Genomic DNA, 105,967 nt, shown 5'->3' with positions numbered 1-105,967 from the left:
GGGTTTTGGGGGGGGGGGGGGGGGGGGGGGCGGGGGGGGGGGGGGGGGGGGGGGGGGGGGCCCCGCGCGCCCCCCCCCCCCCACCACTGCTCACGCGCCTGAGGCGGAAGGCGTCAGGCGACCTTCTTGGCGCTCTCGATCGCCTTGGCGAGGTTCTCGACCAGGGGCGTGCACTTGTCGTACGACAGGATCGGCTCGGGCGAACGCGAGATGACCTGCCCGGCCTTGACCGCGGGGAGCTTCTTCCAGGTCGCCTCGGTGATGTCGGCCGGCTGGATGGTCGAGGCGCGGTCGTCCATCATGATGATGTCGGCCGGGTACTTGTCGACGTTCTCCCAGCTGAGGTTCTCGAACCAGCCGCCGTTGGCCTTCTTGGCCTTCTCCGGCGGCTCGACGAGGTTCACGCCGAGGGCCTTGAAGTACTCCAGGTCGACGGAGAAGTTGGAGCCCGAGACGTAGAAGATGGCGTCCGAGGCGGAGCCGGCCAGCACCTTGATCTCGGGGCGGGACTTGGCGGCCTTGCGCAGTCGCTCGGAGGCGGCCTCGAAACGCTTCTTCGCCTCGACGACCTTCGCGGCCTTCAGGTCGGCGCCGAGGGACCCGGCGAGTTCGGCCATGCGCTGCAGCGGCTTGGGCAGTTGCCGGTCGAAGACCGAGACGGCCACGCTCGGGGCGAGCTTGGCGATCTTGTCCTTGGACGCCAGCGGGACGTACCAGAGGGAGCCGGCCGCGTCGAAGGTGGTGGTGATGAGCACCTCGGGCTGGAAGGCCGCGTACTGCTCGACGTTGAACTGGTCGAACCGGTTGCCGAAGACGGTCAGCTTGCTGACGTCCATGTCGCCGGCCTGGACATCGGCCTTGCCGTCCTTGGTCCTGGTCGGGCCGAAGACGCCCTTGACCTCGATGCCGTAGTCGTACAGGGCGGCGGCGACACCGGTGAACGCGACGATTTTCGTGGGGGCGTGGTCCAGGCTCACGGTCTTGCCGCGGTCGTCCTTGAAGGACCAGGGGCCGGACGTGGCGGCACCCTTCGCGTCCGAGCCGCCGTCCTCGGAGTCCCCACTGCCACACGCGGTCACGAGGGCGCCGAGCCCGAGAACACCACCGGCGGCGAGCAGGCCGCGGCGGGAGAAACGGGCGGTGCTGGCGTTCGACATGACTGGGTCTGCTTTCGTGCGTACGGAGCCACTGCGGGCACGGCCGAGACCCCCGTGGCTGAGATCAACCTTAGGTTAGCCTAACCTGCTTTTGTGTCCAGCCCCGGAGGCGCACGAGTACCGGGACTTCCCCCGGGGAAGCGCGAAATCCAGCCAGATCGTGTGCAGTTGCACAGGGTCGATCCGCAGCCACTCCGGACCGCGCCCGACGGACGGCAGCCGGGCGGCCGGGACGGGTGGCCTGTGTCACACGTGATCCTGCTGTGAAAATTGTGAGTGACACCCCGTGTGGCCGACTGCTACGTTCCCCGTGACCACTGAACCGAACACCGGTTCCCGAAGCGCGCTTTTCACGGGGGAATGCTGCGCTATGTCTCGCTACGCCTTGCAGGTCATCCTGACGCCTGTCGCACGCAAGTGCCCGGCGCTGCCGCGTTCTGACCACCGCGGCCGGTGACCACGCGCTCTCTCGCCCTGCGTGACAGCAACTCCTCCTTCGATGACGGCGCCGTGCTTTCCGTCGCAATCGGAAAGCACAACCGTAGAAAGAGACCCACTTGAGACGCAACGCCATGCTGAGGCGTGCGCGGATACCGCTGACGGCAGCCCTCACCCTGGCTCTGTCCGCCGGTGTCGCCACCACGCAGGCATTACCTGCCGCCGACCCGCAGGGGGAAGCCAAGGGCTGGTCCGCACCGGCCGCCCACGATCCGGGGACCAAGCCCGGCGACCAGCCCGCCGCCGTCCCCACCGACCGGCGCCGGGAGGTCCTCGGCGAGGACTACAAGAAGTCGTCCGACCGCGCCTTCACCACCTCCGGTGACGGCACCGGCTTCCACGTCCTCATCGCGGACGAGAAGCAGGGGTACGCCTGGAAGACGGCCGCCACCCTGTCCGAGCCCGGCTTCGACACCGACTCCTGGATCGGCAACGCCTGCCTGACCGAGTCCGGGAAGTACGCGGCCGTCGCCTACGCGCCCCGCACCTTCACCAACAAGCCCGAGCTGATGACGCGCGGAGCGTTCACCGCCGTCGTCGACCTGACCGACGGTCATGTCACCAAGCTGCCGTTCCAGGCCACGCTGGGGTACTTCTCCCCGGGCTGCGGCCAGGGCGAGGAGGCGGTGTTCACGGCGCTGACCGACGACAGGTCGGCGAAGAACCAGACCCGCCTGGTCACGGTCGACGCCGGCACGGGGAAGGTCGGCACCAAGCAGACGGTCACCGGTCAGGTCACCTCGGCCGTGCCCACCGACCAGGGCGTTGTCGCCGCCGCCGGAAACCACATCGTGAAGGTCGAGGGCGGCAAGACCCGCGACGTCGCCACGACGAAGGCCTGGCCCTTCCAGCTCAAGGCCGACGCCGACGGCGGTGTGACCTTCATCGACCCGGCTCCCAAGCCGTCGAACGCGCGCGGCGCCGCGGCCGCCCGGAACACCGCCACGGTCTCCCGGGTCAGCTCCGCGCAGATCAGGAAGGCCGACGGCCGGAGCAGGGCCGCCGGGCTCGCGCAGGGCGACCTCGACGAGTTCGACCTCACCGCCACCCCCTCGGGCCGGGTGTACGTGACCGGCAAGGCCGCCTCCACCGCGCGCGCCGCGACCGGCCCGCTGAACAACCCCGGCGGCCTCGACAAGGACGCCCGTGTCTCCAGCCGGGGCCAGGCCGTCGTCACGGCCCGCTGGGCCGACGGCAAGGACTCCCGGATCCGCCCGCAGGAGGCCCTGGAAGCCCGCACCGTCCGCACCACGGTGGAGACCCTGGACACCCGCAAGACCGTCGTCCTGGACGCTCCTCCCGGCTCCGAGCCCGTCGGCGGGCAGCGTGAGATCACGCAGGGAACCCAGACGAGTCCGGTCCTGCTCGCGCAGGGCGTGAAGGCCCGAGGCGAGAAGGCCTCGTTCGGCGCCCGCGCCGCGAGCAACGACACGGTCGAAGCCGACCGTTACTGCTCGGTCCCGCGCAACGACCCCAAGAAGCAGGCCTTCCAGCCCACCCCTCGCCAGGTCGAGTGGGCCGTCGACCAGACCGTCGTCGGCAAGCTCAACAAGAGCGCCACCCGCGCGGCGAACTGGAAGAACACCGGCATGGCGGCGTACGCGCCGCAGACGCTCTTCCCGTTGACGCCGCTGGCCGGCGGCTCCGGTGAGGACTGGCACGTGCCCGCGCAGGTGATGCTCGGCATCACGGCGCAGGAGTCGAACATGTGGCAGGCCACCCGCCTGGCCGTGCCCGGTGTCACGGCCAACTCGCTGATCGGCAACTTCTACGGCGTCAAGTACGCGGCCAGTGGCCAGCAGCAGGACCCGTGGGCGATCGACTTCGCCGAGGCCGACTGCGGTTACGGCATCACGCAGGTCACCGACGGCATGCGGATGCACGGCAAGGAGAAGAAGGACGAGACGCCCAAGACGACGGTGCAGCAGGAGGCCGTCGCGCTGGACTACGCGGCGAACATCGCCTCGGGCGTCAACATCCTCATCGAGAAGTGGAACACCACGCGCAAGGACGGCTTGGAGATCAACGACGGCCATCCGAAGTACATCGAGAACTGGTTCTACGCGCTGTGGGCCTACAACTCCGGCTACTACCCGAAGTCCTCGCCGCAGAACGGCAAGTGGGGCGTGGGCTGGACGAACAACCCGGCCAACCCGCTGTGGAAGGAGAACCGGACCCCGTTCCTGGAGAACTCCGCGGGCAAGGACGACTACAGCCACGCCTCGCACCCGCAGGACTGGCCGTACGAGGAGAAGGTGATCGGCTGGGCCGCCCGTCCGATCGCGGCGATGTTCAAGCCGGGTGACATGCAGGCCGGTTACCGTGCCGCCTGGTGGAACTCCAACGACGCCCGCACCACGGCCAAGCCGCCCATCTTCACCTTCTGCGGCACGCAGAACGACTGCGTGCCCACGAAGATCACCGAGGGGGCCTCCAACGACGACGGCAAGGGCCCGTGCGCGCTGCCCGGTGACCCCCACGACGACAACCCGCTCTACCTGAAGTGCTGGTGGAACCAGCGGGTCGCCTGGAAGAGCTGCACGACCGAGGCCCGGTGCGGCAACCCGGTCCACCGGTTCGACGACACCTATCCCGAGCAGCCCGACGAGAACTCCTACCCGCCCCGCTGCAACACCGGCCTGCCGGCCGGGGCGCTGATCGTGGACGACCTGCCCAGCGGCAGCATCCCGGCGGGCTCCTCGGGACGAACCTGCACCGTGGCATCGAGGGGCACGTTCCAGTTCACCTTCGCCGGCGAGGGCGGCAAGTACCCGTCGAAGATGGACCTGCACCAGATCGGCGCGGGCAACAACAACCACTTCTGGATGGGGCACACCCGCTGGCTCGCGACCGCGGACGGAAAGCGGCTGAACGTCTCCGGCAAGTGGACGCTGGGCGGCACCCAGCGCGGCTGGATGCGCGTCTTCGTGCACATGCCCGACCACGGCGCCCACACCCGGCAGGCCGCCTACCGGGTCGGCGGCACCGACTCCACCTCGCCGGTCCGGGTGCACCCGCAGCGGATCGGCTCCAACAAGTGGGTCGACCTGGGCGTGTTCAACTTCACCGGCACACCGACCGTGACCCTGGACTCCGACACCGAGGACGGCACCGGCGACGAGGACATCGCCTGGGACTCGGTGGCCTTCCAGCCGCTGTCCGCCAAGCCGAAGGACTTCGTCGTCGGCATGGGCGACTCGTACTCCTCCGGTGAGGGCGCGTCCGAGGGCAACCGGGACTACTACCCGGAGACCAACTACCTCGACGAGCAGAACAAGAAGACCCGCAACGCCTGCCACCGCTCCACCCAGGCGTGGTCGCGCCAGGCGAAGATCCCGGGCCGCTCGCAGTCCGTCGGCGCCCTGGCCGACGGCTACGGCACCGCCATGGACTACCACCTGATCGCCTGCTCGGGCGCCCGCACGTACAACGTGGTGCACAACGGGATCGTGCAGTCCAACGGTGGTGAGGTGACGCAGATCGACAAGGGGTACCTGGACCAGAACACCACCCTCGTCACCATCTCCATCGGCGGCAACGACGCGCGCTTCGCCGACGTCATCCAGAAGTGCCTGGTCGCCTTCAACGGCGGCAACTGCAAGGACAAGACCTTCGAGGACGGTGACACCGACCAGGCCGTCGGCGGTCGCGACCGCAAGTTCATCGGGCAGCCGCTGGAGAAGGCCGCGGTCGGCGTGATCAACGAGATCGTGCGGCCGGACATCACCAAGGTCCTGACGGAGATCAGCCAGAAGGCGCCCAACGCCAAGATCGTGCTGATGGGCTACCCGCCGCTGATCGAGGACAGGGGTGCGTGCCTGAGCATCACGGTCCCGGGCCTCGGCCAGATCGGTCTGTCCGCCTCGTCCACGGACTGGCTCAACAGCGTGGCCGACTCGCTCGCGGCCTCCATGCAGGGGGCCGTGGACGATGCGAAGGCCAAGGGCATCAAGGCGTGGTTCTCCAACCCGAAGCAGAACTTCGCGGGCAAGGCCGTCTGCGGCAATCCCGAGACCGTCCACGGCATCGTCAAGACGCTGGTGGACTCCGACCAGCCGGCCCTGGACTACCCGATCCTCAGCGGCTACGGCCTGTCGGCCCAGTCGTTCCACCCGAAGATCGGCGGCGCCCGACTGTACGCCGACTCCCTGGAGCGCACCCTCGGCGGCATGGGCCTGTAGGCACACGGGCCTGTGAGCACACGGGCCTAGGCACCGCCGACCCCGGGGCCCCGCACGGGCGGGGCCCCACCCGATCTCACCCCGGAAGGGACAGCATGAGGAAACACCTGTCGACCGCCGTGGCGGGCGGCGCCGCCGCCCTCGCCCTCGTCGCCCTGGCCGCGGCGCCGGCCGCGGCCGGCACGGCCGACTCGCAGTTCGACGTGGTCTTCCCCGGCGACAAGCCGCAGACCACGTACTACGTCCAGAACACCGCGACCCTGTCCGGCAACCTGACCGGCAAGTCGGTCATGAGCTGGCAGATCATCGACGACCAGGTCGTCGACAACTCCAAGCGGTTCACCAGCTTCAAGATCACGACGCGGATCGAAGAGCGTCTGACCAAGACCGGCGAGGACCACGTCTACACGTCGAAGACGTGCGACCTGACCAAGCTCGTCAACGACAACTACTCGTGGTTCCAGGTGGAGCCCGCGAACACCTGCGTCGCGCCGTCCGCCGTGTACGACGGCGAGCTGTGGTGGTCGACCGACGCGACGATCGTCTACGACATCGAGGGCGACGGGAAGGGTGCCATCACCCAGGAACTCCTCGGTTCACCCCTGATCCACGGCTGACCACGCCACACCGCCGGGCCCTGCGTACCTGTACGCAGGGCCCGGCCTGCGAGAGAGACTCGTCTCCATGACCGACCCCGCCTCCCCGAGGCCTCCCGGCCTGCCGCAGTTCCGTGGTGACAACGTGCCGCCCCCGCGCGGCGGACGCCGGTGGCTGCCCCTCGCCGGTGACATCGCCCTTGCCGCCGGGCTGCTCGTCCTGGACGGGATCGGCGCCGTGGCGGCTTTCCTGCTCGGCATCGACTACAGCGGCTGGAAGCCGTTCGATCCCGGCGCGGACAACTCCGACGTCGTCCTCGCCCCCAACTGGCTGTACGTGGGCATCGCCGGCGGCGTCATGCTGCTGACCGCAGCCCTGCTGTACCGGCTCCGCGCCCTCGTCAGTACCTGCCTTCAGGTGCTCGTCGGCATCGCCGTGGTGGTCGCCGCAGTGGCCGGCGCACAGATCGACGAACACCGCGGCACCCGGGCCGAGCCGAGCGCGCCGGGTCCGTCCGCCCATGGGGGGACGGTCGCGACCGTGCCCTTCCAGGGGGCGCCGAAGCAGATGGAGAGGTAGCCGCGGACGCGACTCCCTGGTGCCGGCGAAGACGGCCACCCGGCGGGCGCCCACTTCGGGTGGACGAAGCTGGTCGCCTCGATCGTCGTCAGACCCGCGTCGGCCAGGCGGCGGACGACCACCGCCTTGATCGTTACCACGGGTGGGCCCTCGCCGCGTCTCCTACGACGTGAGACGGCGGGTGACGGCCCGGAGCAACTCGGTGCGGGCGACCTGCAACACGAACGCGTCACCGCGACCGGGTGCGGGCTTCGCGTACCAAGGGAGGCCACGGCGACGCCATGTGGCCGGTGGAAGCTCCTGAGGGAGCGGCGGCAGGCTCAGCGGCCACGGCCCGAGGCGCAGTTGTCCCGTCCACGCTCCGGCCGGCAGTTCGGTGACCGGTATGCGTACGATGAAGTCGCCGTCGGCCGGTGAGCCCAGGTGGACGGGGAAGGCGGCGGTCCTGCCCGTGCCGTCCTGGAGGTGAACGGCGAAAGCCCCCTCGGGGAGGGCGGCGAGCGTGCAGCGACCGGTCAACTCCAGTACCGCGGCGGTTCCGGTGGCCCACCGGATGTCGTCGAGGCTCAGGTGGGAGAGGACGTGGTGCTTGCGCTCGCCGATGTCGAGCGTGAAGTTGCCGTGGGGTTGAGATTTCCCAGGCGACGAGCGGTATGGGTGCGACCCCGGAGGCCGGCGATGAGTTCGGCTTCTCTCGCTCGTCGTACGACGCGGACGGGGACGGTGCACCGACCTGGTGGTGGGTGCTCCGTACGAGGACGTCGCCAAGGACGGTGGGCAACTGGTCGACGCCGGAGCCGTGTACATCATCCATGGCACGCCCAGCGGCATCGGCACAGGCTCGAGGGTCGAGGGCTACACCCAGTCGGAGCTCGACTCCGGCACCTCCACCGAGGCGTACGACTGGTTCGGATACGCGCTGAGGGCCGGGGGGACGGCGAACAGCGTGCCGTACCTGGTCGTCGGCGTCGGGTGCCTTCACCTGGACGTACCCGTTGACCACGCCGCCGGTGCCCGGCGGGCTGCTTGCGTAATCGATTCCAGAGGTGCATCTGGAGGGATTGACGTGAACAAGAGGATCCCCGGAAATATTCACGCAAACGAGGCAGAGATAGCTGTTCCGCGTACCATTGATTCGTGTCACATACGTGGGTGCTGGCATGAAACAACAGGAGAGTGGATCCCAAATCCGAACTATCGGGAGTGAGGCATGGAATCGCTTGAACTGCTGGCTGTAGGGCGAGGCTCCTCAGTCGTTCCAGTCTCGTTCGAGATCCTTGATAGCGAAGGGGCGGGCTTGGGAATGAAGTTCTCAGGTCGAGACTGGCAGCCCTTCACTGAGTCGAATCTGTTCAAGTGTCTCCTGAGTGCTCGAATCGACTTGGAGAAGGAAGATCTTCTGCTTTGCTGCCAAGGGGCGCGACCGGACGTCTTTCCCTCCGGAATGCAACAGCAGATGGATAATGGCCGCTTTGCCGCAGTCCTCTCCCGATCTGCCGAAGAGAAAGAGATTGTCGACATCTTCGCTGCGGCTGAACCATCGCAGGTGACTTCTGTGGAAGCCCAGCGAGTAGCCGTATATCAGTTCTTCAACCTGCCGATTTCTGATGCAGGCGGAGACGCGTAGAAAGGACCTGCATCGGCGTGTGACGGCAACGCTGACGGCAACAGGGCCGGACGTCGGTGCCCCCCCACGAGGTCTCGTGGGGGGGGCACCGACGTTCGTAGAGTGGTTCTAAGTACAGCGGACCGTCGATTCGGATGGACTACGCCGACCATCGCGCGGTTTGCAGCACTGGGTCATCGCTCGCCTCGAAGGCTTGGCGTATGAGGCAGAAAGAACTGATAGACGCTGGCGATTTTCGAGGCGCAATACAGATGGACGTAGATGACGTTCGGGCCCGCTTCGGCAACAAATACGATGAGGCGATCACAGAGATGTGGATGAGCCCAGTCAGAATAAGGCCCTTCGGAAATGGGCCACAGATCGACAGAATCCCTAGATGCTGCAGAGAAAGAAGTGAGATTCGGGTGTCGTCGGACTGGAAAGTTGAGATCGTTGAGTGTGGTGACCTCGTGCAGGATGATGACGAGGTCACTCCTCCCGATGAGGCTGAGCGTCGGTGGAATCGTTATGTCGAGCTGGCTGATTCGGTGACCGGCGACGAAGGCCCAGCTGGTGTCGCTGCGATCGTTTCCTCCTTTAAGGCTGATGAGGATTACGGGGCCTATCAGGCGGCGCACGCAGCTTTGGATCGCTTCCCTCGGGCGGATCTCGGTCAGGGAGTGGCCGATGCGGCCAAGGAACTTCTTTCCATCCCCAAGGATGGGAGTGGGAATGTCCTGCTAATCCTGGCCCAGGCTGGCCCTGTGGCAGTGAGCGCCTTCAATGAAGCTATGCGGTCAATCGATCCAGGCGTTCGGGTCTCGATCCGCGAACTTGTAGAGTTTCACGAATCTGAGGAGTGGCTCTCTGAAGGCAGTGTCCAGAACGTTCTTCTGATGCCGCGGACGTAGCCTGGCAGTGTGGATTCGAAAGCCCCACGGGCAGTGGTGCCGGTGGGGCTTTCGGGCGTCTTGACGGCAATGTCAGCCGACGACGGCTGCTGTGGGTGGGGCATCGGGGGCACCGTCGCCCTGACCGAGGGCGTTGCCGAGGGGGTCGCTGCTTCACCGCCCGCATCACGAGCGGCCAGCAGGCAATCTCCGACGAGACCACTGAACTCCGGTTCGTACCGCCGGAAGAGATGAACCGCTCCGGGATCACTGGAGGCACTATGCGTTGCCTTTCCAGCCGCCGGTTGGGGCCGATGTTGAGCATATTTGAGCCCTGTATGGTGCTGCCCGATAGCTGAGCTCTGCTCCAGTGACGAAGCCCCGCCGGAATATTCCGGCGGGGCCGTTGTGTGGAGCAGGCTCTGCGCTCAGCTCACCAGTCCCAACTCGCGGGCGATCAGCATGCGCTGGACCTCGCTCGTGCCCTCGCCGATTTCGAGGATCTTGGAGTCTCGCCACATGCGGGCCACCGGGTACTCGTTCATGAAGCCGTAGCCGCCGTGGATCTGGGTGGCCTCGCGGGCGTTGTCGACGGCGACCGTGGAGGAGTGGAGCTTGGCCAGGGCCGCCTCCTTCTTGAAGGGGGCGCCGGTCACCAGGCGGGCCGCCGCGTCGCGCCAGGCCAGGCGGGCCGTGTGGGCCTTCATCTCCATGTCCGCGATCTTGAACTGGATGGCCTGGTTGGCGGCGATCGGCTTGCCGAAGGCGTGGCGTTCCTTCGCGTACTTGACCGACTCGTCCACGCAGCCCTGCGCCAGCCCCGTCGCCAGGGCCGCGATCGCGATCCTGCCCTCGTCGAGGATGCGCAGGAACTGGGCGTAGCCGCGGCCCTCCTCGCCCAGGAGGTTGGCCGCCGGGACGCGGACGTCGGTGAAGGACAGCTCGCGGGTGTCCGAGGCGTTCCAGCCGACCTTGGAGTAGGGGGCGGCGACCGTGAAGCCCGGGGTGCCGGAGGGGACGATGATCGAGGAGATCCGGGGCCTGCCGTCGGGCTTGCGGCCCGTGACCGCCGTGACCGTCACCAGGCCCGTGATGTCCGTGCCCGAGTTGGTGATGAAGCACTTCGTGCCGTTGATCACCCACTCGTTCGTCGACTCGTCCAGACGGGCCGTCGTGCGGGTCGCGCCCGCGTCGCTGCCGCCGTCGGGCTCCGTCAGGCCGAATGCGCCGAGGAGTTCGCCCGAGCAGAGGCGGGGGAGCCACTCCTGCTTCTGCGCCTCGGTGCCGTAGAGGTGGATCGGCATCGCGCCGAGGGAGACGCCGGCCTCCAGGGTGATGGCGATCGAGGAGTCGACCCGGGCCAGTTCCTCCAGGGCCACGCCGAGGGCCAGGTAGTCACCGCCCATGCCGCCGTACTCCTCCGGGAACGGCAGGCCGAACAGGCCCATGCGGCCCATCTCGCGGACGATCTCGTACGGGAACTCGTGCCGCTCGTAGAAGTCGCCGATCTTCGGCGCCACCACCTCGTGCGCGAACTCCTCGACCGTGCGGCGGAGTTCCTCCAGCTCGGGGGAGAGACGGTAGTCCATGGTGATCAGTGCTCCTCGGTGTCCTCGTGGGACAGGGCTCGGACGGTGCGGGACGGGCTGGGTCGGCCCAGGTGGGCGGCCATCCACGTGCTGGTGGCGACGAGGCGGCCGAGGTCGATTCCGGTGTCGATGCCGAGGCCCCGCAGCATCCACACGAGGTCTTCGGTGGCGAGGTTGCCCGTCGCCGACTTGGCGTAGGGGCAGCCGCCCAGGCCGCCCGCCGAGGCGTCGATCGTCGTGACGCCCTGCTGGAGCGCCGCGAGCGTGTTGGCGAGGGCCTGGCCGTAGGTGTCGTGGAAGTGGACCCCGAGGGCCGCGGGTGGGACGCCCGCCTCGTCCAGGGCCGCCAGGAGCGCGACCACATGGCCCGGGGTCGCCACGCCGATCGTGTCGCCCAGGCTCAGTTCGTCGCAGCCCATGTCCAGCAGGGCGCGGCAGACCTTCACCACCTGGGCGATCGGGACCGCGCCCTCCCACGGGTCGCCGAAGCACATGGAGAGGTAGCCGCGGACGTGGACCCCATCGGCCTTGGCGCGGGCCACCACCGGCTCGAACATCGCCAGGGACTCGTCCACCGTGCGGTTGAGGTTGGCCTTGGCGAAGGACTCCGTGGCGCTGGCGAAGACGGCCACCCGGCGGGCGCCCAGCGCCAGGGCGCGGTCCAGGCCCCGTTCGTTCGGGACGAGGACCGGCAGCGCGACGGGCAGGTCGGCGACCATCGGGAACAGCCGCTCCGCGTCCGCCAGTTGGGGGACCCACTTGGGGTGGACGAAGCTCGTCGCCTCGATGGTCGTCAGACCCGCGCCGGCCAGGCGGCGGACGAACTCCGCCTTGACCTCCGTGGGGACCGTCGCCTTCTCGTTCTGCAGGCCGTCCCGGGCGCCGACCTCGTGGATGCGGACACGGGTGGGGAGGTCCCTGCTCGGGACGGTCATGGGGAGCCCCGGGACTGTCATTCCGCCGCCTCCTCGTGCGGTGCGATGACCGCCAGCACCTGGTCCATGGCGACCGTGGTGCCGGGTGCCACGTCCAGTTCGGTGACCTTGCCGGCGTGCGGTGCGGAGATGACGTGCTCCATCTTCATCGCTTCCACCACCAGCAGGCTCTGACCGGCGCTCACCTCGTCGCCGGCCGCGACCTTCACCACCGTCACCGTGCCGGGCATGGGCGCGGTGAGGGAGTCCGCGCCCGCGTGCGCCGAACGCGTCAGGGACGCGGCCACCGGATCGTGGTCGCGGACGTGCCAGGCGTCGCCGTCGCGGCCGAGCCAGTCGGCGGCGCGGTGGAAGGTGTGCCGGACGCCGTCCAGGGTCACCGTGACCCGGTCGCCCGCGACCGTGGCCGTGCCGCGCGGGGTGTACTCCAGGGGCTCCTGCACCCGCAGGGAGAACGCCGCAGGCTTCGGCTCGCCGCCCAGACGCCAGCCGCTCGGGACCGAGAACGGGTCCGTCCAGCCGCCCGGCTCCGGCTTCAGGGCTTCGAGGCGTACGGCCGTGGCCGCCTCGTACACCTCCTCCGGTACGTCCGTGGGGACCAGCTCCTCGACCTCGCGCTCGACCAGGCCCGTGTCCATGTCGCCGGAGACCACCGCCGGGTGGGCGAGCAGACGGCGCAGGAACCCGGCGTTCGTCTGCACGCCGAGCGTGACCGTCTCCGCCAGGGCCGCGCGGAGCTTGCGCAGGGCCGTCGCGCGGTCGGGGCCGTACGCGATGACCTTGGAGAGCATCGGGTCGTAGAGGCTGCCGACCTCCGTGCCCTCGGTGAGGCCCGAGTCGGTGCGGACGCCGTCGCCCTGCGGCTCGCGCAGCCGCAGGATCGTGCCGCCCGAGGGGAGGAAGCCCCGGGCCGGGTCCTCGGCGCAGATACGGGCCTCCACGGCGTGACCGGTCAGCCGTACGTCCTGCTGCGTGAAGCCGAGGGGCTCGCCCGCGGCGACCCGCAGCTGCCACTCGACCAGGTCCAGGCCCGTGATCAGCTCGGTGACCGGGTGCTCCACCTGGAGGCGGGTGTTCATCTCCATGAAGTAGTACGACGACGGGTCGCTGCCGTTGACGATGAACTCCACCGTGCCCGCGCCCCGGTAGCCGCAGGAGCGGGCCGCCTGGACCGCGGCCTCGCCCATCGCGGCGCGGGTCTCCTCGTCGAGGAGCACGCTCGGCGCCTCCTCGATGATCTTCTGGTGGCGGCGCTGCAGGGAGCACTCGCGCTCGCCCAGGTGGACCACGTTGCCGTGGCCGTCCGCCAGGACCTGGATCTCGATGTGGCGGGGCCGGTCGATCCAGCGCTCCACCAGGAGCGTGTCGTCGCCGAACGAGGCGCGGGCCTCGCGGCGGGCCGACGCGATCTCGTCCTCCAGCCGGGTCAGGTCCCGCACCAGGCGCATGCCCTTGCCGCCGCCGCCCGCGCTGGGCTTGAGCAGCACGGGCGCGCCCAGCGCGCGGGCCGCCTCCGCCAGATCCGGGTCGCGTCCGCCGGGCACCACCGGCACCCCGGCCTCCTGGACCGTCTCCTTGGCGCGGATCTTGTCGCCCATCAGGGCGATCGCGTCCGCCGGAGGACCGATGAAGACCAGGCCCGCGTCGGCGCAGGCGCGCGCGAAGGCCGCGTTCTCCGCGAGGAAGCCGTAGCCCGGGTGGACGGCCTGCGCGCCCGTACGGGCCGCGGCCTCCAGCAGGCGCTCCACCGACAGGTAGCTCTCGGAGGCGGGAGGCGGGCCGATGCGGACCGCCGTGTCCGCCTCGCGGACGTGCCGGGCGTCGGCGTCCGCGTCGGAGAAGACGGCCACCGAGCGCACGCCCATCGACCGCAGCGTCCGGATCACCCGTACGGCGATCTCGCCGCGGTTGGCCACCAGTACTGTCTCGAACATCGTCGTCCGTCCCCTCACATCCGGAAGACGCCGAACTGGGGGTCACCCAGGGGCGCGTTGGCGCACGCGGTCAGGGCCAGGCCCAGCACCTGACGGGTGTCCAGCGGGTCGATCACACCGTCGTCCCAGAGGCGGGCCGACGCGTAGTAGGCGTTGCCCTGGCGCTCGTACTGGGCGCGGATCGGGGCCTTGAAGGCGTCCTCGTCCTCGGCCGGCCAGGACTCGCCGCGGGCCTCCAGCTGGTCGCGCTTGACGGTCGCGAGGACCGAGGCGGCCTGCTCGCCGCCCATGACCGAGATCTTGGCGTTCGGCCACATCCACAGGAAGCGGGGGGAGTACGCCCTGCCGCACATGGAGTAGTTGCCCGCGCCGTACGAGCCGCCGACCACGACCGTGAGCTTCGGGACGCGCGTGCAGGCGACGGCCGTGACCATCTTGGCGCCGTGCTTGGCGATACCGCCCGCCTCGTAGTCCTTGCCGACCATGAAGCCCGAGATGTTCTGCAGGAAGACGAGGGGGATGCCGCGCTGGTCGCACAGCTCGATGAAGTGCGCCCCCTTCTGCGCCGACTCGGAGAACAGGATGCCGTTGTTGGCGACGATGCCCACCGGGTGGCCGTGGATCCGGGCGAAGCCGGTGACCAGGGTCTGGCCGAACTCGGACTTGAACTCGGCGAAACGCGAGCCGTCGACGACCCGGGCGATGATCTCGCGCACGTCGTAGGGGGTGCGGGAGTCGACCGGGACCGCGCCGTAGAGGCCGTGCGGGTCGACCTTCGGTTCCGTCGCCTCCGTGACCTCCCAGGGGAGCGGGCCGCGGGTGGGGAGGGTCGAGACGATGGTGCGGACGATGCGCAGGGCGTGCGCGTCGTTCTCCGCGAGGTGGTCCGTGACGCCCGAGACGCGGGAGTGGACCTCGCCGCCGCCGAGCTCCTCCGCCGTGACGACCTCGCCGGTGGCCGCCTTCACCAGGGGCGGGCCGCCCAGGAAGATCGTGCCCTGGTTGCGGACGATCACCGCCTCGTCGCTCATCGCCGGGACGTACGCCCCGCCGGCCGTGCACGAACCGAGGACGGCGGCGATCTGGGGGATGCCGGCGCCGGACATGCGGGCCTGGTTGTAGAAGATCCGGCCGAAGTGGTCCCGGTCCGGGAAGACCTCGTCCTGCATGGGGAGGAAGGCCCCGCCGGAGTCCACCAGGTAGACGCAGGGGAGGCGGTTGTCGAGGGCGACCTCCTGGGCGCGGAGGTGCTTCTTGACCGTCATCGGGTAATACGTGCCGCCCTTGACCGTGGCGTCGTTGGCGATGACCACCGTCTCGCGGCCGCTGACCCGGCCGATGCCGGCGATGACGCCGGCGGCCGGGGCCTGCCCGTCGTACATCCCGTCGGCCGCGAGCGGGGCCAGCTCCAGGAACGGCGAGCCCGGGTCGAGGAGGGTGTCGACGCGGTCGCGGGGGAGCAGCTTGCCGCGCGCGGTGTGGCGGGCGCGGGCCTTCTCGCCGCCGCCCTGTGCGGCGGCGGCGAGCTTGGTGCGCAGCTCCTCGACGAGGGCGTGGTGCGCCTCCTCGTTGGCCCGAAAGGCCTCCGACGCGGGGTCTGCCGCGCTCGTGAGCTCCGGTGCCTCGTGCATCCTGCGGGTCCCCTCACCTTGTTAATGAGCGTTAACGCATTTCCTTCAGGTTAACGACCGCTAACCTCGCTGTCTAGAATTGATTTCATGGCCACGAGAACCGACGCCCCCACCCGCCGTGAGCAGATCCTCAAGGAGGCCGCGCGGCTGTTCGCCGAGCGGGGCTTCCACGGGGTCGGAGTCGACGAGATAGGCGCAGCGGTCGGGATCAGCGGGCCCGGGCTGTACCGGCACTTCGCGGGCAAGGACGCGATGCTCGCGGAGCTGCTGGTGGGGATCAGCGGGCAGTTGCTGACGGGGGCGAAGCGGAGGGTGGCGGAGGCGGACGGGGGCGGGGCGGAGCTGGTGCTGGACTCGCTGATCGAGGGGCACATCGACTTCGCGCTCGACGATCGGCCTCTGATCACCCTGCACGACCGGGAGCTGGATCGCCTCCGGGACAGTGACCGGAAGATGGTGCGGCAGCTGCAGCGGCAGTACGTGGAGCTGTGGGTCGGGGTGGTGCGGGAGGTGTACCCGGGGTTGGGGGAGGCCGCGGCTCGGTCCGCCGTGCACTCGGTGTTCGGGTTGCTGAACTCGACTCCGCATCTGGGGAGGGCGGGGGCGTTGCCCGGGCGGGGGGCTGTGGCGGAGTTGCTGCACAGGATGGCCCGGGGGGCGTTTGCGGCGGCGGCGTCCGACTAGGGCCGGTCTTTGCCCACCCGCCCGCCCGTGACTGTTGGGCAAGAGGCCCTGGTCGCCCTGGGGCTCCGCCCCAGACCCCGGCGGGGCTTCGCCCCCTGCACCCCCTTCGGCTCCCCCCTGCACCCCTTCGCCCCCCCCTGCACCCCCCTTCGGCTCCCCCTCTGCACCCCCTTCGGCTCCCCCTCTGCACCCCCTTCGGCTCCCCCCTCTGCACCCCCTTCGGTGTCCCCTCTGCACCCCCTCGGACTTCGCCCTCCCCCGCGGCGTGACGAGCGTCTCCCCGCCCCCACCCTGGACGGTCGTTGATACCCGCCGGTATCTTGGGCTGAGCAAGCGCTTAGACATGTGGAGTCCTGGAGGTGGCGGCGTGCGCCGTACGGTGTTCAACGAGGATCACGAGGCGTTCCGGGAGACCCTTCGCGCCTTCATCGAGGCCGAGGTCGTGCCCGTGTACGACGAGTGGTTCGCGGCGGGCCAGGCGCCCCGCGACTTCTACTACAAGCTCGGTGAGCTGGGCATCTTCGGCATCAACGTGCCCGAGGAGTTCGGCGGCGCGGGTCTGGAGAGCCACAAGTTCGAGGCCGTGCTGTACGAGGAGACCGCTCGTGCGGGCGTCACGTTCGGCGGCTCCGGCGTGCACGTGCTGCTCGCCCTGCCCTACATCAAGATGCTCGCCACCGACGAGCAGAAGAAGCGGTTCCTGCCGAAGTTCGTCTCCGGCGAGGAGATGTGGGCCATCGCGATGACGGAGCCGGGCACCGGTTCCGACCTCGCGGGCATGAAGTCCACCGCCAAGCTGAGCGAGGACGGCACCCACTACGTCCTCAACGGCGCCAAGACCTTCATCACCGGCGGCGTCCACGCCGACCGCATGATCGTCTGCGCCCGCACCGCCGCCCCCACCGCCGAGGACCGCCGCCACGGCATCTCCCTCTTCGCCGTCGACACCAAGTCCGAGGGCTACTCCGTCGGCCGCAAGCTCGACAAGCTCGGCCTGAAGACCTCCGACACCGCCGAGCTGGCGTTCGTCGACGTCAAGGTGCCCGTCGAGGACCTGCTCGGCGAGGAGAACAAGGGCTTCTACTACCTCGGCCACAACCTGGCCTCCGAGCGCTGGGGCATCGCCTTCGGTGCCTACGCCCAGGCCAAGGCCGCCGTCCGGTTCGCCAAGCAGTACGTCCAGGACCGCACCGTCTTCGGCAAGACGGTCGCGTCCTTCCAGAACACCAAGTTCGAGCTGGCCGCCTGCCAGGCCGAGGTGGACGCCGCCGAGGCCGTCGCCGACCGCGCCACCGAGGCGCTCGACGCCGGCGAGCTGACCCCCGCCGAGGCCGCCTCCGCGAAGCTGTTCTGCACCGAGGTCGCCCACCGCGTCATCGACCGCTGCCTCCAGCTGCACGGCGGTTACGGCTTCATGAACGAGTACCCCATCGCCCGTCTGTACGCGGACAACCGCGTCAACCGCATCTACGGCGGCACGAGCGAGATCATGAAGTCGATCATCGCCAAGAACATGGGCCTGTAAGGTCCCCGAAACCACTGGCCTATACAACTGACTCCATGAGCCAGGCACTCCAGGATCTCCTCGATCTGCTCGACCTCGAGCCGATCGAGGAGAACATCTTCCGCGGCCAGTCCCGGTCCGCCGTGGTCCCCCGGGTCTTCGGCGGCCAGGTCGCGGCCCAGGCGCTGGTCGCCGCCGGTCGTACCGTCCCGGCGGACCGGCCGCCCCACTCGCTCCACGCGTACTTCCTGCGCATGGGCGACCCCGGCGCGCCCATCGTCTACGACGTCGAACGCATCCGCGACGGCCGCTCCTTCACCACCCGGCGGGTGGTCGCGGTCCAGCACGGCCGGCCGATCTTCTCGCTGTCCGCGTCCTTCCAGGAGCACGAGGAGGGCATGGACCACCAGGCGCCCATGCCGCCCGCCCCGGACCCGGCGGCGCTGCCCACCTCGCAGGAGCGGTTCCGCGGCTACGACCACCTCGACCCCAGGGTCGTCGAGCACTTCCTCGCCGCCCGTGAGGCCATCGACCTGCGCTACGTCGAGGAACCGCCCTACGGGCGGTACGGCGAGCCGCGCGAGCCGCACTCCCAGGTGTGGTTCCGCACCAACGGCAAGCTCGACGGGCCCGTCGACAGCGCCCTGCTGCACATCGTCCTCGCCACCTACGTCTCCGACATGACGCTGCTCGACTCCGTGCTGCTCGCCCACGGGCGCGGTGGCTGGGCCGTCGGGGACGTCGTGGGGGCCTCGCTGGACCACGCGATGTGGTTCCACCGGCCGTTCCGGGCCGACGAGTGGCTGCTGTACGACCAGGAATCCCCGTCGGCGTCCGGCGGCCGCGGCCTCGGCCAGGCCCGCATCTACACGCAGGACGGCCGGCTCGCCGTGTCGGTCATCCAGGAGGGCGTCGTGCGCGTCCCCCGCTAGCTCCTGCCGTGAGCCGTGGCGCGTTCCCCGCAGACCCGCACGCGGGAACGCGTCACGGCCGGCCGGCGTCCCCCCCGCCATTCACATTCCTGCCATGCAGGTTCCTGCAGCAGGAACTGCATCGAGCCCCTCTCCCTCTCTCTCCCCCTCGCCCGCGGCCCTGTGCGAGAGCATGATCCGCATGGACCGATTCGACATCATCGACACCTGCACCCGTATGGCCTGGTACGCCGACGCACGGGAGTGGGACGCGCTGGCCGGGGTGTTCGCCGACCAGGTGACGCTGGACTACACGAGCCTCGACGGAGGCGAGCCCGTCACTCTCGCTCCCGCTCAGATCGTGGAGGGCTGGCGGGCCGGGCTCGGCGTGTACACCGCCACACAGCACCTGATCACCAACCATCTGGTCACCGTCGACGGCGACACCGCCGTGTGCACGGCCGCGTTCCAGGCCTCGCACCGCAGGACCGACGGCGGGCTCTGGGTCCTGCACGGCACCTACCGCTTCGACCTGGCCCGCACCGGCGCCGGCTGGCGGATCACGGGCGTGGTGATGACCGCCCGCTGGAGCGACGGCGAGCGATGAGCGCGCTGCGCCGGCTGCCGCAGCCGCGCGAGGGGGACGTCGTACGCGACTCCTTCGGCTCGGTCCCGGTCGCCTGGCGCGGACTCCCCCTGGGGGCCGCCCTCGGCCGCCCGGCCCGCCCTCCGCCGTCGGGTCGTCCGGCGGTCAGTCCAGTCCGGCCGCCGCCAGCAGGTACGCCGTCATCGGGTCGTAGTGGCGGGGGCTGACCACGTGGTCGTCGAGGGGCACCGTCACCTGCACGGTGCCCTCGGCCTCGGCGATGAAGAGGGCCGGGTCGTTGCAGTCGGCGTAGCCGACGGAGTCCACGCCGTGCTGTCCGGCGTAGCCGGCCCAGCCGTGGTCGGCGACGACCAGGTCGGGCAGCGGGCGGCCCTCGCGCTCCAGGCCCTTGAGGATCGCCTTCATCGGTTCGCCCGAGTGGGTGTGCCACAGCGTCGCGCCGTGCTCCAGCACCGCCACGTCCGCGAACTGCATGACGTAGCCCTCCTCGGTCGTCAGCCCGTCGGGGATGACGACGATCTCGCAGCCGGCGGCGCGCAGTGCGGACGCGGTGGCGCGGTGCACGTCGAGGAGGCCGCCGGGGTGGCCGGTGGCGAAGAGGACGCGCTGCCGCCCCTCCGCGGCCTTGCGCAGCCGCCCGGCCATCCGCTCCAGGCCGTCGACGGTCAGCTCCGGGTCGATGGTGTCCTGGCCGTACCGGTACTCGGGGTCGTCGTTCACACCGACCCGCTCCGCCATCACCGCGAGGACGTCCTGCTCGTCGCTCCACCGGTCGCCGAGTTCCAGCCCGAGCCAGTAGTGGCGGTCGCTGTTCGCCAGCTTGCGGTAGTGGGAGAGGTTGTTCTCGCGCGGGGTGGCGACGTCGCCCGCGATGCGCGTCCTGACGAGGTGTTCGACGAGTTCGGCGCGGCTGGGTGTCCCGGATATCGGCATGCCCTCCATTGTGAGGCAGCCGGCCGGGGGCGTCCCTGGCGTATCGAGCGCTGGGACGTGCGTCACGTACTCAGCGGGACTCCGCTCACCTACTCAGAGCTCACCCGCTCAGAGCTCACCCGCCCAGAGCTCACCCGCTCAGAGCTCACCCGCTCAGACGTGCCGCAGGGCGAACCAGAGTTCCATCCGGACGTCCGGGTCGTCGAGGTCCGCCTCCAGCAGGGTCGCGCAGCGGGCGACGCGCTGCCGCACGGTGTTGCGGTGCACCGACAGGGCGACGGCCGTGCGGTCCCAACTGCCGTGCAGGGACAGCCAGGTGCGCAGGGTCTCGGTGAGCGCGGGATGGGCCGTGACGGGGGCGAGGAGGGCGCGGGCGTGGGCCTCCGCCTCCCCGGGCGGCAGCAGGCCGCCGAGGGCCGGGCGCGCGCTGTGCCGGTGCAGCGGGGAGCGGGTGGCGCGGGCCCGGGCCAGGGCGCGGGCGGCCTGGGTGTCGGCGACGGGCCAGTCGTGCGGGGCGACCGCGGCGCTGACGCCCAGGGTCCAGCCGGGCAGCGGGGCCGGTGCGCGGCCGGCCGGGACCAGGGCGCGGACGACGTCGCCCGCCGGGTCGACCAGGGCGGACCCGAGCGCGGCGCCCAGCGCGGAGGCCGCGACGGGATCGGGGGTGCCGTCCCCGTCCGGCCGGGCGTGCACCACGGTCCACGGTCCCTCGCCGAGCAGCGCGGCGACCTCCTCGGGCGGCGCTCCCAGCAGCAGCCGCACCAGGGCGGAGGACCGGGCGGCTCCGGTGCCGCTCTGCTGCTCGCCGGTGAGCAGCGACAGCAGTACGGCCGCGACGGAGACGACGGTGTGGTCGCCGGAGGCCCGCTGCGGGGCGGCGGCGCCGAGCACGAAGCCGTGTCCGGCGCCCAGGCTGTGGGCGACGAGGCGGGCGCCGGCGGCGGAGTCGGCGGCGGAGGCCGGAGCGGGGCGCTCGGCCGGGCCGTCGGCCGGGCGTACGACCTGCGCCAGCCGTGCCAGCGCCGCACGCACCTCGTCCCCGGGCTCCCGGCCCGCGCCCGCGATCTCCGCGCCCTCGGGCCCGTACAGCACCGCCCACCCGCCCAGCCGCTGCGCCAGCTGCCGCAGCACCGCAGGGACCGGGTCGGGGCGGGACGCGGCGGCGGCGAGGCCCTGCTGGGCCTCGGTCACACGGCGCAGTTCGGCCAGGCGGGCCTGGGCCATGAGCTGCCAGACCGCGCGGGCCACCCCCGAGAACGTGGTGCGGCGCGGTACCTCCAGCAGCGGCAGCCCGTGCGCCGCGCAGGCCGCGATCAGGCCGTCGGGCACCGTGTCGTGCACCGGCGCCACCCCGAAGCCCAGGGCCGCGCCGCCCGCCGCGACGATCCGCGAGACGTAGCCGTCGAAGTACACGGAACCCGGGCTCGGCGTGCGCGCGGTGTCCGGGCCCACCACCTCCGCGCCCGCCGTGTCCGAGCCCGCCGTGTCCGGGCCCGCCGTGTTCGAGCCCGCCGTGTCCGGGCCCGCCGTGTCCGGGCCCGCCGTGTTCGAGCCCGCCGTGTCCGGGCCCGCCGTCTCCGCGCCCACCGTCTCCGCGCCCACCGTCTCCGCGCCCACCGTCTCCGGGATGTGCACACCCGCCGAGAGCAGCAGCTCCCCGCCCAGGAGGTACGGATACGGGTCCGCCATCTCGGAGGTGTGCACCCAGTGGACGACGACGTCCTCGGCGGGCGGCCCCGCGATCTGCCGCAGCGCCAGGTCCTCACGGGCCAGCAGCGCCGTCAGCGGTACGGGCGGGGTGGGTGGGACCGGCGGCTCCGGCATGATGTGCGTTCCCTCCATCCGTACCGGCTCCGATGGATGAAACGTACACTTCGCAGTCGCTTTCCGGCCACCTAAGGTCAGTCCACGTCACCCGCCGGCGACACCGAGCGAAGGAGGCCCCGTGGCCGTCGACTACATCGTCATCGTCGTGTATCTGGCCGGCATGCTGGCCATGGGCTGGTGGGGCATGCGCCGCGCCCGCTCCAAGAGCGAGTTCCTCGTGGCCGGCCGCCGCCTCGGCCCGTCCCTGTACTCCGGCACCATGGCCGCGATCGTCCTGGGCGGCGCCTCCACCATCGGCGGTGTCGGACTGGGCTACCAGTACGGCCTGTCCGGCGCCTGGATGGTGTTCACCATCGGCCTCGGGCTGCTCGCCCTGTCCGTCTTCTTCTCCGCCCGCATCGCCCGGCTGAAGGTCTACACCGTCTCCGAGATGCTCGACCTGCGCTACGGCGGTGGCCGTGCCGGGATCATCTCCGGTGTCGTCATGTGGGCGTACACGCTGATGCTGGCCGTGACCTCGACCATCGCCTACGCCACGATCTTCGACGTCCTGTTCGACATGCCCCGCACGGTCGCGATCGTCCTCGGCGGCTCGATCGTCGTCGCGTACTCCACCCTCGGCGGCATGTGGTCGATCACCCTGACCGACATGGTGCAGTTCGTCGTGAAGACCATTGGCGTGCTGCTCCTGCTGCTGCCCATCGCCGTCGTGAAGGCGGGCGGGTTCGCCGAGATGAAGGCGCAGCTGCCCACCGAGTACTTCGACCCGCTGGGCATCGGCGGTGAGACGATCTTCACCTACGTGCTGATCTACACCTTCGGCATGCTCATCGGGCAGGACATCTGGCAGCGCGTCTTCACCGCGCGCAGCGACCGGACCGCCAAGTGGGGCGGGACCGTCGCGGGCACCTACTGCCTCGCCTACGCCCTCGCGGGCGCCGTCATCGGCACGGCGGCGAAGGTGCTGTACCCGAAGCTGGGCAGCCCGGACGACGCCTTCGCGACCATCGTGAAGGACGAGCTGCCCGTCGGAGTGCGCGGACTCGTGCTGGCCGCGGCCCTCGCCGCCGTGATGTCGACGTCGTCCGGCGCGCTGATCGCCTGCGCCACCGTCGCCAACAACGACATCTGGTCCCGGCTGCGGGGGAACTCCCCGGCAGGGGAACGCGACGAGGTGAAGGGCAACCGGGCCTTCATCCTGCTCATGGGCCTCGCGGTGATCGTCACGGCCATCGCCATCGACAACGTCGTGGAGGCCCTGACCGTGGCCTACAACCTCCTCGTCGGCGGGCTGCTGGTGCCCATCCTCGGCGGCCTGGTGTGGAAGCGCGGGACGGTGTACGGGGCTCTCGCCTCCGTGGTGGTCGGCGGGCTGGCGGTCGTCGTGCTGATGGCGACGTACGGCATCCTCGCCAACGAGCCGGTCTACTACGGCCTGCTGGCCTCGCTCGCCGCGTACGTGATCGTCTCCCTGGCGACCCCGGCCACCGACGCGGCCGTCCTCGCGGCCTGGCGCGAACGCCTCGCCGGGCCATCACCCGAACTCGCGTCCGAACCGGTCCCGGCCGCCCAGTAGAGTCGTAGAGCAAGCAGTACATACGCGATGAAGCGTAGGAAAGAAGGCATTTCTTCATGAGCAGCAACGAGACTCCGCGCGGGCCCGTCGACTCCTCCCGCGTCCCGCGGTACGCCGGTCCCGCGACCTTCGCCCGGCTGCCCCGGCTGGACGAGGTCGGCCGCGCCGATGTCGCCGTCGTGGGCGTGCCGTTCGACTCCGGCGTCTCGTACCGGCCGGGCGCCCGCTTCGGCGGCAACGCCATCCGTGAGGCGTCCCGGCTGCTGCGCCCCTACAACCCGGCGCAGGACGCCTCCCCCTTCGCCCTCGCCCAGGTCGCGGACGGCGGCGACATCGCCGTGAACCCGTTCAACATCAACGAGGCCGTGGAGACCGTCGAGGCCGCCGCCGACGACCTGCTCGGCACCGGCGCCCGTCTGATGACCCTCGGCGGCGACCACACCATCGCGCTGCCCCTGCTGCGCTCGGTCGCGAAGAAGCACGGCCCGGTCGCCCTGCTGCACTTCGACGCCCACCTCGACACCTGGGACACCTACTTCGGCGCCGAGTACACGCACGGCACGCCGTTCCGCCGCGCGGTCGAGGAGGGCATCCTCGACACCTCCGCCCTGTCCCACGTCGGCACCCGCGGCCCGCTCTACGGCAAGCAGGACCTGACCGACGACGAGAAGATGGGCTTCGGCATCGTCACGTCGGCCGACGTCTACCGGCGTGGCGCCGACGAGGTCGCCGACCAGCTCCGCCAGCGCATCGGCGACCGGCCGCTGTACATCTCCATCGACATCGACTGCCTCGACCCGGCCCACGCCCCCGGCACCGGCACCCCCGAGGCCGGCGGCATGACCTCGCGCGAACTGCTGGAGATCCTGCGCGGCCTGGCATCCTGCAACCTGGTGTCGGCCGACGTCGTCGAGGTGGCCCCCGCGTACGACCACGCGGAGATCACGTCGGTGGCCGCGTCCCACACCGCCTACGAACTGACCACGATCATGTCGCGCCAGATCGCCGCGGCCCGGAAGGACTCGGAAGCGAAGTGACTCACGACCACGACCTGGTGCTCCGCCCCACGCCCGCCCAGACGGAGGCCGCCCTCAATCCTCCTCCCGGCCGCAACGGCGGAGACCTGGTCGTGGAGACGCTGGCCGGGCTCGGCGCGACGACCGTCTTCGGGCTGCCCGGCCAGCACGCCCTCGGCATGTTCGACGCGCTGCGCCGTTCCGGCCTGCGCTACATCGGCCTGCGGGTGGAGAACAACGCCGGGTTCGCGGCGGACGCCTACGGCCGGATCACCGGTGAGGCCGCGCCGCTGCTGCTGTCCACCGGGCCGGGCGCGCTGACGTCCCTCGCCGCGCTCCAGGAGGCGGCCGCCGCGTCCGCGCCCGTGCTGGCGATCAGCAGCCAGGTCCCGACGGCCGGCCTCGGCGGCGGACGCCACGGCTACCTGCACGAACTCCCGGACCAGGCCGCCTCGTTCCGGGGCGTGGTGAAGTCCGTCCACACCGTCCGCACCCCGTCGCAGATCCCCTCCGCGATCGAGGCGGCCTGGAGGTCGGCGCTGACCGCCCCGCACGGCCCGGTGTGGGTGGAGATCCCGCAGGACGTGCTGCTCGCCGAGACGGCGATCCCGGTCGTCACCGGCGGCGACGCCTTCCCCGAGGAGCTGCCGCCGCGCCCCGAACTGACCGCCGTCGCCGCCGACCTGCTGTCTCGTGCCGCCCGTCCGGCGATCATCGCGGGCGGGGGAGTGGTACGGGCCGACGCCTCGGGCAAGCTGAGGCAGCTGGCCGAGATGATCCAGGCCCCGGTCGTCACCACCCCGGGCGGCAAGGGCGCGTTCCCCTGGGAGCACCCGCTGTCGCTCCAGTCGTGGATCGAGGACCGCCACACCACGGACTTCCTGGAGGACGCCGACGTACTCCTGGTGGTGGGCTCGGGTCTGGGCGAACTGTCCTCCAACTACCACACGTTCAAGCCGCGCGGCCGGGTCGTCCAGATCGAGGCGGACCTCGGCAAACTGGAGTCCAACCACCCCGCCCTCGGCATCCACGCGGACGCCCGCCTCGCGTTGCAGGCGCTGCTGGAGACGGTGTCCGAACGACAGGACGCGGAGGCCCCGGAGCGCGTCCGGGAGGTGCTCGCGAAGGTCGGCGAGCGCATCGCCGCCCAGGAACTCACCCTGGAACAGGACGCCCTGGCGTCGGTCCGCAGCGCGCTGCCCGCCGGCTCGCCGTCCTTCTGGGACATGACGATCCTCGCGTACTGGGCCTGGTCGGCCTTCGACGCCAAGGGTCCCAACCACATGCATTCCGCGCAGGGCGCCGGCGGCCTCGGCTACGCCTTCCCCGCGGCACTCGGCGCGGCGGCGGCCGACCCGACCCGCCCGGTCCTCGCCGTCTCCGGCGACGGCGGCGCCCTGTACTCGATCGCCGAACTGGCCACGGCCCGCCAGTACGACCTCGACGTCACGTGGCTGATCGTCGACGACGGCGGCTACGGCATCCTGCGCGAGTACATGAACGACGCGTTCGGTGAGGCGACCGCGACGGAACTGACCCGGCCGGACTACGTGGCCCTCGCGGAGTCCTTCGGCGTCCCCGGGGTGCGGACGACCCCGGAGACCCTGGAGCAGGACCTCGCCAAGGCGCTGGGGACGCCCGGGCCCTCGGTGGTCCTGCTCCCGGCCGTGCTGCGGATGTTCGCGCCGACGCACCTGGGCTGAGCGCGGCCGCGACGCGGCAGTCGGTGCGCTGTCGACCGCAGGTATCCCGGCGGGTAAGGCCGCGGCAAGCGTTCCGGCAGGGGTCAGTGGAACCAGAAGAGCAGCGTGTCACGGTTCGTTCCGGCTCGCCGCGCGCTCTCCCCCTCCCGGGCCTCGGCGTGCAGGGCGTCGGCCAACCGGCGTGCCGGGCCGCGGAATTCGGGATCCAGCCGGTCGAGCACCCGCGCGTAGACGTCGGTCAGCTCGGGGGCCCGGCCGGCAGGCAGTGTGCCGATCGCGGGCACCGCGTCGCCGGGGTGGGGCAGCCGCAGTGGCGGGCCGCTGAACAGGAACGTGCCCGGCAGCAGGTCGGACGGCACGCCGTGCCGGGCCAGTTCGTCGTCCATGGCACGGAACCATGAGGGACGGCGCCACGCGCCGAGGTCCGTGGGGTCGCAGAAGTGTGCCGCGACGGCTTGATAGAAGGCGTAACTGTACGCGGGACAGGGGTCGATGCTCGGAGTGCCGTCGATCAGCTCGTCCAGGGCCCGGCTGATGGAGACGTCGAGGTCGATGCCCTGCTCCCGGAAGCGGGCGTCGGTCCGCTCGCACTCCGTACGCACCCGGGCGAGCGTGCGCTCCTGCTGCTCGGTCCGCTCCACCGCCGTGAGCAGCCGCACCACCGTTCTCATGTCGCCGGTGCACATCTCCAGGCAGTGGCCCACCGCTGCGTTTCCCTTCACCCGTTCGCCGGACACCCGTGTCCATGATCGGGGACACCTGAACGGCCCCGGGCCGAGAGCGCGAGGCCGTTCGTATGTGCGGGATTGTGGGGGGGGGGGCGACGACCGAAGCGCCCTGCGAACCCCGCACCGTCCACAGCCACTTGGCGCCGTCCCGCCGTCCCGCCGTCCCGCCGTCCCGCCGTCCCGCCGTCCCGCCGTGCCGCCGCCTCCCGCCGTGCCGCCGCCTCCCGCCGTCCCGCCGTCCCGCCGTCCCGCCGCCTCCCGCCGTGCCGCCGCCTCCCGCCGTCCCGCCGCCTCACGCCGAGGACCGCCGTCCCGCCTTCCCGTCGCCTCCCGCCGGGGACTGCCGTCCCGCCGCCTCCCGCCGGGGCCCGCCGCCCCGCGTCCGGCCGGGCGTCTGCCCACCCCGTGGGCGGGAGGCCGATGTGTCGAATTCGGGCGCCGCCTGTGAAGGCGGGCGGCGTCCGGTAACGACTCGTACAAGGCTTCGTGGCCCGTGCAACCTTTCGCCGGGGCCCGCGAGTCATGGGGTGCATGACTTCTGGGATATCCCGCCGCGCGAGAGTGCTGGCGGCGGCCGTGGGCACGGGCGTTCTCGTGCCGCTCGTCGTCGCTGCCACGCCCGCTTCCGCCGCACCGCCGGCCGTGAGCTGCACGTCGGCCAGGGCCGGGCTCGCCGCCAAGCTGACGAAGGACATCACCGCCGCGCTGGCCACCCGCAAGGGCACGGTCGCCGTCGGCCTCTACGACCGCAGCACCGACACCACCTGCACTCTGCGCGCGAGTTCCGCCTACGACTCGGCCAGCGTCGTCAAGGTCACCGTCCTCGCCGCGCTGCTGTGGGACGCGAAGAAGACGAACCGGTACCTCACCGACCGCGAGAACACCCTCGCCAAGGCGATGATCACCAAGTCGGACAACGCGGCGACCTCCACCCTGTGGAAGCAGCTCGGCATGACGAAGATCAAGGGCTTCCTCGCGGCCGCCGGCATGACGCAGACCAAGCCCGGTGCGGACGGCTACTGGGGCCTGACCCAGATCACCGTCACCGACGAGCAGAAGCTGCTGAAGCTCCTCACCGCCAGGAACGCGGTCCTGAGCGACAACTCCCGGTCCTACATCATCAAGCTGATGAGCCAGGTCGTCTCGTCCCAGCGCTGGGGCACTCCGTACGGTGTGCCCTCGGGCGTCACCGTGGCCGTCAAGAACGGCTGGCTGCAGCGCTCCTCCAACGGGTGGCGGGTGCACAGCGTCGGCGCGTTCAAGGGCGGCGGCCACGACTACGTGATGACCGTGCTCAGCCACGGCAACAGCACGATGAACTACGGCATCGCCACCATCCAGGCCGTGGCCAAGGTCATCCACAAGGACCTGGCGGCGAGCTGACCGGGCCTAGCCGAGGAGGTCCAGGAACCTCCTGACGATGGCGAGGATGGTGTAGAGCGCGGGGGGAAGCATGTTTTCCATAACCGGGCAAACGGTCGCAAGCCGGTACACGTACCGGTCCTCATGATCCGCTCACCGGAACGGCCGATCTTTCCCCTCGCCCCCCATCCCCGCTCGAACGTCAATCGAAAATGTTACGGCGGGATGAAAACGCCCTCCGAGTGTGTTGGTGCCTTCCGGCAGAGCAGGACGACGGGAAGGCACCGGGGTGACACCGAAACGGGGATGGGCACGACGACTGTGGGCCTATGCGTGGCGCCACCCGAAGGACGTCGTACTCGCCCTCGGCTCCTCACTGGCCGGCATGGCCGTCATGGCCCTCGTCCCGCTGGTCACCAAGGTGATCATCGACGACGTCATCAGCGACCACACCAAGGACATGACCACCTGGGCCGGCCTGCTGATCGCCGCCGCCCTGGTCGTCTACGTCCTCACCTACATCCGCCGCTACTACGGCGGCCGTCTCGCCCTCGACGTCCAGCACGACCTGCGCACGGAGATGTACGGCACGATCACCCGGCTCGACGGCCGCCGCCAGGACGAGCTGTCCACCGGCCAGGTCGTCGGCCGCGCCACCAGCGACCTCCAGCTGATCCAGGGCCTGCTCTTCATGCTCCCGATGACCATCGGGAACTTCATGCTCTTCCTGATCTCCCTGGCGATCATGGCCTGGCTGTCCGTGCCGCTCACCCTGGTCGCCCTGGCCGTCGCCCCCGCCCTGTGGTGGATCGCCAAGCGCAGCCGCACCCGGCTGCACCCCTCCACCTGGTACGCCCAGGCCCAGGCCGCCGCCGTCGCGGGCGTGGTCGACGGTGCCGTCAGCGGCGTACGCGTGGTGAAGGGCTTCGGCCAGGAGGAACAGGAGACCGGCAAGCTCCGCGAGGTCGGCCGCCGGCTGTTCGCGGGCCGGCTGCGCACCATCCGCCTGAACTCGGTCTACACCCCCGCCCTCCAGGCCGTCCCCGCGCTCGGCCAGGTCGCGATGCTGGCCCTCGGCGGCTGGCTGGCGGTGCGCGGGCACATCACGCTCGGCACGTTCGTCGCCTTCTCCACCTACCTCGCCCAGCTGGTCGGCCCGGTCCGCATGCTCGCGGTGGTGCTCACCGTCGGCCAGCAGGCCCGGGCCGGCACCGAACGCGTCCTGGAGCTGATCGACACCGAGCCGTCGATCGAGGACGGCACCAAGGACCTGCCCGCCGACGCCCCGGCGACGGTCGAGTTCGACGACGTCTCCTTCGGCTACGACGCCGACCACCCGGACCTCGACGGGCTGAGCTTCGAGATCCGCCCGGGCGAGACCCTCGCCGTCGTCGGCTCCTCCGGCTCCGGCAAGTCCACCGTCTCCCTGCTGCTGCCGCGCTTCTACGACGTCAGCCGCGGAGCCGTCCTGGTCGGCGGCCACGACGTGCGCGAGCTGTCCCTGGAGTCCCTGCGGGCGGCGATCGGCCTGGTCCCGGAGGACTCGTTCCTCTTCTCCGACACGGTCCGCAACAACATCGCCTACGGCCGCCCGGACGCCACTCGGGAGGAGATCGAGAAGGCCGCCCGCGCCGCCCAGGCGGACCGTTTCATCACCGAGCTGCCCGACGGCTACGACACCACCGTCGGCGAGCACGGCCTCACCCTCTCCGGCGGTCAGCGTCAGCGCGTCGCCCTCGCCCGCGCCATCCTCAGCGACCCGCGCCTGCTGGTCCTCGACGACGCCACCTCCGCCGTGGACGCGCGGGTCGAGCACGAGATCCACGAGGCCCTCAAGGGCGTCATGCGGGGCCGCACCACCCTGCTGATCGCCCACCGCCGCTCCACCCTGAACCTCGCCGACCGCATCGCCGTGCTGGACGGCGGCCGCCTCGCCGACCTCGGCACCCACGAGGAGCTCCAGGAGCGGTCCGCCCTCTACCGGCGCCTGCTCACCGACCCCGACGAGCTGGGCGCGGTCTCCCCGGGCCACACCCAGCCGGCCTGCCCGCAGGAGGACACCTCCGTGCGGGACGAGCTGGACGCCGAGTTCGACGCCGAGCGCGGGGTCACCCCGCGGCTGTGGACCGGGGACCGGGAGCGCAAGGACACCGCCCTCGCGGAGAGCCCCGCCACCCCCGAGCTGCTCGCCCAGGTCGAGGCGCTGCCCCCGGCCACCGACGTCCCGGACGTCGACGAGGCGAAGGCCGTCCAGCCGGAGGACTCCTACGGCCTGCGCCGGCTGCTGCGCGGTTTCGGGCTGCCGCTGCTGGTCAGCCTCGCCCTGGTCGCCACCGACGCGGGCATGGGCCTGCTGCTGCCGGTGCTGATCCGGCACGGCATCGACTCGGGCGTCACCGAGGCCGCGCTCGGCGCCGTGTGGGCGGCGGCCCTGCTGGGGCTGCTGACGGTGGCCGTGCAGTGGGCGGCCCAGATCGGCGAGACCCGGATGACCGGCCGTACCGGCGAGCGGGTGCTGTACTCGCTGCGGCTGAAGATCTTCTCCCAGTTGCAGCGCCTCGGGCTGGACTACTACGAGCGCGAGCTCACCGGCCGGATCATGACCCGGATGACGACCGACGTCGACGCGCTGTCGACGTTCCTGCAGACCGGCCTGGTCACGGCCTTCGTCTCGGTCGTCACCTTCTTCGGGATCATGGTCGCGCTGCTGGTCATCGACGTGCAGCTCGCGCTGGTCGTCTTCGCGACCCTGCCACCGCTGATCATCGCCACGTTCTTCTTCCGCCGGGCGAGCGTGAAGGCGTACGAGCTGGCCCGCGAACGCGTGTCGGTCGTCAACGCCGACCTCCAGGAGTCGGTCTCCGGGCTGCGGATCGTGCAGGCCTTCCGGCGCGAGGGTGACGGAGGGCGGCGGTTCACCGAGCGCAGCCACAGCTACCGGCAGGCCCGCATCCGGGGCCAGTGGCTGATCTCGGTGTACTTCCCGTTCGTGCAGTTCCTGTCGTCCGTGGCCGCGGCCGCCGTACTGATCGTGGGCGGGGCCCGGGTCGACGACGGGACCCTCGCCATCGGCTCGCTGGTGGCGTACCTGCTGTACATCGACCTGTTCTTCGCGCCCGTGCAGCAGCTCTCCCAGGTCTTCGACGGCTACCAGCAGGCGACCGTCTCGCTGGGCCGCATCCAGGAACTGCTGCGGGAGCCGACGTCGACGAAGTCCGCCGCCGAACCCGTCCGGGTCACCTCCCTGCGCGGCGAGATCGCCTTCGAGGACGTGCACTTCGCCTATGGCGACGACGAGGAGGCCCTGGTCGGGGTCGACCTGCGCGTCCCCGCCGGGCAGACGGTCGCGTTCGTCGGCGAGACCGGCGCGGGCAAGTCGACCCTCGTCAAGCTCGTGGCCCGCTTCTACGACCCCACCGGCGGCCGGGTCACCGTCGACGGCACTGATCTGCGGGCCCTGGACCTCACCTCGTACCGCCACCGTCTGGGAGTCGTCCCCCAGGAGGCGTACCTCTTCCAGGGCACCGTCCGCGACGCCATCGCCTACGGCCGTCCCGACGCCACCGACGCCGAGGTCGAGGCGGCGGCCCGGGCGGTCGGCGCGCACGACATGATCGCCACCCTGGAGGGCGGCTACCTCCACGAGGTCGCCGAGCGCGGCCGCAATCTGTCCGCCGGGCAGCGCCAGCTCATCGCGCTGGCCCGCGCCGAGCTGGTCGACCCGGACGTGCTGCTGCTCGACGAGGCCACGGCCGCCCTGGACCTGGCCACGGAGGCCCAGGTCAACCAGGCCACCGACCGCCTCGCAGGCCGCCGCACCACCCTCGTCGTGGCGCACCGCCTCACCACCGCCGCCCGCGCCGACCGGGTCGTCGTCATGGACCACGGCCGGGTCGTCGAGGACGGTACCCACGACGAACTGCTCGCGCGCGGGGGACGGTACGCCGAGCTGTGGCGGACGTTCATCGGCGCCGCCGAGCCGGAGGAGCCGGTCGGCGTGTCCCGCTGACAGCGGTGAGCGCGTTTTCATAACGCTCGTGCAACCGTCCGACATACGTCTTGCGTCCGTACAGGCGTACGCCGATGGTCGCGGACGACGCGGTACGGGAGGACGACAGTGCACAGTGGAGCGATACGCCGGCGGCTCGCGCTCGGGCTGGCCGTGCTGACCGCCTCCGGGCTGCTCGCCGTCGTGGCACCGGGCGACGCCCAGGCCGCGACCTCCGCGCTCTGCCCCGGCCGCAAGGTCCGCAGCCTGCCGTTCTCCACCGGGACCGTGCTCGTCTACAAGCGCGGCGGCTACGTCTGCGCCGTCACCCTCCCCAAGCGGCGCGGCGCCCCGCGCACGATGTCGGTGAGCGTGCAGGCGCGCGGCAACCGGCCGGTCGTCGACGCGGGCACGTACGCCCACCACGCGGGCCCGGTGACCGTGCACGCCGGGCGCCGCTGCGTCTGGCTCAAGGGCCGTGTCGGCCGGGGGAAGTTCAGCTCCGGCTGGATCCTGTGCTGACCCCGGGCGCCCGGTGACACGCCCCCCGCGCGCACAGGGTTTTCCCTATGTCCCCTGGTGCTCCGGTGAGTTGGTCCGCTAGCTTCCGGCGCACATCTGTCTCACAGGGGAGTGCGCATGCGCAAGGCGCTCAGATGGCTGCTGGCGCTCACGGTGCTCATAGGCACACTGGGCACGGCGGGAGCGGCCACCGCCGCCGACGCCGCCGGCACCGATGGCACCACCGACATCAAGGAGAGGCTGCTGTCCATACCGGGCATGAGCCTGGTCGAGGAGAAGCCCTACACCGGCTACCGCTTCTTCGTCCTGAACTACACGCAGCCGGTCGACCACCACAAGCCCTCCAAGGGCACGTTCCAGCAGCGCATCACCGTGCTGCACAAGGACGTCTCGCGCCCGACGGTGTTCTTCACCAGCGGCTACAACGTCTCCACCACGCCCCGCCGCAGCGAGCCCACCCAGATCGTGGACGGCAACCAGGTCTCCCTGGAGTACCGCTTCTTCACCCCGTCCCGGCCCGCCCCGGCCGACTGGTCCAAGCTGGACATCTGGCAGGCGGCCAGCGACCAGCACCGCGTCTTCAAGGCCCTCAAGGGCATCTACTCGAAGAACTGGATCTCCACCGGCGGCTCCAAGGGCGGCATGACCGCCACCTACTACGAGCGCTTCTACCCGCGGGACATGGACGGCGTCGTCGCCTACGTCGCCCCCAACGACGTGGTGAACAAGGAGGACTCCGCCTACGACCGCTTCTTCGCCCGCGTCGGCACCAAGGAGTGCCGCGACCGGCTGAACGCCGTGCAGCGCGAGGCGCTGGTGCGCCGCGAGCCGCTGGAGAAGAAGTACGCCGCCTACGCCGAGGAGAACGGCCTCACGTTCACCACCATCGGCAGCCTGGACAAGGCCTACGAGGCGACCGTCCTGGACTACGTGTGGGGCTTCTGGCAGTACAGCCTGCTGGCCGACTGCGACCAGATCCCGGCCGACGCCAAGAACGCCACCGACGACGCGATCTGGGACTCCGTCGACACGATCTCCGGCTTCTCCGCCTACGCCGACCAGGGCCTGACGACCTACACGCCGTACTACTACCAGGCCGGCACCCAGCTCGGCGCGCCGACCATCCACTTCCCGCACGTGGAGAAGCGGTACATCCGCTACGGCTACCAGCCGCCCCGGAACTTCGTCCCGCGTGACATCCCGATGAGGTTCCAGCCGCACGCGATGCGCGACGTGGACACCTGGGTCCGGCACAACGCCCGCCACATGCTGTTCGTCTACGGCCAGAACGACCCGTGGGGCGCGGAGCCGTTCCGCGTCGGCAAGGGCGCGAAGGACTCCTACGTCTTCACCGCCCCCGGCATGAACCACGGCGCCAACGTCGCGGGCCTCGTTCCCGAGCAGAAGGCCCTCGCCACCGCCCGCATCCTCGACTGGGCCGGCGTCGCCCCCGGCGCGGTGCAGGCCGACCCGCAGGCGGCCAGGCCGCTGGCGAAGTTCGACGCCAAGCTCGACAAGCGGGACGTGCAGCGCGAGATGACGCTGCGTCCGTAACCGCCCGCCGGCACGCACACCACCGCCCCCCGGTCCCGGACCGGGGGGCGGTTCGCACGGTCCTGCGCTCGCGGCGAATGCTCCGTACGGTGACCGGATGGACAGTTCCGTCGTCTTCAACATCGTGACCACGGCCATCGCCGTCGTCGCCGTGGTGACCTCCATCGTCTTCAGCGCGCGGCAGGCCCGCACCGCGCAGCACGCCAACCACATAGCCGTGCTGGTCGACCTGCTCAGGGAGTTCCGGTCGGCGGAGTTCCACGAGCAGCACGACTACGTGTGCACCCACCTGGCAGCCGAGCACGACCCGGAGAACGGGGTGCGCGGGTTACCCGCCGAGGCCAAGGCGGCCTTCTGCAGCGTCGTGTACTACTACCAGTCGTTCGCCAACCTCGCCGTCTTCGGCCTGCTCGACCGGACCCTGCTGGTCACGGTTCTGCGCACCCGGATCGTCTCCGTCTGGAAGGCCGTGCGGCCGTTCGTGGAGCGGGAGCGGGCGCTGCGCGGCGAGGGCAGCGACGGGACCTATCTGTCGACCTTCGAGGAACTGGCCCGACTGGCGGCGCAGTTGCCTCCCGAGCACGTCCGCGACCAGATGGCCGAGGCCCGGCGCCGGATGTCGCGCAGAGGGCTGCTGCGCTGAAGCGGACAGCGGCTGCCCGTCACACCGGCCGGGCACACCCCACGGGCCGCTTTCCGCCCAGGCGGACGTACAGGGCGGTCGAGCCGGGGCAGTCGGCCCGGGCGGCGACCGCCCGGACCACCTCGTACTGCGGACGCCGTTCGCCCGTGCCGTCACAGGCCGTCTCGCGGACCTTCCCGTCGCCGGAGTCGTAGACGCAGTCGCCGACGATCGTGCGGGGCCCGCCCCCGCCGCCCGGGTCGCCGGGGTGCGGCGGCTGGAGATTGCGCATGCAGGCGTAGCCCCGCGGGACCACCCCGTCGCCGTCCTCGTCGGCCGCGGGCCGCTGCTCGCTGATGTGCAGCACGAAGTCGGTGGCCGGCGGGCAGCGCGGTCCGTCCCGCACCGTGCCGTCGTGCCGCGCCGCGACCCGGGCCGCCGCCCGCTCACCGGCGCACGGCACCTCGGTGAAGGTCGTCGTGCCGAAGGAGGAGCACTCGCCGACCGCGAGGAACACCGCCCCGTACCCCGCGGGCCGGGTCGGCGCCGGGAACACGGTGGTGGTCCGCCCCCTCGCGCCCGTCACCGGTTCGCCCAGCAGGCCGTCCGGCTGGGCGCCTTGCGACGGACTCTGGCAGCCGGTCAGCAGCACGCCGAGCAGGACCAGGATCCCGCGGACCACCCCCGCGCCACTTCGTTCACGCATCGCCGTTCCCCCCGAGTGTGCTCGCCCAGCGTGACCCGCCGTAGCGGGCGCACGCCAGACACCTGGGGCGGTTTGCGCACATCGGGGAGGATGCGCACGGTCCGTGGCGTACGTCTAGTACGACAGTCCGTAGCCGATGGGGTACAGCACCTGCTCCGGATCATCCGCTCGCTGTACGGCCACCGGCAGCTCCCCGCGGGGCTTCACGCGTCCGGCGATCACCCGTGCGGCGGCCCGCAGTTCGACGTCGGTCCACGAGTAGGTGGCCAGGCAGGCGGAGGCGGACGGCAACTGGGCCACGTCGTACGGGTTGCGGATCGCCACCGCCACCACCGGCCGCCCGGTCGCCACGAGCTGCTCCACCAGCGTCCGCTGGCCGCTGCTCGCGGTGACGTTGTAGGTGGCCGCCACCACCGCGTCCGCCTCCCGCGCCGCCGCGACCGCCCGGGCGACCGTCGCGGCCGAGGGGGCCGTGCCGGTCGACAGGGCCGTGGCCGTGAAACCCAGCTCCGTCAGCGCACCGGCCAGCACGCCCGTGGGCGGACCCGTGGTGCCCGACGGCGAGGCCGGATCGGCGCCCACCACCAGCACCCTGCGGTGCCGTCGCCGGGACAGGGGCAGCAGCCGTCCCTCGTTGACCAGCAGCGTGGTCGTGCGCTCGGCGATCCGGTCGGCCGCCGCCCGGTGCGCCCGGGTCCCGACGGTCCGGTCCACCCCGCTGTGACGGACATACGGCGAACGGAACAGCCCCAGCTTTGACTTCAGCCGCAGCACCCGCAGGATCGATGCGTCGAGCCGGGCCTCGGTGAGCTCGCCCTCGCGCACCGCCGTCAGGACGGCGTTCCAGGCGAGGTCCAGGTCGGGCGGGTTGAGCAGCTGGTCCACGCCGGCCTTCAGCGCCAGCACCGGCACCCGGGCGTCGCCGTACTTGGTCCGTACGCCCTCCATGCCGAGGGAGTCGGTGACCACGACCCCGTCGTAGCCGAGGCGTTCGCGCAGGATGCCGGTGAGGATCGGGCGGGAGAGGGTGGCCGGGTCGCCGGAGTCGTCGAGGGCCGGGACCATCAGGTGGGCGGTCATGATCGAGTCGATGCCCGCGGCGATGGCCGCCCGGAACGGCGGCGCGTCCAGCCTCTCCCACAGCTCCCGGCTGTGCGTGATGGTGGGGAAGCCGGTGTGGCTGTCGACGTTGGTGTCGCCGTGCCCGGGGAAGTGCTTGGCGGTCGCGGCCACCCCGGACCCCTGGTACCCGGCGACCTCGGCGGCCACCAGCGCGGACACCGCCCGCGGGTCGGCGCCGAAGGAGCGGACGCCGATGACCGGGTTGGCCGGGTTGACATTCACGTCGGCGACCGGGGAGTAGTTCTGCCGGATGCCCATGGCCCGCAGTTCCGCGCCCGCGATCCGGCCGAGGGTGCGTGCGTCGGACCGCGACCCGCCCGCGCCGACGGCCATGGCTCCCGGGAACAGGGTGGCGGGTTCGCCCACCCGGGCGACGATGCCGTGCTCCTGGTCGGTGGAGATGAGCACCGGCAGCCCGCGCGGCAGGTCCAGGGAGGCCTTCTGGATGCCGTTGGACAGGTCGGCGATCTGGTGGGGCTCGCGGGTGTTGTGCGCCCAGGCGAAGTAGATGATGCCGCCGACCCGGTACTTCGCGACCAGCTCGGCGGCCGTACGGACCCCGATCTCCTTGAGGTTGGCGTCGATGTCGGCCTGGTCGGGGGCGGTGGCGGAGTGGCCGTAGACCCGCATCACGAAGAGCTGGCCGACCTTCTCCTCAAGGGTCATGCGGGAGATGAGGGCGCGCAGCCGGCCGTCGTCCGGGGCGGCGGCGTGCGCGGGCCCGGCGGCCGTGAGCGCGGCGGTGACGCCGGCCGTGGCGGCGAGGACGGTGCGTCTGGACGGTCGTGCGGTGTTTCCCGTGCTTCCCGTGCCGGTGTCGTGCACGTGCGCTCCTTCCGGAGGTGATCCGCTCGGATCCACTGAAGGAAACTTCCAAGAGGTCACGAATATCCGGGAAGTTTCTGCCAGTCAAGGGAACGCGCAGCAACGCGAAGGGGCCGCCACCGGCGCGGTTGGAGGGGGACGCGCCGATGGCGGCGGGTGCCGCCGGCCGCGGTACGGCGGAGAGGGTGGTCAGCGATCGCAGCCAGTGGCGAGGGCCGACACCGCACCGTGGTGACTCTCCGGTGGCCGGCGATGGGACGGGGGCGGTCCGCTCCGGGTTCCCGACTCGCCCCGGATTCACGGCAATCCGGTACGCGGGAGGAACCAGGGGCTCAACGAGGCGGATGAGCCGCCACGTCCGGCCACCTCTCGCCGAGCACCCGTACGCACTCCGCGATGGCCGGGCGCCGGGCCGCGCCCGTCCGCCACAGCGCGTACAGCCGCCGTACCGGCATCGGATCGAGCGGCACCTCCACCACCCCGGCCGGCAGCGGCCCCCGCCCGAGCCGGGGGATGAGCGCGACCCCGAGCCCGGCCGCGACCAGGGCCACGAGCGTGGGATTCTCGTCGGCCTGGTGGACGATGTCCGGCTCGTGCCCGGCCGCGCGCAGCGTGCGCAGCAGCCAGTCGTGGCAGACCCGCCCCGGCGGCTGGCAGATCCACCGCTCGCCGCCCAGCTCCTCACGCCGTACGGCGGTCCGCCCGGCGAAGGGGTGCCCCTCGGGGACGAGCAGGTCGCACAGGTCGTCGCCGATGACCGCCTGCTCCAGGCCCGGCGGGGCGGGCAGCGGGGCGACGTCCCAGTCGTGGGCGACGGCGAGGTCGACGGCGCCCTTCGCCACCAGGTCGACGGACAGGTGCGGGTCGACCTCCGAGAGCCTCGCGTCCAGGGCGGGATGCCGGCGGCCGAGCTCCGCCAGCACACCCGGCATCAGCCCGCGCGCCGCCGAGGCGAACGCGGCGACGGTCAGCCGCCCCGAAGGCCGGCCCCGCCGCTCCTCCAGCTCGGTCTCGGCACGCTCCACGATGGCCAGCAACTCCTGTGCGGCCACCACCAGCCGGCGGGCCTCGTCGGTGAGCCGGACGCCCCGGCCCTCCCGCTCCAGCAGGACCGTCCGGGTCTCCCGCTCCAGCTTGGCGATCTGCTGGGACACCGCGGAGGGCGTGTACCCGAGCGCCAGCGCGGCGGCGCCGACGGTGCCGTGCACGGAGACGGCGTGCAGGGCGCGCAGCCGCTGGAGGTCGAGCACGAGGCTGCCCCTTTTCTGTTTCCGCCTGGTGATTCTGCTGAGCGTTGCTTCATCCCACCATGCAGTAATCATCGCTGGTGCTTCACGGTCGTCGGAGGTGATGCTCACCGCATGCGCCCGACACACTCCGCTCTCGCCGTTCTCGTCGCCGCCGTCTGGGGCGTCAACTTCACGGTCATCGAGATCGGCCTGGACCACTTCCCGCCCCTGCTCTTCTCCGCTCTGCGCTTCCTCGCGGCGGCGCTCCCCGCCGTGTTCCTCGTGGGACGCCCGAAGGTGGCGTGGAAGTGGATCGTGGCGGTCGGACTGGTCCTCGGCGTGGCGAAGTTCGGCCTGCTCTTCGTCGGCATGGACGCGGGCATGCCGGCGGGACTGTCCTCCCTGGTCCTGCAGATACAGGCGGTGTTCACCGCGGCGATCGCCGCCCTGACCCTGGGCGAACGGCCCTCCCGCGTCCGTCTGCTGGGCATGCTGATCGCCCTGGCCGGCATCGTCGTGGCGGCGGTCGACGAGGGCGCCTCCGGCCCGCTCGGCGCGTTCGCCCTGGTGGTCGGGGCGGCGGCGTGCTGGGGCGCGTCGAACGTCCTCACCCGCAAGGCCGCTCCCCCCGACGCGCTGAACTTCATGGTGTGGGTCAGCACGGTCCCGGTCCTGCCCCTGCTGGCCCTTTCCCTCCTCACGGAGGGGCCCACCCGCGACCTGGCGACCCTGCGCGGCCTGGACTGGCAGGGCGGGGGCACCGTCCTCTACGTCGCCTGGGTCACCACGGTCTTCGGCTTCGGCGCGTGGGGCTACCTCCTGCGCCACCACCCGGCCTCCACGGTCGCCCCGTTCTCCCTCCTGGTCCCGGTGTTCGGCATGTCCTCGGCGTGGCTGTTCCTCAACGAGCCGATGAGCCCGCTGCGGTGGTGCGCGGCGGCCCTGCTGGTGGGCGGGGTGGGTCTGGCGTCCGTGCCCCGGTCGTCCCGCGGGCCCGGCCGGCTGCCGCCCGCAGACGACGCCCGGCGCGCCCTTCCGGCCACCGGTTAGGACGCCTCGACCAGCATCCCCGGCGGGCTGATGTGGAACGTGCGGGCGCGCACGCCGAAGCCCGTGTCGCCGTCCAGGTGACTGTCGTCGTCCCAGGTGATCAGGGCGCTCTCCGGGCCGTCGCCGAAGGCCGTCGCGGTGCAGGTGTGGGACCGGTTACCGGGGGCGGCCGAGCTCACCCGCACCGGGTCGCCGAGGGAACCCTGGCTCTCCGAGCAGACCTTGGCCATCACCGTCGGCACCGTGTCGTGGGTGTCCGCGCTCTCCTCGACCCACGCCATCAGGAAGCGCCCGCCCGGCAGCCGGGACAGGGACGGATGGCTCCGGGTGACGCCCCTGGGGTGGCCGGCCGTGATGTCGAAGGTCTCCGTGCCGTCCGGCTGGAAGATGCTCGCCGCGATCGTCGTCTGCGGTTTGCCCAGGTCGCTGGGCTGGATGTGCTCGATGTGCGCGGCGACGAAACGCCCGCTGTCGAGCAGGGTGATCGCGTTGACGCCGGTGAAGCCGCCGACGTTCGGCTGGATCTCCCCGCCCAGCGGATTGCCCTCGAAGTCGAAGAACCGCAGGGTGAGCCGGCCACCGCCGATCGACGAGGGATCCGTCGACCACGCGACGACCACGTTGCCGTTGGTGAGGATCGAGGCGGCGGGCTTCTCGTGGAAGCCCTCGGTGGTGCTGACCGTGAACTCCGGCGTCGCCGGGCTGCCGTCCGCGTGGAACCGCCGCGCGCGGATGCGCCGGTCGGGCCGCCGGCTCGCCCAGGTGACCAGCACACCACCGTCGATCATGAACGCCAGGCATGGCCTGACCTGTGGATCCGCGTCGTCCGTGACCAGCGTCTGCGGACCGGACGGGCGGCCCTCGGTGAACCGCTGGAGCTTCACGGAGGGGCTCGGCCCGGGCGGGTTGAACGGGGTCTCCAGCCAGACGGCGAACTGGCCGCTGATCCCGGCGGACAGCACGGACGGCCACAGCGGCCGCACCCCGGGCCCGTCCGCGGGCTGCGTGCTGACCGCGAACTCGTCCCCGAGCTTGTCGCCGTCGTCCCCCAGGAACCGGCCCTTGATGACGAAGTCGCTCTCGTCCGACCACAGCTCCAGGAACTCGGCGCCGAACAGGGCGTCGACGGCGGGCTGGTGCTGGTCGCCGGACTTGGTGGTGTTGACGGGGAAGTCAGCCATGGCTGCTCTTTCGAATGAGGGCGAGGGGAAGTCAGAGCGCTGCGACCGGCCGAGTCCTTGGGAAAAGCGTGTCACGCCCGCGGGGCGGCTGCATCCGGAGCGGCACGGACCGCCCGGACACGCCGCTGCCCCGCCCAGGGCCGGCGGGGCAGCGGTCGGGTGGGGAGCCGGGTCAGCGGGTGTGTTCGGTGAACCTCCGGGCCGTCTCGGCCAGGACCTCCTGGCCGTCCCGGGCCCACAGGACGTCGTTGAACAGCTCCACCTCGATGGCACCGGTGTACCCGGCCGCCTCCACGTGGCCCTGCCACTCCCGCATGTCGATCGACCCGTCGCCGATCTGGCCGCGGCCGGTGAGGACGCCCTGCGGGAGGGGCGTCGTCCAGTCGGCGAGCTGGAAGGTGTGGATGCGCCCGCCCGCACCCGCCCGGGCGATCTGCGCGGGCGCGGTGTCGTCCCACCAGATGTGGTACGTGTCGACCGTGACGCCGACCTGCCGCGCCGGGAAACGTTCGGCGAGGTCCAGGGCCTGGGCCAGGGTCGACACCACGCAGCGGTCCGAGGCGAACATGGGGTGCAGCGGCTCGATCGCCAGGCGGACACCGTGCCGCTCCGCGTACGGGCCGAGGTCCGCCAGGGCGTCCGCGATGCGCTCACGGGCGGCGTGCAGGTCCTTGGAGCCCGCGGGGAGCCCGCCCGAGACCAGGACCAGCGTGTCCGTGCCCAGCGTCGCCGCCTCGTCGATCGCGCGGCGGTTGTCGGCCAGCGCCTCGGCACGCTCCGACGGATCGATCGCCGTGAGGAAGCCGCCCCGGCACAGCGTCGTCACCGTCAGCCCCGCGTCCCGCACCAGCTTGGCCGTGGCCTCCAGGCCGTACTCCTGCACCGGCTCGCGCCAGAGCCCCACGTTGCGCACGCCCAAGCGGGCGCAGCCGTCGGCCAGTTCCGGCAGCGACAGCTGTTTCACCGTCATCTGGTTGATGGAGAAGCGTTCCAGGGATCCGCTCACCGGTTCACCCCGTACACGCTCAGCAGCGTCCTCATCCGTTCCTCCGCGAGCTTCGGGTCGGGGAACAGGCCCAGCCCGTCGGCCAGTTCGTACGCCGTCGCGAAGTGCGGCAGCGAGCGGGCCGACTGCAGACCGCCGACCATCGTGAAGTGCGGCTGGTGGCCCGCGAGCCAGGCCAGGAAGACCACGCCGGTCTTGTAGAAGCGGGTCGGGGCCTGGAAGAGGTGCCGGGAGAGCCCGACCGTGGGGTCCAGCAGGGCACGGAAGCCCCGCGCGTCACCCGTGTCCAGGACCCGGACCGCCTCGGCGGCCAGCGGGCCCAGCGGGTCGAAGATGCCGAGCAGCGCATGGCTGAAGCCCTGCTCGTCGCCCGCGATCAGCTCCGGGTAGTGGAAGTCGTCGCCCGTGTAGCAGCGCACGCCCTTCGGGAGCCGGCGGCGGATGTCGATCTCGCGCCGGGCGTCCAGCAGGGAGACCTTGATGCCGTCGACCTTGTCCGGGTGGGCGGCGATCACCTCCAGGAAGGTGTCCGTGGCCGCGTCCAGGTCGGACGAGCCCCAGTAGCCCTCGAGAGCCGGGTCGAACATCGGGCCCAGCCAGTGCAGGATCACCGGCTCGGCGGCCTGGCGCAGCAGGTGGCCGTAGACCTCCAGGTAGTCCTCGGGGCCGGAGGCCGCCGCCGCGAGCGCCCGGGACGCCATCAGGATGGCCTGTGCGCCGGAGGCCTCCACGAGGGCGAGCTGCTCCTCGTAGGCGGCGCGGACCTCGGCGAGGGTCGCCGGGCCGGTCAGCTGGTCGGTGCCGGCGCCGCAGGCGATCAGACCGCTGACGGCCTTGGCCTCGGCGGCGCTGCGGCGGATCAGCTCGGCCGCGCCCGCCCAGTCCAGGCCCATGCCGCGCTGGGCGGTGTCCATGGCCTCGGCGACGCCCAGCCCGTGCGACCACAGGTGGCGGCGGAAGGCGAGGGTCAGGTCCCAGTCGACCGCGGCGGGCGAGTCGGGGGAGACGTCCGCGAACGGGTCGGCGACGACGTGCGCAGCCGAGAAGACCGTGCGGGAGGCGAGGGGCGTGCCGGGGGGCACGGCCAGGGGCTCGGTGCGGGGCTCGTAGGTCCGCAACGCGCCGTCGGCACCGGGGAGTCGGATCGTCACAGCGAGATCTCCGGGACGTCGAGGCGGCGGCCCTCGGCCGAGGACCTCAGGCCCAGCTCGGCGAGCTGCACTCCGCGGGCACCGGCCAGCAGGTCCCAGTGGTAGGGGGCGTCGGCGTAGACGTGCTTGAGGAACAGCTCCCACTGGGCCTTGAAGCCGTTGTCGAACTCGGTGTTGTCCGGGACCTCCTGCCACTGGTCGCGGAAGACCTCCGTGGCGGGGATGTCCGGGTTCCAGACCGGCTTGGGGGTGGCGCTGCGGTGCTGGACGCGGCAGTTGCGCAGCCCCGCGACGGCGGAGCCCTCGGTGCCGTCCACCTGGAACTCCACCAGCTCGTCACGGTTGACGCGCACGGCCCAGGAGGAGTTGATCTGGGCGATCGCGCCGCCCTCCAGCTCGAAGATGCCGTACGCGGCGTCGTCGGCGGTGGCGTCGTAGGGCTTGCCGTTCTCGTCCCAGCGCTGCGGGATGTGGGTGGTGGCGATGGCCTGGACGGTCTTCACGCGGCCGAACAGCTCGTGCAGCACGTACTCCCAGTGCGGGAACATGTCGACGACGATGCCGCCGCCGTCCTCGGCGCGGTAGTTCCAGGACGGGCGCTGGGCAGCCTGCCAGTCGCCCTCGAAGACCCAGTAGCCGAACTCGCCGCGCACGGACAGGATCCGGCCGAAGAAGCCGCCGTCGATCAGGCGCTTCAGCTTCAGCAGGCCCGGCAGGAACAGCTTGTCCTGGACGACGCCGTGCTTGACGCCGGCCTCGTCGGCCAGCCGGGCGAGCGCCAGGGCGCCGTCGAGGCCGGTGGCGGTCGGCTTCTCGGTGTAGACGTGCTTGCCGGCCGCGATGGCCTTCTTCAGGGCCTCCTCGCGGGCGGAGGTGACCTGCGCGTCGAAGTAGAGGTCGACCGTCTCGTCGGCGAGGACCGCGTCCAGGTCCGTCGAGACGTGCTCCAGCCCGTGCCGCTCGGCCAGGGCCTTCAGCGCGTGCTCCCGGCGGCCGACCAGGATCGGCTCGGGCCACAGCACGGTGCCGTCGCCGAGGTCGAGACCGCCCTGCTCGCGGAGGGCGAGGATGGAGCGGACCAGGTGCTGGCGGTAGCCCATGCGCCCGGTCACGCCGTTCATGGCGATACGCACCGTCTTGCGTGTCACGTCATTCCCTTCGTACGCGGTCGTCGCGCCGCGTACGCCCCACCTTTCACAGGCGGCCCGCTGAGGGGCCCTCGACTGGTGAGCGTTGCAGCAAGCGCTTTCTATACAGGAAGAAGCTAGCCTCTGAACCGCGGTCCGGACAAGACCGTGACCAGGACGAGTTGTTCGAGGGGGCGAACAACACGGGGTCGGGGGCTTAAGGTCTGCTCGGAACCATGGCCAGGGGTTCGCCGGGACAGGGGCGGACGACCTGCTGTTCCGCCCGGAACCATGACCGGTGGTCCAGGTGTGTACGAGGGCGAGACGAGATGCGCGACCGGAGGACGACGAGATGACGGTGACCCTGGCGGACGTGGCGGCCCGCGCCCAGGTCTCACCCGCGACGGTGTCGCGCGTGCTGAACGGGAACTACCCCGTGGCCGCGTCCACCCGCGAGCGGGTGCTGAAGGCCGTGGACGAGCTGGACTACGTGCTCAACGGGCCCGCCAGCGCCCTGGCCGCCGCCACCTCCGACCTGGTCGGGATCCTGGTGAACGACATCGCCGACCCGTTCTTCGGCATCATGGCGAGCGCGATCCAGGCCGAGATCGGCGGGCCCGGCGGCCGTGCGGGCGGGGAGAGGCTGGCGGTGGTCTGCAACACGGGGGGCTCGCCGGAGCGGGAGCTGACGTACCTCACGCTGCTGCAACGGCAGCGGGCCGCGGCCGTGGTGCTGACCGGCGGGGCGATCGAGGACGCGGCACACCAGGCGGCCATGGACGCGAAGGTGCGCAAGCTGACCGAGGCCGGGACCCGGGTCGTGCTGTGCGGACGGCCGCCGGCGCCGGACGCCGGGGCGATCGCGCTGACCTTCGACAACCGTGGCGGCGGGCAGGAGCTGACCGAGCACCTCATCGGGCTCGGGCACCGGCGGCTCGGTTACATCGCGGGCCCCGAGGAGCGGACCACCACGCGCCACCGGCTGGAGGGCCACCGGGCCGCGCTGGCCGCGCACGGCATCGAGGAGGACCCGCGGTGGACGGTGCACGGACGCTACGACCGGCGGTCCGGTTACGAGGCGACACTGGAGCTGATGCGGCGTGATCCGTCCCTGACGGCGGTCGTCGCGGCGAACGACTCCGTCGCCCTGGGCGCGTGCGCCGCGCTGCGGGACTCGGGCCTGCGGATCCCCGAGGACGTGTCGGTGGCGGGCTTCGACGACCTGCCGTTCAGCATCGACGCGGTGCCCTCGCTGACGACGGTACGGCTGCCGCTGGCAGAGGCCGGCGCCCGCGCGGGCCGGATCGCGATGGGACGCGAGGAGGCACCGCCCGGGGGAATCGCCTCGGTGCGGGGGGAGTTGATGGTGCGGGGGTCCTCGGGGGCGCCGCGGGCTTCCTAGGCCCTGGGGGCGTCGCTGTCCCTGCCTTGCCGGGGGCTGCCGCCCCCCGGACCCCCGCCTCGGCCCGCCCTCAGCCCCCGGACGGGCTGGATCGTGGCTGACCGGCGCGTCAGTGGACGACGTCGAAGACGTTCTTCTGGAGCCCGTTGGCGTAGGCCTCGTGCTCGACGAGCCGCAGCTTCTGGGCGTCCTTGTCCGTCGCGCTGAACAGCCGCTTGCCCGCGCCGAGCAGGAGCGGGAAGACGAGCAGGTGGTAGCGGTCGATCAGCCCGGCGTCCGAGAGGGCCTGGTTGAGGGAGGCGCTGCCGTGGACGATGATCGGGCCGCCTTCGGTCTCCTTCAGGGCGGCGACCTCGTCGAGCGAGCGCAGGATCGTCGTCTCGCCCCAGTCGGACACGAGGTTCTCCTCGGCCAGGGTGGTGGAGACGACGTACTTCGGCATCACCTTGTAGTCGGCGAATTCCTCCATGCCGGGCCACACCGCACTGAACGCCTCGTAGCTGGTGCGGCCCATCATCATCGCCGTGGCCTCCTTCTGCTCCCGCCCCTTGATCTCGAACGCCTCGGGGAGGAACTCGGTGTGCTTGAAGGTCCAGCCGGAGTTCCGGTAGCCGGGCTCGCCGCCCGGGGCCTCGACGACACCGTCGAGCGAGATGAAAGCCGTGCTGATCAACGTACGCATCCTGGGTTCCTCTACGTCTCGTGCGTCTCGTGCCGGATTCTCTTCTTCTGACTGCGGACCGCGGAGAAAGTCATCGGCCCCCTCCCGTCCGGATCCTCTCGTGGCCGGCCCCGGATGTCGCGGACGGCTAGGCTCGGCTCCCAGATATCTCTGACTCAGTCAAACATCGGGGGTACGGCGTCATGACCGTCCAGGACATCCGCTCCTTCAACCGCTTCTACACGAACGTCATCGGCGCCCTCGACTACGGCCGCCGGCTCTACGCTCCCTACACCCTCACCGAGTCCCGCGTGCTCTACGAGCTGGCCCACGCGCCCCGTACGGACGCCGCCGACCTGCGGACCCAGCTGCACCTGGACGCCGGGTACCTGACCCGCATCCTGAACAAGTTCGAGGAGGACGGCCTCGTCGCGCGCGGCCCGTCCGAGACGGACCCGCGCCGCCGCCGCATCACGCTCACCGCGTCCGGCCGGGAGGCCGCCGCGCTGCTCGACGAGCGGGCGCGGCAGTCGGTCGGCGCGATGCTGGACACCGTCCGGTCCGAGGACCGGCCCCGGCTGGCGCAGGCCCTGCGGACCGTCCGGACGATCCTGGGCGACAGCCGGGCCCCACGCCCCGAGGATGTCGTGCTGCGCGACCCGGCCCCCGGCGACCTCGGCTGGATCGTGCAGCGCAACGCCGCGCTGTACGCCGCCGAGTACGGCTTCGACGCCGACTACGAGGCGCTCGTGGTGAGGATCGTCGCCGACTACGCCGAGGACCACGACCCGCGCCGGGAGCGGACCTGGATCGCCGAGCTGGACGGCCGCCCGGTCGGGTGCGTGATGTGCGTGGGCGACGACGCGCCCGGCACCGCGCGCCTGCGGCTCTTGCTCGTCGAACCCGACGCCCGCGGCCTCGGCATCGGCGACCGCCTGGTCGGGGCGCTCGTCGACTTCGCGCGCGAGGCCGGCTACCGCGAGGTCGTCCTGTGGACCAACGACATCCTCGGCGCGGCCCGCCGCATCTACCAGCGCCATGGGTTCGTCCTGGTCGCGGAGAATCCGCACCGCGCGTTCGGCCAGGACCTGACCGGCCAGGACTGGCGGCTGGATCTTCACGCAACACAGGAGTGACGGAGGGGAGTCGGAGGCGGGGGTGCCGGGTAGGGTCCGTCCACATGAAGCTGGCGTTCTCCACCCTAGGTGTCCCCGGCCTGCCCCTGCCCGACGTCCTGCGGCTCGCGACCGCCCACGGCTATCACGGCGTGGAGCTGCGCACCCACCCCGAGGAACCGGTCCACACCGGCCTCGGCCCCGCCGAACGGGCTGACGTCGCGGCCGAGTTCAAGGGAGCGGGCGTAGAGCTCCTGAGCCTGGCGGGCTACGCACGGGTCGCCGCGCCGGGCGACGACGAGCCCGTCCTGGCCGAGATCCGCGCCCTCGTCGACCTGGCCCACGACCTGGGAGCCCCGTACGTCCGGGTCTTCCCCGGCGGCGACCTCGACGTCCAGAGCCCGGAGGAGGCCGACGCGACGGCCGCCCGCCGCCTGGGCACGGCCGCCGAACACGCCAACGACCTGGGCGTACGGATCCTCCTCGAAACCCACGACTCGCACCGCACCGCCGCCGACGCGATGCGGATCCTCGGCCTCGTCGGCCACCGCCAGGTCGGCGCCCTCTGGGACGTGATGCACACCTGGCTCGGCGGCGAACAGCCCTCCGAGACCTACGCGGCGCTCTCCCCCCACCTCGGCTACGTCCAGGTCAAGGACATCGCCTCCGTCGAGGACACCACCCCCCTGCCCCTCGGCCAGGGCGTCCTCCCGCTGGCCGAATGCGTCGAGGTCCTCTCCCGCCACAACTGGGACGGCTGGCTGTGCTGGGAGTACGAGAAGCGCTGGTACGAGAACGCGACCCCGCTGCCCGACATCCTCGACGCGGGCCGTGAGCACCTGAGCCGGTTGCTGAACGAGTCGGCGTGAGCCGCCCGGCCGTCGGGAGGTGTGTCTCCCGACGGCCGGAACCGGGCCGCCCTAGCCCTTGATGTGCCCGTCCTTGACGGCGCTGACGAACGCGGTCCAGCCGCTCCGCGAGAAGACCAGGGCGGGGCCATGGGCGGCCTTGCTGTCCCGCACGGGGACGTGGGGGTGGCCGGGGGCGACTTCGAGGCACTCGGCTTGACTGCCGCCGCTGTAGCTGGACTTGACCCACTCGGTCTGCTCACTGCTCATCATGCGCGTGATCCTCCGCTGCCGCCCTGACGAGGGCCAGTGACTCCTGCTGCGACAACGCGTCGCTCAGAGCCAGAGCGTAAGCGGTCTGACAGGCACTCACCAGAGCCGGATCGTCCATCAGACGGCCGGTCTCGAACGCGTCGACGTATGCCATCGGAGCGGAATCCGCAAAGCTCATCAGGGTGAGCAGGCTCTCCATGAGTGGATGCGCGCCGACACGGTAGGGAACGACGTGCAGCCGAACACGTCGCGCTGCGGCCAAGTCCGCGATCTTGTGCAGCTGCTCGGCCATGACCTTCGGGCCGCCCACGGCGCGTCGCAGTACGGCTTCGTCGAGAAGCGTCCAGATCACCGGAGCCGAAGGTCCGTCAAGGATGCGGGCACGCTCTGTTCGAATGACAACTTGCCTGTCAAGTTCCTGCTCTGTGGTGGTGGGGCGGTAAGCCGCGAACACCGCCCGGGCGTAGTCGGGTGTCTGGAGCAGGCCGGGGACCAGCGCGAGCGCGAATTGCTGGATCAGTGTGGCCTGTCGCTCCAGTTCGGCGGCGGCGGCGAAACGGGGATCGTACGTGTTCTCCAGGTCCTCCAACCACCGCGCGAAGAACCCGTCCGTCCCCAGCGCGCGGTCGATCCGCCGCGCGTCATCCGGCTTGGGGAGGCGTCGGCCGGCCTCGAAATGGCTGATCAGCGTGGGCGAGCACACCACCTGCTCGCCCAGTTCCTCCTGGGTGAGACGGGCGGCGGTCCGCCTCAGCCGCATCTCCTCCCCGTACTTCTGACGCGGCGTTCGAAGCATGCGGCGTTCGTCCATCGGCCCACTCCTCTTCTTGACAAGCGCGATGTCAAGCTCCACCCCCTGGCAGCGTAGCGAGCGCCGCCCCACTCTGTGAGTGATCCGCAACAGAACGCAGTCACCGCAGGTGAGAAGGCAGGCAGACAGACGTGGTAGACCTCATCGCCCGGCTCCTGGACCCGTTTCTCCGCTTCCTCTTCCCGCCCCGGGGGAGGCGACGGCGATCGGCGGCACCGCCCCCGCGCCCGTACGCGTGCCCGGCGGTGTGCTGCCGTCCGGACGAGCGTCCGCTCCGGGGCGAGGACAACCGGCTGGTACGCCCCTACGTGAGGGCGGAGGCGGGCGCATGACCGGCGGGGCGGGCGAAGACGCGTCGGTCGGGAGGCTGTTGCCCTGGGCTCGTGCCGACGGCAGGCCCTGCTACCTCGTGGGCGACGGAACCGGCTACGTCTCACGGCTGGCCGACGAGATCGAGGACGTGCAGATCGGCATGGCGGACGCTCTGCTCGGGCACGCCGCCGAACTCCTCGCGGAGCGCCGGGTGACCAGCGCGGAACTGCACTACTTGGCCCGGCGGCTCAGCGAGTCCCTGCGGGACGTCATGAGGATCGCGGAGAGCAGAGGGGCACGGCTCGCCCGTCCGCCCCGGCCATGACGGGGGGCGGGGTCAGCGCTGCTCGGTGCGGCGGGCGTACGCCCGGGCCGCTCGGGCGCGGTCGCCGCAGCGGGTGGAGCACCAGTGGCGGCGGCCGTGGCGGAGCAGGAAGCGATTGCAGGGCGGGGACCCGCAGGCGGTCAGGCGCTCGGCCTCCGGTGAGGTGAGCAGGTCGGCCGCGTCGGCGGCGAGAGTCGCCAGCGCCAGGTCGACGATCGCGGTCGTGGGGTGGGGGGCGGTGCGGTAGGGGCCCGTCTTGTCGTCCCACCGCAGCAGCGGGGCCGTCGGGACCCTGGTCATCGCGTCGTTGACCGCCGCCACGGCCGCCGGCAGCGCGGGCACCCCGTCGGTCCGGGCGGCGAACAGCGATCTGATCTGCTCGCGCAGCGACCGCAGCTGGGCCGCGCACATCTCCCGCATGCCGGCGTCGACCGGCGCGAGACCACGCAGGGTCAGCCACTGGTTCGCCTGGGCCGGGGTGCCGATGAGGTCGAGCGTGCGCCCTCCGGGCAGGGCCACGGCGCTGTTGGCGAGGGCCAGGGAGAGGTGCTCCTCCTCGCCCTGCGCGGGCGGCGGGGCGGGCTGGTCGGTCACGGACTCCTCCATGTTTCTCATGTTAAGGCTTGCCCGTATCCGTGAGAAGCGGCTACGTTCTTCTCACGGTTCGATCGCGTCTATCCGTGAGGTGCCTCATGTCTTCTCTTCCCGTGACGGCCGGCTTCCCCGTCCGCGTCCTCGGCGGCCCCACCGCCCACTTCGTCTACGGCGGTCTGCGCTTCCTGACCGACCCGACCTTCGACGCCCCCGGTGACTACGGCCGGCCCGGCCGCCCGCAGCTGACGAAGACCGCGCCCGCCGCCTCCGCCCCCGCCGACCTCGGCCCCGTCGACGTCGTCCTGCTCTCGCACGACGAGCACCCCGACAACCTCGACACCTCCGGCCGTGCCCTGCTCGCCGGCATACCCCTCACCCTGACCACCCCCGGCGGCGGCGAGCGCCTGCGCGAGAGCCTCGGGGACAAGGTCAGGGGCCTGGCCGACTGGGAGTCCGTCGAACTGGACCGGCCCGGCGGCGGCACGGTCACCGTGACCGGCGTCCCGGCCCTGCACGGTCCCGGCCCCCGCGAGCAGGTCGAGCCGTACAGCGGGCAGGTCGTCGGCTTCGTCCTGACCGGCGAGGGCCTGCCCACCGTCTACGTCAGCGGTGACAACGCCTCACTGGAGGCGGTCCGCGAGATCGCCGGCCGCTTCGGCCCGGTCGACACCGCCGTGCTGTTCGCCGGCGCTCCCCGCATCCCCGTCCTCTTCGACAACCAGGTCCTCGTCCTGGACAGCGCGATGGCCGCCGAGGCCGCGCGGATCCTCGGCGCCCGACGGGTGGTCCCCGTCCACTACGACAGCTGGGCGCACTTCACCGAAGGGGGCGACGAGCTGGCGGCCGCCTTCACCGCCGCCGGGCTCGCCGACCGCCTGGACTGGGGGAAGGGCGCCTGACCTGCCGTCACTTGCGCCAGAACAGGTGATGCACCACCCCGCTCGGGCTCGGCACCACATCGCAGTGGAAGCGGTCGAACAGTTCCTCGGGGGACTCCCACAGCCGTGAGCCGGACCCGAGCACCACGTCGGGGGAGACCGCCACGTGCAGCGTGTCGACCAGGCCGGCGTCCAGGAACTGCCGGACGGTCGTCGCCCCGCCGCCGAGCCGTACGTCCTTGCCCCCGGCCGCCTTGCGCGCCTGGGCGAGGACCTCGGCCGGGTCTCCGCCGACGAAGTGGAACGTGGTGTCGGAGAGGGTGAACGAGGGGCGCTCGTGGTGGGTCATCACGAACACCGGCGTGTGGAACGGCGGCTCCTCGCCCCACCAGCCCTGCCACTCGTGGTCCTGCCAGGGGCCGCGATGGGGGCTGAACTTGTTGCGGCCCATGATCTCGGCGCCGATGCCGTGGTGGAAGTCGCGCACCAGGTAGTCGTCCAGGCCGCGGCTCCCGCCCGGGTCGGTGCGGTTGGGCCAGCTCGCCGTGGCGCCGGCCCACGCGAACATCGTGGCGGGATCGGCGTGCCCGAACGGCCTCTCCAGGCTCTGGCCCTCACCGGCACCGAAGCCGTCACTCGAGACGTTGAAGTTCTGTACGCGCAGCAGCTGGGACACGTCGCTCCTCCTGTGGTCGATACGAGGAAGACCGCCCGGTCCGTCGTAACTCATCGGTCCGGGCCCGGCGTATCGGAAGACCCCGCATCAGACGGCCTCGTGTTGCAAGGCCTCGTAACGCAAGGCCTCGTGTCGCAGCGCCTCGTGTCGCAAGACCCCGTCGCGGAACCGGCCGCGGAGACCACCGTGGAAGCCGCCGTGACACCGCCGCGGGGCGCCGTGACACGGAGCTCCTTCCTCCAGCCTGAACTGCCGCGGAGCCTCCCGCGACATCACGATCCGGTTGCGACGTGCCGCCGGGGTCTTGCCTTACCGGCGTGTAATCGATTCCATCCACCCGTCGATGTAATCGATTCCACGAGCACGCGCCCCGTGCTCCCACGACTGATCCACAAGGAGGTGGAGCGGCGGTGGCCAGCATCAAGGACGTCGCTGCCGAGGCCGGCGTCTCCGTCGCGACGGTCTCGCGCGTCCTGAACGACCACCCGTCGGTCAGCGCCGACGCACGCACCCGCGTGCTGGCCGCCGTCGAGGCCCTGGGCTACCGCCCGAACGCCGTCGCCCGTTCCCTGCGCACCGACCAGACCCACACCCTCGGCCTGGTCATCAGCGACGTGATGAACCCGTACTTCACCGAGCTGGCCCGCTCCGTCGAGGAGGAGGCCCGCGCGCTCGGCTACAGCGTCATCATCGGCAACGCCGACGAGCGGCCCGACCTCCAGGACCACCACGTACGCACCCTCCTGGACCGCCGTATCGACGGTCTGCTCGTCTCACCCACGGACGGCGGCTCGCCGCTGATGCTGGACGCCGCGCGGGCCGGGACACCCATGGTGTTCGTCGACCGGTGGATCCCGGGCGTGGACGTACCGGTGGTGCGGGCGGACGGTCAGGCGGCCGTACGGGACCTCGTGGCGCATCTGTACGGGCTCGGGCACCGCCGGCTCGCCATCATCGCGGGCCCGGCGGCCACCACGACCGGCCAGGAACGCGTCGAGGCCTTCCGGGAGGCGCTCGGCGCCCACGGGCTCGAACTGCCCGACGCCTACACAGGGCAGGGCGACTTCCAGGCCGAGAGCGGCCGGCTGGTCACCGAGCGGTTCCTCGACCTGGCCGAGCCGCCCGAGGTCGTCTTCGCCGCCGACAACCTGATGGCGCTCGGCGCGCTGGACGCCGTACGCGCGCGTGGCCTGCGGGTCCCCGACGACCTCGCGCTGGCCGCGTTCGACGACATCCGGTGGTTCGTGCACACCGATCCGCCGATCACCGCGATCGCCCAGCCCACGGGCGAGCTGGGCCGGGCCGCCGTACGGGCCCTGGTCGACCGCATCGAGGGGCGGCCCGGTGAGTCCGTCACCCTCCCCGCCCGGCTCGTCGTACGCCGCTCGTGCGGCGAGAACCCCACCCCAGTGCAAAGGAGCACGACGTGAGCAACGCGGACGAGTTGCTGCGCATCGAGGGCATACGCAAGACCTTCCCGGGCGTGGTCGCGCTGGACGGCGTCGACTTCGATCTGCGCCGGGGCGAGGTGCACGTGCTGCTCGGTGAGAACGGCGCCGGCAAGAGCACCCTCATCAAGATGCTCTCCGGCGCCTACACCCCCGACGCCGGGCGGATCCTGGTCGGCGGCGAGGAGACCCGCATCCAGGGTGCGCAGGACTCCGAGCGGCTCGGCATCGCCACGATCTACCAGGAGTTCAACCTGGTCCCGGATCTGACCGTCGCCGAGAACATCTTCCTGGGGCGCCAGCCGCGCCGGTTCGGGATGATCGACCGGAAGCGGATGGAGGCCGACGCCGAGGTCCTGCTGAAGCGGGTCGGCGTGGACGTGTCGCCCCGCGCCCGCGTCCGCGAACTCGGCATCGCCCGCCTGCAGATGGTCGAGATCGCCAAGGCGCTCAGCCTGGACGCCCGTGTGCTGATCATGGACGAGCCGACCGCCGTGCTCACCTCCGAGGAGGTCGACAAGCTCTTCGCGATCGTGCGCACGCTGCGCGAGGACGGCGTCGGGATCGTCTTCATCACCCACCACCTGGAGGAGATCGCCGCCCTCGGCGACCGGGTGACGGTCATCCGGGACGGGAAGAGCGTCGGCCGGGTCCCCGCCTCCACCCCCGAGGACGAGCTCGTCCGCCTCATGGTCGGGCGCTCCATCGAGCAGCAGTACCCGCGTGAACGCGCGGACCGCGGCGCCGCGTTGCTCACCGTCGAGGGACTCACCCGGGACGGCGTCTTCCACGACGTCGGCTTCGAGGTGCGCGCCGGTGAGGTCGTCGGCATCGCGGGACTCGTCGGAGCCGGCCGCACCGAGGTCGTACGGGCGGTCTTCGGGGCCGACTCCTACGACAAGGGCACCGTGAAGGTCTCCGGCGCCCCGATCGCCAAGTCCGACGTCAACGCGGCCATGACCGCGGGCATCGGGCTCGTCCCCGAGGACCGCAAGGGCCAGGGCCTGGTGCTGGACGCGTCGGTCGAGGAGAACCTCGGCCTGGTGACGCTGCGGTCGGCCACGCGCGGCGGGCTCGTCGACCTCAAGGGGCAGCGCGAGGCGGCCGGGCGGATCGCCAAACAGCTCGGCGTGCGGATGGCCGGCCTCGGCCAGCACGTGCGCACCCTCTCCGGCGGCAACCAGCAGAAGGTCGTCATCGGCAAGTGGCTGCTCGCCGACACCAAGGTGCTGATCCTCGACGAGCCGACCCGCGGCATCGACGTGGGCGCCAAGGTGGAGATCTACCAGCTGATCAACGAACTCACCGCCGCCGGCGCGGCCGTCCTGATGATCTCCAGCGACCTCCCCGAGGTGCTCGGCATGAGCGACCGGGTGCTGGTGATGGCCCAGGGCCGGATCGCCGGTGAACTCTCCGCCGACGAGGCGACCCAGGACGCCGTGATGGCCCTCGCCGTCAGCACCCCCACGACCCCGCACACGACCACGACCGGAACGGAGGCCTCCCGTGGCCGCTGAGACGCTCAAGAGCACGACGGGCGCGGGTGGCGCCTCCGGGGGCCTGCGCCGCCTCCTGCTCGACAACGGGGCGCTGACCGCGCTCATCGTCCTCGTCATCGCGATGTCGGCGCTGTCCGGCGACTTCCTGACGACGGACAACCTCCTCAACGTCGGTGTGCAGGCGGCCGTGACGGCCATCCTCGCCTTCGGCGTGACCTTCGTGATCGTCTCCGCGGGCATCGACCTGTCGGTCGGCTCGGTCGCCGCGCTGTCCGCCACGGTCCTCGCCTGGAGCGCCACCTCGGCGGGCGTCCCGGTCCTCCTCGCCGTGCTGCTCGCCCTCGCCACGGGCATCGTCTGCGGCCTGGTCAACGGCATCCTTATCTCCTACGGCAAGCTGCCGCCGTTCATCGCCACCCTCGCCATGCTGTCCGTGGCGCGCGGCCTGTCCCTCGTCATCTCCGAGGGCTCCCCGATCGCCTTCCCCGACGCGGTCTCCCACCTCGGCGACACCCTCGGCGGCTGGCTGCCCGTGCCGGTCCTGGTGATGATCGTGATGGGCCTGATCGCGGCCTTCGTGCTGGGCCGGACCTACATCGGCCGCTCCATGTACGCGATCGGCGGCAACGAGGAGGCCGCGCGGCTGTCCGGCCTGCGCGTGAAGCGGCAGAAGCTCGCCATCTACGCCTTCTCCGGCGTCTTCGCCGCCGTCGCCGGTGTCGTGCTCGCCGCCCGGCTCTCCTCCGCGCAGCCCCAGGCCGCCGACGGCTACGAGCTGGACGCGATCGCCGCCGTCGTCATCGGCGGCGCCTCCCTCGCGGGCGGTACGGGCAAGGCGTCCGGCACGCTGATCGGCGCCCTGATCCTCGCGGTGCTGCGCAACGGGCTGAACCTGCTGAACGTCTCGGCGTTCTGGCAGCAGGTCGTCATCGGTGTGGTCATCGCGCTGGCGGTGCTGTTCGACACGCTGCGGCGCAAGGCGGGCGCGACCCCGGTGGCGGCCGGTGCCGGCGGCCCCAAGGGCAGGCAGGCGGCGACGTACGGGCTCGCGGCCGTCGTCACCGTCGCGATCGTCGGCGCCACGTCCTTCCTGCACAACGGCTCCTCCTCCTCGGACAAGCCGACGATGGGCCTGTCGCTGTCCACCCTCAACAACCCGTTCTTCGTGCAGATCCGGGCGGGTGCCCAGGCCGAGGCGAAGAGGCTGGGCGTCGACCTGACCGTCACCGACGCCCAGAACGACGCCTCCCAGCAGGCCAACCAGCTGCAGAACTTCACCAGTTCCGGCCTGGGCGCGATCGTCGTCAACCCGGTGGACTCGGACGCGGCGAGCAACTCCGTGCAGGCCGCCGACAAGGCCGGCATCCCGGTCGTCGCCGTCGACCGGACCGTCAACAAGGCGGCGGTGGACACCCTGGTCGCCTCCGACAACGTGGCCGGCGGTGAACTCGCGGCGAAGTCCCTCGCCGACAAGCTGGGTGGCAAGGGCAAGATCGTGATCCTCCAGGGCCAGGCCGGCACCTCCGCGGCCCGGGAGCGGGCGCAGGGCTTCGCGAACGGCCTCAAGGCCTACCCGGGCATCCGGGTCGTCGCCCAGCAGCCGGCCGACTTCGACCGCACCAAGGGCCTCGACGTCATGTCGAACCTGCTCCAGGCGCACCCGGACGTCCGGGGCGTCATCGCGGCCAACGACGAGATGGCCCTCGGCGCGATCAAGGCGCTGGGGTCCAAGGCCGGCACGTCGGTCTCGGTCGTGGGCTTCGACGGCACGCCTGACGGGCTGAAGGCGGTCGAGGGCGGCACGCTGTACGCGTCGGTGGCGCAGCAGCCCTCCCAGCTGGGGAAGATCGCCGTGGACAACGCCCTGAAGGCGCTCCGGGGCAAGAAGGTCCAGGAGACGGTGAAGGTGCCGGTGAAGGTGGTCACGAAGGAGAACGTGGCCGGCTTCAGCGGCTGACATCGGGGAACGGCGGGCGGCCGCACGGCGTGTGCGGACCGCCCGCCCATGTCACTCACGTGGGGAGACGACTCATGTACGACTACGACCTCCTGGTCGTGGGGTCGGCCAACGCCGACCTGGTGATCTCAGTGGAGCGCCGGCCCGGGGCCGGCGAGACCGTGCTCGGCTCCGACCTGGCCGTCCACCCGGGCGGCAAGGGCGCGAACCAGGCGGTCGCCGCCGCCCGGCTCGGCGCCCGCACGGCACTGCTGGCCCGGGTCGGTGACGACGCGCACGGCAGGCTGCTGCTGGAGTCGCAGCGCGCGGCGGGCGTCGACACGGTCGGCGTCCTGGTGGGCGGTGCGCCGACCGGCGTCGCGCTGATCACGGTCGACCCGTCGGGGGACAACAGCATCGTCGTCTCGCCCGGCGCCAACAGCCGTCTCACGCCCGAGGACGTCAGGGCCGCCGGGTGCCTCTTCCAGGGGTCCCGGGTGGTGTCGGCGCAGTTGGAGATCCCGCTGGAGACGGTGGTGGAGGCCGTACGGAACCTGGCTCCCGGGAGCCGTTTCGTGCTGAACCCCTCACCGCCGCGCCCCCTTCCGCGGGAGGTGCTGGCGGCGTGCGACCCGCTGATCGTGAACGAGCACGAGGCGAAGGTGATCCTGGGCGACTCCGCCGTGGGGGACAGCCCCGAGGACTGGGCGCGGATCCTGCTCGCCAAGGGCCCGAGGTCGGTGGTGGTGACGCTGGGCGGCCAGGGCGCGCTGGTGGCGTCGTCGGAGGGTGTCTCACGGGTGCCCGCCGTGGCGGTGGACGCGGTGGACACGACCGGAGCGGGCGATTCCTTCACCGCCGCGCTGGCCTGGCGGCTGGGCGCGGGCGCATCGCTGGCGCAGGCGGCGGCCTACGCGGCCCGGGTGGGTGCGGCGACCGTCACGAGGAAGGGCGCGCAGGCGTCCTTCCCGACGGCGGCGGAGGTTCCCGCACCGTGAAGAGGGCCGGGATACTCAACCGGCACCTCGCCGGTGCGCTGGCCGAACTCGGCCACGGCGACGGGGTGCTGGTGTGCGACGCGGGCATGCCCATCCCCGACGGCCCCCGGGTGGTGGACCTGGCCTTCCGGGCGGGGGTGCCGGCGTTCGCGGAGGTGCTCGACGGGCTGCTGGCCGAGCTGGTGATCGAGGGTGCCACGGCGGCGCGGGAGCTGCGGGAGGCCAACCCGGAGACGTCGGCGCTGCTGGAGGGGCTGTTCCCCGGCTTGTCCCTCGTGTCGCACGAGCGGCTCAAGGAACTGTCGGCGGGGGCCCGCCTGGTGGTGCGCACGGGCGAGGCCCGGCCGTACGCGAACGTCCTGCTGCGGTGCGGCGTCTTCTTCTGACCGGCTGCGGAAGGTCCTCTATGCAGACTCTGACCGGCTGCGGGAGGTCCTCTATACAGCCTCTGACCGCTGCGGGAGGTGCCTCCATACGGCTTCTGACCGGCTGCGGAAGGTGCCTCTCTACGGGCTTCTGACCGGCTGCGGAAGGTGCCTCTATACGGTTCCTGGCCGGCTCCGGGAGGTGCCTCCGAGCAGCCGGAACGGCTGGTGGACGGCCCCGGAACGGTTTCGAGGGGGCCCGGTCCGTCGACCGGGCCCCCTCGGCTTTTCCCCTCCCACCAGAACCCCCGCGATCCCCCCGGATCCCCCTCCAGAAGTCCTGACGCCTAGTACGACTGCCGTGGGGCGGGAAGGGTTGCACGGCGGAGTAAGAAATTCCTGCGAGTCTCTTGGGGAACTCGCCCGCGCCACAGCGGCGTACGCTGAACGCTATGGTGCTTCTTCGTCCCAGAAGCGGGCATATGGGACAGGAATCGTCAGGTGATCCGAGCCTTCCTGTGTTCGTCGACGCCTCGGGTCGGCGTGCGCGGTATCTGCGGCGCACGGGCTACGGGCTGGCCGCCGGTGCTGCCACGTACATGACGGTCCTGGGGCTGAGCCTGATGGGAGCGACGCCCTTCGCGCCGGGAGCCATCCTGCCCGGCGACATCGCGGCGCCCACCGCACCGGGACCTCACACCCCCGGCCGGACACCCCCGGCGCCCGGCGAGCCCCCGGCGTCGGGCTTCTCGGAACCCGGCGGCCCGAGCAACCTGCTCATTCCGCAGTTCAGCGAGCCCGGCCCTCCCGCCGCTTCACCCCTGGTACCGGGGGACCCACCCGTCGCCCCCTCGGCACCTCCTGACACACCGGAACCGCAAGCACCAACGCCTCCACCTGCCCAGCCAGTTCCCGGTGATGCCGCCGCTCCTGCCGACCCCGCGCCGGGCACGGGCACCGCGCCCGCCCCGCCTCCGCCCTCTCCGCCGACCACGGCCCCACCGGCACCCGAGCCCCCGGTGCAGACGCCGCCACCGGCACCGGCACCCGAGCCCACAGGGCCGGCGGCCGGCTCCTCGACGCCGTCCGGTGGCACACCCCCGCCCTCCGGCCCATCGGTGGCCGAGGCCCCCTGATGCGGCGGCGCCCCGACCGGTCGCCCGGCCCCTCACCGAGGTCACCCGGTCCGCGACGGACGCGAGCGCCCTTGTCGTCGCGGCATCGGTTCCGCGTGGTCGTTCCCGTGGTCCTGCTGGCCTTCGTCGCCTCGGTCCTCCTGGTCGAGGGGTACACCACGCGGGGCTTCGCAGGGGACCAGGAAGGGCGCGGCGGGCGCCCCTCGACCGGCGTCCCCCGCAGGGTCACCGACGGGGGCCCGGTCGTCGACACCACCGGCGATCACCTGCGGACCTTTCGCACACCGGCCAAAACGATCGTCCTGACCTTCGACGACGGCCCCGACCCCACCTGGACACCCCGCATACGGGCCGTGCTCGACCACTACGGCACGCCCGGCACCTTCTTCGTCACCGGTCAACAGGTCGTCAGACACCCGGACGTGCTGCGCGGTGTGATCCGTTCCGGCCACGAAGTCGGTGTGCACACCTTCTCCCACCCGGACCTCACCACCCAGTCGGCGAGCGCCGTCGACCGTGAGCTGGCGCTGACGCAACTCGCCCTCGCCGGGGCCGCGGGCATCAACACGTCGCTGATGCGGATGCCCTACTCCTCGACGACCTCCGCCCTCGACGCGCCGGCCTGGTCCATGACCCGGCGTCTGGGCGCGAAGGGCTATGTCCTGGCGTTCATCGACCAGGACACCAACGACTGGCGGCGCCCGGGCGCCCGGGCGATCGCCGACGCGGCCACGCCCGACGTGCCGGGCAGGGGCGCGGTCGTCCTCCTGCACGACGCGGGGGGAGACAGATCACAGACCGTCGAGGCGCTCAAGACCTTGATCCCCCGGCTGAAGGCCCAGGGTTATCGCTTCACCACCCTCGCCGATCTCGTGGGCACCGACAGTCTCACCAGCCCCGTCGGAACAGGGGAAGGGTGGCAGGGCCGCATCTTCGTGGCCGCTGTCACCGTGTCGGGGGCGGCGGTCTCCGCCGTCAGCCTGCTGCTGTTGGTGGTCGGTTCGCTCGTCCTCGCACGGTGTGTGCTCCTGCTCGCCCTGGCCGGCCACCACGCCCGTCGGTACCGGCGCCCGCACAGCGGCCCGCACCGAGCCGTCACCCGGCCCGTCAGCGTCGTCATCCCCGCCTACGACGAGGCGTTGTGCATCCCCAAGACACTCCGGTCGCTCGCGGCGAGCGACCACTGCGTCGAGATCATCGTCGTGGACGACGGTTCCCACGACGGCACCGCCGACCTCGCGCAGTCCCTCGCCCTCGCGAACGTCACCGTCGTCCGGCAGTCCAACGGCGGCAAACCCTCCGCCCTCAACACCGGTGTCCTGCGGGCCTCGCACGACATCGTCGTCATGCTGGACGCCGACACCGTCTTCGCCCCCTCCACCGTCGGCCGCCTGGTCCAGCCGTTCGCCGACCCCCGGGTCGGCGCCGTCGCGGGCAACGCCAAGGTCGGCAACCACCGGCGTCTGCTCGGCAGGTGGCAGCACATCGAGTACGTCATGGGCTTCAACCTCGACCGCCGTGTGTACGACCTGCTGCACTGCCTGCCCACCATCCCCGGTGCCGTGGGGGCGTTCCGCGTCCAGGCCCTGCGGGACGCCGGGATGATGAGCGCGGACACCCTCGCCGAGGACACCGACATCACCATGGCCCTGCACCGGGCGGGGTGGGAGATCCGCTACGCCCCGGACGCACTCGCCTGGACCGAGGCACCGGCCTCGCTGCGGCAACTGTGGCGCCAGCGCTACCGATGGAGTTACGGCACGATGCAGGCGGCGTGGAAGCACCGGCACGCGCTCGTCGAGCGAGGCACCGCGGGGCGCTTCGGCCGCCTCGGTCTGCCCTTGCTGGCCGTCTTCCAGATCTTCATCCCGCTGCTCGCCCCGCTGATCGACATCCTGGCCCTGTACGGCCTGGTGTTCGGAAACCCGCTCACCACGGTCCTGGCCTGGAGCGGCGTGCTGGCTGTCCAGGCGATGTGTGCCGCGTACGCCTTCCACCTCGACGGCGAGCGGCTCCGGCCCCTGTGGGCGCTCCCTCTCCAACAGGTCGTCTACCGCCAGGTGATGTACCTGGTCCTTGTCCAGGCCTGCCTGACCGCGATCAACGGCTACCGGCTGCCCTGGCAACGGCTCAAGCGCAGCGGAGACGTGATGCTGCCGCCCCAGCCCTCCACCCGCCGGACGTGAACAGCGCGGCGAAGTCAGCGCACGGTGGCCGGGGCGGTCGCCGCGATGCGTGCGACGGACTCCCTGACCGCATCCAGCGCCGTTGCCCGTTCCTGCTCGCTCATACGGGCCGGTCCGTACGTGATGACCGGATCGATGATCTCGAAGCCGACGAACTCCAGCATGCCGCGGTGGATGTGGAACAGGAAGTCGTCCATCGGGCCGAAGGCGCCGCCGGGCCGGAACGACTCGTCGGAGCCACCGGTCGTGAACAGCAGCATCGCGCGCTTCCCGGCGAGGGCCGCCTCACCGAAGAGCCCGTGGGCGCCGCCGAAGACCCCGCCCATCACGAAGACCCGGTCCACCCAGCCCTTGAGCACGGCGGGCAGCGAGAACCACCACAGAGGGAACGACAGCACGAGCAGATCGGAGGCGAGCAGCCGGTCGAGATGGTCCCGGACGGCAGCGTCCAGCGTCCCCTGCTCGACCGCGCGCAGCTGCTCGGCCTGCGGCTTGAAGGGGCCGTCCACCGGCCCGAACTCCTCACGGGCGAGGACCGGGGCCCAGCCCTCGGCGTAGAGGTCGAGGACGTCGACCCGGTACCCGGCCCCGGCAAGGGCTTCGGCAGCGGTGGTCATCTGGGCGGAGCTGAACGACAGGGGCTCGGGATGGGCGTGCACGATCAGGGCTGTGGGCACGGCAGCGGAGGTCGACATGAGGAAATCATATCGACGTATCGCGATGCGTCAATGCGTTCGGGTCTGCCGGCCCTCAGACCGTGGTGCCGATCGCCTGTGCCAAGCGAGTCAGCCGTTCCTCGTCGCGTCGGTAGTGGGTCCACTTGCCGATCCGGGTGGGCCGGACGAGCCCTGCCCGTTCGAGTGTGCTCATGTAGCTGGAGACCGTGGACTGCGCGAGACCCGCCTTCGCCTGGATGTGCGTGACACACACCCCGACCGTCCGCCGGTCCGCGATCGGCTCGTACGCGCCGAAGTGCGCCTCGGGGTCCTTCAGCCACTGCATGATCTGCAGCCGGGCGGGGTTGCCGAGAGCCTTGAACACCTCGATCAGCTCGCCCGGTTCGAGTTCCGCCGTCGCGGCCATGCGCCACCCTCCCTGCCGAGAACCGACACACCACGATATCTCGATGCACACAGCGCCCTTCGGCCCGGCTCCCTCACCGCCGCAGGCTGTAGCTCACCATCGACGCCCCCACCACCGAGCCGAACGCCGGCAGCAGGAACTGCGCGAAGGCCTCCCAGCCCCAGACGATCCCCGCGCACGCCGCCGTGATGTTGATGGCCAGGGACATGATCCACAGGGCGACGCTCTGGGCCTGGGGTGACATCGTTCCTCGTCGTCATTCGGGGCTGGAGGGAAAGGGAATGGGAGGAGTGCTAATCACCCCGGAGTGGAACTGAGAAGGCGCTGGAATTCCGGTGCGGAGACGCGGTGCGGCGGGGGAGGGGCGGGTGCGGTCCCGGGCGGCACGGAATACCCCGGCACCACGGTCGCGTGGGGCCCGGAGGGCGCCGGAGCGACCACCAGCAGAGCCAACGCGCCGACGGCGCACAGCCCGGCGAGAAACGTGCCCGCGCGGCGGGTGCGCCCGGGGGTGCTCGGGCCTGGGGGACGCATCGGCATCACGGTCGCTCCGGAATCGAGTCCGCCCCCATTTCTCGGACTCCTGAATTCTTCCACGGGAAGGAATCGCAAAAGGGACGACCGGGATGCTTGAACGGTAAAGCTTCGGGCCCTCTTGTGAATGCGCCGTGAAAGCTGAACCCCGGTGCGCATACTGATCGGTCGCTTTACGGGTGGAGCACCGGTGTTCCGCCCCCGCCGCACTGTCGTACCCGGGCGGTACCGTCGGATCATGACCGATCAGGCGGGGGCCGCCCAGACGGGCGAGCGGCGACTGGCCACGCTGGAAGGCGTACTGGAACGCATCACGTACTCCAACGAGGAGAACGGCTACACGGTCGCCCGGGTCGACACCGGCAGAGGCGCCGGCGACCTGCTCACCGTCGTCGGTGCCCTGCTCGGCGCACAGGTCGGCGAGTCCCTGCGCATGGAGGGCCGCTGGGGCTCCCACCCGCAGTACGGCAAGCAGTTCCACGTCGAGAACTACACGACCGTCCTGCCCGCCACCGTCCAGGGCATCCGCCGCTACCTCGGCTCCGGTCTGGTCAAGGGCATCGGCCCGGTCTTCGCCGACCGCATCACCCAGCACTTCGGCATCGACACCCTCCAGATCATCGAGGAGGAGCCCAAGCGCCTCATCGAGGTCCCCGGCCTCGGCCCCAAGCGGACGAAGAAGATCGCCGACGCCTGGGAGGAGCAGAAGGCCATCAAGGAGGTCATGCTCTTCCTCCAGACCGTCGAGGTGTCCACCTCCATCGCCGTGCGCATCTACAAGAAGTACGGCGACGCCTCCATCTCGGTCGTGAAGAACCAGCCCTACCGGCTCGCCTCCGACGTCTGGGGCATCGGCTTCCTCACCGCCGACAAGATCGCCCGGTCCGTCGGCATCCCGCACGACAGCCCCGAGCGCGTCAAGGCGGGCCTGCAGTACGCCCTGTCCCAGTCCACCGACCAGGGCCACTGCTTCCTCCCGGAAGAGCAGCTGATCAAGGACGCGGTGAAGCTCCTCCAGGTCGACACGGGCCTGGTCATCGAGTGCCTGGCGGAACTGGCCGAACCCCCCGAGGACGGCGAGGACCCCGGCGTCGTACGGGAGAAGGTGCCCGGCCCCGACGGCGGGGAGCCGGTCACCGCGATCTACCTCGTCCCCTTCCACCGCGCCGAACTGTCCCTCTCCGCCCAGCTGCTGCGCCTCCTGCGCACGGAGGAGGACCGCATGCCGGGCTTCCGGACCGTGTCCTGGGACAAGGCGCTGACCTGGCTGAAGGGGCGTACGGGCACCGAGCTGGCCCCCGAGCAGGAGGCCGCCGTCAAGCTGGCGCTGACCGAGAAGGTCGCCGTCCTCACCGGCGGCCCGGGCTGTGGCAAGTCCTTCACGGTCCGCTCGATCGTGGAGCTGGCCCGCGCCAGGAAGGCCAGGGTCGTGCTCGCCGCCCCGACCGGCCGGGCCGCCAAGCGCCTGTCCGAGCTCACCGGCGCCGAGGCCTCCACCGTCCACCGCCTGCTGGAGCTCAAGCCCGGCGGCGACGCGGCCTACGACCGGGACCGCCCGCTGGACGCCGACCTGGTCGTGGTCGACGAGGCGTCCATGCTCGACCTGCTCCTCGCCAACAAGCTGGTCAAGGCCGTCCCGCCGGGGGCGCACCTGCTGTTCGTCGGGGACGTCGACCAGCTGCCCAGCGTCGGCGCGGGGGAGGTGCTGCGCGACCTCCTGGCCGACGGCGGCCCGATCCCGGCGGTCCGGCTCACCCGGGTCTTCCGGCAGGCACAGCAGTCCGGTGTGGTGACCAACGCGCACCGGATCAACGCGGGCCACCACCCGGTCACGGACGGCATGAAGGACTTCTTCCTGTTCGTCGAGGACGACACCGAGGAGGCCGGCCGGCTCACCGTCGACGTGGCCGCCCGCCGCATTCCGGCCAAGTTCGGCCTGGACCCCCGCCGTGACGTCCAGGTCCTCGCCCCGATGCACCGCGGCCCGGCCGGCGCCGGCGCCCTCAACGGCCTGCTCCAGCAGGCCGTCACCCCGGGCCGCCCCGACCTGCCCGAGAAGAGATTCGGCGGACGGGTGTTCCGTGTCGGCGACAAGGTCACCCAGATTCGCAACAATTACGAGAAGGGGAGGAACGGTGTCTTCAACGGCACCGTCGGCGTGGTCACCTCGCTCGACCTGGTCGACCAGCGCCTGACGGTGCTCACCGACGAGGACGAGGAGGTGTCGTACGAGTTCGACGAGCTCGACGAGCTGGCCCACGCCTACGCCGTGACGATCCACCGCTCCCAGGGCAGTGAGTACCCGGCCGTCGTCATCCCGGTCACCACGGGCGCCTGGATGATGCTCCAGCGCAACCTGCTCTACACGGCCGTCACCCGGGCCAAGCAGCTGGTCGTCCTGGTCGGTTCGCGCAAGGCGATCGGCCAGGCGGTGCGCACCGTTTCGGCGGGCCGGCGGTGCACGGCACTCGACTTCCGGCTCGGTTCAGCAAAAAATGATCGATCAAATGAGTCGTGAAGGTCACAAGCCACTTCCGGAAGGGGAGCGCAGGGGGCAGGATGAGCAAGTTGACGGCACTCAGTGCCGTCAATAGGCCCGATGGTCGACCCCGAGTGCACTCTCCTGAGCCAAGTGGGGGATGGTAGAGACAGTCAGGGCAACCTCGAAGATGAGGCACAACGTCGGTGAGGGAAGACGTGAGCGACAACTCTGTAGTACTGCGGTACGGCGACGGCGAGTACACCTACCCGGTGATCGACAGCACCGTCGGTGACAAGGGCTTCGACATCGGAAAGCTCCGCGCCCAGACCGGTCTGGTGACGCTGGACAGCGGGTACGGCAACACCGCCGCGTACAAATCCGGCATCACCTACCTGGACGGTGAGGCGGGCATCCTGCGCTACCGCGGGTACCCGATCGAGCAGCTGGCCGAGCGCTCCACCTTCCTGGAGGTCGCCTACCTGCTGATCAACGGCGAGCTGCCGACCGTCGACGAGCTCTCGGCGTTCAAGAACGAGATCACGCAGCACACCCTGCTGCACGAGGACGTCAAGAACTTCTACAAGGGCTTCCCGCGCGACGCCCACCCGATGGCCATGCTGTCCTCGGTCGTCTCGGCGCTGTCCACGTTCTACCAGGACAGCCACAACCCGTTCGACGAGCGCCAGCGCAACCTCTCGACGATCCGTCTGCTCGCCAAGCTCCCGACGATCGCCGCGTACGCGTACAAGAAGTCGATCGGTCACCCGTTCGTCTACCCGCGCAACGACCTCGGCTACGTGGAGAACTTCCTGCGCATGACCTTCTCGGTCCCGGCGCAGGAGTACGAGCTGGACCCGACCGTGGTCTCCGCGCTCGACAAGCTGCTGATCCTGCACGCGGACCACGAGCAGAACTGCTCGACCTCCACGGTCCGCCTGGTCGGCTCCTCGCAGGCGAACATGTTCGCCTCGATCTCCGCCGGCATCAACGCCCTGTGGGGCCCGCTGCACGGCGGCGCCAACCAGTCCGTGCTGGAGATGCTGGAGGGCATCCGCGACTCCGGCGGCGACGTCGACACCTTCATCCGCAAGGTGAAGAACAAGGAGGACGGCGTCCGCCTGATGGGCTTCGGCCACCGGGTCTACAAGAACTTCGACCCGCGCGCCAAGATCATCAAGGCCGCCGCGCACGACGTGCTGTCCGCCCTCGGCAAGTCCGACGAGCTGCTGGACATCGCGCTGAAGCTGGAGGAGCACGCGCTCTCCGACGACTACTTCGTCTCGCGCAGCCTCTACCCGAACGTCGACTTCTACACGGGCCTGATCTACCGGGCCATGGGCTTCCCGACCGAGATGTTCACGGTCCTGTTCGCCCTCGGCCGGCTGCCGGGCTGGATCGCCCAGTGGCACGAGATGATCAAGGAGCCGGGCTCCCGCATCGGCCGCCCGCGCCAGATCTACACGGGTGTGGTCGAGCGCGACTTCGTTCCCGTCGAGGAGCGCTGAGCGCGGCAGTACCAGCGCGTCGGTCCCCGTATCCGCTTGCCGGGTGCGGGGGCTTTTGCGTGGGACTTTGCGTGGGCTTGTGCCGGGGCAGGGCGGCGAGGTGGGACGGGCAGGCGCGGACGGGGCCCTCGCATGCCGCCGGATGATCCCTCACGTGATTTCTTACGCAATGAAGAAGGCGCCCCGGCGTCGGTCCCCCCACGGGCCGACGACCAGGGCGCCTTCCCAGTCCCGGTTCGGATTCCCCCCACGGGATCCGGCCGGGCGTCTGTGAGGACAGCGCCTGAACCGCTGTTGAGCAGAACGAGCAGAACTCGCCGTACTTCTGTGAGGTGCGATCTGCCGGGACAGCGCACGCCCGGGAGGGCCGCTCAAAGCTTCCCGGCGTACGTGCCCCGGCAACGCTCCCCCAAGCTCTCAACTCCGTTCGAGCAGGGAGGTACCCCCAACTGAGGAAGTCCCCCAAGACATCCCCAGATGCCAGGTGGCGCCCCCCAAGACGCTCCCTGACATCGTCAACTTAGACCGTCGAACCTCTCAGATGGTTACGTTCACATCACTGTGATCTGCGTCTCTTGCATATGTCCTATAGCTGCGCAAGAGCCCGGATGTCCCGTCCGAGACCCAAGCGTAAGGATGATGCGCGAGCCTTGTGAAGAGCTTATGTGAGCCCGGCCCGGGACTCCAGAGGGGCTCAAATCACGTTCGTCATGAACGCCGGTGGAATTCGGGCGACTTCACCGAAATGTCCGCAACCGCAGACTGTTCGTGACGACGAACACCGACGAGAAGGCCATCGCGGCCCCGGCGATCATCGGGTTCAGCAGGCCCGCGGCGGCCAGCGGCAGCGCGGCCACGTTGTAGCCGAAGGCCCACACCAGATTGCCCTTGATCGTGGCCAGGGTCCGGCGGGACAGCCGGATCGCGTCCGCGGCCACCCGCAGATCACCGCGGACCAGGGTCAGATCACCCGCCTCGATCGCCGCGTCCGTGCCGGTGCCCATCGCCAGCCCCAGATCGGACACGGCGAGCGCGGCCGCGTCGTTGACGCCGTCCCCCACCATGGCGACGACCCGCCCCTCGGCCTGCAGGCGCCGCACCGCGGCGACCTTGTCCTCGGGCAGGACCTCGGCCACCACCTCCTCGATCCCCACGGCGGCCGCCACCGTCTCCGCCACCGTCCGGTTGTCCCCGGTCAGCAGCACCGGAGTGAGCCCCAGCGCGCGCAGCTCCCGCACGGCCTCGGCGCTGGTCTCCTTGACCGCGTCCGCCACCGCCAGCACGGCCCGCGCCGTCCCGTCCCAGCCGGCCAGGACCGCCGTGCGCCCGGACCGTTCGGCCTCGTCCCGGGCGCGGGCCAGCTCGGGCGGCACCGCGTCGAAGAGCCGTCCCACGGCGACCTCACGGCCCTCCACGCGCCCGCGTGCGCCCCGCCCGGCGACGTTCTCGAATCCCTCGACGTCCGGCAGCGGCCCCGCGCTCTCCTCGGCGCCCCGCGCGATCGCACGGGCCACGGGGTGCTCCGAGGCGTGCTCGACGGCGCCCGCGAGCCGCAGCACCTCCTTCGCGTCGGTGCCCTCGGCGACGTGGACCTCCTGGAGGGTCATCCGCCCGGTGGTGACCGTGCCGGTCTTGTCCAGCACGACGGTGTCGACCCGGCGGGTGGACTCCAGGACCTCGGGGCCCTTGATGAGGATGCCGAGCTGGGCGCCGCGGCCGGTGCCGACCATCAAGGCGGTCGGGGTGGCCAGGCCCAGCGCGCACGGGCAGGCGACGATCAGGACCGCGACGCCCGCCGTGAACGCGGCGACAGCGTCCCCGGTCAGCCCGAGCCAGGCCCCGGCCGTCGCGACGGCGATCAGCAGGACCACCGGCACGAAGACTCCCGCGACCCGGTCGGCGAGCCGCTGCACCTCGGCCTTGCCGTTCTGCGCGTCCTCCACCAGCCGTGCCATCCGCGCGAGCTGGGTGCCCGCGCCGACCCGGGTGGCCTCGACGACCAGCCGGCCCCCCGCGTTGACCGTGGCGCCGGTGACCGCGTCCCCGGCCGTCACGTCCACCGGCACCGACTCGCCGGTCAGCATCGAGGCGTCCACCGCGGAGGTCCCCTCGACGACGGTGCCGTCGGTGGCGATCTTCTCCCCGGGCCGTACGACGAACCGGTCTCCCACGGCCAGCCGCTGCGCCGGGATGCGCACCTCGCGCCCGTCCCGCAGCACGGCCACGTCCTTGGCGCCCAGTTCCATCAGCGCCCTGAGCGCGGCACCGGCGCGGCGCTTGGAACGGGCCTCCAGCCAGCGTCCCAGCAGGATGAAGGCCGTGACACCGGACGCGACCTCCAGGTAGATGGCGGAGGCGCCGTCACCGCGTGAGACGGCGAACTCGAACGGGTGCCGCATCCCCGGCATGCCCGCGTCGCCGAGGAACAGCGCCCACAGGGACCAGCCGAACGCGGCCAGCGTGCCCAGGGAGACCAGCGTGTCCATGGTGGCGGCGCCGTGCCGGGCGTTCGTCCAGGCCGCCCGGTGGAAGGGGAGTCCACCCCAGACGACGACCGGTGCGGCGAGGGTGAGCGAGAGCCACTGCCAGTTGTCGAACTGCAGCGCCGGGACCATCGCCAGCAGGATCACGGGCAGGGCGAGGGCGGCGGAGACGGTCAGGCGCCGCCGCAGGGCGGAGAGCTCGGGGTCCTCGTCGGCCTCGCCGGTCTCCTCCCGCGGGGGCGCCGGCTCCTCGGCGGTGTAGCCGGTCCTCACCACGGTGGCGATCAGGTCGGCGACCTCGGTCCCCTCGGGGTACGCGATCCGGGCCTTCTCCGTCGCGTAGTTCACCGTGGCCGTCACCCCGGCCATGCGGTTGAGCTTCTTCTCGACGCGGGCCGCGCAGGAGGCGCAGGTCATCCCGCCGATGAGCAGCTCGACCTCGGCGAGGGCCGGCTCGCGGCCGGCCGGTGCCGGGGCGGTGGTGCTGGTCATGTCCTCACTCCAGTGATGCGCGCGCCCGGGAAGCGCGACGGGCCGTACGGGCCGGGGCGGCGGCGTACGGCCCGTACACGGGTACGAGTGCCAGGACCGGCGCGTCTCAGACCTCGCCGGCCGCGGAACGTGGGGGGCTCAGGCCCGGCCGGCCAGTTCGAAGCCGGCCTCGTCGACGGCGGCACGCACCGCCTCGTCGTCGACCGGGGCCGCGGAGACGACGGTGACCTCACCGGACGTGGCGACGGCCGTCACCGAGCTCACGCCGGGGATCCGGGAGATCTCGCCGGACACCGCGCCCTCGCAGTGTCCGCAGCTCATGCCGCTCACCTTGAAGACGGTGGTGACGGGGCCCGTGGTGTCGGTCTGGGCGGTCATGTCGTTACTCCTCGCAGAGGCAGGTGGGGCTCGGGGGCCCGCTGGGGACCCGCACCCTCCACTGTACCCCTAGGGGGTATCGGGACACGACGCCCCCGCCAGCGGTCGCAGATACCTCAGAAGGGCGTCCTTCAGCTCCTGGACGTACGCCTCCCGCTCGGCGCCCTCGTGGGCCAGGATCAGCTCCAGACCGGCCTTGTAGATGCCGACGCACATCTGGGCGGTGCGGGTGACGGCCGGGGCGGACGCGTCGGGCACGAACGGGGCGACGAGCGCCTCGACCCGGGCGACCAGGGTGGTGTGCAGCGCGTCGTGCTCCTCGGCGATACGGCCCGGGATGTCGGGGCCGTGCATCAGCGCGAAGAAGGCCGGGTGGCGGCCGTTGAACTCGATGAACCGGTCGACGGCCCCGGTGATCACTTCCTCCAGCGGGGTCACCGTGGGGTCGATCGGGGTCAGGATCTCGTCGTAGGACTGCCGCATCTCGTGCATGAGCCGGCTGCCCAGCTCGATCGCGATCGCTTCCTTGTTCGGGAAGAACTGGTACAGCGTGCCCGGGGAGACGCCCGCCTCGCGGGCGATGGCGTTGGTGCTGGCGGCCGTGTAGCCGGTCGTGGAGAAGACCGCGGCGGCGGCCTCGAGCAGCTGGGTGATGCGCCGCTCGCCGCGGGCCTGGCGGCGGCGCGGCCGGTCCTCGGCCGTCGCCGTCGTCGTCTCGGTACCGGCTTTCTCGGGCTTCTCGGGCACGCGTTATCCCCAGGTCTGATCACGTGATTGACAAACGCGAGCGGTCACTCGCATTCTGGAGCCAGAAATGCGAGCGATCTCTCGTGTTTGCCGGTTCTTGGCAGCTCCATGCTGTCAGGCTGCGCCTGGACACGGGTCTCGGTGAAGGGGACACCGCACGATGACCGAAGTCAACACACCGCCGCGCGTCCGGGGCTGGACCCGTTTCGTCACCGCCCGGCCCAGACTGTCGCTGCTGGTGGCGCTGGTGCTCACCGCGCTCGCGGTGCTGGCCGGCAGCGGCGTGGCCGACCGGCTCGGTGCCGGTGGCTGGGAGGACCCGTCCGCCGAGTCCACCCGCGCGACCAAGGCCCTGGAGCGCGAGTTCCCCGGCTCCCAGCCCAATCTGCTGCTCCTGCTCGACGCCGGTGACGCCTCGGTCGACGACCCGGCCGTCGCCGCCGAGGCCGAGCGGCTCACCGAGCGGCTGGCGGCCGAGCGGGGCGTCACCGGCATCGGCTCCTACTGGCGGTCCCGCGCCGCGGCCCTGCGCTCACAGGACGGCCACGAGGCGCTGATCGCCGCGCGCCTCACCGGCGACGAGAAGACCGCCGGCGAGACCCTGGAGCGCATCGCACCCCACTACCGCGGCACACACGGCCCGGCGGAGATCACGGTCGGCGGCCCGGTCGCCGTGCGGCACGAGATGCAGACGATCATCCAGGAGGACCTGACCCGGGCCGAGCTCATCGCCCTGCCGATCACGCTCGTCCTGCTGGTGATGGTCTTCGGCAGCGCGGTCGCGGCCCTGCTGCCGCTCGGCATCGGCATCGTCGCCATCCTCGGGACCAACGCGATCCTGCGCGCCCTCACCGAACTGACCGACGTGTCCGTGTTCGCGATCAACCTCACCACGGCCCTCGGCCTCGGCCTCGCCATCGACTACGCCCTGTTCATCGTCCGCCGCTTCCGCGAGGAGCTGTCGACGGGCGCCGCACCCGTGACGGCGATCGGCACCACCCTGCGCACAGCGGGCCGCACCGTGCTGTTCTCCGCCCTCACCGTCGCGGTGTCCCTGGCCGCGATGCTGGTCTTCCCGCAGTACTTCCTGCGCTCCTTCGCCTACGCCGGGATCGCGGTCGTCCTGCTGGCCGCCGCGGCCGCGCTCATCCTGCTCCCGGCCGCGCTGACGCTGCTCGGCCACCGGGTCAACTCCTGGGACCTGCGCCGGGTGTTCCGTCGCGGCCACCGGCCGGAGCAGGCCGGGGAGGAGGACGGTGCCTGGGCACGCACGGCGACGCTCGTGATGCGCCGCGCCCCGGTCTTCGCGCTGGGCACCACCGCCGTCCTCGTCCTGCTGGGGCTGCCCTTCCTGGGCGTGAAGTTCGGCACCGCCGACGACCGACAGCTGCCCTCGGCGTCCGAGTCCCACGTCGTGCAGCAGCACATCCGGGAGGGCTTCGCGGGAAGCCCCGGCGGCGGTCTAGAAGTGCTCGCCGAGGGCCCTGCGACCGAGGCCCAGTACGGCGCCTACAAGGAGCGGATCGCCCGGCTGCCCGACGCGCTGCGCGTGGACGGGCCACTGGTGAAGGGCGACTCCGCGTACTTCACGGTGCTGCCGAGGGGCGAGGCGGTCGGCGATCCGGCGCAGCGTCTCGTCGGTGAACTGCGCGCCGTGGACGCCCCCTTCCACACCGAGGTGACCGGCACGGCGGCCGTGCTGGTCGACTCCAAGCACGCCATCGGGGAGCGTCTGCCCCTCGCGGCCGTCTTCATCGCGATCGTCACCCTGCTCCTGGTCTTCCTCCTCACCGGAAGCGTGCTGATACCGCTCCAGGCGGTCGTGCTGAACGCGCTCAGCCTGACGGCCATGTTCGGCGCGGTCGTCTGGGTCTTCCAGGACGGCCACCTGTCCGGCCTGCTCGGTTTCACCAGCCCGGGCTCCATCGAGACGACCCTGCCGGTCCTGATGTTCTGCGTGGCGTTCGGCCTGTCCATGGACTACGGGGTGTTCCTGCTGTCCCGCATCAAGGAGGAGTACGACCACACCGGCGACCATGAACGGTCCGTGCGGTTCGGCCTGCAGCGCACGGGCGGGCTGATCACCGCGGCGGCGGTCATCCTGGCCGTGGTCATGGTCGCGATCGGCACCTCCCGGGTGACCAACACCAAGATGCTCGGGCTGGGCATCGCCCTGGCGGTCCTGATGGACGCGATGATCGTCCGCAGCCTCCTGGTCCCGGCGGTCATGCGCCTCACGGGCCGCGCCACCTGGTGGGCCCCGGGCCCACTGCGCCGCTTCCACGCCCGCTTCGGCCTGAGCGAGGCGGATCCGGCACCGGCGGGGGACGGGGAACGGGCACCTGCTGCGGACGGGGAACCGATGACGAGCGAGGATCCGTTGAGCGGCGGGGGATCGCCAAAGGGCGGGGAATTGCCAAAGGGCGAGGGATCGCCAAAGGGCGAGGGATCGGCGAACGGCGGTGAACCGGCCCGGGACAAGGTCGGCCCCCGGAGCTGAGTCCCGCCGCCGGGGCCCGCCGCCGGGGCCCGCCGACCCCCGGTCCGTGCGAAGGGCTAGCGTGCCCCTGACGCGACGGACCGAGGCGCGACGCACTGAGGCGCGACGCACTGAGGCGCGAGGGGCCGAGGCGCGACGGGCCGAGGCGTGCACAGCGGTGGGCCCCGGGTCCCCGGGCACGAACGAGAGGCGGGTAGGTCATGCGGGCCGTGGTGTTCGAGCGGTACGGGGAGCCGGCCGAAGTGCGGGACGTGCCGGATCCCGAGCCCGCTGAGCACGGCGTCGTCGTGCGGGTGGAGGCCACAGGGCTGTGCCGCAGCGACTGGCACGGATGGCAGGGCCACGACCCGGACATCACCCTGCCGCACGTGCCCGGGCACGAACTCGCCGGGGTCGTCGAGGCGGTGGGCGCCCGGGTGACCCGGTGGCGGCCCGGCGACCGGGTCACCGTGCCGTTCATCTGCGCCTGCGGCACGTGCCCGTCCTGCGCGGCGGGAGCCCACCAGGTGTGCGAGCGCCAGACCCAGCCCGGCTTCACCCACTGGGGATCCTTCGCCCAGTACGTGGCGCTGGACCACGCCGACGTCAACCTCGTGGCACTCCCCGGGGAGCTGTCGTACGCGACGGCGGCCTCGCTCGGCTGCCGGTTCGCCACCGCCTACCGGGCGGTGGTGCAGCAGGGCCGGGTCGCGGCGGGGGAGTGGGTGGCGGTCCACGGGTGCGGCGGCGTCGGTCTCTCGGCGGTGATGATCGCGGCGGCGTCGGGCGCGCGGGTGGTGGCCGTCGACGTGTCGGCCGGGGCCCTGGACCTGGCGCGCGGATTCGGGGCGGCGCAGTGCCTGGACGCCACGTCCGTGCCGGACACCGCGGCGGCCGTCCGTGACCTCACCGGCGGCGGCGCCCACCTCTCCCTCGACGCCCTGGGCTCGCCCGGCACCTGCGCCGCCTCGGTGAACGGCCTGCGCCGCCGCGGCCGGCACGTCCAGGTCGGCCTGCTGCCCTCACCGGACGGCACCACACCCGTGCCGATGGCGCGCGCGATCGCCCTCGAGCTCGAACTGCTCGGCAGCCACGGCATGGCCGCACACAGCTACCCGCCGATGCTGGAGCTGGTCCGCGGCGGTGTGCTGCGCCCCGACCTGCTGGTGACGTCGACGATCGCGCTGGACGACGCCCCGGCCGCGCTGGCGGCGATGGGCACGGCACCGGGAGCGGGAGCCACGGTCATCGAGCCCTGGCGCTGACACCCCGGCGGACGACCGTGCCCCACGCGAGGGTGGGGCACGGTACGGGCCGGAAGAGGGGGTCAGTCCGCTCTTCGGCCGCGGTTGCCGGGCCGGGAGGCGACCCAGGCCCGGACCGTGTCGGCGTACCAGTAGGGCTTGCCGCCCTCGACATGGTCGGGCGGGGGCAGCAGCCCGTGTTTGCGGTAGGACCGCACGGTGTCCGGCTGCACCCGGATGTGCGCTGCGATCTCCTTGTAGGACCAGAGTCTCCGGTCGGTCATGACGTGCACCTCCCCGCGCGCACCACGGCGGCGGCCGTGGACGGCCGTCCGGGGGAGCCGGGCGCTGCGCTGGCGATCAACAAGCCTGTGTCCGGTCAACGACGCCCGGTGAGAGGGGGCAGGCCCTGTGGGCCGGGTGTGACGGAAGACCCGCGTACACGCGACATGTGTGACACGGGAGGGGCGTTTGTGACACAGCCGGGGCAAAGGTGCCCGCGGGATCGGCGGCGGGGTGCCTTGACGCCGTGCACGCCGCCGGTGGCGGGCCGTCCGGAGAGGCGGGCCGGGGCGCGGGGCTGAAGACTACGGAACTGTGAGCGCACGAACGCTGCCCCGGCCCCGGCTGCGGCCGCTGGACCGCACACACCGTACAGCGCCAGACGGAAAGCGCTGTCATGATCTGGTCCGAATGTCTGGACAAAACATTGACAGGGCCTCGCGAGGGGGCTAGAAAGCCGGGGAGAGCCGAGCATCGAGGGGACACCGATGACGTACGACCTGATCACCATGGGGCGGATCGGAGTGGACCTGTATCCACTGCAGACCGGCGTCCCGCTGCCGCAGGTCACGTCCTTCGGCAAGTTCCTCGGCGGCTCGGCGACCAACGTCGCGGTCGCGGCGGCCCGTCTGGGGCGGCGGACGGCAGTGATCACCCGCACCGGGGACGACCCCTTCGGCACCTACCTCCACCAGGCGCTGCGGGACTTCGGCGTGGACGACCGCTGGGTCACCCCGGTGCCCGGCCTGCCCACCCCGGTCACCTTCTGCGAGGTCTTCCCGCCGGACGACTTCCCGCTGTACTTCTACCGCCGCCCCAAGGCCCCCGACCTGGAGATCGACGCCCACGAGCTCGACCTCGACGCCATCCGTGACGCCCGGGTCTTCTGGGTCACGGGCACGGGCCTGAGCGAGGAGCCCAGCCGCACGGCGACCCTCGCGGCCCTCGCCCACCGCGCCAAGGCGGGCACGACCGTCTTCGACCTCGACTGGCGCCCGATGTTCTGGGCCGACCCCGACACCGCCCGCCCCTTCTACGCGGAGGCCCTGCGCCACACCACCGTCGCCGTGGGCAACCTCGACGAGGTGGAGGTCGCCACGGGCGTACGCGAACCGCACGCCGCAGCCCGGGCCCTCCTGGACGCGGGCGTCGAACTCGCCGTCGTCAAGCAGGGCCCCAAGGGCGTCCTCGCGGTGAGCAGCGCCGGTGAGAGCGCCGAGGTCCCGCCGTTGCCGGTGCACGTCCTCAACGGCCTCGGCGCCGGAGACGCCTTCGGCGGCTGCCTCGTCCACGGAATGCTGGCCGGGTGGGACCTGGAGAGGACCATGCGGCACGCCAACGCCGCCGGCGCCATCGTCGCCTCCCGCCTGGAGTGCTCCTCCGCGATGCCCACCCCGGACGAGATCGAGGCGGCCGTCACCGCGGGGGCCGTCCAGTGAGCGTGAACATCTCCGACCTCGTCCACCTGCGCAGCCACCGCCCGGAGGCGATCGCCGAGGCCGCCGCCCGCCGCACCCGCCGGCCGCTGCTGAACGGCAACGGCCGCCTGATGGTCGTCGCCGCCGACCACCCGGCCCGCGGCGCCCTCGGGGTCGGCGGCCACAGGCTGGCCATGGCCAACCGCGCGGACCTCCTCGAACGCCTCTGCCTGGCCCTGTCCCGCCCGGGGGTCGACGGCGTCCTCGCGACCGCTGACATCCTCGACGACCTGCTGCTGCTCGGCGCCCTGGACGGCAAGGTCGTCCTCGGCTCGATGAACCGCGGTGGCCTGCAGGGCGCCAGCTTCGAACTCGACGACCGTTTCACCGGCCACCGCCCCGAGGACATCGAGCGCCTCCGCTTCGACGCGGGCAAGCTGCTCCTGCGCATCGACTACGACGACCCGGGCTCCCTCACCACGATGGAGTCCACCGCCCGCGCGATCGACGACATGGCCGCCCGGAGACTCCCCGTCTTCGTCGAGCCGTTCCTCAGCCGCCGCACCCCCGAGGGCAAGCTCGGCAACGACCTCTCCGCCGAGGCCGTCACCAAGTCGATCGCCATCGCCTCGGGTCTGGGCGGCACCTCCGCCTACACGTGGCTGAAGGTGCCGGTCACCGAGAACCCCGACGACATGGCCGAGGTCATGGCGGCCTCCACCCTGCCCGCCGTGCTGCTCGGCGGGGAGGTCGGGGACGACCAGGACGGCGCGTACGAGAAGTGGCGCGGCGCCCTGCACCTGCCCACCGTGCGCGGGCTGGTGGTCGGCCGTTCGCTGCTGTATCCGGCGGACGGCGATGTGGCCGCCGCCGTGGACACCGCCGTCGGACTGCTGTGAGGGCCGCCTCATGACCACCCGCACCGTCACCACGGGCGACAGCACCCACGACCACGCGTTCCATCGCCCGGGCGCGTCCCGGGCCCAGATCGCCTCCGGCGCGGGAGGCCGCTTTGCTTTGGCAGGAGCGAAGAGCGAGCGACAACTCCCCGCCCGCTACGGCCCCGCGCCGGAGGTCTCCCCGACGAGGCGTACGCGGCCTCCCCAGGTGAACGCCCGTCGTCACCGTCGCGTATCCGTGACCACCCAGAGGGAGGGACACCGATGACCCCGACGACGAGACTGACCGTCGCACAGGCGCTCGTGCGCTTCCTGTCGGCCCAGTACACCGAACGCGACGGCGTCCGGCAGCGGCTCATCGGCGCCACCTGGGGCATCTTCGGCCACGGCAACGTCGCCGGCATCGGCCAGGCGCTCCTGGAGCACGCCGAGGAGATGCCCTACCACCAGGGCCGCAACGAGCAGGCCATGGTGCACGCGGCGGTCGGCTACGCACGCCAGTCGAACCGTCTGTCCACCCACGCGGTGACGACGTCCATCGGCCCGGGCGCCACCAACCTCGTCACCGGCGCCGCCCTCGCGACCATCAACCACCTCCCGGTGCTGCTCCTGCCCGGCGACGTCTTCGCGACCCGCCCGGCCGACCCGGTCCTGCAGCAGCTCGAAGTGCCGTACGCGGGCGACGTGTCGGTCAACGACTGTCTGCGCCCGGTGTCGAGATACTTCGACCGGATCACCCGGCCCGAGGTCCTGATCCCGTCCGCGTTGAACGCGATGCGCGTGCTCACCGACCCCGTCGAGACCGGCGCCGTCACCCTCGCCCTGCCCCAGGACGTGCAGGCCGAGGCGCACGACTGGCCCGAGGAGTTCTTCGCCGAGCGCGTCTGGACCGTACGGCGGCCCGGCGCCGACCCGGCCGAACTCGCCGAGGCGGTGCGCACGATCCGGGCGGCACGGCGGCCCCTGGTCGTCGCGGGCGGCGGCATCCACCACAGCCGCGCCGAGGAGGCCCTCGCCGAGTTCGCGCGGACCACCGGCATCCCGGTCGCCTCCACCCAGGCCGGCAAGGGCTCCCTGCGCCACGACCACCCCCAGGACGTCGGCGGCGTCGGCCACACCGGCACCGCCACCGCGGACGAACTCGCCCGCACCGCCGACCTGGTGATCGGCGTCGGCACCCGGTACACCGACTTCACCACCGCCTCCGGCACGCTGTTCGGCAACCCCGGCGTGCGCTTCCTCAACCTCAACATCGCGCCCTTCGACGGTCACAAGCTGGCCGGTCAGCCGCTGGTCGCGGACGCCCGCAGCGGTCTGCAGGAGCTCACCGACGCCCTCCGGGTGCACGCGTACCGGGTCGCCCGCACCTACGCGACCGAGTACACCGAGGACAAGGAGCGCTGGGAGCAGCGCGTCGACGCCTGCTACGAGGTGGACGAACCCGACACCCGCCCGACCCAGCCCCAGGTCCTCGGCGCCCTGGACGAGATCGCCGACGCCTCGGACATCCTGATCAACGCCGCCGGTTCCCTCCCCGGCGACCTGCACAAACTGTGGCGGACCCGGTCGCGCGACCAGTACCACCTGGAGTACGGCTACTCCTGCATGGGCTACGAGATACCGGCCGCCATCGGCGTGCGGATGGCCGCCCCGGACCGGCCCGTGTGGGCGCTGGTCGGCGACGGCACGTACCTGATGATGCCCACGGAGCTGGTGACGGCCGTGCAGGAGGGCATCGCGATCAAGGTCCTGATCATCCAGAACCACGGCTACGCCTCGATCGGCGGTCTGTCGGAGTCGGTGGGCGGCGAGCGGTTCGGCACCGCCTACCGCTTCCCGGCCGAGGACGGCTCGTACACCGGGGCGCCGCTGCCCGTCGACCTCGCCGCCAACGCGGCCAGCCTCGGCATGCGTGTCCTGCGCGCGAAGACCGTCCGGGACCTGCGCGAGGCCCTCGCCGAGGCCCGGGCGGCCGACACTCCCACATGTGTCTACGTCGAGACCCAAACGGCAGACACAGTGTCGGGCGCGCCTCCCGCGCAGGCCTGGTGGGATGTACCCGTGGCCGAGACCGCGACACGGCCGTCCGCGGTCAAGGCACGTGAGCTGTACGAACGGCACGTCTCCACCCGACGCCGCCATCTGTGAAGGAGTTCCCGGCCATGACGAAGATCGTCAACCACTGGATCGGCGGCAAGACCGTCGAAGGCGCCTCGGGCACGCACGGGCCGGTGACCAACCCGGCGACCGGCGAGGTGACGACGAAGGTCGCGTTCGCCTCGGTCGACGAGGTGGACGCGGCGGTCGCCGCAGCCAAGGAGGCCTACCAGACCTGGGGCCAGTCCTCGCTGGCCCAGCGCACCTCGATCCTGTTCAGGTTCCGCGCGCTGCTGGACGCCAACCGGGACGCGATCGCCGAGCTGATCACCGCCGAGCACGGCAAGGTGCACAGCGACGCCCTCGGTGAGGTCGCGCGCGGCCTGGAGATCGTCGAGCTGGCCTGCGGCATCAACGTGCAGCTGAAGGGCGAGCTGTCCACACAGGTCGCCAGCCGTGTCGACGTCTCCTCGATCCGCCAGCCGCTCGGCGTCGTCGCCGGCATCACGCCGTTCAACTTCCCGGCGATGGTGCCGATGTGGATGTTCCCCCTCGCCATCGCGTGCGGCAACACGTTCGTGCTGAAGCCGTCCGAGAAGGACCCCTCGGCCTCGATCAAGATCGCCGAGCTGCTCGCCGAGGCGGGCCTGCCCGACGGTGTCTTCAACGTCGTCCACGGCGACAAGGTGGCCGTCGACCGCCTCCTGGAGCACCCGGACGTCAAGGCCGTCTCCTTCGTCGGCTCGACCCCGATCGCCCGCTACATCCACACCACCGCCTCCGCCAACGGCAAGCGCGTCCAGGCGCTGGGCGGCGCCAAGAACCACATGCTGGTCCTCCCGGACGCCGACCTCGACGCCGCCGCCGACGCGGCGGTGAGCGCCGCTTACGGCTCCGCGGGCGAGCGGTGCATGGCCATCTCCGCGGTCGTGGCGGTCGGCGCGATCGGCGACGAGCTCGTGGAGAAGATCCGCGAGCGCGCCGAGAAGATCAAGATCGGCCCCGGCGACGACCCGGCGTCCGAGATGGGCCCGCTGATCACGAAGGTCCACCGCGACAAGGTGGCCTCCTACGTCGAGGGCGCGGCCGCCGAGGGCTGCGAGGTCGTCCTGGACGGCACGGGCTTCACCGTCGACGGCTTCGAGGACGGCCACTGGATCGGCATCTCGCTGCTCGACAAGGTGCCCACGTCCGCGAAGGCCTACCAGGACGAGATCTTCGGCCCGGTGCTGACCGTGCTGCGCACCGAGACGTACGAGGAGGCCCTGGACCTCATCAACGCCTCGCCGTTCGGCAACGGCACCGCGATCTTCACCCGGGACGGCGGTGCGGCCCGCCGCTTCCAGCTGGAGGTCGAGGCCGGCATGGTCGGCGTGAACGTCCCGATCCCGGTCCCCGTCGGCTACCACAGCTTCGGCGGCTGGAAGGACTCGCTCTTCGGCGACCACCACATCTACGGCAACGACGGCACGCACTTCTACACCCGCGGCAAGGTCGTCACCACCCGCTGGCCGGACCCGGCCGACGCCCCGGCGGGCGTGGACCTGGGCTTCCCGCGCAACCACTGACACCGGGTGCCAGGGGCCGTCCGCATCGCGGACGGCCCCACTTTCTTACGTGCCCGGCCTGCGATTCCCGCAGTCGCCGAATCCGTGCCGCAGAAGCCCTGACGCAACGTTAACGCGCGCGAGATCGCCGATCGACAACGAAATTCGTAGGCAAACAATCATTGACGTGATGGTTTCCGTCGATGTTGCATCCCCCACGTGACCGACACCCTCACCCCTGTCGAGGCCGCCGTCGCGCAGGCGTCGGGCGGCCCCAAGAAGCTGAAGCGCTCCATCGGAGTCGTCGGCGGCACCCTGCTGACCCTGTCCTGCGGACGCCCGCCTCCACCCTGTTCGTGGTGGTCCCCGACCTGTTCGGCACGCTCGGCACCGCCACCGCCCTCACCATCGCCATCGGCTCGCTGCTCTGCGTGGCGGTGGCGTTCTGCTACGCGGAGCTCGGCACGCTCGTCCCCAGCGCCGGCGGCGAGTACGCCATGGTCTCGACGATGGCCGGACGGCTCGCGGGCTGGCTGGTGTTCATCCTCTCCCTGCTGGTCGTGATGATCGTTCCGCCGGTCATCGCGATGGGCACGGCCGACTACCTCGCCCCCCTCGTCCACCTCGACCCGTCCTGGACGGGCGCCTCGGTGATGCTCCTGGCGACCCTGGCCGGTCTGCTCGACCTGCGGGCCAACGCCTGGATCACCGGCGTCTTCCTGGTCCTGGAGGTCATCGCGGCGGCGGTGGTCGCGGTGCTGGGCTTCACGCACGCCGAGCGCGGCGCAGGCAGCCTCGTGTCGATGCGGGTGGCGGGCCCCGACGGCGCCCCGGACACCGTCACGGCCCTCCTGGTGGTCTCCGGCCTCGCGATCGCCCTGTTCGTCACGCAGGGCTTCTCCACGGCGGTCTACCTCTCCGAGGAGCTGGAGAACCCCCGCCGCTCGGTGGCCCGCACGGTCCTGGCCACCCTCGCCCTGTCCACCGTGATCATCCTGGTCCCGGTCGCCGCCATCACCCTGGGTGCCCCGGACCTCGCCGCCCTGACGGGCGGGGACATCAGCACCATGGTCACGGCCTGGTCCGACTCGGCCGTCGGCACGTTCGTCAGCCTCTGCGTGGCCCTCGCGATCATCAATGCGGGCATCGTCATGGTCATCCAGAACTCCCGCGTCCTGTTCGCCTCGGCCCGTGACAAGGCCTGGCCCGGACCGGTCAACACCCTCTTCTCCCGCCTCGGCCGCTTCGGCTCCCCCTGGGTCTCCACCCTCGCCGTCGGCGTCCCCGGCGCGGCCCTGTGCTTCGTGAACCTGGACACCCTGTACGGCGTCACGGGCGTCTCGGTGACGGGCATGTACCTGCTCGTCGCGACCGCCGCCCTGCTGTCCCGCCGGGGCCACCACAAGCACACCCCGGCCTGGCGCATGCCCCTGTGGCCGACGGCCCCCCTCCTCCTGATCGTGGTCCTCCTCTACATCCTGATCCAGCAGGACCCGACGTACCTCCTGTGGACCGGCGGCATCACGGCGGCGGCCACCCTGTACTGGGCCCTCTACCTCCGCCCGCGCAGGGAAACACGCTGGCTGGTGTCGGTGCCGGAGGAGTGAGACCAGCTCGGTGAAGCGCCGCGACCTGCAGGCCCTCAGGGCCGCCGGGAACCGCGCGAACAACCACAAGGCACCCGCCCCCGGCACACAACAGCACCCCCCCCGAGCTCGAAGCCGTACACCACCCGCAGTACGCGAAGAACTCCGTGTACACCCCTGGAAGGCCCCGCACTTCGGCCTCCGGTCGACACCTCACCGACAGCTTCACCCCGTACCGTTGACGCATGGATCTTCGACTGCCCGGCCTGACCGGGCTGCTTCGAAGGCCCCGGAGGCTCCTCGCCGCCGGGGCCGCCGTCGTCGTCCTCGCGGGCGCGGGCACGTGGACCGCCGTCGCGGGCGACGAGCCACCCCCGGTCCACCGCGAGGACCGCACCCTGCCCACCGGCGACGGCATCCGCATCGACACCTCCTTCTTCACCACCGGTGGAGACCGCCGCCGCCCCGCCGTCCTGCTCGGACACGGCTTCGGCGGCAGCAAGAACGACGTACGGCAGCAGGCCCAGGCCCTCGCCCGGGACGGCTACGCGGTCCTGACCTGGTCGGCCCGCGGCTTCGGCGCGTCGAACGGGAAGATCGGCCTGAACGACCCCGAGGGCGAGGTCGCCGACGTCTCGAAGCTCATCGACTGGCTGGCCGAGCAGCCCCAGGTCCAACTCGACAAGAAGGGCGATCCCCGCCTCGGCATGGCCGGTGCCTCCTACGGCGGCGCCATCGCCCTGCTCGCGGCGGGCCACGACGACCGTGTCGACGCCATCGCCCCGGCGATCACCTACTGGAACCTCGCCGACGCCCTCTTCCCGAACGGCGTGTTCAAGAAGCTCTGGGCCGGCATCTTCGTCAACTCCGGCGGCGGCTGCGACATGTTCGAGCCCGCACTGTGCCGGATGTACGAGCGGGTCGCCGAGTCGGGCGAACCGGACGCCGAGGCGCGCAAGCTGCTCGAGGAGCGCTCCCCGTCCGCCGTCGGCAAGAGCATCAAGGTGCCGACCCTGCTGATGCAGGGCCAGACCGACTCCCTCTTCCCGCTCGGCCAGGCCGACCGGGCCGCCGAGGCGATCCGCGCCAACGGCGCCCCCGTCGACGTCGACTGGATCGCCGGTGGCCATGACGGCGGCGACATGGAGACCGGCCGCGTCGAAGGCCGTGTGACGTCCTGGTTCGACCGCTACCTCAAGGACGACAAGAGCGTCGACCCCGGCCCCGCCTTCCGCGTCAGCCGCACCCTCGGCCAGGGCTCCGGCGACGGCGAACCCCGCCTGGCCGGGGTGACGTCGGACCGCTACCCCGGCCTGGAGAGCGGGCAGCGCTCCCTGCCCCTGACCGGCCGCGAGCAGACCTTCGCCAACCCGCCCGGCGCCAGCCCGCCCGGGGTGTCCGCCCTGCCCGGCCTCGGCGGCGCCGGAGGCCTCAGCCGGCTCTCCACGCTCGGCATCGGCATCTCCCTGGACTTCCCCGGCCAGTTCGCCGCGTTCGAGTCCGCGCCGCTGCGCGAGGACCTCCAGATCACCGGCTCGCCCACCGCGACCGTCCACGTGAAGTCCACCGGCGACGACGCCGTCCTCTTCGCGAAGCTCTACGACGTCGGTCCGGGCGGGCGCACCCAGCCGGTCCTGCCCTCACAGCTCGTCACACCCGTCCGGGTCGAGGGCGCCAAGGCCGGCAAGGACGTCACCCTCACCCTCCCGGCGATCGACCACGAGGTCGACGACGGCCACCGGCTGCGTCTGGTCCTCGCCTCGACGGACCTCGGCTACGCCTCCCCGGCCACCCCGGCGACCTACACCGTCTCCCTCGAAGGCGATCTGCAGGTCCCCTCGGCCCTCGGGCAGCGCGACACCCAGGACGGGCTGCCCGCCTGGGTGTGGTGGCTGCCCCTGGCCGGCGCGGGCATCGCGCTCGCGCTGATCCTCACCGGCCGCCGCCGCACGGCCGCGCCCGCCCCGCCGGACCCGGACCTGGCCGAAGTCCCCCTCCAGATCACGGACCTGACCAAGCGGTACGCCAAGTCCGCCGACCGGTACGCCGTCAAGGACCTCTCCTTCCGTGTGGAGCAGGGCCAGGTGCTCGGCCTGCTCGGCCCCAACGGAGCGGGCAAGACCACCACCCTGCGCATGCTGATGGGCCTCATCCGGCCCGACGGCGGCGAGATCCGCGTCTTCGGCCACGCCATCAGCGCGGGTGCCCCGGTCCTCTCCCGCGTCGGCGCCTTCGTCGAGGGCGCCGGATTCCTGCCCCACCTGTCCGGCCGCGAGAACCTGGAGCTGTACTGGCGCGCCACCGGCCGCCCCGCCGAGGACGCGCACCTGGAGGAGGCCCTGGAGATCGCGGGCCTCGGTGACGCTCTCGCCCGCGCGGTGCGCACCTACTCCCAGGGCATGCGCCAGCGCCTGGCCATCGCCCAGGCCATGCTCGGCCTGCCGGACCTGCTCATCCTCGACGAGCCGACCAACGGCCTCGACCCGCCCCAGATCCGCGAGATGCGCGAGGTGATGATCCGCTACGCCGCCGCCGGCCGCACGGTCATCGTCTCCAGCCACCTCCTCGCCGAGGTCGAGCAGACCTGCACCCACCTGGTCGTGATGGACCACGGACAGCTCGTCCAGGCGGGCCCGGTCGCGGACATCGTCGGCTCGGGCGACACGCTCCTGGTGGGTACGGCCACCGCGGTGGACGACCCCGTCGTCGAGAAGGTCGCCGCCCTGCCGGGCGTCGCCTCCGCCGTGCGCGTCGAGGAGGGCCTGCTCGTCCGGCTCGACGCCGACGGCACCCCGCAGCGCCTGGTCGCCGAACTCGTACGGCTCGACGTACCGGTGCGCTCGGTCGGCCCGCACCGCCGCCTGGAGGACGCCTTCCTCACCCTGATCGGAGCCGAAGCATGAGCACGCTCGCCGAGCCGCCCGCCGAGGTCGCCGACGGCTACCGCGCGGGCCGCACCCTGCCCTTGCGCGTCGAGCTGACCCGGCAGCTGAAGCGGCGCCGCACGATGGTGATGGGCGGCGTCCTGCTCGCCCTGCCGGTCATCCTGCTGATCGCCTTCCAGGTCGGCGGTGACCCGGGCGGCAACAACACCCGCGTCAACCTCATGGACACGGCGACCGCCTCCGGGGCCAACTTCGCCGCCGTCAACCTCTTCTCCGCCGCGGGCTTCCTGCTCGTCATCCCGGTCGCCCTGTTCTGCGGGGACACGGTCGCCTCGGAGGCGAGCTGGTCGTCCCTGCGCTATCTGCTCGCGGCCCCCGTGCCCCGGGCCCGGCTGCTGTGGTCCAAGCTGGCGGTCGGACTCACCCTGAGCCTGGCGGCGCTGCTGCTGCTCCCGGTCGTCGCCCTCGCCGTGGGCACGGCCGCCTACGGCTGGGGGCCGCTCGAACTGCCCACCGGCGGCAGCCTGTCCACCGGCACGGCGGTGCAGCGCATGCTGATCGTCGTCGCGTACATCATGGTGTCCCAGCTGGTCACCGCGGCCCTCGCGTTCTGCCTGTCGACCCGTACCGATGCCCCGCTCGGCGCGGTCGGCGGGGCGGTGTTCCTCACCATCATCGGCAGCGTCCTCGACGAGGTGACGGCTCTCGGCGACTGGCGCCACTTCCTGCCCGCGCACTGGCAGTACGCCTGGCTCGACGCGGTCCGGCCGCAGCTGGAGTGGACGGACATGATCCAGGGCGCGTCGGTCTCCGTGACATACGCGCTCGTGCTGTTCGCCCTGGCCTTCCGCGGTTTCGCCCGCAAGGACGTCGTCTCCTAGGCCAAGCCGACGGACAGGTCGACGGAGGATCACCCACCGGTCTCGAAGGGCCGCCCCCGTGGCCGCTTCGAGACGCTTCCGCAACCCCCCGTACCGCACGTTCCGGCCCCCCGCGCCGTCACAGTCGCAAGAAGCCGACGTCAACGGATGCAGGGGGTACGGACGATGGAGCGGTTCCGCACACGAACAGCGCTGCTCGCGCTCACGGCGGCGAGCGGCCTGCTGCTCGCGGCATGCAGCGGGGGCGCCGACACCGGCGAGGGCAGCAAGGCGGCCGACCGCCCCGACTACAGCACGGGCCGGCCCGCCCCCGCCGAGGGCCAGGACACCGACGAACGCCACGACCGCCGGGAGGACCCCGACCACCTCTCCACCTTCGCCCTCGACGTCGACACCGCCTCCTACGACTACGCCCGCCGCGCCCTCGCCGACGGGCGCCTGCCCGACCCGTCGACGGTCCGCCCCGAGGAGTTCGTCAACAGCTTCCGCCAGGACTACGACCGCCCCGACGGCGACGGCTTCTCGGTCACCGTCGACGGTGCCCGCACCGACGACGAGGACTGGTCCCTGATCCGCGTCGGCCTCGCCACCCGCAGCGCGCAACGCACCGGCGAACGCCCGCCCGCCGCCCTCACCTTCGTCATCGACGTCTCGGGCTCCATGGCCGAGCCGGGCCGCCTCGACCTCGCCCAGGAGTCCCTGTCCGTGATGACGGACCGGCTGCGCGACGACGACTCGGTCGCCCTCGTCACCTTCAGCGACGAGGCCGAGACCGTCCTGCCGATGACCCGCCTCGGCGGCCACCGCGACACGATCCAGGACGTCATCTCCGACCTGGACACGAAGGACTCCACCAACCTCGGCGCCGGCGTCGAGACCGGCTACGAGACGGCCGTCGAGGGCCTGCGCGAGGGCGCCACCAACCGGGTCGTCCTCGTCTCCGACGCGCTCGCCAACACCGGCGACACCGACGCCGACAGCATCCTGGAGCGCGTCTCCGGTGAGCGCCGCGAGCACGGCATCACCCTCTTCGGCGTCGGCGTCGGCAGCGACTACGGAGACGCCCTCATGGAGCGGCTCGCCGACAAGGGCGACGGCCACACCGTCTACGTGTCCGACTCCGACGAGGCCCGCAAGGTCTTCTCCCAGCAGCTCCCGCGCAACGTCGACCTCACCGCCCGCGACGCCAAGGCCCAGGTCGCCTTCGACCCCGGGACGGTCGAGGAGTTCCGTCTCGTCGGCTACGACAACCGCCGTGTCGCCGACGAGGACTTCCGCGACGACCGCGTCGACGGCGGCGAGGTCGGCCCCGGCCACACCGTCACCGCCCTGTACGCCGTGCGCACCGCGCCGGGGGCCGAAGGCCACCTCGCCACCGCCACCGTGCGCTGGCTCGACCCCACCACCCGCGACCCGCACGAGGAGGCCGGCGACCTGGAGACCGACGCCCTCGACGACTCCGTCTGGAGCGCGAGCAGCGGCCTGCGGACCACCGCCACGGCCGCCTACTTCGCCGACGCCCTCCGCCACGACCGGTCCCGCCTGCCCGACGCCCCGCGGCTCGGTGAGCTCGCCGGTCATGCACGAGACCTGGCCGACCGCACCGAGAGCGAGGACATCCGCGACCTCGCCGACGCCATCGACACCGCGAACCGCCTGACCGCACACCATTGACCTACGCTTACTTACGGGTAAGTTGACTCCGGAGTAAGAAGGCAGGCGAGTACGGCAGCACTTCAGCCTCATCCGCGACCGGGAGCCGTCATGGGCGTACGCAAGGATCTGCGACGGGCGAAACGACGCACCGACCTGGCGATCCGCACGAAGGCCGACACCGTCACCGACGAGCGGGGCGTCGTCCGCGAGGCCCGCACGGCTCCCCTCGCGGCCCGCCCGACGACCGGCAGCATCGCCGACATCCCCTACACCAACGCGGCCGAAGCCCCCGACGCCGTGGTCCTGCGCCGCGAACGGCACGGCAGCTGGCAACCCGTCACGGCGACGGCCTTCGCCCGCGAGGTCACCGCCGTGGCCAAGGGCCTGATAGCCGCCGGCCTCGAACCGGGCGGCCGCGTCGCGGTGATGTCCCGCACCCGCTACGAGTGGACGGTCCTGGACTTCGCGATCTGGTCCGCCGGCGGCCGGACCGTCCCCGTGTACGCCACCTCCTCCGCCGACCAGGTGGAGTGGATCGTCCGCGACTCCGGCGCCCGGTACGTCGTCACGGAGAACGCCGGCAACGCCGACACGGTCCTGGCCGGGACGGCCGCCCACCCCGCGCCCCCGCGGATCTGGGAGCTCGACGGCGGCGCCCTCGACGACCTCACCGCCCTCGGCCGGGACATCGCCGACGAGGAGGTCACCAAGCGCCGCACCGCCCTGACCCCCGGCACGACGGCGACCCTCTGCTACACCTCCGGCACCACCGGCCGCCCCAAGGGCTGCGTCCTCACCCACGCCAACCTGCACGCCGAGGCCGCCAACACCGTCGAACTGCTCCACCCCCTGTTCAAGGAGGTCACCGGCGAGACCGCCTCGACCCTGCTGTTCCTCCCGCTGGCCCACATCCTCGGCCGCACCCTCCAGATCGCCTGCCTGATGGCCCGGATCGAGATCGGCCACTGCCCGAGCATCAAGCCCGACGAACTCCGCCCGGCCCTCAAGGCGTTCCGCCCGACCTTCCTGGTCGGCGTCCCGTACCTCTTCGAGAAGATCCACGACACCGGCCGCGCCACCGCCGAGAAGCTGGGCCGTGGCGCCTCCTTCGACCGCGCCCACCGCATCGCCGTCCGCTTCGGAGCGGCCCACCTGGCCCGGTTCCTCGGCAAGGGCCCCGGCCCCGGCCCGGGCCTGCGCGCCGCACACGCCCTGTACGACCTGCTGGTCTACCGCCGCGTCCGCAAGGAACTCGGCGGCCGCGTGCGCTACGCCATCAGCGGCGGCAGCCCCCTCGACCGCGAACTCAACCTCTTCTTCTACGCGGCCGGCATCCTGATCTACGAGGGCTACGGCCTCACCGAGACGACCGCCGCCGCCACCATCGTCCCGCCCCTGGACCCCCGCCCCGGCACGGTCGGCCTGCCGGTCCCCGGCACCGCCGTCCGCATCGCCGACGACGGCGAGGTCCTCATCCGGGGCGGCATCGTCTTCGGCGCCTACTGGAACGACCCGGACGCGACCGGGGAGGTCCTGGACGACGGCTGGTTCGCCACCGGCGACCTCGGCTCCCTCGACGAGGACGGTTACCTCACCATCACCGGCCGCAAGAAGGACATCCTCGTCACCACCGGCGGCAAGAACGTCTCCCCGGCCGTCCTGGAGGACCGCCTGCGCAGCCGCCCGCCCGTCGGGCAGTGCCTCGTCGTCGGCGACAACCGCCCCTACGTCGCCGCGCTCATCACCCTGGACCCCGAGGCCCTCGCCCACTGGCTCGCGGTGCGCAAGCTCCCCGCCGACACCCCGATGTCCGCCCTGGTCCGCGACGAACGCCTGCGCGCCTTCGTCCAGAAGGCCGTGGACCACGCCAACGAGGCCGTCTCACGCGCCGAGTCGATCCGTGCCTTCGCCCTTGTCGAGGGCGAGTTCACCGAGGAGAACGGGTTGCTGACCCCGTCCCTCAAGGTCAAACGGCGGGCGGCGACCGAGGCCTACGCGGACGCCATCGAAGAGCTGTACGCGAACAGGCCCTGAAACACGACGAGGGCGGGCCCCCGGGCATGCGCCCGGCGACCCGCCCTTCGGCGCGGCTGCGTCAGTCGCCGTTCGCCGACAGGACCGACACGTCCTCCAGCAGGTGCGCCAGCGCACCGTCGCGCTTGGCGTTGGTGGAGTTCTCGGCACACTGCTGCTGCTGGTGGTCCGACAGGATCGGGATGTCCTGGATCGGGACACCGATGAGCGCGCCGACGCCGATGGGCAGGTCGTTGACGGCGATGCAGGGCTTGTTGAACGAGCCCTGGATGAGCGCCATCTGGGGGCTCATGTTGCCGTAGGTCGACGAGTTGCCGAAGCTCTGCATCGCCCCGTTGCCGTTGACGGCCGTGGGGCCGCTGTCGTCGCCGACAGCCAGCGCCTGCGGCGCCGCGGCGGCGGAGGCTCCCATGACGGAAGCGGCGATCGCCGCGGTGGCAATAACCTTCTTGATCACTGACCAGTCCTTTCTGAGGAAACCCCGTCCTCCGGAGCGTTCTGGTCAACTGCCTTGGCGGTGCATGGTTTCTCCCCATCACCCTGTCAGCCCACGCCAGGACAGTTTGTGTGTTCTTCGTTCCCGGTGATTATCAGGGCTTTCGGGAGCTGCGGGCCAACCGGGTGAACACCCGCAACCAATCATCTCCAGCCCGGTTGATGAGGCCGTAGGACATGCGTCGCTACGAGGAAAGGAACGCGAAGTGCTCAAGAAGGCAATGGTCGCCGCTGCGGCCGCCGCTTCTGTCATCGGTATGTCGGTGGCGGCTGCTCCCCAGGCTCTTGCCGTCGGGGACGACTCCGGACCGTCTGTCGCCAACGGCAACGGCGCCTCGTCGTCGTTCGGCAACTCGGCGACCAAGGGCGACATGAGCCCCCAGCTCTCGCTGGTGGACGGGACGCTCAACAAGCCCTGTCTCGCCGTTCAGGACCTCGACGTCGGCGTCGCCGCCCTCATCGGTGTGGTGGTCCAGGACATCCCCGTCCTGTCGGACCACGTCCAGCAGCAGTGTGCGGACAACTCCACGAACACCAAGCGGGACGGTGCGCTCAACCACATCCTGGAGGACCTGTCGGTCCTGTCGGCGAACGGCGACTGAGCCGTACCGTACGCAGTCCGGGCGGCCCGCTGTATTCACGGCGGGCCGCCCGGCCGTATGTGTCGCTTGTCAAATTTTCGTGGGGCAGTCGAGTGAATTACCCCACCCTTTGTGTTGTTCAGTTTCTTCCACTGGCAATTTCTCGTTTGCAGGCTGCAGGTCATGGTGGGCATGACCGCAGAGAAGGGAAAGTTCATGAAGAAGAGCGCTGCTCTCGTCGCGGGCGCGATCATGGCTCTCGGCATGGCCGGTCCGGCCTTCGCCGACTCCGGCGCCCAGGCCGCCGCCGTCGGTTCCCCGGGTGTCCTCTCCGGCAACGTGATCCAGATCCCCGTGCACATCCCGATCAACCTGTGCGGCAACACCGTGAACGTCATCGCCGCCCTGAACCCGGCGTTCGGCAACGTGTGCGTGAACGACTGACGCGGTAGACCCGCGCGCAGCATCGGCTGCGACCTGGCCGGCCCTGGGACACGGTGTTCGTTCCGGGGCCGGCTTTTCCCACTTCCACGAGCAGGAGGACAACGAGATTGCGACAGACCCTGAGCAGGGGAATGGTCGCGGCAGCGGCTGCGACGGGCATCCTGTCCCTGTGCGGCGGCGCCGCCCTCGCCGACACCTCGGCCGACGGAGTCACCAAGGACTCACCGGGTGCCGTGTCCGGCAACACCGTCCAGGCCCCGGTCGAGGTACCCGTGAACGCCTGCGGCAACTCCGTCGACGTCGTCGCCGCCCTGAACCCGGCGTTCGGCAACTCCTGCGCCCACGAGGCCGGCGGGCACGGCCGTCACGGCGGTGACCGGCACACGTCCCCGCAGGACCACGGCGATCGGCATCACGGCGACGGCGGGGACAGCTCCCACGGCGACGACCACGGCACGCCGGACGGCGGCGACAGGACCCCGTCCCACAGTGACGGCGGGTACGGCCACGGGGACGGTGGCGGCTACGGGGACGACGACGGCGGTTACGGGGACGACGGCGGTTACGGGGACGACGACGGCGGTTACGGCTACGGCGACACCCCTCCCACGAAGCCCCCGCACACGCCCCCGACGAAGCCCCCGCACACCCCTCCGACCCAGCCCCCGCACACACCCCCGCCGGGCGGCCACGAGTCGACGCCCCCCGGTACGCCCCCGAGTGACCACCACACGCCCCCGCCCCCCGGTGGTCCGGAACAGCCGCCCAGTCTCCCCGAGACCGGAGCCGGGGCCCTGGCCGGTGCCGCGGGCACCAGTGCCGCGCTGATCGTGGGCGGTGTCCTGCTCTACCGGCGGGGCCGGGCCGCGTCCCACCGCTGACCCAGCGGGTGCCGGACGCATGCGCCCGGCACCCCTGAGGCCGGTGGGCTCGGCACTGGTCCGCTTCTGCCGGGCCGGCGGAGTGAACCGCCCCTCCGTGCGCGGCCCGTCAGCCCCTTCTTTCGAACGTGGTCACCGGTGCGGGGGAGCCGGCCACTCGAAAGCCACAGTGCCGTGGCGTGATCGCTTTCCATATGACTGAGTGTCAGTAAGCGGAGGAAAGCGAAAGGGGCGGTCATGGCCACACAGCAGCGACGCGCACGGTCCCGGCTGGCACTCGTCGCGGCGACGGTCGCCGTCACGGCGGCCCTGACGTCGGGTCACACGGTGGCCGCGGGCGCCGGATCGGCCCGCTCCGCCGAGCCCCACGCCCCGGCCCCCGCGGCCACCCCGGCCCCCGCGGCCGCCCCGGCGGCGGTCGCGACCCCGGCCGAGTCACCCGCGCCGTCCGCCGCTCCCTCGACACCGGCCTCCCCCTCGGCCTCCGCCGCCCCCGCGGGTGGCGCCCAGCACGTCCCGGCCTTCGGCGCCTACCTCGACTACGGCCCCCGCGGCGTGGCCCGGATGGCCCAGCTCAGCACCTGGCTCGGCGGCGCCGAACTGCGCGTCGGGCACACCTACCTGCCGGGCGACCGCTGGAGCAACATCGAGGGCCTGCCCGGCTTCCTCGACGTGTGGGCGAACTGGCGACGTGAGCGGGCCGACCGGCTGCTCGTCCTCAACGTGCCGCTGATGGAGCGCAACGAGGAGGGCCTGTCCGACTGGGAGGTGCGCCGGCTCCTGCGCCAGGGCGCCGAGGGCCGGTTCGACCACCACTTCCGCACACTCGCCGAGCGGCTGGTCGAACTGGGCGTCCCGGACACGGTCCTGGTCCTCGGCTGGGAGATGAACGGCATCACCTACACCCACCGCTGCGGGCCGGACCCGGAGGCCTGGAAGCAGTACTGGAACCGGATCGTCACCACCATGCGGGCGGTGCCGGGCCAGAAGTTCCGGTTCGACTTCACCCCGAGCCGCGGCCGGGACGCCGTCCCCTGGACCCAGTGCTACCCGGGGGACGACACCGTCGACATCATCGGCATGGACGCCTACGACCAGCCGCGGGGCATGTCGTTCGACGAGCAGGTGAAGGAACCCTACGGGCTCCGGCATCACGTGGAGTTCGCCAAGGCTCACGGCAAGGCCATCTCCTTCCCGGAGTGGGGACTGTTCCGCAACGGCGACAACGCCGAGTACATGCAGCGCATGCTCGCCTGGATGGACGAGCACAAACCGCTCTACCAGACGCTGACGGACTACTGCCCGCACGGCGTGTGGCAGTGCGACGACAACCCCCGGGCCTCCGAGATCTACCGTTCCTTCCTCTTCGGCCGCAACGACCGTCCGGACCCGGCCCCCACCGGCCCCGCAACCCCCACCCCCACCCCCACCGCGCCCGCCTCCCCGAACCCGGCCCAGTCCCCGGCACCCACCCCGACCCCCCGGCCGACCACACCCGCCGCGGAGCCGCCGGCGAACTGCTCGCCGCTGAACCTCGGCGACTGGGTCGAGTACTGGATCGGCGGCAAGCTGTGCCTGCGCTTCGACTGGTGGTCGCGCACGAGGTAGCCGGGGCGGACGTCCCCGTCACCGGCGGCGGCGCCGGTCAGCCCGCGCCGCCGCGGTCGCGCTCCCGCAGGCGCCGCAGTAGTTCCTTGCCCCGCCTGCGGACGGCCTCGTCGCAGAGGGCCGCCGTCAGCAGCGGCGCCGTGCGCCGCCGGGCCAGCAGCAGCCGCTGGTTCTCCACCGCCCGCGGGCGCCAGTGGTGCTTGTAGGGCTCGTTGCCGCGCAGCAGACTCAGCGTGCCGGGCGTGCCGTCCTTGGTGTGGGTCGCCGTCGAGTCGAGCAGCATCGCCGCCACATCCGCCTTCCGCTCGCGCAGCCGAGGATGGGCGCCGTACAGATAGCCGCCCGCGAGGCGGGGCGACAGCAGCGTCACGTCCACCGCCACGACCTCGTCGTCGAGCCGGAACTCGGTGACCACCGCGGTCCCGGACCGCACCATCGGACCGACCGACCGCACCAGATGCTCACGGAACCGCGTCCGCAGGTGCTCCGACGTCACCTTCCGGTCCTGCCACTGCAACCGGTGCAGCTCCAGCAGCCGCAGCAGTGCCCTCTCCACCTCCCCGGGGGCGACGATCCGCCGCTGCACGCCGAGCGCGTCCAGCTTGCGCAGCTTGGCGCGCATCCGCTGCTGGGTCTTCGCCGGCAGCCGGGCGAGGAGTTCGTCCATCGACCCGCCCGGCAGCTCCAGGCACACCGAGTCGCCCACCCGGCGGCGGGGCCCGGCCCAGCGCTCGTAGAGCTGCTCGGCCGCGCCGCCCGGCCGTACCTCGCGCAGGTCGATCAGGGCGGCGCGGGCGGCGGCCGCGAGCGCCCCGGTGAGCGCGGCCAGGGCGCCCTCGCCGTGCTCGTCGTCCACCAGCACGTCCCCGTAGTCGGAGATCGCCCCGCCGAGCGGCACCAGCGACGGGAGGGGACGCCGTACGCGCATCAGCGGTGCCGCCGCGACGAGTTCACCGCCGTGCCGCACCAGCAGCAGCCGCAGCCGGCCGCGCCCGCCGTACGACAGCCACCACGAGTGCAGCCAGGCGTGGCTCTGGAACGGGGTGGCGGACGCGCACCGCCGGTGCAGCCGGTCCCAGTCGGCGGCCAGGCCCGCGAAGGTCCGCTCGTCGCTGACCAGTTCCGCGGTGTAGGTCACAGCTGCCCGTGGGTGTCGACGGCGACGGCCGGGCCGGGCACGGCGGCGGCGCGCCCGCCGCGCCCGACGGTCCGCCGCGGCCGGACCAGCAGCGCCAGGCCGCCCAGCAGGCCGCCCGCGCTCGCACCGACCAGACCCGTCACCGTCGCCGGGGCGGAGGACGGCTCGGCGGGCCGCACGGCCCGGGCGAACTGCTGGAGCTCGACGTGGGTGGACTGCTCGGTGTCGCCCGCGTGCCGGGTCAGTGCGCGGGCCACGGCGTTGGCCATGTCGGCGGCCGCGTCCGGGCGGGAGGAGGTCGCCGTGACCGCCACCATCGGCGCGTCCGGCGAGGTCGCCGTCCGGACGCTCTCCCGCAGCGTCTTCACCGGCACCCCCGCCCACACCTGGGCGTCGCCGAGCACCGCGAGCTGGGGGGCGACCCGGCCGTACGCCTGGGCGAAACCGAGGGCGGTGGCGGTGTCGGACTTCTCCGTCGGCACGGCGACGACATAGCTGGTCGCCGTGTACACCGGTGTCCTGACCAGGCCGTACGCGCCGCCGAGCAGTCCACCGGCGACGGCCCCGGCCGCGAGCAGGGACCAGGGCGGCAGGGCCCTGCTGAGGGCGGTGACCTGACGGTGCTGCCTTGCGGGGGTGTCGGTCATGAGGTGCGGGCTTCCTGGAGGGAGGGGGACGGGGGACGGGCGACCGCGGCGGCGTACACGTCCATGAGCCGGGCGGCGCTGCGGGTGATGCAGTAGTGGCGGGCGGCCTCGGGCGCGGTGCGCGGGGCGGGACCCCGCCGGCGTACGTCCGTCAGGGCGCGGGCGTAGGCCCCCGCGCCGCCGGTGACGCGCCGGGCGGCGGGCGCGGCGGACGGCGGCAGGTCCTCCAGGGCCGGGCAGGAGGCGTAGAGCACCGGCAGGCCGGACGCCAGGGCCTCCACGATCGCCAGGCCGAACGCCTCCTCCGGGGACGGGGAGGCGAGGACGTCCATCGCGCAGGTCAGCGACGGCAGGTCGGGGCCGGGCGTGCCGTCGGGCACGCAGGGGCGTTCGCCGGTGAACACCACCCGGTCCGCGACCCCGGCCGCCCGGGCGGTGCGGCGCAGCACGTCCTCCTCCGGGCCGCCGCCGACCAGCAGCAGCCAGTGGTCGTCGGGGAGCTGCGCCAGCGCCCGGACGAGCACGCCGAAGCGCTTGCCGGGCGCGAGGCGGCCGACGGCGCCGACGACGAAGGCGTCGTCCGGCAGGCCGAGCCGGCGCCGGGTCTCGTGGCGGCGGGCCGCGTCGAAACGGAAGCGCGCCACGTCGATGCCGTTGGGTACGACCTCGATGCGCGGCCCGGGCACGCCCCAGCGTTTCAGCCGCTCGGCGACGGTGGGGGAGACCGCGACCGTGGTACGGCCGAGCCGCTCGCCCGCCAGGTACAGGGCGCGCACCCCGGCGTTCAGCGGGCGGCCCTCCATCTGCGAGTCGCCCAGGGAGTGCTCGGTGGCGACGACCGCCCGGACCCCCGCGAGGCGCGCGGCGATCCGGCCGTAGAGGCAGGCCCGGTAGAGGTGGGTGTGCACGAGCTGGTAGCCGCCGGAACGGATGACCCGCACCAGGCGGGGCAGGGCGGCCAGGTCGCGGTTGCCGGCCATGCCGAGGTCGAGGACCCGCACCCCGTCGGCCGCCAGCCCCTCGGCCACCGTGCCGGGGTTGGTCAGGGTCACCACGTCGCAGTCCAGGGGCAGGTGCCGCAGCAGCAGCCGCAGTTGCTGCTCGGCGCCGCCCACACCGAGGCCGGTGATGATGTGCAGGGCCTTCACCGCGGTTCCTCCACGGGACGGCGGCGCAGCCGGTGCAGCCGGTACTTCAGGAACAGCCGGACGGCGGTGTCGTTCTGGCCGATGTGCGCCCGGGGCAGGGCGTGCGGGCCGCCGAGCGGGCCGGGGTCGATGGCGCAGGCATAGGTGTAACCGGCCTGCCGCACGGCGTCGACGGCCCGCGCGTCGAGGGTGCCGTACGGGTAGCAGAACCCGGCGGGCGCGGTGCCCGTGAGCTCCTTGAGCACGGTTCTGCTTCCCTCGGTCTCCGACTTCAGGGTGACGTCGTCGGCCTTCGTCAGGTCCACGTGGGTGAGGCCGTGCGAGCCGATCTCGATGCCCTCGGCCGCGGCCTGCCGGACGCCGTCGGCGGTCAGCAGCCGCCTGCGCGGGCCCAGCGGGTCCCAGGCGTTGTCCCCGCCGAGCCGCCCCGGCAGCACGAAGAGGGTCGCGCCGCAGTCGTGCCGGCGCAGCACGGGCAGGGCGTCCGTGACGAAGTCGGCGTAGCCGTCGTCGAAGGTCAGCCCGACCAGGTCACGCCCTTCACCCCGGGCCCGGGCCGCGAGCAGCTCGGCCATGGACACGCCCCGCAGGCCACGCCGCCGGAACCAGCGGAGCTGCCGGTCCAGCCGCTCCGGCGTGACGGTGACGCGGTAGGGGTCGTCCGTCGGGTCGCCGACGGAGTGGTACATCGCCACGAACAGGGCGGGACCCGGTCTGGTGCGGGTGCCGGTGTCCGGGGAGTCAACGGGTACGGCCATGGAGGAGCCTTTGTGAGACGGAACGGAGAAAGGTCAGCCCGGTCACGCAGCCCTGGTCGCCCAGGGCCCGGCCGAGCAGGAGGAACACGACGGCGATGGTGGACGCGCCGGCGAGCAGGGAGGTGAGGGGCGCAGCGGCCTGGCCGGCGGCCCACACGCCGGCGGGGGTCGCCACGAGCGCGGCCCCCACCGGCCTGCCCAGGTCGGCCAGCACCCGCCGGGTACGGATCGGGATGCTGCGCGGGCCCATGCCGGCGAGCAGCAGGGCGGCCGTGACGGTGATGCCGGCGGCGTTGGCGGCGGCGATGCCCATGGCGCCCCAGGGGCCCACCGCCGCCGCACCGATCCCGGCGGTGACGGCGAGACCCACGGCCATCGCACCGAGCGGGTACCAGGTGACCCGGCCCGCCGAGAAGTACGAGCGGATCAGGGCGCCGACGAGGGTGTGCGCGAGCAGACCGAGGGCGTACACGCGCATCACCCGGGTCGTCGCGGCCGTGTCCCGTTCGGTGAACGCGCCCCGCTGGAAGAGCAGTTCGACGATCTGCGGGGCACAGGCCACGACGACGCAGGCCCCGGCCAGCACCACGCACGCCACCAGGGCCAGGTCCCGCTCCACCCGGCCGCGGGCGCGCTCGGTGTCCCCGTCGGCCAGGGCGCGCGCGACCACCGGGAAGGTGACCGTGCACAGCATCAGGGACAGGGTCATGGGGATCTGGGCGATCTTCTGCGCGTAGTTCAGGTGCGAGATGGCTCCCGAGGGCAGGGTGGAGCCGAGGAACCGTTCGATCAGCACCTGGGACTGCCGGCACAGCGCGAACAGCAGCACGGCGGCGAGCAGGGCCACCCCCACGGGACGGTCGTCGCTCTCCCCGCCGGGGGACTCGGCCACCGGACGCACCCGCAGCAGGCGGCCCAGCACGGGCAGTTGCGCCACGACCATCAGACAGCCGCCGATCGCCACCCCGGCCGCCGCGGCCGCCACGCCCCACCGGGCGCCCAGGAGGAGGACCGTGGTGATGATGCCGGTGTTGTAGGCGACGTAGATGGCCGCCGGGGCGAGGAACCGGCGGTGTGCGCGCAGGGCGGCGCTGCAGTACCCGGCGAGACCGAAGGTCAGGACGCAGGTGGCGGTGAGCCGGGTGCAGTCCACGGCGAGCGCGGGGTCGGGCAGGCCCGGGGCCAGCACGCGCACGACCTGCGGGGCGAAGACGGCCAGCAGGGCGGCGACACCGGCGAAGGCCAGCGCCAGCCGGGGCAGCGTACCGGCGACCAGCGAGCGGACGGGGTCGCCGGGAGCGCCCTGCGCTCGTCTGGCCAGGGCCATGCTGAACGCCGGGATCAGCGCGATGGCCAGCCCGTCCTCGATGAGCAGCGTGGCGGCGAACTCCGGCACGGTCCACGCCACCAGGAACGCGTCCGTCGCACTCCCGGCCCCGAACATCCGCGCCAGCGCCTGATCCCGCACGAGCCCGAGCAGCGCCCCGGCGAAGGAGAGCACAGCGGTGACGAGAGTGGCCCGGGCGAGGAACCCCCGGGGGAGGGGGGCGTCCCCGGGGGAGAGGGGGGCGACCGGCTCCTGGGCGCCCGCCGGCTCCTGACGAACCGCCGGGGACCGGGGGAGAGGTGAGGGCTCGGGCGGTTCGGCAGGTACCGGGAGGGCCGGATGCCCGGGCACACCCCCAGCCCTGTTCGCCACCGAATGATCGGGCGAGTTCGCAGCCGTGGGGGCGGCTGGTTGCCCGGGCGTGTTCGCAGCCGTGGGGACGGCCCGGTGCCCGAGCGTGTTCGCAGTCGAAGGGGCGGCCGGGTGCCCGGGAACGTTCGCTGCCCGGGGGATGACCGGGGGCTCGGGGGCGTGTGCGGGCGGGGGGACGGCCGGCGGGTCCTGTGCGGTCATGGCTCGTGGGACGGTCGGGGGTTCCTTCGGGGCCGAGGCCCTCGGGACCGTCGTCCCCCCGCCCGTGTTCGTGTGTTCAGGCGTCACCGTCATCGCGCCGGCGCCTCCTTCGGCGTGCCCCGCGTGGCCGACCCGGGCAGGTCGGGGTCGTTCCTCGCCGGGGTCGCCGCCGCGAGGCCCCACCACGCCGTCAGCCCGAAGCACAGCGCCGTCAGCACGGTCGCCGGACCGCCGATGTCGGCGTAGGCGAAGTCCGTCAGCTGCCAGACCAGCAGGCCGCAGGCGGCCAGGCCGCAGTCGAGGCCGGGTGCGCGGGCCCGCCGGGTCCGCCACAGGGCACGCAGCGCGCACACCAGCAGGGCGAGCCAGCTGCCCGCCAGCGCCAGCAGCCCGAGCAGCCCCTGCTCGGCCAGGACCAGCAGGTACATGTTGTGGGGCGAGAGCAGCGGCTGCTTGCGGAAGGCCGCCCCCGCACCCTCCGTGTCGCTGCCCGCCGAGAGCGCCAACGAGGCATGCGAGTCACGGTGTTCGGGAAAGCCCTTCAGCCCCACGCCGGTCACCGGGTGCTCGCGCCACATGCCCGTCGCCGCCGCCCACATGGTGTACCGGTCGGTCACCGACTGGTCGGGCGCGTCGGCGACCTGCGTGATGCTGCTGATCCGCTCCTGCAGCATCGCCGTACCGACCCCGAAACCGCCCACCAGGATCACCGCCGCCGCGGCCACCACCGCCCCGGCCGCGCACGCCCGCCGCAGCCCGCCCAGCAGGAGCTGCACCGTGCACGTCACCGCCGTCGCGATCCACGCCCCGCGGCTGAACGACAGGGCGAGCGGCGGCAGCAGCAGCAGCGCCCCGGCGAGGGCGACGACCCGTTGCCGTACCCGCGTACTGCCCAGCGCCAGCCCCACCGCGCACACCAGGCCGAGGGAGACGACCGTCGCCATCCCCATCACGTCCTGCGCCCCGAACGTGCCGACGGCCCGCACCGGCCGCCCCTGGTACGAGGCACCGGTCCCGGTCACGTACTGGTGCACCCCGACCGCCCCCTGCCACACCGCCAGCCCCACCAGGGACCAGGCCAGCAGCCGGAAGTCGGACCGGTCCCGGACCAGCAGCAGCACGGCGGCCGGGACCAGCACGAAGACCTGGAGGTAGCGCCCGAGACCGGTGAGCCCCTCGCCCGGCGGCACCGAACCCAGGGCGGCGACGGCGACACCGAGCACCGGAAGCCCCAGCACCACGGCCGCCGTACGGGACAGCGGCCGCCGCCGCTCCCGTGCGAGCCGGACCGCGCAGAACAGCACGGCCAGCGCGGACACCGCGTCGGCCGGTCCGGCACCGCCCTCGCCGCCCGGCCCCAGCGGCAGGGCGAGCAGGAGCAGGACGGCCGCCAGCGCGAGGACGGGCGCCTGCGCCCCGATCCGGGTCATCCGCGCTCAGCTCCCCGTCGGACGCACGAGCGCGGCCGCCGTACGCAGCAGCAGGCACACGTCCTGCCACAGCGACCAGTCGTCGATGTAGGCGTTGTCGAAGCGGGCCCGGTCCTCGATCGAGGTGTCCCCGCGCAGCCCGTGCACCTGGGCCAGGCCGGTGATGCCGGTGCGTACCCGGTGGCGGGCCGCGTAGCCCGGGTGGGTCTGGCCGAACTTCGCCACGAAGTAGGGGCGTTCGGGCCGCGGACCGACCAGGCTCATGTCGCCGCGCAGCACGTTCCACAACTGGAGCAGCTCGTCCAGGGAGGTGCGGCGCAGGAAGCGGCAGAACCACGGCATCTGGCGTTCGTTCGCCACGCTCCAGCGGGTCGCCGACTCGTGCGCGTCGACCGGGCGGTGGGTGCGGAACTTCAGCAGGGTGAACGGCCGTCCGTCCTGGCCGATCCGCTCCTGCCGGAAGACGACCCCGGGCCCGTCGCTGAGCCGCAGCACCACCGCGCACACCAGCAGCAGCGGGCTGACCAGGAGGAGCAGCGCCCCCGACACCACGACGTCCAGCGCCCGCTTGCCCGGCCTGCCGCGCCGCTGCGTGCCGAGGTCGAGGCGACGGCAGGGGAACCCCGCGAGCCGGTCCCCGGTCCGGTGCGACGGCACGTCCGGGTCGATCTCCCACACGGTGCAGCCCGACTCGGCCAGCGCCCGCAGCAGCGGTCCCTGCCCGGTCCGCACGGACGGGTGCACGGCCAGCACCTCGCGCACCCCGTTCTGGATGAGCGCCCGCTGCACCTCCTCGCCCGTGGTCAGCACGGGCAGCCCCCCGACGCCGTCCGGCTCGTCGGTGACGACCCCCACCGGCCGCACCCCGTCCCGGGGATGCCGCAGCACGGCCGCGGCCACCCGCTGCGCGGTCGCGGCGGGCCCGACCACGAGTGCGGTCTGCGGCCGGTGCAGCAGCTCACCGCGCCGGCAGGCGTGCACCGCGGCCCGCCCGGCGCAACTCGCCGCCGACTGGAGCAGGACACCGCCCAGCAGCGTCCCCGCGGAGAGCACGTGCTGCGGGGTGTACGCCGCCACGAACGCCCCGAGCGCCAGCCAGGCCACCGCGATCCGGCCGCACACGGCGGGCAGTTCGTCCAGCACGGCCGGGACCCGCCCGGGCCGTGGCGGGCGCAGCAGCAGCGAGGCGGCCACCAGCACCGCCAGCAGTAACGGGTGGCGCTGGGCACCGGAGAGCGCCAGTCCGCCGAGCACCGCGGCCGTGCCGTCCGCGGCGAGCAGCGGCAGCCGCGACACGGGCCGGGCCGGCGGACGCCGGACGGGGAGGCGGAAGCCCGCCGCGGCGCCGCGCGGCGGCAGGACGGACACGGGCGGGTATCCGGGATCCCGCGACTGCCCGGCGGGAGGGGGAACGGTGCTTTCCGCGGTCACGAGGCGACAGACTCCCTGCGCTCGGTGGACACGGCGTGCGCGCCCAGGAGTTCGCGGTACACGTCCGCGACCGCCTGAGCCGTGCGCCGCACGTCGTGCGTGGACAGGACGTGCCGGCGTCCCCGCTCGCCGAGGCCGGTGCGCAGCGGCGGGTCCAGCAGCAGCCCGGCGACGGCCGCGGCCAGTGCCGCCGGGGCGTCGGCGGGGACCAGGCAGTGCGGGACGAGGTCCGGCGGCAGGCTCTCCCGGGCCCCGCCGACGTCCGTCACCACCACCGGCCGGCCGCACGCCATGGCCTCCAGCGGGGCCAGGGCCATGCCCTCCCAGCGCGAGGGCAGGACGACCAGATCGGCCGCCCGGTACCAGGGCACGACATCGCCGACGTCCCCCGCGAACAGCACCGAACCGGGGGCCAGGGCCCGCAGCCGTGCGTGTTCCGGCCCGTCGCCGACCAGCACCAGCCGCGCCCCGGGCACCCGCCGCACCACGGACTCCCATGCCGACAGCAGGACGTCCTGCCCCTTCTGCCGGCACAGCCGCCCCACGCACACCACGAGCGGCCCGCCCCGGTCACCGTCCGGCAGCAGCCCGGCCCGCACGGCGTCCGCGTCGCCCGGACGGAAGCGCTCGACGTCGATCCCGTTGGGCACGACGCTCCACCGCCCCCGGACCCCGGCCTCGGCGCCGAGCCGGCGCTCGGCCTCACTGACGCACACCACCCGTGCCGCCCATCGGGCACCGCGCCGCTCCCAGCCGCGCGCGAGGGCCGCGGTGACGCCGCCCACCGCCTCGAACGACCAGGCGTGCGGCTGGAACACGGTGGGGATCCGGCCCCGCACGGCGAGCCGCCCGGCCAGCCCGGCCTTCGCGCTGTGCGCGTGCACCAGGACGGGCCGTACGTCCCGCACGACCCGGGCGAGCCGCCGTGCCTCGCCCACGAGCGACGGTCCCGGTGACCGTGTGGCCGCCCAGGGCCGCACGTCCGCGCCGAGCGCCACGAGCCGGGCCGAGAGGGGGCTGTCGGGGCAGGCGACCGTGACGTGCAGCCCGGCGGCGAGCTGCGCCGCGGCGAGGTCCGTCACGACACGGGCGACGCCGCCGTCCACGGGCTGAGTGACGTGGAGGACCCGGGGCGGCGGGCCGGTCGGTGACAGGTGCATGCGCGGACTTCCTCGCTCACGGATGGCGCTCGGGACGGCGGGAACGCGCCAGAACCGCCGGATGCCGACAGCGCCGGAGAACACGCCCGGCGCACGCCGCGTCCCGCTGGGGAACGAGCCGGACGGCCACCTGGTCACCGCCGCGCCGGAGGCCTACGCGGACCGGGGGTCCCTCTCGCCCCTGAGTGCGATTTGCTTGCCGAAGGGGTGTGTTGAGAGGTTTGCGACTCTAGTTGCTACCGGCACTTTCCCTACAAAACCGGGCGTGTGTGTCGGATCCGTGAAGACGACCCTCCCGGCGAGATCACCCCTTTGGCGGCACAACTCGCGCGCACGCCACGCGTTGACACAGCGCCGGGCAGCCGCCCGGATGTTTGTGTCAACCCCCAAGGAGCACCTCTCCATGTCGCGTATCGCGAAGGGCCTGGTCCTGACCTCCGCTGCCGCTGCCGCTGTCGCGGGCAGCACCGGCATCGCCGCCGCCGACAGCGGCGCGCAGGCCGCCGCCGCCCACTCCCCGGGCGTGCTGTCGGGCAACGTCGTCCAGGTTCCGCTGCACATCCCGATCAACGTCTGCGGTAACACGGTCGACATCATCGGCCTGCTGAACCCGGCGTTCGGCAACGAGTGCGAGAACGACTGACGTCGCCTCGAACCACCCCTGACCGGCCGCTCTTCCGTGGGACCACACGGGAGAGCGGCCGGTTCGCGTTGCCCCGAACGGGGGCCGACGGGCTGCCCGGCCGACCGGGCACGCGTACGCCGCCTCACCAGGGGGGACGTAGCGGAGCGGGGGACAGCGGTGCTGACCTGGGCTGTTCCCTCGGTTGCGGAGCGTTGCCGGCGCTCGCACGGTGGGCACAAGATCCCACGCTCCACCGAAAGGAACCCCCATGCGCCTGCCCGCACGGCGAATCGCGACGTCCGCGCTCTGCGCCACGCTGCTGCTCGGGGTCACCGGGCCCGCGGCCGTGGCCGCCGACAGCACATCGGCCCCGGCGCACCCCCACGCGGTGTCCCGGGCCCCGGTCCCCGACGCGGACGCGCTGCTCGGCCAGGTCCAGAGCCTCGGCGACCTCGGCGGCGTCATCCTCCCGGTCGCCGACCTGCTGACCGCCGTACTCAAGGCGGACGGGGGCCAGCTGCCGCCCTCGCAGGCCGCCAAGCTCAGCACCCAGGTGCAGGACGCCATCGACCAGGCGACCGCGGCAGCCCCTGCGGCCACGACCACGCCGGGCAGCGCTTCCACCTCCCAGGACAGCCCCCTGCCGCAGGCCAGCACACTGCCCGCGCCCGTCGAGGACAGCCCCGAGCTGCCCGAGGGCCTCGCGGCCGAGGCCCTGACCGCCCTTCAGAAGGCCACCGACGGGCTGTACAAGGCCGTGACCTCCGGCGACGCCGCCCAGGTCGCCCCGGCCGTCGACGAGGTGGTGTCCGGCCTGGTCGACACCGTCGCCGCGACGCTGGTCGGCAGCGGACTGCCCGCTCCGGACCTGGCCGGCCTGCCCTCCCTGCCGAAGGCCCCCTGAGGCCGCCCCCCGCTCAAGCGCAAGTCGTGCCGGCCCCCCCCCCCCGCCCCCAACCGCGGGTGGGGCACAAAAGATTTGGGGTTGAAAAAAAAACCAAGCCCCCACGACAGC

Annotated in this window: 84 protein-coding genes and 3 pseudogenes; 51 read left to right on the top strand and 36 right to left on the bottom strand. The window is 72.0% G+C overall.

Annotation, left to right across the window (positions count from 1 at the left end; genetic code table 11):
• Positions 1–113: 113 nt before the first annotated feature.
• The gene (locus ACFV20_RS12370) at positions 114–1,157 is read right to left on the bottom strand and encodes an ABC transporter substrate-binding protein (protein WP_385655465.1); all 1,044 of its coding nucleotides are present in this window, start codon (positions 1,155–1,157) and stop codon (positions 114–116) included.
• Between the two features lie 557 nt (positions 1,158–1,714).
• On the opposite strand from ACFV20_RS12370, the gene ACFV20_RS12365 reads away from it, so the two are divergent.
• The 7 genes and pseudogenes from ACFV20_RS12365 to ACFV20_RS12335 form a co-directional block, all read left to right on the top strand.
• Entirely contained in the window at positions 1,715–5,836 is a 4,122-nt protein-coding gene (locus ACFV20_RS12365; protein ID WP_385655464.1) for an SGNH/GDSL hydrolase family protein, read from the top strand.
• A 95-nt stretch (positions 5,837–5,931) separates the two neighbouring features.
• The gene (locus ACFV20_RS12360; protein ID WP_385655462.1) at positions 5,932–6,453 is read left to right on the top strand and encodes a hypothetical protein; all 522 of its coding nucleotides are present in this window, start codon (positions 5,932–5,934) and stop codon (positions 6,451–6,453) included.
• Between the two features lie 67 nt (positions 6,454–6,520).
• The gene (locus ACFV20_RS12355; protein ID WP_385655460.1) at positions 6,521–7,012 is read left to right on the top strand and encodes a DUF6234 family protein; all 492 of its coding nucleotides are present in this window, start codon (positions 6,521–6,523) and stop codon (positions 7,010–7,012) included.
• A 739-nt stretch (positions 7,013–7,751) separates the two neighbouring features.
• Complete coding sequence (locus ACFV20_RS12350) at positions 7,752–8,219, top strand: hypothetical protein (protein WP_385655458.1); 468 nt, start codon at positions 7,752–7,754, stop codon at positions 8,217–8,219.
• A gap of 3 nt (positions 8,220–8,222) precedes the next feature.
• On the top strand, positions 8,223–8,639 hold the full coding sequence (locus ACFV20_RS12345) for a hypothetical protein (protein ID WP_385655457.1): 417 nt from the start codon (positions 8,223–8,225) through the stop codon (positions 8,637–8,639).
• A 200-nt stretch (positions 8,640–8,839) separates the two neighbouring features.
• Positions 8,840–9,529, top strand: coding sequence for a hypothetical protein (locus ACFV20_RS12340; RefSeq protein ID WP_385655455.1), 690 nt, complete (start codon positions 8,840–8,842; stop codon positions 9,527–9,529).
• 149 nt (positions 9,530–9,678) lie between these two features.
• Positions 9,679–9,768, top strand: a pseudogene (locus ACFV20_RS12335) (DNA mismatch repair protein MutT); the annotation flags it as partial.
• A 168-nt stretch (positions 9,769–9,936) separates the two neighbouring features.
• Here the strand turns inward: ACFV20_RS12335 and ACFV20_RS12330 are convergent.
• The 4 genes from ACFV20_RS12330 to ACFV20_RS12315 are packed head-to-tail and all read right to left on the bottom strand — an operon-like array spanning position 9,937 to position 15,597.
• Complete coding sequence (locus ACFV20_RS12330; protein ID WP_385655454.1) at positions 9,937–11,097, bottom strand: acyl-CoA dehydrogenase family protein; 1,161 nt, start codon at positions 11,095–11,097, stop codon at positions 9,937–9,939.
• A gap of 5 nt (positions 11,098–11,102) precedes the next feature.
• Positions 11,103–12,053, bottom strand: coding sequence for a hydroxymethylglutaryl-CoA lyase (locus ACFV20_RS12325; RefSeq protein ID WP_385655452.1), 951 nt, complete (start codon positions 12,051–12,053; stop codon positions 11,103–11,105).
• Positions 12,050–13,966 (bottom strand): biotin carboxylase N-terminal domain-containing protein, encoded by a 1,917-nt coding sequence (locus tag ACFV20_RS12320; protein ID WP_385655450.1) that lies wholly within the window; start codon positions 13,964–13,966, stop codon positions 12,050–12,052. The genes ACFV20_RS12325 and ACFV20_RS12320 overlap by 4 nt, the downstream gene beginning before the upstream one ends.
• Positions 13,967–13,980: 14 nt before the next feature.
• On the bottom strand, positions 13,981–15,597 hold the full coding sequence (locus ACFV20_RS12315; protein WP_385655449.1) for a carboxyl transferase domain-containing protein: 1,617 nt from the start codon (positions 15,595–15,597) through the stop codon (positions 13,981–13,983).
• Between the two features lie 87 nt (positions 15,598–15,684).
• Between ACFV20_RS12315 and ACFV20_RS12310 the strand changes: the two genes are divergently transcribed.
• The 4 genes from ACFV20_RS12310 to ACFV20_RS12295 all read left to right on the top strand — a co-directional run bounded on the left by ACFV20_RS12310 (position 15,685) and on the right by ACFV20_RS12295 (position 19,303).
• On the top strand, positions 15,685–16,281 hold the full coding sequence (locus tag ACFV20_RS12310; RefSeq protein ID WP_385655447.1) for a TetR/AcrR family transcriptional regulator: 597 nt from the start codon (positions 15,685–15,687) through the stop codon (positions 16,279–16,281).
• Positions 16,282–16,648: 367 nt separating this feature from the next.
• Positions 16,649–17,806, top strand: a complete 1,158-nt coding sequence (locus ACFV20_RS12305) for an acyl-CoA dehydrogenase family protein (RefSeq protein WP_385655445.1) — start codon at positions 16,649–16,651, stop codon at positions 17,804–17,806.
• 35 nt (positions 17,807–17,841) lie between these two features.
• A complete protein-coding gene (locus ACFV20_RS12300) occupies positions 17,842–18,717 on the top strand; it encodes an acyl-CoA thioesterase (RefSeq protein ID WP_385655444.1) in 876 nt (291 codons plus the stop codon).
• 181 nt (positions 18,718–18,898) lie between these two features.
• Positions 18,899–19,303, top strand: a complete 405-nt coding sequence (locus ACFV20_RS12295) for a nuclear transport factor 2 family protein (RefSeq protein WP_385655443.1) — start codon at positions 18,899–18,901, stop codon at positions 19,301–19,303.
• 144 nt (positions 19,304–19,447) lie between these two features.
• Here ACFV20_RS12295 and ACFV20_RS12290 read toward each other — a convergent pair whose 3' ends face one another.
• Both ACFV20_RS12290 and ACFV20_RS12285 read right to left on the bottom strand, forming a co-directional pair.
• Complete coding sequence (locus tag ACFV20_RS12290) at positions 19,448–20,236, bottom strand: phosphatase (RefSeq protein WP_385655441.1); 789 nt, start codon at positions 20,234–20,236, stop codon at positions 19,448–19,450.
• A 153-nt stretch (positions 20,237–20,389) separates the two neighbouring features.
• Positions 20,390–22,060 carry a helix-turn-helix domain-containing protein gene (locus ACFV20_RS12285; protein WP_385655440.1) on the bottom strand — a complete coding sequence of 557 codons (1,671 nt, stop codon included), beginning with the start codon at positions 22,058–22,060 and terminating at the stop codon, positions 20,390–20,392.
• 121 nt (positions 22,061–22,181) lie between these two features.
• On the opposite strand from ACFV20_RS12285, the gene ACFV20_RS12280 reads away from it, so the two are divergent.
• From ACFV20_RS12280 to ACFV20_RS12270, 3 genes are read left to right on the top strand one after another with little or no spacing between them, the layout of a single operon-like run.
• Positions 22,182–23,639: a sodium:solute symporter gene (locus ACFV20_RS12280; protein ID WP_385655438.1), complete on the top strand. Its 1,458-nt coding sequence runs from the start codon at positions 22,182–22,184 to the stop codon at positions 23,637–23,639.
• Between the two features lie 56 nt (positions 23,640–23,695).
• Entirely contained in the window at positions 23,696–24,676 is a 981-nt protein-coding gene (gene speB, locus ACFV20_RS12275; RefSeq protein WP_030838119.1) for an agmatinase, read from the top strand.
• Entirely contained in the window at positions 24,673–26,358 is a 1,686-nt protein-coding gene (locus tag ACFV20_RS12270) for a thiamine pyrophosphate-binding protein (protein WP_385655436.1), read from the top strand. Before speB ends, ACFV20_RS12270 begins: the two co-directional genes overlap by 4 nt.
• A gap of 83 nt (positions 26,359–26,441) precedes the next feature.
• Here the strand turns inward: ACFV20_RS12270 and ACFV20_RS12265 are convergent, their stop codons facing one another.
• Positions 26,442–27,029, bottom strand: coding sequence for a hypothetical protein (locus ACFV20_RS12265; protein ID WP_385655434.1), 588 nt, complete (start codon positions 27,027–27,029; stop codon positions 26,442–26,444).
• A gap of 588 nt (positions 27,030–27,617) precedes the next feature.
• On the opposite strand from ACFV20_RS12265, the gene ACFV20_RS12260 reads away from it, so the two are divergent.
• The 5 genes from ACFV20_RS12260 (at position 27,618) to ACFV20_RS12240 (ending at position 35,155) form a co-directional block, all read left to right on the top strand.
• Complete coding sequence (locus ACFV20_RS12260; protein WP_385655432.1) at positions 27,618–28,469, top strand: serine hydrolase; 852 nt, start codon at positions 27,618–27,620, stop codon at positions 28,467–28,469.
• Between the two features lie 268 nt (positions 28,470–28,737).
• Positions 28,738–32,457: an ABC transporter ATP-binding protein gene (locus ACFV20_RS12255; protein WP_385655430.1), complete on the top strand. Its 3,720-nt coding sequence runs from the start codon at positions 28,738–28,740 to the stop codon at positions 32,455–32,457.
• A gap of 108 nt (positions 32,458–32,565) precedes the next feature.
• Positions 32,566–32,958, top strand: a complete 393-nt coding sequence (locus ACFV20_RS12250; RefSeq protein ID WP_385655429.1) for a hypothetical protein — start codon at positions 32,566–32,568, stop codon at positions 32,956–32,958.
• Between the two features lie 117 nt (positions 32,959–33,075).
• Positions 33,076–34,512, top strand: coding sequence for a S28 family serine protease (locus ACFV20_RS12245; protein WP_385655426.1), 1,437 nt, complete (start codon positions 33,076–33,078; stop codon positions 34,510–34,512).
• Between the two features lie 97 nt (positions 34,513–34,609).
• Positions 34,610–35,155, top strand: coding sequence for a hypothetical protein (locus ACFV20_RS12240; RefSeq protein ID WP_385655425.1), 546 nt, complete (start codon positions 34,610–34,612; stop codon positions 35,153–35,155).
• A gap of 19 nt (positions 35,156–35,174) precedes the next feature.
• Here the strand turns inward: ACFV20_RS12240 and ACFV20_RS12235 are convergent, their stop codons facing one another.
• From ACFV20_RS12235 to ACFV20_RS12225, 3 genes are all read right to left on the bottom strand, one after another.
• Positions 35,175–35,840 carry a hypothetical protein gene (locus ACFV20_RS12235; RefSeq protein WP_385655424.1) on the bottom strand — a complete coding sequence of 222 codons (666 nt, stop codon included), beginning with the start codon at positions 35,838–35,840 and terminating at the stop codon, positions 35,175–35,177.
• Positions 35,841–35,954: 114 nt separating this feature from the next.
• Complete coding sequence (locus tag ACFV20_RS12230) at positions 35,955–37,787, bottom strand: glycoside hydrolase family 3 N-terminal domain-containing protein (protein WP_385655422.1); 1,833 nt, start codon at positions 37,785–37,787, stop codon at positions 35,955–35,957.
• 332 nt (positions 37,788–38,119) lie between these two features.
• Positions 38,120–39,037, bottom strand: a complete 918-nt coding sequence (locus ACFV20_RS12225; RefSeq protein ID WP_385655420.1) for a LysR family transcriptional regulator — start codon at positions 39,035–39,037, stop codon at positions 38,120–38,122.
• Between the two features lie 111 nt (positions 39,038–39,148).
• Here ACFV20_RS12225 and ACFV20_RS12220 point away from each other — a divergent pair, with 111 nt between their 5' ends.
• Positions 39,149–40,066 carry an EamA family transporter gene (locus tag ACFV20_RS12220; RefSeq protein WP_385655418.1) on the top strand — a complete coding sequence of 306 codons (918 nt, stop codon included), beginning with the start codon at positions 39,149–39,151 and terminating at the stop codon, positions 40,064–40,066.
• Here the strand turns inward: ACFV20_RS12220 and ACFV20_RS12215 are convergent.
• From ACFV20_RS12215 to ACFV20_RS12200, 4 genes are all read right to left on the bottom strand, one after another.
• Positions 40,063–41,247 (bottom strand): hypothetical protein, encoded by a 1,185-nt coding sequence (locus tag ACFV20_RS12215; RefSeq protein ID WP_385655416.1) that lies wholly within the window; start codon positions 41,245–41,247, stop codon positions 40,063–40,065. The two genes, ACFV20_RS12220 and ACFV20_RS12215, sit on opposite strands and share 4 nt — an antisense overlap.
• Positions 41,248–41,419: 172 nt before the next feature.
• Positions 41,420–42,217: a sugar phosphate isomerase/epimerase family protein gene (locus ACFV20_RS12210; protein WP_385655714.1), complete on the bottom strand. Its 798-nt coding sequence runs from the start codon at positions 42,215–42,217 to the stop codon at positions 41,420–41,422.
• Between the two features lie 32 nt (positions 42,218–42,249).
• Positions 42,250–43,404, bottom strand: a complete 1,155-nt coding sequence (locus tag ACFV20_RS12205; RefSeq protein WP_385655415.1) for a dihydrodipicolinate synthase family protein — start codon at positions 43,402–43,404, stop codon at positions 42,250–42,252.
• Positions 43,401–44,552 (bottom strand): Gfo/Idh/MocA family protein, encoded by a 1,152-nt coding sequence (locus ACFV20_RS12200; RefSeq protein WP_385655413.1) that lies wholly within the window; start codon positions 44,550–44,552, stop codon positions 43,401–43,403. The genes ACFV20_RS12205 and ACFV20_RS12200 overlap by 4 nt, the downstream gene beginning before the upstream one ends.
• 331 nt (positions 44,553–44,883) lie before the next feature.
• On the opposite strand from ACFV20_RS12200, the gene ACFV20_RS12195 reads away from it, so the two are divergent.
• Positions 44,884–45,933: a LacI family DNA-binding transcriptional regulator gene (locus ACFV20_RS12195; protein WP_385655411.1), complete on the top strand. Its 1,050-nt coding sequence runs from the start codon at positions 44,884–44,886 to the stop codon at positions 45,931–45,933.
• A gap of 109 nt (positions 45,934–46,042) precedes the next feature.
• On the opposite strand, the gene ACFV20_RS12190 is transcribed toward ACFV20_RS12195, so the two are convergent.
• The gene (locus ACFV20_RS12190) at positions 46,043–46,615 is read right to left on the bottom strand and encodes a dihydrofolate reductase family protein (protein ID WP_385655409.1); all 573 of its coding nucleotides are present in this window, start codon (positions 46,613–46,615) and stop codon (positions 46,043–46,045) included.
• 182 nt (positions 46,616–46,797) lie between these two features.
• Here ACFV20_RS12190 and ACFV20_RS12185 point away from each other — a divergent pair, with 182 nt between their 5' ends.
• Positions 46,798–47,730, top strand: a complete 933-nt coding sequence (locus tag ACFV20_RS12185; protein ID WP_385655407.1) for a GNAT family N-acetyltransferase — start codon at positions 46,798–46,800, stop codon at positions 47,728–47,730.
• 44 nt (positions 47,731–47,774) lie between these two features.
• Entirely contained in the window at positions 47,775–48,578 is an 804-nt protein-coding gene (locus tag ACFV20_RS12180) for a sugar phosphate isomerase/epimerase family protein (RefSeq protein WP_385655405.1), read from the top strand.
• Between the two features lie 51 nt (positions 48,579–48,629).
• Here the strand turns inward: ACFV20_RS12180 and ACFV20_RS12175 are convergent, their stop codons facing one another.
• Together ACFV20_RS12175 and ACFV20_RS12170 are read right to left on the bottom strand one after the other, a co-directional pair.
• Entirely contained in the window at positions 48,630–48,830 is a 201-nt protein-coding gene (locus ACFV20_RS12175) for a DUF397 domain-containing protein (RefSeq protein ID WP_385655403.1), read from the bottom strand.
• A complete protein-coding gene (locus tag ACFV20_RS12170; RefSeq protein WP_385655401.1) occupies positions 48,817–49,641 on the bottom strand; it encodes a Scr1 family TA system antitoxin-like transcriptional regulator in 825 nt (274 codons plus the stop codon). Before ACFV20_RS12170 ends, ACFV20_RS12175 begins: the two co-directional genes overlap by 14 nt.
• Positions 49,642–50,011: 370 nt before the next feature.
• On the opposite strand from ACFV20_RS12170, the gene ACFV20_RS12165 reads away from it, so the two are divergent.
• Complete coding sequence (locus ACFV20_RS12165) at positions 50,012–50,278, top strand: hypothetical protein (protein WP_385655400.1); 267 nt, start codon at positions 50,012–50,014, stop codon at positions 50,276–50,278.
• Between the two features lie 12 nt (positions 50,279–50,290).
• Here the strand turns inward: ACFV20_RS12165 and ACFV20_RS12160 are convergent, their stop codons facing one another.
• Positions 50,291–50,884: an ABATE domain-containing protein gene (locus ACFV20_RS12160; RefSeq protein ID WP_385655398.1), complete on the bottom strand. Its 594-nt coding sequence runs from the start codon at positions 50,882–50,884 to the stop codon at positions 50,291–50,293.
• Between the two features lie 86 nt (positions 50,885–50,970).
• Here ACFV20_RS12160 and ACFV20_RS12155 point away from each other — a divergent pair, with 86 nt between their 5' ends.
• Positions 50,971–51,771, top strand: coding sequence for an MBL fold metallo-hydrolase (locus ACFV20_RS12155; protein WP_385655396.1), 801 nt, complete (start codon positions 50,971–50,973; stop codon positions 51,769–51,771).
• Between the two features lie 7 nt (positions 51,772–51,778).
• Here the strand turns inward: ACFV20_RS12155 and ACFV20_RS12150 are convergent, their stop codons facing one another.
• Positions 51,779–52,426, bottom strand: coding sequence for a dihydrofolate reductase family protein (locus ACFV20_RS12150; protein WP_385655394.1), 648 nt, complete (start codon positions 52,424–52,426; stop codon positions 51,779–51,781).
• Between the two features lie 410 nt (positions 52,427–52,836).
• Here ACFV20_RS12150 and ACFV20_RS12145 point away from each other — a divergent pair, with 410 nt between their 5' ends.
• From ACFV20_RS12145 to ACFV20_RS12120, 6 genes are all read left to right on the top strand, one after another.
• Entirely contained in the window at positions 52,837–53,856 is a 1,020-nt protein-coding gene (locus ACFV20_RS12145) for a LacI family DNA-binding transcriptional regulator (protein WP_385655392.1), read from the top strand.
• On the top strand, positions 53,853–55,391 hold the full coding sequence (locus ACFV20_RS12140) for a sugar ABC transporter ATP-binding protein (RefSeq protein ID WP_385655390.1): 1,539 nt from the start codon (positions 53,853–53,855) through the stop codon (positions 55,389–55,391). The genes ACFV20_RS12145 and ACFV20_RS12140 overlap by 4 nt, the downstream gene beginning before the upstream one ends.
• Positions 55,381–57,330, top strand: coding sequence for a substrate-binding domain-containing protein (locus tag ACFV20_RS12135; protein ID WP_385655388.1), 1,950 nt, complete (start codon positions 55,381–55,383; stop codon positions 57,328–57,330). Before ACFV20_RS12140 ends, ACFV20_RS12135 begins: the two co-directional genes overlap by 11 nt.
• A 74-nt stretch (positions 57,331–57,404) precedes the next feature.
• Positions 57,405–58,307 carry a ribokinase gene (locus ACFV20_RS12130; RefSeq protein WP_385655386.1) on the top strand — a complete coding sequence of 301 codons (903 nt, stop codon included), beginning with the start codon at positions 57,405–57,407 and terminating at the stop codon, positions 58,305–58,307.
• Entirely contained in the window at positions 58,304–58,693 is a 390-nt protein-coding gene (gene rbsD / locus ACFV20_RS12125; RefSeq protein ID WP_385655383.1) for a D-ribose pyranase, read from the top strand. Before ACFV20_RS12130 ends, rbsD begins: the two co-directional genes overlap by 4 nt.
• A 1,114-nt stretch (positions 58,694–59,807) precedes the next feature.
• Positions 59,808–61,994 carry a bifunctional polysaccharide deacetylase/glycosyltransferase family 2 protein gene (locus ACFV20_RS12120; protein WP_385655381.1) on the top strand — a complete coding sequence of 729 codons (2,187 nt, stop codon included), beginning with the start codon at positions 59,808–59,810 and terminating at the stop codon, positions 61,992–61,994.
• A gap of 14 nt (positions 61,995–62,008) precedes the next feature.
• On the opposite strand, the gene ACFV20_RS12115 is transcribed toward ACFV20_RS12120, so the two are convergent.
• From ACFV20_RS12115 to ACFV20_RS12105, 3 genes are all read right to left on the bottom strand, one after another.
• Positions 62,009–62,689 (bottom strand): NAD(P)H-dependent oxidoreductase, encoded by a 681-nt coding sequence (locus ACFV20_RS12115; protein WP_385655379.1) that lies wholly within the window; start codon positions 62,687–62,689, stop codon positions 62,009–62,011.
• Positions 62,690–62,744: 55 nt separating this feature from the next.
• Positions 62,745–63,077, bottom strand: a complete 333-nt coding sequence (locus tag ACFV20_RS12110) for an ArsR/SmtB family transcription factor (RefSeq protein WP_385655377.1) — start codon at positions 63,075–63,077, stop codon at positions 62,745–62,747.
• A 73-nt stretch (positions 63,078–63,150) separates the two neighbouring features.
• Positions 63,151–63,321, bottom strand: a complete 171-nt coding sequence (locus tag ACFV20_RS12105) for a hypothetical protein (RefSeq protein ID WP_157851227.1) — start codon at positions 63,319–63,321, stop codon at positions 63,151–63,153.
• A 528-nt stretch (positions 63,322–63,849) separates the two neighbouring features.
• Between ACFV20_RS12105 and ACFV20_RS12100 the strand changes: the two genes are divergently transcribed.
• Both ACFV20_RS12100 and ACFV20_RS12095 read left to right on the top strand, forming a co-directional pair.
• Positions 63,850–66,129, top strand: a complete 2,280-nt coding sequence (locus ACFV20_RS12100) for an ATP-dependent RecD-like DNA helicase (protein WP_385655374.1) — start codon at positions 63,850–63,852, stop codon at positions 66,127–66,129.
• Positions 66,130–66,308: 179 nt separating this feature from the next.
• Positions 66,309–67,598 carry a citrate synthase gene (locus ACFV20_RS12095; RefSeq protein ID WP_385655372.1) on the top strand — a complete coding sequence of 430 codons (1,290 nt, stop codon included), beginning with the start codon at positions 66,309–66,311 and terminating at the stop codon, positions 67,596–67,598.
• A gap of 737 nt (positions 67,599–68,335) precedes the next feature.
• Here the strand turns inward: ACFV20_RS12095 and ACFV20_RS12090 are convergent.
• The 3 genes from ACFV20_RS12090 to ACFV20_RS12080 form a co-directional block, all read right to left on the bottom strand.
• Positions 68,336–70,573 carry a heavy metal translocating P-type ATPase gene (locus ACFV20_RS12090; protein WP_385655370.1) on the bottom strand — a complete coding sequence of 746 codons (2,238 nt, stop codon included), beginning with the start codon at positions 70,571–70,573 and terminating at the stop codon, positions 68,336–68,338.
• 138 nt (positions 70,574–70,711) lie between these two features.
• Positions 70,712–70,951, bottom strand: a complete 240-nt coding sequence (locus ACFV20_RS12085) for a heavy-metal-associated domain-containing protein (protein ID WP_385655368.1) — start codon at positions 70,949–70,951, stop codon at positions 70,712–70,714.
• Positions 70,952–71,020: 69 nt separating this feature from the next.
• Positions 71,021–71,698 carry a TetR family transcriptional regulator gene (locus tag ACFV20_RS12080; RefSeq protein ID WP_385655366.1) on the bottom strand — a complete coding sequence of 226 codons (678 nt, stop codon included), beginning with the start codon at positions 71,696–71,698 and terminating at the stop codon, positions 71,021–71,023.
• Positions 71,699–71,858: 160 nt separating this feature from the next.
• Between ACFV20_RS12080 and ACFV20_RS12075 the strand changes: the two genes are divergently transcribed.
• Together ACFV20_RS12075 and ACFV20_RS12070 are read left to right on the top strand one after the other, a co-directional pair.
• The gene (locus tag ACFV20_RS12075) at positions 71,859–74,198 is read left to right on the top strand and encodes an MMPL family transporter (protein ID WP_385655364.1); all 2,340 of its coding nucleotides are present in this window, start codon (positions 71,859–71,861) and stop codon (positions 74,196–74,198) included.
• Positions 74,199–74,398: 200 nt separating this feature from the next.
• Positions 74,399–75,442, top strand: a complete 1,044-nt coding sequence (locus ACFV20_RS12070; protein WP_385655362.1) for a zinc-dependent alcohol dehydrogenase family protein — start codon at positions 74,399–74,401, stop codon at positions 75,440–75,442.
• 62 nt (positions 75,443–75,504) lie between these two features.
• Here ACFV20_RS12070 and ACFV20_RS12065 read toward each other — a convergent pair whose 3' ends face one another.
• Positions 75,505–75,705 (bottom strand): AlpA family transcriptional regulator, encoded by a 201-nt coding sequence (locus tag ACFV20_RS12065; RefSeq protein ID WP_234847426.1) that lies wholly within the window; start codon positions 75,703–75,705, stop codon positions 75,505–75,507.
• 486 nt (positions 75,706–76,191) lie between these two features.
• On the opposite strand from ACFV20_RS12065, the gene iolC reads away from it, so the two are divergent.
• From iolC to ACFV20_RS12015, 10 genes and pseudogenes are all read left to right on the top strand, one after another.
• On the top strand, positions 76,192–77,142 hold the full coding sequence (iolC, locus tag ACFV20_RS12060; RefSeq protein ID WP_385655360.1) for a 5-dehydro-2-deoxygluconokinase: 951 nt from the start codon (positions 76,192–76,194) through the stop codon (positions 77,140–77,142).
• Positions 77,139–78,020: a deoxyribose-phosphate aldolase gene (locus ACFV20_RS12055; protein WP_385655358.1), complete on the top strand. Its 882-nt coding sequence runs from the start codon at positions 77,139–77,141 to the stop codon at positions 78,018–78,020. The genes iolC and ACFV20_RS12055 overlap by 4 nt, the downstream gene beginning before the upstream one ends.
• Before the next feature lie 67 nt (positions 78,021–78,087).
• A pseudogene (locus ACFV20_RS12050) lies at positions 78,088–78,198 on the top strand (5-deoxy-glucuronate isomerase); the annotation flags it as partial.
• An 86-nt stretch (positions 78,199–78,284) separates the two neighbouring features.
• The gene (iolD, locus tag ACFV20_RS12045; RefSeq protein WP_385655356.1) at positions 78,285–80,168 is read left to right on the top strand and encodes a 3D-(3,5/4)-trihydroxycyclohexane-1,2-dione acylhydrolase (decyclizing); all 1,884 of its coding nucleotides are present in this window, start codon (positions 78,285–78,287) and stop codon (positions 80,166–80,168) included.
• A 14-nt stretch (positions 80,169–80,182) separates the two neighbouring features.
• Positions 80,183–81,685 carry a CoA-acylating methylmalonate-semialdehyde dehydrogenase gene (gene mmsA, locus ACFV20_RS12040; protein WP_385655354.1) on the top strand — a complete coding sequence of 501 codons (1,503 nt, stop codon included), beginning with the start codon at positions 80,183–80,185 and terminating at the stop codon, positions 81,683–81,685.
• Between the two features lie 198 nt (positions 81,686–81,883).
• A pseudogene (locus ACFV20_RS12035) lies at positions 81,884–83,271 on the top strand (APC family permease).
• Positions 83,272–83,495: 224 nt separating this feature from the next.
• Complete coding sequence (locus ACFV20_RS12030) at positions 83,496–86,153, top strand: CocE/NonD family hydrolase (protein ID WP_385655352.1); 2,658 nt, start codon at positions 83,496–83,498, stop codon at positions 86,151–86,153.
• Positions 86,150–87,016 carry an ABC transporter permease gene (locus ACFV20_RS12025; RefSeq protein ID WP_385655350.1) on the top strand — a complete coding sequence of 289 codons (867 nt, stop codon included), beginning with the start codon at positions 86,150–86,152 and terminating at the stop codon, positions 87,014–87,016. The genes ACFV20_RS12030 and ACFV20_RS12025 overlap by 4 nt, the downstream gene beginning before the upstream one ends.
• 147 nt (positions 87,017–87,163) lie before the next feature.
• Positions 87,164–88,690 (top strand): von Willebrand factor type A domain-containing protein, encoded by a 1,527-nt coding sequence (locus ACFV20_RS12020; RefSeq protein WP_385655348.1) that lies wholly within the window; start codon positions 87,164–87,166, stop codon positions 88,688–88,690.
• Between the two features lie 90 nt (positions 88,691–88,780).
• Positions 88,781–90,706, top strand: a complete 1,926-nt coding sequence (locus tag ACFV20_RS12015) for an AMP-dependent synthetase/ligase (protein ID WP_385655346.1) — start codon at positions 88,781–88,783, stop codon at positions 90,704–90,706.
• A 61-nt stretch (positions 90,707–90,767) separates the two neighbouring features.
• On the opposite strand, the gene ACFV20_RS12010 is transcribed toward ACFV20_RS12015, so the two are convergent.
• Positions 90,768–91,163, bottom strand: coding sequence for a rodlin (locus tag ACFV20_RS12010; protein WP_385655344.1), 396 nt, complete (start codon positions 91,161–91,163; stop codon positions 90,768–90,770).
• 244 nt (positions 91,164–91,407) lie between these two features.
• Here ACFV20_RS12010 and ACFV20_RS12005 point away from each other — a divergent pair, with 244 nt between their 5' ends.
• From ACFV20_RS12005 to ACFV20_RS11990, 4 genes are all read left to right on the top strand, one after another.
• Positions 91,408–91,803 (top strand): rodlin, encoded by a 396-nt coding sequence (locus ACFV20_RS12005; protein WP_030838260.1) that lies wholly within the window; start codon positions 91,408–91,410, stop codon positions 91,801–91,803.
• 195 nt (positions 91,804–91,998) lie between these two features.
• Entirely contained in the window at positions 91,999–92,226 is a 228-nt protein-coding gene (locus ACFV20_RS12000) for a chaplin (protein ID WP_385655712.1), read from the top strand.
• Between the two features lie 107 nt (positions 92,227–92,333).
• Positions 92,334–93,107 carry a chaplin gene (locus ACFV20_RS11995; protein ID WP_385655343.1) on the top strand — a complete coding sequence of 258 codons (774 nt, stop codon included), beginning with the start codon at positions 92,334–92,336 and terminating at the stop codon, positions 93,105–93,107.
• A 237-nt stretch (positions 93,108–93,344) separates the two neighbouring features.
• Positions 93,345–94,715, top strand: coding sequence for a glycoside hydrolase family 26 protein (locus ACFV20_RS11990; protein ID WP_385655342.1), 1,371 nt, complete (start codon positions 93,345–93,347; stop codon positions 94,713–94,715).
• A 37-nt stretch (positions 94,716–94,752) separates the two neighbouring features.
• Here ACFV20_RS11990 and ACFV20_RS11985 read toward each other — a convergent pair whose 3' ends face one another.
• From ACFV20_RS11985 to ACFV20_RS11950, 8 genes are all read right to left on the bottom strand, one after another.
• On the bottom strand, positions 94,753–95,853 hold the full coding sequence (locus ACFV20_RS11985) for a GNAT family N-acetyltransferase (RefSeq protein ID WP_385655341.1): 1,101 nt from the start codon (positions 95,851–95,853) through the stop codon (positions 94,753–94,755).
• A complete protein-coding gene (locus ACFV20_RS11980) occupies positions 95,850–96,500 on the bottom strand; it encodes a lipopolysaccharide biosynthesis protein (RefSeq protein WP_385655340.1) in 651 nt (216 codons plus the stop codon). The genes ACFV20_RS11985 and ACFV20_RS11980 overlap by 4 nt, the downstream gene beginning before the upstream one ends.
• Positions 96,497–97,648 carry a glycosyltransferase gene (locus ACFV20_RS11975; protein ID WP_385655338.1) on the bottom strand — a complete coding sequence of 384 codons (1,152 nt, stop codon included), beginning with the start codon at positions 97,646–97,648 and terminating at the stop codon, positions 96,497–96,499. The genes ACFV20_RS11980 and ACFV20_RS11975 overlap by 4 nt, the downstream gene beginning before the upstream one ends.
• Positions 97,645–98,406 carry a polysaccharide deacetylase family protein gene (locus tag ACFV20_RS11970; RefSeq protein ID WP_385655337.1) on the bottom strand — a complete coding sequence of 254 codons (762 nt, stop codon included), beginning with the start codon at positions 98,404–98,406 and terminating at the stop codon, positions 97,645–97,647. Before ACFV20_RS11970 ends, ACFV20_RS11975 begins: the two co-directional genes overlap by 4 nt.
• Positions 98,390–99,907 carry a murein biosynthesis integral membrane protein MurJ gene (gene murJ / locus ACFV20_RS11965; RefSeq protein ID WP_385655335.1) on the bottom strand — a complete coding sequence of 506 codons (1,518 nt, stop codon included), beginning with the start codon at positions 99,905–99,907 and terminating at the stop codon, positions 98,390–98,392. The genes ACFV20_RS11970 and murJ overlap by 17 nt, the downstream gene beginning before the upstream one ends.
• Before the next feature lie 488 nt (positions 99,908–100,395).
• Positions 100,396–101,736, bottom strand: coding sequence for an O-antigen ligase family protein (locus ACFV20_RS11960; RefSeq protein ID WP_385655333.1), 1,341 nt, complete (start codon positions 101,734–101,736; stop codon positions 100,396–100,398).
• A 6-nt stretch (positions 101,737–101,742) separates the two neighbouring features.
• On the bottom strand, positions 101,743–103,167 hold the full coding sequence (locus tag ACFV20_RS11955) for an exopolysaccharide biosynthesis polyprenyl glycosylphosphotransferase (protein WP_385655331.1): 1,425 nt from the start codon (positions 103,165–103,167) through the stop codon (positions 101,743–101,745).
• Positions 103,164–104,327: a glycosyltransferase gene (locus tag ACFV20_RS11950; RefSeq protein ID WP_385655329.1), complete on the bottom strand. Its 1,164-nt coding sequence runs from the start codon at positions 104,325–104,327 to the stop codon at positions 103,164–103,166. The genes ACFV20_RS11955 and ACFV20_RS11950 overlap by 4 nt, the downstream gene beginning before the upstream one ends.
• A 403-nt stretch (positions 104,328–104,730) precedes the next feature.
• Between ACFV20_RS11950 and chpG the strand changes: the two genes are divergently transcribed.
• Entirely contained in the window at positions 104,731–104,970 is a 240-nt protein-coding gene (chpG, locus tag ACFV20_RS11945) for a chaplin ChpG (RefSeq protein ID WP_161366612.1), read from the top strand.
• Positions 104,971–105,220: 250 nt separating this feature from the next.
• Positions 105,221–105,856: a hypothetical protein gene (locus tag ACFV20_RS11940; protein ID WP_385655327.1), complete on the top strand. Its 636-nt coding sequence runs from the start codon at positions 105,221–105,223 to the stop codon at positions 105,854–105,856.
• The last annotated feature ends 111 nt before the right edge of the window (positions 105,857–105,967 follow it).

The organism is Streptomyces sp. NPDC059696 (genome assembly GCF_042733745.1).
In the GTDB taxonomy this organism is placed as follows: Bacteria; Actinomycetota; Actinomycetes; order Streptomycetales; family Streptomycetaceae; genus Streptomyces.
The sequence above is the reverse complement of the archived record's forward strand: the minus strand, read 5'-3'. Positions and strand labels throughout refer to the sequence as shown.

Coding starts and splice junctions, on each gene's coding strand:
- ACFV20_RS12295 (WP_385655443.1), top strand. CDS start 18,899: ATGGACCGATTCGACATCATCGACACCTGCACCCGTATGGCCTGGTAC.
- ACFV20_RS12240 (WP_385655425.1), top strand. CDS start 34,610: ATGGACAGTTCCGTCGTCTTCAACATCGTGACCACGGCCATCGCCGTC.
- ACFV20_RS12020 (WP_385655348.1), top strand. CDS start 87,164: ATGCAGGGGGTACGGACGATGGAGCGGTTCCGCACACGAACAGCGCTG.
- ACFV20_RS12310 (WP_385655447.1), top strand. CDS start 15,685: ATGGCCACGAGAACCGACGCCCCCACCCGCCGTGAGCAGATCCTCAAG.
- ACFV20_RS12190 (WP_385655409.1), bottom strand. CDS start 46,615: ATGCGTACGTTGATCAGCACGGCTTTCATCTCGCTCGACGGTGTCGTC.
- ACFV20_RS12355 (WP_385655460.1), top strand. CDS start 6,521: ATGACCGACCCCGCCTCCCCGAGGCCTCCCGGCCTGCCGCAGTTCCGT.
- ACFV20_RS12085 (WP_385655368.1), bottom strand. CDS start 70,951: ATGACCGCCCAGACCGACACCACGGGCCCCGTCACCACCGTCTTCAAG.
- ACFV20_RS12300 (WP_385655444.1), top strand. CDS start 17,842: ATGAGCCAGGCACTCCAGGATCTCCTCGATCTGCTCGACCTCGAGCCG.
- ACFV20_RS12170 (WP_385655401.1), bottom strand. CDS start 49,641: ATGGACGAACGCCGCATGCTTCGAACGCCGCGTCAGAAGTACGGGGAG.
- ACFV20_RS12360 (WP_385655462.1), top strand. CDS start 5,932: ATGAGGAAACACCTGTCGACCGCCGTGGCGGGCGGCGCCGCCGCCCTC.
- ACFV20_RS12260 (WP_385655432.1), top strand. CDS start 27,618: ATGACTTCTGGGATATCCCGCCGCGCGAGAGTGCTGGCGGCGGCCGTG.
- ACFV20_RS12185 (WP_385655407.1), top strand. CDS start 46,798: ATGACCGTCCAGGACATCCGCTCCTTCAACCGCTTCTACACGAACGTC.
- ACFV20_RS12315 (WP_385655449.1), bottom strand. CDS start 15,597: ATGCACGAGGCACCGGAGCTCACGAGCGCGGCAGACCCCGCGTCGGAG.
- ACFV20_RS12320 (WP_385655450.1), bottom strand. CDS start 13,966: ATGTTCGAGACAGTACTGGTGGCCAACCGCGGCGAGATCGCCGTACGG.
- ACFV20_RS12345 (WP_385655457.1), top strand. CDS start 8,223: ATGGAATCGCTTGAACTGCTGGCTGTAGGGCGAGGCTCCTCAGTCGTT.
- ACFV20_RS12120 (WP_385655381.1), top strand. CDS start 59,808: ATGCGGCGGCGCCCCGACCGGTCGCCCGGCCCCTCACCGAGGTCACCC.
- ACFV20_RS12130 (WP_385655386.1), top strand. CDS start 57,405: ATGTACGACTACGACCTCCTGGTCGTGGGGTCGGCCAACGCCGACCTG.
- ACFV20_RS12070 (WP_385655362.1), top strand. CDS start 74,399: ATGCGGGCCGTGGTGTTCGAGCGGTACGGGGAGCCGGCCGAAGTGCGG.
- ACFV20_RS11940 (WP_385655327.1), top strand. CDS start 105,221: ATGCGCCTGCCCGCACGGCGAATCGCGACGTCCGCGCTCTGCGCCACG.
- ACFV20_RS11960 (WP_385655333.1), bottom strand. CDS start 101,736: ATGACCCGGATCGGGGCGCAGGCGCCCGTCCTCGCGCTGGCGGCCGTC.
- chpG (WP_161366612.1), top strand. CDS start 104,731: ATGTCGCGTATCGCGAAGGGCCTGGTCCTGACCTCCGCTGCCGCTGCC.
- ACFV20_RS12030 (WP_385655352.1), top strand. CDS start 83,496: ATGGATCTTCGACTGCCCGGCCTGACCGGGCTGCTTCGAAGGCCCCGG.
- ACFV20_RS12175 (WP_385655403.1), bottom strand. CDS start 48,830: ATGATGAGCAGTGAGCAGACCGAGTGGGTCAAGTCCAGCTACAGCGGC.
- ACFV20_RS12090 (WP_385655370.1), bottom strand. CDS start 70,573: ATGACCAGCACCACCGCCCCGGCACCGGCCGGCCGCGAGCCGGCCCTC.
- ACFV20_RS12285 (WP_385655440.1), bottom strand. CDS start 22,060: ATGCCGGAGCCGCCGGTCCCACCCACCCCGCCCGTACCGCTGACGGCG.
- ACFV20_RS12000 (WP_385655712.1), top strand. CDS start 91,999: ATGAAGAAGAGCGCTGCTCTCGTCGCGGGCGCGATCATGGCTCTCGGC.
- ACFV20_RS12265 (WP_385655434.1), bottom strand. CDS start 27,029: ATGAGAACGGTGGTGCGGCTGCTCACGGCGGTGGAGCGGACCGAGCAG.
- ACFV20_RS12025 (WP_385655350.1), top strand. CDS start 86,150: ATGAGCACGCTCGCCGAGCCGCCCGCCGAGGTCGCCGACGGCTACCGC.
- ACFV20_RS12370 (WP_385655465.1), bottom strand. CDS start 1,157: ATGTCGAACGCCAGCACCGCCCGTTTCTCCCGCCGCGGCCTGCTCGCC.
- ACFV20_RS11970 (WP_385655337.1), bottom strand. CDS start 98,406: ATGGCCGTACCCGTTGACTCCCCGGACACCGGCACCCGCACCAGACCG.
- ACFV20_RS12210 (WP_385655714.1), bottom strand. CDS start 42,217: ATGACGGTGAAACAGCTGTCGCTGCCGGAACTGGCCGACGGCTGCGCC.
- speB (WP_030838119.1), top strand. CDS start 23,696: ATGAGCAGCAACGAGACTCCGCGCGGGCCCGTCGACTCCTCCCGCGTC.
- ACFV20_RS12195 (WP_385655411.1), top strand. CDS start 44,884: ATGACGGTGACCCTGGCGGACGTGGCGGCCCGCGCCCAGGTCTCACCC.
- ACFV20_RS12290 (WP_385655441.1), bottom strand. CDS start 20,236: ATGCCGATATCCGGGACACCCAGCCGCGCCGAACTCGTCGAACACCTC.
- ACFV20_RS12340 (WP_385655455.1), top strand. CDS start 8,840: ATGAGGCAGAAAGAACTGATAGACGCTGGCGATTTTCGAGGCGCAATA.
- ACFV20_RS12325 (WP_385655452.1), bottom strand. CDS start 12,053: ATGACAGTCCCGGGGCTCCCCATGACCGTCCCGAGCAGGGACCTCCCC.
- mmsA (WP_385655354.1), top strand. CDS start 80,183: ATGACGAAGATCGTCAACCACTGGATCGGCGGCAAGACCGTCGAAGGC.
- ACFV20_RS12220 (WP_385655418.1), top strand. CDS start 39,149: ATGCGCCCGACACACTCCGCTCTCGCCGTTCTCGTCGCCGCCGTCTGG.
- iolC (WP_385655360.1), top strand. CDS start 76,192: ATGACGTACGACCTGATCACCATGGGGCGGATCGGAGTGGACCTGTAT.
- ACFV20_RS12105 (WP_157851227.1), bottom strand. CDS start 63,321: ATGTCACCCCAGGCCCAGAGCGTCGCCCTGTGGATCATGTCCCTGGCC.
- ACFV20_RS11990 (WP_385655342.1), top strand. CDS start 93,345: ATGGCCACACAGCAGCGACGCGCACGGTCCCGGCTGGCACTCGTCGCG.
- ACFV20_RS12160 (WP_385655398.1), bottom strand. CDS start 50,884: ATGGAGGAGTCCGTGACCGACCAGCCCGCCCCGCCGCCCGCGCAGGGC.
- ACFV20_RS12015 (WP_385655346.1), top strand. CDS start 88,781: ATGGGCGTACGCAAGGATCTGCGACGGGCGAAACGACGCACCGACCTG.
- ACFV20_RS12215 (WP_385655416.1), bottom strand. CDS start 41,247: ATGGCTGACTTCCCCGTCAACACCACCAAGTCCGGCGACCAGCACCAG.
- ACFV20_RS12155 (WP_385655396.1), top strand. CDS start 50,971: ATGTCTTCTCTTCCCGTGACGGCCGGCTTCCCCGTCCGCGTCCTCGGC.
- ACFV20_RS11950 (WP_385655329.1), bottom strand. CDS start 104,327: ATGCACCTGTCACCGACCGGCCCGCCGCCCCGGGTCCTCCACGTCACT.
- ACFV20_RS12180 (WP_385655405.1), top strand. CDS start 47,775: ATGAAGCTGGCGTTCTCCACCCTAGGTGTCCCCGGCCTGCCCCTGCCC.
- iolD (WP_385655356.1), top strand. CDS start 78,285: ATGACCCCGACGACGAGACTGACCGTCGCACAGGCGCTCGTGCGCTTC.
- ACFV20_RS12245 (WP_385655426.1), top strand. CDS start 33,076: ATGCGCAAGGCGCTCAGATGGCTGCTGGCGCTCACGGTGCTCATAGGC.
- ACFV20_RS12235 (WP_385655424.1), bottom strand. CDS start 35,840: ATGCGTGAACGAAGTGGCGCGGGGGTGGTCCGCGGGATCCTGGTCCTG.
- ACFV20_RS12330 (WP_385655454.1), bottom strand. CDS start 11,097: ATGGACTACCGTCTCTCCCCCGAGCTGGAGGAACTCCGCCGCACGGTC.
- ACFV20_RS11980 (WP_385655340.1), bottom strand. CDS start 96,500: ATGACCGACACCCCCGCAAGGCAGCACCGTCAGGTCACCGCCCTCAGC.
- ACFV20_RS12115 (WP_385655379.1), bottom strand. CDS start 62,689: ATGTCGACCTCCGCTGCCGTGCCCACAGCCCTGATCGTGCACGCCCAT.
- ACFV20_RS12100 (WP_385655374.1), top strand. CDS start 63,850: ATGACCGATCAGGCGGGGGCCGCCCAGACGGGCGAGCGGCGACTGGCC.
- ACFV20_RS12065 (WP_234847426.1), bottom strand. CDS start 75,705: ATGACCGACCGGAGACTCTGGTCCTACAAGGAGATCGCAGCGCACATC.
- ACFV20_RS12075 (WP_385655364.1), top strand. CDS start 71,859: ATGACCGAAGTCAACACACCGCCGCGCGTCCGGGGCTGGACCCGTTTC.
- ACFV20_RS12110 (WP_385655377.1), bottom strand. CDS start 63,077: ATGGCCGCGACGGCGGAACTCGAACCGGGCGAGCTGATCGAGGTGTTC.